The following is a 115,343-nucleotide window of genomic DNA, read 5'->3' on the forward strand; positions in this document are numbered from 1 at the left end:
TGTCTGCGATCTGCTCGCGGACGCTGCCACCTGAATTCACATCGAACCACTATTGGCGCCTCTAAGCTGTCCGTTGAGAAACCGGGACAGGCAGGACGGACGGCCGGAAACCGTCGAGTCTTAAGGTCTCCTGCTCGAGCCGGTCCCCTTTTTCAGGCCGCCAGCTAAAGCGTGAACAAAGCAATGCAAGTAAGTAGTAATCGAGTAAATAGTGCACACCATCAGGAAATATCACCCTAATCAGCAGGAAAAGCAGGTCAACAGAGAACAGCCGAATTTTGAAAATTGTGTACAGATCAAACTTACCAAGATTCCGATTTCGCGAAGCCATTGCCCTGCAAGGATTTCCGCTTGACGCATTCGCCGGAAGTGATCTATAAATCAACTCAACGGAGTCGGAGATAGATTTTCCAGATCGCCTCTGCTCCCGATTTCTACACCGGCGGGTGTTTATAACGACACCGATAGACCCACCGCCCAAAACTCAAGGTGTCATTCATCTCCCCCACGGAGGAAATTGGGAATGGCCGCAAAGAGCACCGCAGCTAAGTCAGCAACCAAGGCAAAGCCAGCTGCAAAGGCAACGGCAACAAAGTCACCAAAGGCAAAGGCCGGAGCTGCCAAGTCGACGAAGCCAGCCGCAAAGGCAACCCCTGCCAAAGCAACTGCCGCTAAGTCAACCAAAGCCAAGCCAGCTGCCGCAAAAACTACAAAGGCTAAGCCAGCTGCGAAGGCAACTGCAGCTAAGTCAACCAAAGCCAAGCCAGCTGCCGCTAAGGCAACTAAGGCGAAGCCAGCCGCAAAAGCCACCGCAGCTAAGTCAACCAAGGCGAAGCCAGCTGCCGCAAAGGCAAAGCCCGCGAAGAAATAATCTGTCGGCATTCCCTGCAGACACAACTGAACAACGGTCGAGACGTTCTCACGAACTACTCGGCCGTTTTCATGCGCGGCGAGGACACAGAAATCTCGCTCATCTTCCTTGAAACAGGCTCTCATTCACAACGATGGTGCAGCAGCAAGCTGCGTATCAGGATCAGCTGCGGATAGAGCGATTCGTCGGAATTTGTTCAGGCACAGAAACATGCTGGGAACAAAGAAGATGGCCAGCAACGTCGCCCCGCCAACTCCACCGGCAATTGTGACGGCCAAAGGCGGCCAGAACCGACCTCCCCCAATCCACAGCGGAAGGAACCCGGCGATGGTCGTCAGCGAAGTGGCGATCACATGGCGCGTACATCGCATCACAACTGCTCTGATGGCATCGTGATCGCCCGACGCAGCATCCACATCTGCGTTAATCCCTGCAAGCACGACAATGGAATCATTGATGGCCACACCTATCAATCCCATTGTCCCGATGATTGCCATGAAACCAAACGGCCAGCCCCAAAGCCAGAGCGATCCCAGGCCCAGTCCTATCGACAGAAACGCGACCATGCCAATGATGCTTGCCATGCGAAATGACCCAAACGACAAGACCAGTGTCGCGACCATCGTGACAGCCAGAATCCCCACACTGGCCATCAGATTTCCCACGGCATCATTTCGCTCAGCAGCTTCACCTCCGAATTCAATTTCATATCCCGCAGGAAGTTGCAGATCAGCCGCTGAAAGACGCCGTTGAAATTCCCCCAACACAACGGCCGGCAATACTCCTGCCTGAATGAAACCCTGAACCTCATTGATGCGCCTTCGGTTCAGTCGCGTGACAGAAGTCACTTCACTTCGCAACTGAGGTTCCCCCAGCGAACGTACAGGGATGCCGAGGAAACGGCCTCCCGGACGGCCCGGCGATGCCAGGGCTGAGGTCGATAACACTGATGGCGATAACACGGTCAGGCTTTGCAAATCAGAAACGCTGTCTCGACCCTCATCAGCCACCCGAACTCGAAGGGGCAGCTCTTCTGTTCCTTCCAGAATCAATCCTCCGACAGCTCCTTCCAGCGTTGCGGATATTTGTTCGGAAATGGCATGGTGGTCCAGCCCGGCGACTCGGGCTTCATCTTCATCGATCTGCAGAGTCAAGGCTGCCGTAAGCTCCGAGGCTTCTGTGCGTACGTGGGTCACCTGCGGGACCTGAACAAGAATGGATCGCACTGAAGCCGCAATCGTGGCGAGCTTGTCCAGATCCGGCCCTTTGACTCGTACTTCGATGGGCGCAATAAAAGGCGGGCCCTGTTCGAGCTGGCGAACCAGAACACGGACTCCCGAAAACGTACGATCCAGATCGCGCTGCAGCGACTGCACAATACTCGCCACTCCTTCGCTGGTCTTCAGCTGCACCAGAGCCTGCCCGTATCTCGGCATTCCTCGCGTTGATGGAAGCTGGTTGTAATAAAATGGCGGTGCACTGCGTCCAAGAAACCACGCAACCTGTTCCACCTCTGGCCGCTGCAGAAGTTCCGTGCGAACCCGTTGTGCAATGGCAAGCGTCGCGTTCAAAGAAGACTGCGCCGGTAATTCGATTTCAATGGAGACCTGATTTCGATCGGCAGGCGGAAAGAACTGTTCCGGCAGCAGTCCTGCCTGAATGAAACCCAGCACAGGAAAGACCATTCCTCCCAGCACACCAAGCCAGGGACGCTGCAGGACGAATTTCAGGAATCGCTCATAGGCCGATGTAAGCCAGGCACTCCTCCATCCATCAGAATACCAGTGCCGTTGAAGTGGAGTTTCAGGCCTGACATGTGCGCCCTGCCCGGGTTGAACGGCATACGACCTGCGATCCAGAAAGCCCGTCAACGCCGGCACAATTGTCAGTGACAATAGCAGTGAACTAAATATCGCCATGATCACATTAATCGAAATGGAGCTGACAAATTCGCCGGCGGGACCAGGCATCAGCGCGATCGGTGCAAATGCCAGCGCTGTTGTCAGCGTTGACCCGAACAAAGGCACAGCAAGATTCCTGATCGTCTGCTCGATCGCTGTGGTCATGTTCATCCCGTCGCGGCGACGGTGATGCACTTCGTCCACCAGAACAATCGCGTTATCAATCAGCAATCCCAGCGCGATAATCAGTCCTGTGACTGACATTTGATGAATGGGGATGTTCATCCACCGCATCCCGGCCAGTACCATAAATGAACTCAGCGGTAGTGCTGAACCCACGATGATTGCGCTGCGCCAGCCCATCAGCCACCAGACGACCGCGATGACAGAGATGACGCCGACCATCAAATTCCAGAGCAAAGTTTCCAGGCGATCCTGCACGTAGATGTTCTGATTGAAGATCTCCACCAGCCGCACGTCTCCGGACAGGTGATCTGCGAACTGCCGAACGACTCGTTCTGATGCTGCGGACCAGACATCCACGCGCTGGCTGGGCCGAATCAAACACGCCAGAACAACCGCGGGGCGCCCTTCGACAATTGCCAGGTTGTCGGGCGGATCCAGAATGGCCCGACGAATACCTGCAATATCCGAAAGTCGAACGACCTGGCCCTGATCTCCGACGGCAACAGGGATCTGACTGATCTCTGCAATGCCATCGAGCTCACCAGACACCTCGATCTGCAGATTCTGTGCATCGCTGCGTAACTGACCGGCAGAAACCCGCGCATCACTGTTGGTGATAATCTGTGACAGCCGGGAAGCCGTTAGCCCGAGGGATGCCAGCGTCGAAGGCGCGATCTCGACGGCAATTTCTTCACGGGGGTCGCCGAGCATATCGACATCCTTCGTTCCCGGCACAGCAAGCAACTGATCCCGCAGATCCTCGGCCACCCGACGCAGCAAACCCAGATGCCGGACCTGCCGGACGCGTTCATAAGATCCCGTTTCACTATTCGCTTCGCCTGAATTCTCTGCAGGCAGAACAGTGGACAGGGATGGGCTTCCCTCGGGTGCATCGTCCTGCGAATCCAGCGGTCCATCCCACACGATGGCGATCAGCCGCGTGTAGGCCGTCACTTCCAGTTCTTCAAAACGGGGCCGTGAGGCATGGACTGGAAGTCGTGCTTCCGCGTCCGCCAATCGATCGCGGACGCGCGACCACACCTGCGGAGCTGTAACACCATAGACATCGTCCCGAAGTTCCACAGTGATGGTGGACATTCCCGCGCGGGATTCCGAACGCAGTTCTTTGATTTCCGGAATCTCACGCAACTCATCTTCGATCGGGTCGGTGACCAGAGCCTCCACCTGTTCAGCATCGGCACCTGCCAGATGCGTCAACACGAGTGCTGCGCGAGGAGTGAGCAACGGATCTTCCATTCGGGGAAGCACCGCGAAGCTGGAGAGTCCCGCAACAACGAGCAAACCGATCGCCAGAACTGTCAACCGGGGGTTCTCGTAGAATGTGACAGACAGCCTTCTCATGGCAGATCCATTTCGGCGGCCTGAGCCGACTCGTCCGATGATTCCAGCGTTCGGATCTGGTGGATGCGTTGTCCGTCGGTTAATCGATGGGCACCCTGACGAACAAATCTTTCACCACCGTCGACTGCTCCGCGAACGACCACTGTTTCGCCCTCCGTCAGGACAACTTCCACGGGCCGCAGTCGGACAATTTCGCGGCCCTCCTCCGTGGTTTCGACCACTGCAAGAGACCAAAGCCCTTTTGAACCCGATGAGAGAGCTGACACGGGGACTCGATATCCATCCGTATCCATGGACTCGCTCAACCGCAATTTCACTATCTGTCCGTCAGCAAGAAATGCATTTTCACCGCGCAGGTCAATAATTGCAGACTGAGTTCGTGTGGTCGGATCCACCTGAGGCAGCACCTGTCGGAGGTTTCCGGTGAGATCTCGACCATCGACAGAAAGCACCAGGTATTCACTGGCCCGAACAACCGGAACGACAGCCGTGGGTATTCCGATATGCGCTTCCATCCTGCCGGTTTCCAGCAATTCGATCACGGACTGTTGAGCAGTCAGCATGGTGCCTTCGTCGGCCAGTCGCTGAACGACAATGCCATCAAATGGAGCCAACAGAGTGCTGTCTTTTTCTTCCAGACGCAGTCGTTCCAGCTGCGATTCGAGAATCTGAACGGATGCCTGCTGGCCCGCAATTTGTTCCGCCCGAGTTCCTGCGGTGAGTTCCTCCAGCCTGCGAGCAGCGGAGTCTCGTTTTGCTGCCATCATTTTCCACCCGAACAAGGCATCATCGACATTCTGCCTGGCAGCCGCATCGCGCTTCGACAATTCCTGAGTTCGTGTCAGCGTCAGCTGTCGAAGTTCAGCTTCCGCCTTCAAAGCGTCCAGTTCAGCGGCCGCTGCCTCGATCGTTTCCTTGCGCGGTCCCGCCGTCAGCTCATCGAGCACCGCCTGTTGCTGGGCAAGCCTTGCCTGTGTCTCACGAATCTGAATCTGCAGTTGCCGCTGGTCCAGGTTCGCAATTGGCTCGCCTTTCCTGAGAGATTCTCCTTCGTCGACAAATACCTGTTCCAGTCGCCCCGATCGTTCGAACCCCAAACCGGATCGACGCGCTGCTCTCAGAGTTCCCGTGAAGACCAGTTGTCGGGATGCCTGAGTCACATGCCGAAGCGTATCGACTTCGACAGGCATCTCAGTCACTCCGGGAGAATCAGTGATGCCCGGCGAGTCCGGCGCGATGGATTCCCCTGAGACGCTCGATCTTCCCGGCAGCGCTGCTTCCATGCCGTCGAACCGCGACGACCACGCGAACAGCCCGCCTGCAACGGCAACAGCAAGGGCCAGGAGTTTGAGAAACGGCTTCATTATTGACAACCCGCCAGCAATTAATGGGTACGGTCCGGAAGAATTCAGCGTCCGATCACCACTTCTGTTTCAGACGGCGAAACTCCTCGGCAAAGACGTCTTTCAGAATTTGTCGGGCAGTAGATTCATAGTCGTGACTGGAAGAAAGTGGCGTCCAGCCAAAGCCGTCAATCAGACTATGAATGTTACGGCGAATGGCCTGGAAAGGTTCCCGGATACCCAGTTCAGCAATCGCTTCGCTTGTGGCGATAATTGCATAGGCACCTTCTGTCATCGACCAGAGACCGAACACCAGATCTTCCGGGGCCATTCCGTCGGGCAACGTCACATGGCCATTCGCAATGCCATCCCGAACGACACCAGCAACGATGCCTACGCACTGCATCTGGCAGCCTTTGACCAATGACCTGCGGTCCGGGCTGGTCTTCTCCCAGATCGAATCGGACTTAACGATATGTTCCACCCGAAAGTGATCTGGGTAAAGACGTACGAACATCTCCGCCGCGACACCAATCGCGGCCAGTCGCTCGCGCGTCGCTGCCCTCCAGGCAGCCGCTCGCTGAAACATCGCGCGACGGATATCCATGGTCTCCACCAGCAACGCAAGAATGATGTCTACTTTGCATTTGAAGTGGTTGTAAATGGTACCGCGAGAGACACCCAGTTCGGTGGCCAGCGAATCCAGGCTTAACCCGTGATATCCGCCGGAAAGAACCAGCTTTCGGCTCAACTGCAGAATACGCTGCTCGCGGTCGCGTATTTCCTGTTGTTTCGGTGACAGTGTTTCCATGAAAACACCTTATTGACAACCTGTCAGTTTTCAAACTGTTTTCTGACATTTTGTCAGGAAAGACATTCAGATTGTTCATCCGTGGTTGAACTGCGCGTTGAAAAACCCGGACAGACACGCAGGGCGACTGGAAATCGTCGTGTTTTAAGGTTTCCCGCACGAGCCAGTCCCGTTGTTCAACAGGCTGTTAAGTTAAGTGAACACCCGCAGCATCCGCCCGGGAATTCCCAACCCCGGCACGATCCGGTTCCCTGCGAAGACGCCTGTTGCCCGGCGTATCCCGAGTTAGTTACCATCGCCCAACTAATGAATGGCTCCGTGCTTCGGCCCATCAATCACCAGTTCTTATGGCGCGACCACAGACAATCAGCAACGAGCAAATCATCGAAACTGCCCGAGAGTGTTATCTCGAACACGGCGCAGCGGTTTCGACGGATGTGATTGCCGAAAGGCTGGGTGTTTCGGCCCAGGCTTTGTTGAAACGATTCGGGACGAAGACCGATCTCCTGATTGCCGCCATGCGTCCGCCAGCTCGAGCTCCATGGGTTCCCGTGGCGGAAGCGGGTCCTGACGATCGTCCGGTGGACAAACAGCTCGCTGGACTTCTGGAGCAGATCGCCGTGTATTTCGATGATCTCGCTCGACGAATGGCGGTGCTTCGCTGGAGTCAGATTGATCTGGCTCAGGTGATTTCCGGATACAGCGAACCGCCTCCTTTAGTCAGCATTCGGACGCTGGCGGGATGGCTGGAACGCTGCTCTGCCAGAGGTCTTCTTCAGACGATGGACTACCAGGCCACATCGATGATGCTTTTAAGTGCACTTCATGGGCCTACGATGCTGACAGACATTCTTGGTCAGCATCCCACCGGACATTCGCGTCGGCAGTATGTGCGACTGCTCGTCAGGAATTTTCTTCAGGGGCTAGCCGTCACCTCTCCGTCCGTTTCCAGTCACCCGATTTCCCGTTCGGAAAAACACAGAGTTTCAGGCAGGTAGAAATGTCACGAATTTCGATCGTGGTCAACGTCATCGGCGCAGTCTTGATACTGGGGCTCGGGATTGCCGGCTTCAAGGTATTCGGGAAGCCGCCTGTCGTGCCATCTGACAATTCAAAGCAGGATGGCGCAAATACACCGGTGGACGTGATGACGCAGGAGGCGAGACTCTGGGACGCCCCATTTGACATCACCACAGACGGCGAAGCCGCCACATACCGTGTACTGACGGTCGGTGCAGAAGTGACGGGGCGCATTCTGGCGAAACCAGAAACCACTCGCAGTGGTACATTTGTGCCTGAAGGAACGCTCTTATTCGAGATCGACCCGCTGAACTACGAACTGGAAATTAATCGCCTTACCGCCCGTCTGCTGCAGGCGCAGGAGGAATTGAATGCTATCGATGTTGATATCGCCAATACACGAAGCCTGAAGCAACTTACAGAAGAAGACGTGCGTGTGCAGTCGGGTCAGCTGAAACGACTTCGATCATTGTTCGACCGGGGTGCAACAACAGAAAACGAAGTGGATGTCGCCATCAGAAACGAACTGGTGGCACGCAATGCAATGCAGACACAGGTCAACCAGTTAACAACACTCGAGCAGCAAAAGAAGACACGCGCGGCAGCTGTCGAACTTGTCACAGCCGAACTGGCTCGTGCAAAGACAGATCTGAAACGATGCAGGGTACTGGCCCCGATTTCCGGGCGCATTGTGGACGACGTGGTGGAAGAAGGTGACTATGTCAAACCCGGTGACCTTCTGGTACACATCAGTGATTCCGAACGAATGGAAGTGAAATGCAGCCTTCAGGCAGAAGAGGTTGCCTGGATCTGGCAGCAGAGCACAATCACCGATCCGACCACGTCCGGACCGGATCCCTTCGCGGCCCCACAGGTTCCCTGCGAAGTGATCTTTGAGTTTCAGGGCGCAGAAACCATCTGGGACGGTGTCCTGTCCCGCTACGAAGGTACGGGGATGGATCGACAGACGCGCATGTTCCCCTGTCGAATTCTTGTGGACGAACCAACAAAGACTCGTGTTGAAGACAGTCTCGGCGGAGCCGCCGTTTCACCCCCAACACTCTTAAGCGGCATGTACGTGACCGTTCGAATTCCTGTTTCATCCCCGACACCCTTGCTCCAGATTCCTGCGGAAGCGATCCGTCCGGGAGAACTATTGTGGGTCGTTCGGGATAACAAGCTGCACATCACGCCCATTCGCCTGGTCAATGTGGCGGATGACGTCGCATTGATTCTGCAACAGGGCGAAGCTGTGAATCCGGGCGACCGTATTATCGTATCTCCGCTTCCTTCCGTGAAAGACGGAATGCCGGTTCAGGAGGTGGTTCGATGATCAACAGTCTTGTTCGCTGGGCGATTCGACAGACTCCGGCAATGAACACAATCATGCTGGCTGTGCTGGCCGTTGGTCTGCTGGCCGCCGTGTCGCTTCGCAGGGAAGTCTTTCCTCAGTTTGAAATCGAACGTATTCTGGTTTCGGTACCCTATCCGGGAGCCAGTCCTGACGAAGTTGAAAGCGGCATCTGTCAAAAGATCGAAGAAGCCATCCGTTCGGTTGATGGAATCAAGAAGGTGACTTCTGTTGCCGCAGAAGGAGCTGGCAATGTCGTCATCGAAGTACGAACGGACGTCCCAAGCGTTCAGCGAGTACTGAGCGAAGTCCAGTCGCAGATCGATCGCATCCCGAGCTTTCCGGATCTGGCCGAAGAACCCGACGTACAGCAGGTGACCCTGCGCAACAAGGCCATTACGGTCGGGCTCATTCAGAATGAATCCGAAGCGGTCGATGCGGAACTTCAACTGCGGGAAGTTGCCGAACAGGTGCGCGACGACTTACTGCTGATCCAACAGATTTCGCAGGCGGACATCGTTGGAGAGAGGAAGTATCAGATTGATGTGGAGATTCCGGAAAAGACACTGCGGGAATATGGCCTGACCCTGACAGACGTCGCCCGTCGCCTCCGAATTCGCAATCTGGAACTGCCTGGAGGAACTCTTCGGGATCGCGGTGAAACCTATCTGTTGCGCGGTAAGGATAAACGCGTTCTCGGCGAACAGATCAAATCGATTCCGCTGATTACCCGCCCCGATGGAGTTGTCTTAACCGTGGCCGACCTTGGTGTGGTGAAGGACGAGTTTATCGACACCACATCCATCAGCCGCATCGATGGCAAACCTGGTCTGGCCATCGATGTGAGCGCATCCGCTCAGGAAGACCTTTTGTCCATGGCGGACGCGGTCAAGGACTATGTTCGTAATAAGAAACTGCCGGACGGATACAGTCTGACGACGTGGGGCGACAGCTCTGTAGAAGTTCGAGATCGGCTGGATCTGCTTCGTCGCAATGGGTTACAGGGGCTGATTCTTGTCTTTGTCATTCTGGCGTTGTTTCTGGAATTTCGCCTGGCCTTCTGGGTCGCACTGGGTATCCCCATTTCACTGCTCGGCGCCTGCGCGGTCCTGTGGCAGTTTGACCAGACGCTTAACATGTTGTCCCTGTTCTCCTTTCTCATCGCGCTTGGCATCGTGGTGGATGATGCCATTGTGATTGGCGAGAATATCTATTCGCATCGACAGATGGGCAAGTCAGCCATGCAGGCGGCCATCGATGGCACTATTGAAGTTGTGCCATCCGTGACAACATCAATTGTGACGACCGTGTTCGCATTTATGCCGATGTTTTTTGTGACCGGCATCATGGGCAAGTTTTTTGCGGTGATGCCGCTGGCAGTGATTGCCATCCTGGTAATATCGCTTCTGGAAGCAACGTTCATTCTGCCCTGTCACCTGGCACATTCTCCCGGCAAACCATTTTTTCTGACAGCCGGGCTGAATCAGTTCACGAACGTAGTCCTGGACAGCTTTATTCGGCTGATCTACACGCCGCTGGTTCGTTTCAGTGTCAACAACCCTGGTATCACCATCAGCAGTGCGATATCTCTTCTGATGCTGAGTGCAACACTGGTGATCAACGGCACCGTGCCGAGCATCTTCTTCCCGAAGCTGGATGCTCCTGAAGTGATCGGCAAAGTGGTATTTCCTGATGGTACGCCCAGCCGTTTTGCTGATGAAGCAACGCGCCGGATTGAGCAGGCGATGCTGGACCTCAACGCAAAGCACGCGGCAGATGGACAGCCGATTGCAAAAGCGATGCATCGAATGGTCGGTTACCTGAAAGAACAGGTTGGCCCCGGAGCTGGTCAGGTAACTGAGGGAAGCCATGTCGGCTCGGTGCATGTCCAGCTGGTCGACGGAGCAGAACGCCAGCAGACCAGCGAAGAGATTGTCAACGAATGGCGGAAAATGGTCGGGCCGATCGCTGGTGTGGAGACCCTCACGTTTGGTTCGCAGGCTCGTGGGCCGGGCGGTAAACCCATCGAATTCAAACTAATGGCACCGGCAACACATATGGAAGAACTGGAAGCTGCCGTGGAAGAAGCCAAATTGAAGCTTCGAACCTATCCGGGAGTTTTCGATGTTGAGGACGATTCGCGTCCGGGGAAATGGGAGTTGCAGCTGCGAGAAAAACCCGGTGCAGTGGCCATGGGCGTCCCGCTGGAAAGCATCGCCCGTACCGTCCGGGCATCCTACTACGGCGAAGAGGTCATGCGGTTACAACGGGGGCGGCATGAAGTGAAACTCATGGTGCGCTACCCCGAGGAAGATCGCAAATCGCTGGCAAAGTTCTCGGACATTCGCGTGGATGACGGAAGCGGTATCCAGCGGCCAATCACCGAACTTGCCGATGTCGAGGTGACTCGAGGCTATTCGGAGATCAATCGAATCGATCAGCGGCGATCAATCACAATCTCGTGCGATATCGACGAGAAGAAAGCGAACGCAAAACTCATCATCAATGACCTGCAAAACGGAGCTGGTGGTGAATCCAAGGCAGCAAACAAGGACCGTGCCGGAGAGACTGACGGCGATCCGTTGGCAAATGATGCTGAAGCCGGGTCCAACGCATTCATGCCCGCGTTGCTGAAAAAATACCCTCACATACGCGTTCGCTGGGAGGGCCAGCAGGAACAGGATACGGAATCCGTCCAGAGTCTGGGGCTGGGGTTTGTGATCGCTCTGATCGCGATGTTTGTTTTACTGACGGTGGAATTCACTTCATACATTCAGCCCCTGGTCGTGATGGCGGTTATCCCGTTCGGCATCGTCGGTGCGATTGTTGGTCACGCTGTCATGGGGCTGCCTCTCACTCTGTTCAGCGTGCTCGGACTCGTCGCGCTGAGTGGGGTCGTGGTGAATGATTCCATCGTTCTGGTCGACTTCATCAACTCGCTGGTACGTTCCGGCGTTCCTGTTCACACAGCCGTCGTCGAAGCGGGCCAAAGACGGTTTCGTCCAGTGCTGCTGACGTCACTGACAACAGTTGCCGGATTAGCACCCATTCTTTCGGAGACGTCGTTTCAGGCCCAATTGGTCATTCCCATGGCGACCAGTCTCTGCTTCGGACTAATGACATCAACGATTCTTGTGCTGGTGCTTGTGCCGGTCTTTTACTCCGTCTACTCACGCGTTGTCGGAATGCGAACTCATGCTGTTGAAGCCGCTTAGCTGTCCGCTGAAAATCAGGACAGGCTCGCAGCAGGACTGGAGGCCATCGTGTTTTCAGGTCTCCTGCTCGAGCCAGTCCCGTACTTCAACAGGCTGTTAGCATGATACTCAGGCTTTAATGCTACGGCCGAATTGGATGCACGAATGTCGATGACCTTCGTGCCACAGCTCTGACAACAACGACCACCAGGCGGAGTCAGCCGGTTTAGTGGGAAGGGCAGTGATCCACCGGGCAGTCATCCACCGAGCAGTGATTCACAGGCAAAGATTCACCAGGCGAATAGACTCGGGTGAACGTCTGACGTTCTTCGGGACTGCCGGACACACATGCACCGAAAGGATCTCCTCAGGTGCGGCAAATGCTGGGCCAGCGACCCCGGGAATTCCTGATCACTGTTCAGATGATAATTCAGCAGAAGCCATCAGACTTGTCTTACAAAGACAACGGCTTAATGACCGGCGTTCTTTAACTGGCGGTATTTTTCGCTGTATTTCTGGTACAGCTGTTTGTGTCGATCATTGAGATCCACTTTTCGCCCCTGTACCCAGGCCATGCTAACCTGTGTTTCGGTTTCCAGCGGATCGCCATCGCTGACGAACAGCGTTGCATCTTTGCCTTTCTCCAGGGATCCGACACGGTCCGCAACTTCAAGGATTTCAGCCGGCCAGATGGTGACTGAGCGGACGGCATCTTCGTAAGACAAACCGTACGCCGACGCAGTGGCGGCGTGATAAGCCAGGTTCCGTGTGTTCCAGGTTTCGGAACGTCCTGAACCAGAAATGCAGAATCGAACTCCGGCTTTCTGCAGTCTTGCGGGAAGAGTGTAAGCATCGTCATAGTCTTCGTGCCGACGCATGGGATTGCGATGAACGGCATCAATAATCACGGGCACATCGTGCTGTTTGAGTAGTTCCGCACACTGCTCTGCATCCGCCCCGCCAAAGATGATGAGTCGAACGTTTTCTGCGACCGCAAACGCCACGGCCGACTGAATCTCCAGTGCTCGATTTGCAGAGACCAGCATTGGGATACTTCGGTCCAGAACAGGCTCCATCGCTTCCAGCCGAATGTCGTAGGCCTGACTATCGGATCCAGCCAGCCTGGCTTTTTTCCACGCGCGGGCATCCTCAAACAGATCTTTGAGCTCTTTCAGCGGCGATTCGTCGGAGTTGCTTCGTGATGATCTTGACGACCCCATACGAGGCCAGTTCACCACCATCGCCGCGTTTGCTTTCAGGGTAAGATCTTCATACGTCCAGCCATCCAGCTGCAGCACCGACGCTTTCCCACTGACCAGGCCGCTCGAAGGCGCGCTCAGTGCAATGAGGACGCCATTGGACCGAGTCACAGGTATCAGCTCGCTGTCGGGATTGACGGCAACGTTGGCGGTGACGTTGGGATTGATCCGACCAGCCTCGGCGTAGTCGTGCGTGGCTCGCACTGCCCCGAATTCCGTCAGGCCAAGTTGCGAATGCGATTCAATCAGGCTGGGATAGACATGCCGGCCCTTCAAATCAATGACTTCCGCATCAGCCGGAACATCCGGCGTTGTGCCAATCTCCGTGATCCGCCCGTTTTCAAAAACGATGCCTCCTTCGATGGGGGTCCCGACAATTGTATGGATAACACCATTGATCAGAGCGATCGGTTTCTTCTGCGGCGCACCAGGAATGACATCCGAAGCCAATACAGGCATGGTGCTTGCGACAAGTGCAAACAATGTCGCCAGAGATTGCAGATTCCGTTGGAAGGCGTTCATATGAGCCACCATTTCAATAACTGGCTGTCGCTGGTAGATGGACGGACCGGGGTTCAGTTGCAGATTCGAAATACGAAAACACAGGTTTGTCGACGGTCGAAGTGCGAATTGCGACCGCAGGCGTGGCGAATCACTCGCCGGCCTGTTCATCAAGCAGGCGCACTCGTTTCGAATAGTCAATGTGTTGGCAGAATTCGTCGAAACGCGGCCAGAGATCGGATGGATCGCTTCCTTTCTCCTCCCCGGATCGCATTTTGTTTCCGGATTTCAGGATCTTCTGAATCAGAGTCGTTCGCATTTCGTGTGCGGCGTCGCGAAGCTGTTCGTCTTCTCGCCGGTGGAAGAATGGTCGGCCATCAATCCATGTCTGTTCACATCGGGAAAAGTTGGACAGCGGATCGGCATTCCAGACGACAAAGTCTGCATGCTTACCTGGTTCAAGTGATCCCACATACTGATCGATGCGAAGCTGCCTTGCTGGATTCAGAGTCACAAACTTGAGAGCTTCTTCACGTGAAACGCCACCATACTTGACTGCTTTCGCGGCTTCCTGATTCAGGTGCCTTGCCAGTTCGCCATCGTCAGAATTGAACGAAACCACGACGCCTGCACTGTGCATCAATGCGCCGGCGTAGGGAATAGCATCCTGCACTTCCATTTTGTAAGCCCACCAGTCTGAGAATGCCGATGCCATCGCACCGTGGCGTGCCATTGCGTCGGCCACTTTATAGCCTTCCAGGATGTGCTGGAATGTGCCAATGGTGATCTTGTATTCATCCAGAATGCGAATCAATGCAAGGATTTCATCCTGCCGGTAACTGTGGCAGTGAATCCACCTTTTGCCTTCGATGATCTCTCGCAACGCATCCAGTTCCAGATTGCGCCGGGGTGGAAGACCTCGACGTTCTTTCTGCCAGGCGTCCATTCTTGCCGCATAATCCCGCGTTGCCCGAAAAGCGTCCCGATAGATTTGCTCCACACCCATTCGCGTTTGTGGATAGCGTCCGGTTGGTTCAGACCAGTTGCTTTGCTTGACGTTTTCACCCAGAGCAAACTTCACACCTTTGGGGGCTTCGGCGAATTTCATTTGTTCGCCATTCATGCCCCAGCGAAGCTTGATCACCTGATTCTGACCACCGATCGGATTCGCAGAACCATGAAGGATGTTGGCCGCAGTCACACCACCTGCCAGTTGCCGGTAAATGGTGATATCGTCGCTGTCGATGAAGTCTCCGATGCGAACTTCACAGGTGATTGCCTGAGCACTTTCATTGACGCCACCATCGGTCGCAGCATGGGAATGGCAATCGATCATGCCGGGCGAAATATGCATCCCGCGAACATCGTAGATCTCCGCGTTTTCGGGGATCTCCAGGCTCTGGCCAACCGCAACGATTTTGCCGCCGGACACCAGCAACGTACCATCTTCGATCATACCGGCCGGACCGCATGTCCAGATCGTCGCATGGACAAATGCAGCAAGCTTCGGCTGATCGGGGATCCCAGGCCGCCCGAATGCACCGAGAGGAAAGTTGACAGCGAACGCTGCAGACTCGTCCGACTTCTTCTGCTCGTCTGACTTGCTGTCTCCGGACTCTTTTTCCGAAGAACCGTTCTCCCCGTCCTTTTCCGCGCCGGCTGATTCGCTCTTCGGTTCAACCAGACGGGCTGTCGCTGTTACTTGACTTCCATTCGGCCAGGCCAGACTTCCCAGTGCCGCCGGTTGTTTCTTTCCTTCTCCGTTTCCGGTCACAACCAGTGTGAGACGCGTGACACCTTCGATCTGCCAGTCTTTTGCGTCAAACGTTCCGGTCAAAATCGAATCGGTGAACGAAACATTGGCAAGCGTCAGTACATCAGACGCAGACTTGTCCTTTCCGGATTTGTCTGAACTCTTCTCCGAAGTCTTGCCATCAGGATCACTGTCTTCCGGCTCCTTCGATTCTTGTGCCGCAACATTCTTGTCTGCTTCAGATGGTTGCTTGTCAGCTTCAGATGGCTGGCTGGTTTTGCTCTCTTCAACAATCTCTTTACGAGAGACCTTCGCCTTGACCCGGTTGCCATCCTGTTTCAGCTGGATGAAAACTTTTTCAGGCATCTGATCGCTTCGACCCAGAGCAATTTCGTACTGGCCATCGATCTTCGTTTCCGGTTCCGTAGCGAAAGGAAATCGTTCACCCGCCACCCAGGTTTCGACGACTTTCGTTTTCTCGTCAAAGATGTCGCCGTCGGTAACTGTCAAGCTGGCCAGACGCCCCTTCTGAACCGTTCCCAGCTGATCGCTGACTCCAAACATCTCAGCAGGTGTCGTTGTCAGAGCACGCAGCGCCGAGACGGGAGAAAGGCCGCGTTTGACAGCCTGACGAATGGACTTCAGAAAATCATTCGAGCTGCTGAGCTGATCAGTGGAGAAGGCGAATGTGATTCCAGCCTGATCGACCCTTGCCGGATTTTCCGGCGCGAGATCCCAGTGCATGAGTGATTCCAGCGATACATCCTGCGCGGCTTCCACGCTTTCCACATTTGGCGCCGAAGGGAAAGCTACGGGCAGAATCACTGGCCGGCCCGTCGCCCGCACATCATCCAGTCGTCGGTACTCTCGACCACTACCCCGAACGACGAGTTTCAAACCGAATTCGGCCGCAAACAGGTCTGCCCGCTGAAAGAACAGCTCGTCCGTTGTTTCAATAATCACCGGCATCGTGCCATTGATTGCAGGTTCAAGTGCCGCCAGGGCATCATTCACTTCGGGACGCGGCAGGGCCGGATCGGCATTCGCGGCAATCCACGCATCGCGATACCACTGTGCATCGTACATCGCCTGGCGAGCCAGCGCGACGGCTCCCATCGGGCTGTTGGGGTACCCGTTTCGACTGCGTCGGGAAATCGTCAGCTGCAGATGCTGGGCAACATTCGTCGCGATCAGCCGACGATTGACGTCGCCGGAATTCAGCGAAACTATCGCGCTTCGACCTCGAATGATCCCGTCGGACGGAGCAACCAGTCTGGCCACAACGCCCTGCTTGCGAAGCGATGCCGCTGCAGTGACCTCTTCGACCTGACCAGCCACAGATAACTGCGGAACAATGTTGTTGTTCCAGTACCTTGCCGTCTTCATCAGAGCATCCGCTGAGACAGATTGTTCTGAATAGGCATCAATAAAGCCGGGATAAATCGTCCTGCCTGCTCCGTCAATCACTCGGGCATCGGACGGGATTGGCCCACCGCTAACGACGGACTCGATCTTGCCATCGCGAATCACAACCGTCGCGTGATCGATGACCACTTCCGGGTTCACCACCACACGAGCCTGCGTGATCGCCCAGATGGCAGGAATATTGCTGTGTAGTCCCTCGACTTGTTCGGAACTGCGGTCCGCTCTGGACGTTGTGCAGAACCCGGCGATCAACACAGAAAGCAGGGCTGGTCGCAGCAGCGAAAAACGGTTGAATCTGATCTGCGAAGTACGAGCGACAGCGGGGCGGTACATCAAAGCTCTCCGAGAGAAAGCTGGTTCGCGGGCGGTTGAGCCGATCAAGCTACCCGCTTTTGCCTGCTTTTCCAGAGTTGACGCCTATTCAAAACCGCTTTTTCGGTAATTACGATAAATGTGGCGGATGGGCAAGACAGAGGAAATAACAGAGTTAAAGCGCAACGGACTCATCGGGCGAGTGTTGAACAGAGGTCCACGACAAATCAAATCGCGCAAGGTATTTCCGCAGCCGGTCCGCATCGTTGGTACTGGTTCGCGACAGTCGGGAGACATTAAAAAGAGCCCTTCCTGCCTCAGACAGCGAGGAACACCTGCGACACGTTTCGATCACCATCACCAACTGAGCCTGGTCGAATCGGTCGATTGATTCAATCTGTTCCCTGCTGAGAACAGATGACAGAAGATTGTCCGTCGGTGGCGAAGCTGTCCCGGACACCTGCCAATGCGCCTGCAACCGAAGGATCTCAGATTCGACTTCTTCTGTTCCGATGCGACCGCCGCTGGCAAACGTGGCCATTCTGGTAACCGCCGCACCAAGATCCCGAAAATTCCCCGTCCATTCAGCCGACGGGCTGGTTGCAAATCGCAGCAGCCTTCCCCTCGCTTCGCGAGTCATACTGACCTTGCGACCGCGGGAAGAACTGATCTGGTCCAGTTCAAAATCCAGGTTGGGTTCGATGTCTTCCGGACGGCTGGCCAGTCCGGGCAACTGGAATGTCCATAGATTGATCCGAGCGAACAAATCTTCACGAAACGCTCCTGCCTGCACCAGTCGAGGCAGGTTTCGGTTTGTGCCGGCGATTAACTGGAAGTTGCTTTCGACTTCGCAGTCTGAACCAACGGGAAGGAACCGACGCTCTTCAACAGCCCGCAGCAGCATGGCCTGCTCATCTAGACCAAGCTCACCGATCTCATCCAGAAACAGCAGCCCTTTGTCGGCATTCTTCAGCAACCCCTTTCGACTCATTGATGCGCCAGTAAACGCACCCTTGATGTGGCCAAAAAGAGTCGACATGGCCTGGTCCCCTCTCAACGTAGCACAGTTGATTTCGACAAACGAACCGCTGATCTGCTCACGTCGTCTCTTGAGCTCATAGATTCGGCGAGCCAGTTGAGTTTTTCCCGCACCCGTTGGACCGGCCAGCAAAATTGGCGCAGTACTGGCGATCGCAACGCGTTCCAGCTGTTCGATCAATTGGTTGAAAGCCGTATTTCGTGTCGCGATGCCTGACTTCAGAAAATCTGAACCTTCACGCCGTTCGTCCGCGAATCGGGTCGCCAGCTTATCGTAACGCGAAAGATCCAGATCGATCACCCGGTACGTTCCGGGGCTGTAATCGGCATCGCGTTTCGCAGGCGATCCCTGAAGCAGCCTCCCGGGCAGATGTCGCGTTTCCGTTAGAAGGAACAAACAAATCTGCTGGACGTGCGAACCCGTTGTGATGTTGATCAGATAATCGTTCTCGTCGGTGTGGAACTCATAAGCCCTCGCAAAATCATGCAGCCTCCCAAACACCTCCTCGAAGTCCCAGGGATCTTTGAAGTCAATGGGTCGCAGGAACACCTTTGTCTGAGGGGAGACAATGGCGATGTCCTCCCGAACCTGCTCCGCCAGAGATCGCTGTGTTCCAGGGTGAAGCAGTTCCAGCCGATGAACGGGCAGGTCTGGCTGCTGACAGATGGCGATGGTGGGCCTCCATCGCTTCCAGCGTTTTGCCTGCCCGCCCCTGTCCAGCTGAGTCCCCAGAATTCCGATCACCACATTCTGTTTCATGTGTCCAGTCCCGGCAAAGTGAACCTGAACCAATACGATACTGCAGGATAACTCACTATATCATGAGATCAAATTGCACGGACTGCCCCTCGGCCCGGACAATCAACAGATAATTCGTAACACCCTTCAGAAAAACAACTTAGGGCTGTTTTTCGAGTTAACGGCGAGCGATTGGCACACGGTATGCCTTAAACAGCTTTTGTTCAAACCACTGTTGTCTGTCGGAGCGGTTATGGGTTCCGGCTCAGAAGGAAATGAGTGATCAAAATGGTTCACGAAATCATCAGCACAGGTGAAGCCACTGCAATTCTGCCCACCGAAAGGTCTTCAACCAAGCCGATCACGGTGATCGGAACGGAAGCGATTCGTTCGACGTTTGATGACGGTTGCCTGCGTCAGGCCGTCAATTCACGCATGGCTCCGGGAGTCACAGACCTGGTGCTGAACCCCGATGCACATTGCGGTTACGGAGCGCCTGTGGGATGTGTGATGGTATCGCCAACACACATTTATCCTGGGCCCGTTGGCGTGGACATCAAGTGTTCAATGAGCCTGCTTCAGCTGGATTTACCGGCGGATCAGATCGTTGATCGACCGACACGCCGAGCCATTATCAACGCGATCTGCGAACGAACACCGACGGGCGCGGGACGAGGACAGCGCCATGCCAGGAAATCCCGACCCGTCGGTTCAATGCTTGGCCAGCAGGTCATGATCGAGGGCGCATCGGAAGACGTCTGCCATCAACTGGGAATCCCTCCGGAGTGGGCACAACGCTGCGAAGATGCCTGGCACAAGGGGCACGACAACACGCGCGATGCGTTAGCCGTTCGATTGGAACAGCATCTGAAGGATGGCTACTTTCGCAACAAGTTTGAAGGAAAGATGGCGCAACTTGGATCGTACGGAGGAGGAAATCACTTCGGTGAATGTGAGGTTGTCCATGTTGAAGATAATGATCGCGCGAAGGCTACGGCTGAGGTGTTTGGCCTGAAGGATCAGCATGTGGCTTTCCTGTCGCACTGCGGGTCTCGTGGCATCGGACACAACCTCGCATCCGGCCAGTTCAAGTCTCTGCAAAGAATGTTCGAACGCTGGGACATTCCACTGCCGGGGAATGATCGCGAGTTGGTTTATGCGCCTCTTGGAACCGCTGAAGCCAATGCCTATCTGGACGATATGGCCCTGGGTGCAAACTTTGCGACGGTCAATCATCTGCTGATCAATGCACTGGTTCTGGAGGCATTTCAGGAAGTGATTCCTGGGGTTTCCGGGCACCTGGTCTATTTTATCAGCCACAATATTGCTCGACAGGAAGTCGTTAACAATCAGCTGTCGTGGGTGCATCGCAAGGGTGCAACACGGGCTTTTCCAGCCGGTCATCATGCATTGAAGGGGACGATTTACGAATCTACCGGGCATCCAATACTTTTGCCAGGTAATCCTCAGGCTGGATCGGCGGTGATGGTGGCGGATGAAGGAGCAGCCATCAGTTGCTACAGCGTCAACCACGGTGCTGGTCGAGCCCTTGGGCGAAAGCGGGCAATCCGGGAGCTGGATCAGAAGTCGATCGATCAGTCATTTGACGATCTTGATATTCTGACCAACTGTCGCACGTACCCCAAAGACGAAGCGCCGGCCGCCTACAAGGACTTTAACGAAGTCCTGCACTCGGTGAAGGCGGCAGGTCTTGCGACCGAGATCGCACGACTGAAGGCTCGCTTTGTGATCAAGGATGGTGATGCTGCAGATGATTAGACCGAGAGTCAATTGGCTCCTTTCGGAGATTAATTGCGGCCCGGTCCATGCCCCGTGCTCCTGCATGTCTGTCGCAGGACTCAGCATGATCAGGCCGCAATTCACTTCGTGCCCTGCGCTCTTTGGAATGCTCGACCGACGATGTTTCACACGATCCGGCTGCCGTCGTCATCCGCTCGGTGTCCTGTCGTAGCCTGCGCGTCAGGTGAACACGGCAATCTGCGCAAAGAATTCTATTGCCATCAAGAATGCAGGTCGCCCGGGAAACACTCAACCTGAGTGTTGCATGACAATGGCAGGAATCGCCGTTGTGAGTCTGTCCAGGTGTTTTAATCTGCGATGTTGGCTCGAACGCCAGCCTTCGGAAAAGTGTCGCATGGCACCTAAGGTCGATGCCAGTGTGTGGAGCGGACGATTTCTTGCGAATCTGCCGCAAGGCATACAGTTGACTTCAGGGATACGCAGACATGCCGGCGAACTTGATCATGGCACGATTCAGCACACTGGCACGATTCACTGCCATTGCGGTCGCCTTGCTTCCATCAGGCCATGCTCTGGCAGATGAATGCCGCTGGGGAGACGCGCCGTTATCGCTTTCGGCAGAACAGCTGGTGGAACAGGCCGACAGTGTGCCCCTGATCGGGACTCACGATGTCGAGTACCTGCTGGAAGAGTCTGTCATTCAGATCGAAGCCCACGGTCGGACGATTCAGACGCTGCGAAGCATCTACCGAATTCTGACGGATGTGGGTGTTGAGGAATACAGCACCGTCGAATCAGAGTGGTCGCCGTGGCATCAGAACCGACCACTGATGAAGGCGAGGGTCATCAACAGCAAAGACGATGAAGTCTGGCTCACAGAACGCGAAGTGTTCGAAGGCCCGGTCCAGCACGAAGACAACGTTTTCAGTGATCGTCGACGGCTGATCGCGCCTTTGCCTGCCGTCAGAAAAGGTTCGCTGGTGGAAACGATGCAGCGAATTGAGGACACACAGTGTTCATTTGAAGCCGGGACTGCTCGGTACCACCTCTTCAATCGAATCATCCCCTGCCATCAGGTTCGCCTGGTACTTGATCTGGACAACTCGTTGCCGTTTCACCAGAAGCAGCATGGACGAGGTCTGAAGTTCAGAAGATCGAGCATCGGACAACGTACCATTCTTTCGTGGGAAACATCTGTGCCGCTGGGATTAGAAGAATTTGAATTCCCGGCCCCTTCCGACTCGCTGCAGGGAACACAAGTGGCCTATTCCACAGCTCGGTCATGGAGCGATGTCGTCGGCTGCTATTCAAAACTGATCGAATCGAAACTGACAGCTCCGGAACTGCAGCAGCAGGTCGAAGAGATCATCGGAGAGGAAACCGGGCAGGAAGCCAAAGTCCGCAGACTGACTCAATTCATCCAGCAGCGAGTCCGTTACACGGGGCTCGTTTTTGGTGATGGAACCATCGTCCCGACACATCCGACGGAAACACTGCGTCGTCGCTACGGCGATTGCAAGGATCAGTCCGCGCTGCTGATTGCCATGCTGCATTGCGCGGGCATTGAAGCGCACCCTGTGCTCATCCGAAGCTCGCTGGGCCGGGACGTGACACCTGGATTGCCGGGCCTTGGCCTGTTCAATCACATGATTGTTCAAGTGGATAGCAAATTGAACATGCTGGTGGACCCTGTCGCAGTTGACGTCGACTTCGGCGAACTGCCGGTGACGGACCAGAACAGACTGTGCCTGATTATCCGGGACGGAGAATCGGAACTGACTCGATCACCGGTTTCAAGACCGGAGACAAATTCCATCAACCGTGTTCGTGAATTCACAATCGTTTCTGAGTCGGACGTTCGACTGGTCGAGACGACAACCTACCGTGGAGCAAAGGCCACGGAACTGAGACAGATGGTCCTGGTAAATGGTGAACGTGACTTCACAAACCTGGTACGTGATCGAGCGACCGACCGGCTGCGTGCACGTGTTCTCGACGTTCAGCTGAGTTCGGTCAACGATCAACCCAATCTGCCACAGATTGTGATTGCAACAAGTGCGACGGAATTCCTGCGGAGAGATGAAAATGTCTATTCTTTGTTACTGGACCCGACCTCTGTCTTAATGGGATTACCGGACGAAATGCTGGACACACGGCCCTGCATGACAGAGGCCGAGCATGACGAATATCGTCTCGACTGCGATACAGACCGATCACGACAGCTCCTGGAAGTGAGGCAATTGCCGAGATCCCTGAATTTCCCGATTCACACGCCGCAGTTAATTCAACTCACAAATCGGATTCACTGGCCAGCGGGCATCGAATCTCTTCAGCTTCCGAAGCCCACACACGTCGCAATTGGCAGGGGTTATTACTCGGCTGTTTTCCGGGTGGAATCGGATCAGACACTTGTAGCTGAGTTCACGTTATCCACCGGCAACAGAGATCTGACACCGCTCGAACTGCGGCAGTGGCAGCAGCACTTCGCGTCGCTTGGGCTCACAGGTGACGCTGCCCAGTGGCACGTTGTCGTGCAGGCCACCAATTCTGATGAACTGGACATTGAGCGCGGCCGCTTTGTGGAAGGATTTCAGCAACTTCGCCGCAATCTGAATCAACAGCCGCGAAACCCGATCCACCGCATGCGTCTGGCGGAAGCCTACGCCGAAGCAGGCTTTACAGAAATCGCTCGACAGATGGCAGCACAGACCGTTCAGCAGTTCCCAAATCATGTTGAAGCCCATCTGTCTGCTGCCACTGTCATCCGAAAATGCGCCTCCGAAAGTCACCCCCTGTCGCTCAGCGATCGTGAACAGGTGATCTTTCATATGCGTCAGGCCGTCCGTCTTGATCCGAGAAATCCGGAACACCGAGTGACTCTGGCGTTGTTGTTATACGTCAATCCAAAGGGAATGCTCAGCGACCGAAACACGCTGCTTGAGTGTGTTCGTTTGCTGCGGTCAGTGGAGGGCGTACTTCTGGAAAACGGCCACGGGCTGGTTATGGAATGTCTTTATTTTGCCGGCGAATATGAACAGGTCTGCCGCTACCATGACCAACACCCGCTGGACGGCCGATTTGTGTATTACAAGGCCGCGTCAATCGCAGCTCTGCAGGGAGCAAACCAGGCCCTCGCACTCATCAGGAGTGAAGTCCCGGTCGCCGATCAGATCGATATGACTGCTCAGGTTCTGCTGTACCTCAGAATGTCTCGACAATATGACGAAGCCGTCGAATTTCTCCAATCCCTGGAACGATCCCCACTGAACCACGGAGAATCGATGGGAGACATTATCGCTGCCGTCAGACAGTTTCAACGCTATCAAACCGTACTGGAACCAGCGAATGAGCCCATTGGAATCGTGCAGCGACTGATCATCAATATTCTCGTCGATCAGGAGAAGTGTGGTCCGAATGCAGAACTTCTTCACCACGCAGATCAGCGTCTGGCGGCCATCGCCAAACAATCCATTCCACTGATCGACTCTGCTCGCAGGCCACATCAGGTCCGAGCGACGGGCCATACGGCCGATCTGATTTCGACGCTTCGCTTCACCCGCACCGGTAGCCTCGAATCCGGATACTGCGTTTCGACGGCGCATGGTCAACTGAAGTTTCTGCTGGCAAGAATCGATGGTCGCCTGAAAGTTCTGGCCTCAGTAAAACAGACCCAGGAACTGGGTGAAGATGCACTTCAGCTGTTGTCCCATGGACAACTCGCCGAGGCGCGCGCATGTATCAACGGGGCCTTTGAAACGCTTCAGGATTCCGCGGGAGCCACCGTCCCCTACGCAGGCGAACCGCTGACAAAAATCTGGGGCGTGGGTGATGTGCAAAATGCGGACGCAGAACGCGTTCGATATGCTGCCGTGACACTGGCGCTGCCACAGAAGACATCAGATGGACTGACGATACTGCTGAGCATGCGACCGCGAGTCCCGGTGGAAGAGCAAGTGCAGATTGATCGCACAATTGTGAAATGGGCCCGTCAGCATCACCAGTGGAAAGATGCGATTGCGGCCGCAGAGCGACTCACCGCGACAGAAGACGGTCACACTGTCTATGGGCAAGCCCTGGCTGAACTCCTGATTGCGGACAAACAATATGGGGCAGCTCGCGAGTGGATCGCAAAGGAACGACAGGCGATGCCCGATTCGATCACTCTCCTGCGATTACTGGCTAAGCTTGCGGCGGCCGAAGGTAACGTCGCGGAAGCCTTATCCGTGTACCAGCAGATCTGCAGATCACGTGATGCGATCAGCCTGGATTACTGCGACGCGGTATGGACTGCTGTCTCGGGTGGTACCATTGATGCCGCTGCCATATCCAATGCGAAAGCAGCAGCAGATCTCGACTTCTTCGATAACTCAGATGGGCAACAAGTTCTGGCATTTGTCTATGCAGAAACCGGCAGAATCAATGAGGCCCTGAATCTGCTGAGGCGTTGTGAACAAATGCAGACGGAAAAACCCTCCAGGGGCGACCTGGATTACGTTCGTGGCCGGATCGCAGAAATGATGGGTATGACGGATGTCGCCAATTACTACTACGATCGAGTGCTGGCGGCCGAAAAAGATCCCGCCAAAGGGACTCCTGCCTATCTGGCGCGGCAACGGCGTGGAAAAATCAGAACGGTTTCTCAACCCGGCGCGTTGGTCAATCCTCGCCGCTAACAGCCTGTTGAAAACGGGACTGGCTCGGCCAAGGGACGTTAAAACACAATGGTTTCCAGTCGTCCTGCGTGCCTGTCCAGGTTTTTGAACGGACAGCGAACCCCGGAAAAAGGCCATCCAACGACGCAACAACGGTTTAGAACCCGGGGGACTTCGACGGAGAATTCAAACATTTCAGACAAAATCGGGATGTTTGAGAATCTGGTTGTCGGTTTGGGATTCCAATCCGTAAAATACGGCCCGCGATGCGCTGAGGCGGATGGAAGCCTCTGCTTCGCCCGTCGTGGTGTGAAGATCTACCCGGGAGCTTGCTTGTCATGACAGTGCCGCAAACCAATTCGACATCAGCGAAGGCCATGCAGTTGTTGCGACAGGTACAGGGGCGATTGAAAGCGGCTGCATTCGGCCGTGCATTCTTTATGTCCAGCCTGGTTGCCATTTCCGTCGCGGCGACCGCAGTCATCCTGGTTCGACTCGCGGGGCTGCTGCCCCCTTCTGAACAGCGGATGCAGTGGCTGTTTGCCGTTCCGGCGATGGCGTTCCTGCTGTCTGCCGTTTTCCATCGCCGTGTTGAACAGGCTCAGGCGGCCCGCCGGATAGACGAACACGCTCGCACCAACGACCTGTTCCTGACGCTATCCACGCTGCAATCGTCTGCGGGTGAGTATCAGCCGCTGGTAGCTCAGGCAGCAGAAACATCAGCCGAACGGATCCGCGCAGCGGAAGTCGTTCCGTTTCGTTTTGAAAAGCAGTTTGGCACGATCCTTTCCGCATCTGCGGCGCTGGCATTGATGGTTTGGCTGCTTCCACAACTGGATCCATTCGGCAAGGTTGAAGCGGCGGTCAAAGTCGAGGAACAAAAGAAACAGGTCGAAACGATCCGCAAGGCCGCAAGAACTCGGCAGGAACAACTGCTAAAGGAGCTGCTTGCCGGCAAGGAACGATCAGAGGAAATCGACAAGAATATTGAAGGCCTGAAAAATGCCCTTCGAGCAATGAAGCCGAAGGATCAAAAATCGAATTCAAAAGTCCTGCAGTCGAATCGTTCGGAGTTCAATGAACAGTGGAAAATGGTTTCGTCCGAAGGACTGCGCAAGATGCTGAGCGAGCAGGCCCTGAGTCAGCAGTTCGGCGGAGAACGTGCTCAGAAGATGAATGACTGGCTGAAGGAACTTCAGCAGGGCAAGACGGATTCACTTCAAAAAGAACTGGAAAAGGCCCAGGACACCATGGAAGCGATGATGGAGGCGAAGACTCCTGAGCAAAAGAAAGAACTTGCTCAGAAGCTGCGCCGCCAGCTCCAGGATCTCAAGAAATTCTCTTCCGAAAAGGCCAGCTCCAGCGAACTGGCAAACGCTCTGGACAAGGCATTGAAGTCGCTCGAAGCCGCCGCGAATCAGGAGAAAAAAGGGGACGGTGAATCCAGTGATGAAATGTCAAAGGAGGCGATGGAAGCCCTGAAAGAGTCCCTGAATCTTTCAAAGCAGGAACTGCAGGAGCTCGCGAGGTCTGCGGAGGACATGAAGAAACTGGAAGAAGCATTGAAGACTTTGCAACAGGCCGAAAAACTGAACCAGAATGGGCAGTTGGACGGTGAAGAATGCGAAGGTTGCAACTCCCTTTCCGAGTACGCTGAGATGTACAAGAAGATGATGGCGGAAATGGGCGAGCCCGGTGAAGGAATGGGCAATCGTGGATTCGGCAAAGGCGGAGAAGCCCCCGAAGACGACAGCGATCCTGAAGGATATAAAGACGAAAAGTCGAAGACTCAGATTCAGGCCGGTAAGGTACTGCTGTCCATCAAAACAAAGGAGTACGCTTCTGAGAAGGACTTTGATCCCAACGAGTTGCGTCAGTACAAAGAGAGTGTCAGTAATATCAAATCCGGTGTGCAGGCTGCCATTGAATCTGAACAGGTTCCTCCCGGATACGTGGATGGCATTAAAGGATACTTTGATAAACTGGATTCACCCGCTTCCAAAGCAGAATGAAGCTTCATCTCGCGGATCACACGATCGCTCCCTACACGGTCAATACTCCCCGCGTTCGCCCGACCACATCCCTCTTCCCAGTGACCACTCCCTCTGCCAGGCAAGGCCCTTTCGCTTCGCAGTGAATACACCTCAGGGAAATTTGTGCAAAGGGATTAGAAACGGCTCTCGTGACATCGGTATCTGCTGATCCTTCCTCGAAGAGACTGAGCTTCGTCGTACTGTCTGTGTTGGTTCTTGCGGCTTTGATTCCCGTGCTGCTTCGCAGACCAGCATCAGAAAACAGGGTCGTCGTTTACTGCTCGCATGATTCGATTTTTGCCGATGCTGTGATCAGACGTTTCGAAGATCGAACAGGAATCGAGGTGGATGTTCGATACGATGAAGAGGCCAATAAGTCGCTGGGACTGACAAATCTCCTGATTGCTGAAAGGGATAATCCGCGTTGCGATGTGTTCTGGAATAACCAGACGCTGGGCACAATTCGGCTGAAGGAACACGGAGTGCTGGCCTCCTACAGTGGACCAGGCTACGCGCGAATCCCGGCCGCTTTCAAGGATCCCGATGGACTCTGGGCGGGCTTTGCAGCGCGAATGCGTGTTTACATTATCAATAGCAATCGGCTTCCGCTTCCCGCAAACATTGTCGGCAATCACGCTGCGACAGAAGCCTTCGATCTGGAAGCAGTCGAATCTCTACTCGATGGCAAATCGATCGACAGCGTCGCCATTGCGATTCCGTTGTTTGGTACAACGTTGTCGCATTATTCCGTGCTGGCTGCGGAATGGGGCCTTGATCGGCTCAGGGCCTGGCATCAATCCCTGCATGATCGCGGAATCCGCGAGGCGCGGGGCAATGGAGGCGTAAAGGATCTGGTGGCTGAAGGCGCCTGCACGGTTGGCTTTACGGACACCGATGATGCCTTCGTTGCTTTGCAGCAGGGAAAACCTGTCCGCATGATTCCTGTCCGCTTACCGTTTTCCGGAGACGCTGCCAAAGACAAACCGGACAGACAGCGCCAAACCATCGTCATACCAAACAGCGTGGCACTGATTGCCGGGGCCGGACACCCGCAAAATGCAAAGGCGTTCATCGACTTCCTGCTGTCTGAGGAGGTTGAACTATTACTCGCAAATTCCACTTCCCGTCAGATTCCGCTGGGGCCTGTTGATGATACAAAACTGTCGGATGAAGTTCGCCGCCTGATGAACTGGGCGAAGGATGGAATTCCACTGCAGAATGCTGCCGGTGAGAACCAAAAGGTGCTGAACTGGTTGTCATCGGAGTACACGGTCCAGTGACTGCCGACGATGCTATCTTCTGTTCAGCCGTTCGCAGTCTCATTGTGTGCGTTCTCAGCCTGCTGCCAGCGAGGCTGCTTTGGTGGCAGATAACCACATCCCGAAGTGATTCGCGAAAGGCATGCTGGCTGGCAGCGTCGGTTGCGCCTTTCTTTGTCCCCGAGTTATTAACCGGTTTCACCTGGCGGATCGTTTCGGCAAGACTCGTGCATAGTGACACCGCCACAGAGCTGCTCTACGGGCTGTTGCTGCTTTGCCGTGCTGTGAGTGTTGCCGTCATTGTGATGCTGGTAGTACCCCGTTCCGGGGTGAGTGACGAAGCCATCCATTCCTGGAAACTCCTTCGCGCGGGTTTACGTCATCACTGGAAACTTCATCTCGGATGGTCCGTTTCAATGTTGCGATTGATGGTATCCGGACCCTGGAGACCGTTTGTAATTGCCGCATGCCTGAGCGGCCTTGTCAGCTTTCAGGAGTTCGAGACGGCGGCTTTGATGCAGATTGATCGGCACCCAATCACATGGACCGTATGGTTGTTTGATGCCCATGCCAAGCATCAGCCACTGGCCCGGTCGCTGTGGCTTTCCGCATCGCCACTGATGCTGGAGATTCTCCTGCTGCTACCCGTGTTGTGGCTCTGGTCACCCGAAGATTCTGCGGAGCAGCCGAATACGCGGGAGGCAGGTCTGCTGAATTCCGGACGTATGCCATCCGGAAACCGGCTGTCGACACTGGCGGCTGCCAGCTGGCTTGTGGTGTCATTGTGCCTGTTTCTGGCCTGGCCAGTTCTCTCGAATACAAAGCCACTGCTGCTGGGATTGAAAATGCTCTGGACAGCCACGGCGATGGTATCGCAGTCACTGGAACAGATCGCAGTAAGCCTGGGATTTGCATTTGCCGCCAGTGTTCTCGCGATGATTCTGGCAACGTTGATTCTGCGAATACTGAAGATTCGTTCAAACGGATGGAAACCTGTCGCACTGCTGTTGCTGTTACCAGGTTTGTTGGGATCGCTGGTGACATCGATTGGCCTGTTGGCCGTCTTTCAAACGCCGCGGGCTCGTCTTTTCTACGACTCGTGGTTGCCGATGCTGCTTGGTCTGACTCTCTCGATTCTGCCGAGGGCTTTCCTGATTGTTGCGTTGCTTCATCGTATGTTTGATGCCGCAGCCTGGCATTCTGCGGTCTTGCTGAGTGCTTCAGGGGACCCGCAGGTCCGGGGATTGGGGGCGAAGATTCGCTGGCGGCTGCGCGGTATTCGCTGGATTGCGGCGGGGACGCTCCTCGTGCACTGGTGCTACTGGGATGTCACCACCGCATCGGTTCTGCGTCCGGTTCAGCTGGAGCCCGTGGTCACTCGATTGTACAACGAAATGCATTACGGTCGTACAGAAGCCGTTTTGCTGATCACGGTCCTTGCTGCAGTAGCACCCTGGTTACTGGGGGGAATATGCTGGTGCGTTGCGCGTCTTGCGCGAATCTGAACACCGGGCCGAGAGTTGGGAAGACTGGCGTTTCGTGTTACCCTGCGAATCTGAGTCCACTGTGACGGCGTTTTCTGAAATTCGACGCCGGAGGGGGCTCATCATTTGGTTTTGCGCCACCGGAATAGTTCGGGATCCGGACATTCCGGTCTCCCGCGCATTGGTTGTGCATCTGCGGTTCGATGTCAATCCGCAACGAGAATCGAACACCCACCACAGGAAAATAAAATGGCAGAGATCGCTCGATTGGAGCTGGCGATTCATCAGATCCGGTTTGCCCGGGAATACACACTTTCGCTGTTCGAAGGAATTGAGGAATCCGACTGGTTCCGGCGGCCCGAGGATGGTGGCGTGTCTCATCTTGCCTGGCAAATGGGCCACCTGGCGATGGCAATGTATGGACTGTGTCTGTTTCGGATGCGTGGCCGGGCTGAAGTTGATCTGGACCTGATGTCGTCGTCGTTTCGAAAGAAGTTCACCAAAGGAACCACGCCGGATTTTGATCCGTCAGGCAATCCACCGATTTCTGAAATTCGCAGTGTCTTTGATCGGGTATACGAACAGGCCATGACTGAATTGCCCGGATTCACAGAAGAGCAACTGGATGAGCCAATCGATATGCCTTACACGGCCTTCCCCAATAAATTTGGCGGGCTGTTATTTTGCTCGCACCACGAAATGCTGCATGCAGGCCAGATTGGCCTGATCCGTCGTTCGCTGGGCAGGATGCCGGTACGATAATCCTTTTGTCTGCGTTCAGATGTCGAAGAATTGAACAAAGGCCACGATTATGAATTCTGCTGTGCTGCTCGCCATCCTTTGGCAATGTCACTCGGGCATCCTTCTGCCGGGAGCTGGTATGACCGACAAACAGGACGAGGCGGCAGTGGAAGCCATCATCGCAAATGCCGTGCATGACGCCGGCAGTGATCGCCCCTGGACATTCGATCGCTCAGACTACTCGGGCGATTTGAGTGAACTACCGATTGGAGTATTCGATTCCGGAATTGGTGGACTCACGGTTCTGGAGGCCATTCTTTCGCTGGATGTTCATAACAATGTCAGCCGGGCGCCTGGTTCGGATGGATTGCCGGATTTTCAGAACGAACGATTTTTCTACCTCGGTGATCAGGCCAACATGCCGTACGGCAATTATGCGCCTGCCGGAAAGGTCCCATTCCTCAGAGAATTGATCCTGAAGGATGCGACATTTCTGCTGGGACGACGTTACTGGCCGTCAGTCGAGGCAAAACGCCCCGCCAGCGATAAGCCTCCGGTGAAAGCAATTGTTATTGCCTGCAACACAGCAACGGCCTACGGTCTGGATGACGTGCGTCACGCGATTCAATCGTGGGGGGTTCCCGTTGTTGTTGTTGGTGTCGTGGAGGCTGGTGCAAGGGGAGTGCTTGAGCATCGCAGGAAATCCGGTTCCGAAAACAGTGTGGCAGTCCTCGCAACCGTTGGCACATGCAGCAGTAATGCCTACCCTCGGTCGATTGAGCGTGCTCTTGGTCTGGCTGGGCAACGTACGCCCAGAATCGTCCAGAAAGGTTTTGTCGAGCTTGCTGGCGCGATTGAAGGAGACGCAGCCTTCTCAGGTTCGTCATCCGTTGAGGATTACATTCGTCGGGATATTCGAAGTCTTCTGGATGGGTTCGCTGGTTCAGAGGCATCGCCTCCCATTGATTCGGTCGTTTTAGGATGCACACACTTTCCGCTGGTGAAGGATCAACTGATTTCTGCGTTCGCAGAGTTGCGTCAGGAAGAAATCAACGGGAAGTTTCCGTACCGCGAACTGGTCGCTGAGCAGATTGCAATTATCGATCCTGCAGAACTGACTGCGCGGGAGTTATATCGTGAACTGGCCAGTCGGCGTCTGCAGGCACGCGTACCATCCGGAGACGAGAAGAATCGGCCGCAGAATCGTTTCTACATTTCTGTCGCAAATCCTCAATGCCCCCAGGCACAAATCGCGGCCGACGGGGGACTGACCACAGCCTACAAGTATGGTCGCACAGCCAGTCGGCTGGATGTTGAAGACACCGTGGTTGTTCCCATGGTGGCTGACAAATTACCCGCAAGTGGACTAAAACTGATCCAGACAAAATTGCCACACGTCTGGAAGAGCATGCAGTGACGGGTCATTTCGCCCGGGGTCGACTCATTCAATCCTTCTTCCAGCAAACTCAGGCGGCCACTCCCGCAGAACAGCCCGCAACACCAGAATTTGCACTTACGAAATGTCACAGCAGCCTGATCCGGAGTTGATGATGTCGACGAGGGATTAGACATGCCTTTTCTTTCAGGAATTTTCAGATGTACCATCCGATCATCAATCGATTCAGCAAATGGCTTCTGCCTGTACTCACGATTTGTCTGACGACAGGTGTGCGGGCAGATGACTGGGCGCAGTTTCGCGGGCCGGGTGCTCGCGGTGTTTCGTCGTCCACCGAGCTGCCGGATCGATGGAGCGAAGAAGAAAACGTCCAATGGAAGACCCCGGTCGCGGGAAGAGGCTGGTCGTCACCCATCATCGTTGGCGATCGTGTATTCTTAACCACCGTGACACGAGATACCGGCAAACCGGAAGATGCCAGACCAGGCTTGTATTTTGGTGGAAATCGTGAGAAGCCGGATGATGTGCCACATGCATGGAAAGCAATCTGTCTCGATCTGAACACCGGTGATCAGATCTGGGAGAGGAACCTGCATCAGGGGAAACCTCAGAGACCGCGACATATCAAGAACAGCTACGCCTCTGAAACGGCGGTCAGCGACGGTGAACGACTTTTCGTTCTGTTTGGCGACGTCGGCCTGTATTGCCTGACCCCGGAGGGCGAACTGATTTGGCAACAGGATCTGCCGCCCTGCAGGACTCGATTCGACTGGGGTACGGCCGCATCACCGGTTCTTCACAACGGACGTTTGTACTTCGTGAGTGACAGTGAAGAGGCCTCGTATCTGTCGGCGGTTGACTGCCAAACCGGAAAACAAATCTGGCGAGTAGACCGAGATGAAAAGAGTAACTGGGCAACGCCGTTCGTCTGGCAGAACGAGCTTCGAACAGAGATTATTACACCAGGGACCGGGAAAATCCGTTCGTATGACCTGAACGGTCAATTGCTTTACGAACTTGGGGGCTGTTCCAGCATCACGATTGCAACACCTTATACGGCCCACGGCTTGCTGTATGTCAGTTCCGGTTACGTGAATGACCAGAAACGACCGATCTTCGCGATTCGACCGGGTGCTTCCGGGGACATTTCGCTCGATGGTGATGCTGTGTCCAATGAATTTATCGCATGGTGCCTGCCACAGGGAGCTCCCTACAACCCATCAACGCTTGTGTACGGTGATCAGCTGTATGTACTGCATGATCGGGGGCTGATGGCATCTTACGATGCACGCACCGGAGAATTGATCTACGAAAAGCAGCGCATTCCCAATGGACGCTCCTTTACGGTTTCGCCATGGGCTTACGACGGAAAGATCTTTTGCCTGAACGAATTTGGCAACACGATTGCCATTGAAGCCGGGTCAGAATTCCGAGTTCTGCACACGAACGAATTGAAGAGCGAGGAACTCTGTATGGCGACGCCTGCGATGACCAGGAACAAGCTCATCATTCGCACCGGTGATGCCGTCTACTGTGTTTCAAAGTAGGCCGTGCTGACTTTTCGATATCTCGATGCTCTCGACAGGGAATCAGCAGATGTGGAGACCTGACAGCATTGACCACTTTTCATTCGTTGCGCGCGTCCGTATGCTTTCAGGTCTGCGAGTTTCAGAATTCCTTCCTTCACTGAGGTGTGCCGTGGGTGATTTGCTGCAACGGCCAAGACGAGCCGTCTTGCTGTCCCTTTTCACGTTTTCATTGTTTTGTTTGCCGTTCGGGCTGGTACTGGGCGAAAACGAATGGCCCCAATTCCGGGGACCTGATGGGCAGGGGCATTCGGATGTTGTTGGTTTGCCGCTGTCCTGGAGCGAAACCGAAAATGTAGTCTGGAAAACAGAACTGCCGGGCGAAGGTCATTCGTCGCCTGTTATCTCCGGCAACCAAATCTGGCTGACTGCTGCGGTGACTGCGGACATCAGCCCAGAGGAGCAGGAAAAGAGGCTGTCGAACCTGAAGAACTCGCGAGGTTTGAAGCTCGCCGGGGCTCTTTCGTTGTATGCAATCATGGTGGAGCGTGATTCGGGTCAGGTGGTTCGACAGATACCACTGTTCGAAGTGGCCGAACCGGAGCCAAAACATTCGCTGAACAGTTACGCATCACCGACGCCGGTGATTCAGGACGATCGCGTGTTCTTCCATTTTGGAACATACGGAACCGCTTGTGTCGATGCATCCAGTGGCGAAGTGGTCTGGAAGAACGACGAATTCCATATCGATCACCAGAACGGACCCGGTAGTTCGCCCGTTCTGTGGCAGGACAAGCTGATCATTCATTTTGACGGCACCGACAACCAGTTCATCGTGGCTTTCGATAGTGCAACCGGCAAAGTTGCCTGGAAGACCGAGCGATCGGGCGAAATGGATCCAACCCCGGAACTGCAAAAAGCCTACGGTACTCCGCTGATTCTGGAAACGGCAGACTATCCGATGGTGATTTCTCCAGCCGCCAACTGGGTTTATGGCTACGACGCTCGCAACGGCAAAGAAGTCTGGAAGGCTGGCTATGGCAAGCTGGGATTTTCAACCGTACCTCGTCCGGTCCTTGCGGGCAACACGGCTTTTATCGCGACCAGTTACATGCAATCGCGACTGCTCGCCGTCCAGGTTGATGGAAAAGGCGACGTCACAGAATCACACGTAAAGTGGACATCCGATCGCCAGATTCCCCAGAAACCTTCTCTGATCGTTGCGGATGATCGACTGTATTTTGTCAGCGACAAGGGCATCGCACGCTGCCTGAGTACCCTGGATGGAGAAGAGTTCTGGTTTACTCGACTTTCCGGCGACTATTCCGCGTCCCCGCTTGCCGCAGAAGGTCGCATCTATTTCTTCGGGCACGACGGTACAACGACGGTTCTGGCAGACAGTCGCGAAGTCAAAGAACTGGCGGTCAACAAACTGGATGGTGGCTTTATGGCATCTCCCGCCGTTGCCGGAAAGGCCTTGTTCCTGCGAACCGACAAACATCTCTACCGCATCGAAAACAAGTAACCAAAGACCAAGCAAGGGCAACGCCATGATTTCACTTCGTACTGCTTTCACAATGGCGGTTTTCGCCGCCGCCACCGCTGCAACTCAGGCACAGGATGATAACAACTGGGTGCGAATCCAACTGGACGAGCGGTTTCGTTCGGAAGGGGTAGTCGCTGTCGACATTGACAAAGATGGCACAGCCGATGTGGTTGCCGGAGACGTCTGGTACAAGGCTCCCGGGGCAAACAGCAGTGACTACCTGAATCCGTCGGCCTGGAAACGTTCCGAAATACGCATGCCTGGTGAATTTGTGGCTGGCGTTGGGTACAGCAACAGCTTTGCGAATTTTGCGTTTGATATGGACAACGATGGATGGCAGGACGTCGTCATCGTCGGATTCCCCGGGGATCCGTTTCACTGGTACAGGAATCCGGGGGCAGATCAGTCGAGCCACTGGCAGGAACATCAGATCTGGACAAGCATCTGTAACGAATCGCCCGAATTCGAAGACCTGGATGCGGATGGCAAACCGGAATTCGTTTTTGGCTCACAACCAGAAGCTCAGATGGGATTCAGTGCGATTCCGTCCGCAGCAAAGGCCGCCGAAAGCTTTGGTTTTCACCCGATTGGTGAAAAAGGGGATCCACATCAGAACGGAACCTTCAAATACTACCATGGCCTTGGTGCAGGAGACATGAATGGCGACGGGCATCGCGACATCATAATCTGCCACGGGTGGTGGGAGTCACCGGGAGATCTTCAATCAACTGCGTTGTGGAAATTCCATCCTGTTCGCATCGCAACTCCCGAAGGCCCGAAGCCTCTGCCCAGTGCCTCGTACATTTATTCAGACGATTTCGATCTGGACGGCGACGCTGACTTGTTCCTCAGTTCAGCTCACACGTTTGGCGTCTGGTGGGCAGAAAACAAAGGTACAGACACATGGGAACTGCACGAAATCGACAAGTCTTTCTCACAAACCCACGCTGTGGAACGCGTGGACATCAACGGCGACGGGCAGCTGGACTACGTCACGGGTAAACGCTTTTTTGCTCACAATGGAAACGACCCGGGCGGTCATGATCCCGTCGTGATGTACTGGTACGAAACCCTTCGAACCAAAGGTCAGGCACCCGTTTTCAAGGCACACCGGATCGTTGCCGGAGAAGGGACGGGAGTCGGAACCCAGTTTCAGATTCATGACATGAATGGTGATGGCAAACCGGATATCGTGTTGTCGAACAAGAAGGGTGTGAATGTTCTGGTCCAGAAGTAATTCTGTGGCTCCGAAACATTAAAGTTATGGTCGGCACAGGGCCTCTCCTGGCCGACTTTTTTTTCGGCCCCGGCTTCGTTGATTGAACCGCCGTTCATGCTCGGCTTCGCTGGTCAAACTCTTCGAAGACATCTGACGAAAGCAACCGGAAATGATCGTTCGCATGATGGCTTTGCTGCTGGTCACAAGCACCTGTCCAGGCCTTGTAGCCCAGGAGGGGAATGCAACACAACGTCAGCTGACAGGTCCAGTTCGACTGATCTTCGACACAGACATCAGTGGTGATGTCGACGACGCACTGGCTTTGGCAATGTTGCACACGCTCCAGGATCGCGGCGCTTGCGAATTGCTTGCCGTGACGATTTCCAAGGTCAATCCACTGACCGGGCCTTTCACGGATGCAGTCAATACTTTTTACGGTCGGCCCAACATACCCATCGGCGTGACTCGACAGGCGCAGATACGCGACAGTCGGTATTTGAAAGTCTGCCAGCAGCAGGATGGCGACCACCCCATGTACCCGCATGACCTGACAGACAACCAGGAGGCTCCGGATGCCGTCACACTTTTGCGTAAGACACTTGCCGCGCAGCCGGACCATTCCGTGGTAATTGTCAGCGTGGGGATTGCCGTGAATATGGCCCGCCTGATCGAATCAGAGCCGGATCAGTATTCGACGCTGAATGGCGTCCAGTTGATTGAAAGAAAAGTGAAGCTGCTTTCGATCATGGCGGGTGCTTTTCAGACCATTGGAAATGACACTCGTCACCGCGAAGCCAACGTCTACAACGACATTCCCTCCATGAAAAAGCTGGCCGCCAGCTGGCCGGATGCCATCCCTGTTGTGTGGAGCGGTTTTGAGATCGGAATTGCCGCCGCCTATCCGCGAGAAAGCATCGCCAACGACTTCGGCTGGACCAGAAACCACATCATCAAAGAAGCATACCTTGCACACAGTGGGTCGAATCACGACCGTCCGACCTGGGACCTGACCAGCGTTCTTTATGCGGTCTACCCTGACCGTGGTTACTTTGATCTGTCAGGTCCCGGTGAAGTCCTCATTCACGACGATGCAACAAGTCAGTTTGTGCCCGCAAAGCCCGAAAAGAAAAAGAATTCACGCTACCTGATAATGAATCCCGTGCAGGCCGCCAGGGTTACTGAGGCACTGGTGCAGTTGGTCAGTGCACCGCCTTTGGGCCGGTAGGCGCGGCGGGCCATTCGCAAGAACCAACCCGAAAACCTTCACAGAAGAAACACACACCAGGCCCTGAGCCTGTCCGCCCGGCGTGCGCTTGCTCTGGCCCGCGCTTGCTTGCTCAGGACAATAGTCCATGGATGATTTCGCCGTGGACATCGGTCAGTCGAAAATCGCGACCAGAATGACGATACGTCAGTTGTGTGTGATCGATGCCAAGCTGGTGCAGGATGGTCGCATGCAGGTCATGGACATGCACACGATTCTCGACAGCATCCATACCGAATTCATCGGTGGCCCCCCATGTCAGTCCGCCCCTGATTCCCCCGCCGGCCAGAAACATACTAAAGCCAGTGCAATGATGATCCCGCCCTGCCTTTTTCAGATCGTTGTTTTTGTCGAGCTGTGCGTATGGTGTCCGACCAAATTCGCCGCCCCAGACTACCAGCGTGTCTTCCAGCAGTCCGCGTTGCCGAAGATCCGAAATCAATGCAGCTGAGGCCCGATCACTGTCGGCACAAAGTCGTTCGTGCCCGGCGTTGTTGTTGCTGTGTGTGTCCCAGGGTTGTTTGTTCTTTCGGTCAACATAATAAACCTGAACATACCGCACACCTCGCTCAACAAGCCGGCGTGCCATCAAACAGCTTTGGCCGAAAACCGTGTTTCCGTAGGCTTCCTGTGTTGGCAGAGATTCCTGCTTCACATCGAAGGCTTCTTCGGCCGTGGACTGCATTCGAAATGCCAGTTCCATGGACTGAATCTGAGCTTCCAGCGCACCTTCATTTTGTCGCAATTCCGCATGCCGCCTGTTCAGCATCTGAAGGAGGTCCAGCTGAGCGCGCTGTTGTGATCGGTTCAAACCCGGATTGCGAATGTTGGCCACCAGTTTCTCTACGGACAGGTCATTCGTATCGACGGCAACGCCCTGATGTTGGCCCGGTAGGAAGGCGTTCGACCACAGTTGTGGTCCCACAACCGGGCGGCCGGGACTCAATGCCACAAACGCGGGAAGGTTTTCATTTTCAGACCCCAGTCCATAGGAAACCCAGGAACCCATGCTGGGACGAACCGGCTGCTGGTGACCCGAATGCATCAGCAACAACCCCGGCTCGTGGTTGGGCACGTCGGTATGCATGGAGCGAATCACGCAAAGGTCATCCGCCAGTCGACTCAGATTTGGCAGCAGTTCGCTCATCACGACGCCACTATCACCGTGAGGTCGGAAACGAAATGGCGACGACATGTATCCCGCGCCACGTGTATTTCGACCATTCTTTTTTTCCGGTTCCTGCCCTTCAAATTTTCGAAGCGCTGGCTTGGGATCAAAGGTGTCGACGTGTGACGGCGCGCCGTTCATGAAAAGAAAAATCACTCGCTTTGCTCGCGGCACTGCATGAGGCTGATGACCGGCATGTCCAGCCATCAGTCCCTTTGCAGCCAGCCAGCCAAATCCTGCTCCAGCTGTCTGCAGAGCGGCCCGACGATTGAATGACGGCTCGCCTCGGGAATTCGACAAAGTTTGATGCTGTGAATTCATCGACATTCTTTCGCGATTGGTCAGGTGGCCCGTTCAGGAAGACTGCTGCATCCGCCTGAATAGCGCCTTCGGAAGTCTTCGTATTTCCAGACAGACTGTACCTGCTGACGCCAGTCACAGGCCTGGCTGTCCGTTGAAAAACCGGGACAGGCATGCAGCACGACTGGAAACCGTCGTGTTCTAAAGTTTCCTGCTCGAGCCAGTCCCGTTTGTCAACAGGCTGCCAGGCCAGGCCAGGCTAGAGAACAAAACATCCCCGACTATTTGCTGCGCTTGTAAGAAATTTCCATCCACTTATTCCAGCCGTCTCCACTCGACGACTTCATGTACATCGTGAAGTGTTTGGAGTTTTCATCAATGAACTTGCCAACGGTTTTGGTCGGTTCCATTTTGCCGGTTGCCGGGTTCATAGCCTGGGACAGATAGATGAGTTCTCCGGTTTTTTCGTCATGAGTTCCCTCCATAAGTCCCAGGGACATCGTTTGATTATCGACCCAGGTTCCGACGAACTTTTTCTTCGCAGGATCGTAACCAAACACGCCGTGACCCTGGAACGGACCGGATTCGAATTCGCTGATCAGCCAGAGGCCGTTGGACATCAGCGTGTTCTTTTCCACAACGGGCGCTGTCACTGGCGGAGCATCCGGAGCCATGTACATCTTCATTTCACCGGTCCATTCACCCACTTCTTTAGCAAGCAATTTGTGTTGCGAAGTCGGTTCGGGAGCTGCGTCCTGCGCAAAAAGCCTGGCTCCGGCACAGACAGTCACCAACGCGAAAAAGACCGATCGAGCAAACGAACGCATGGAAAACGACCCTTCTTTGATGTGGATGGCAACTGCGACAGGGGCTGTCTCGCCGGAATCTTGCTGATTCCTGAGAATCCAGCGGGGCTTCAGCCCGATGGCACGTTGTCTTGGGGCAGACGAACTTTTAATTTACGCCCGCAGTTGGCGCGGGCAGATTCAGGTTTTGCCGTTATACACCAACTCCTCCATTCAGGATACTGTCTTCTGTCCGGTTTCACGGCTGGCTGACCGTTTCCATGCCCTACAAATCTCCCTACGGAAAACTCACATGGAAGCCGGAATTGTCGGCCTGCCTAATGTTGGCAAAAGCACGCTCTTCAATGCACTCACTTGTTCGACTGCCGCACAAAGTGCGAACTATCCGTTCTGCACCATCGAACCGAACGAGGGCATCGTGAGTGTGCCGGACAGCCGGCTGGAAATCATTACCAGATACATTCCTCCCCAGAAAATCATCCCTGCCATCCTGAAGCTGGTGGACATTGCCGGCATCGTTAAGGGAGCAAGCGAAGGTGAAGGGCTCGGCAATAAGTTCCTGAGTCACATTCGAGAAGTCGACGCCATCATGCAGGTTGTTCGATGTTTCGAAGACGAAGACGTCACGCATGTCGGTGGGTCAGTTAATCCGCTGGCCGATATCGAAGTAATCGAAACTGAGTTGCTGCTGGCCGATATGCAGACGCTGGAGAACTCCATCCCCAAAGCCGAACGCACCGCGCGCAGTGGTGACAAAGATGCAAAGCAGCGGCTGGAAGTGATGCAGAAATGTCAGGGTCATGTGAATCAGGGATTGCCACTGCGAAGCATGGACTGGACGGAAGACGAACGGCGAATTGTCAAGAGTCTCGGACTGATGACAGCAAAACCCATTCTGTTTGTCGCAAATGTTGACGAAGGCGATCTGACAGGTGAAGGGCCACTGGTTCAGCAGGTTCGTGACTATGCGAACAAAGCCGGAGCCAGCGTTGTCCCGGTTTGTGCCAAGCTGGAAGCCGAACTGGCAGAGCTTGACGAAGCTGATCGTCAGGAGATGCTTGAATCTGTAGGACTGACGGAACCTGCTCTCGGTGCTGTTGCCCGGGGCGCTTATAAGACGCTGGGACTGCAAAGCTATTTCACAGCCGGCGAGAAAGAAGTGCGTGCCTGGACAATTCCAATCGGTGCCACAGCTCCTCAGGCAGCAGGCGTTATTCACAGCGACTTTGAACGGGGTTTTATTCGCTGTGAAGTTTATACCGTCGATGATCTGGAGAAATACAAATCGGAGAAGGAAATTCGTTCTGCAGGCAAGCTCCGAGTCGAAGGCAAGACATACGTAATGCAGGACGGCGATGTCTGTCACTTCCTGTTCAACGTGTGATGGCTTGTTCAACCTGTGATGGCCTGTTGAGCTGTCCGTTGAAAAACCGGGACAGGCACGCGACGACTGGAAACTGTTGTGTTTTAAGGTCTCCTGCTCGAGCCAGTCCCGTTTTTTAACGGGCTTGTTTAACATCCGATGGTTTTGCCGGGCTGGTTCGCTTGTTTGACCACCAGTCAACGCATCCGAAACGGCATTCCATCAGGGGCGATTCAACCCGAAATTCAGATCACACTGCGATGAGAACGCTGATCGCGGCTGGTGCTGGTGACCGATGGCCCGGCCACCATCTGTGATTCAACAATATCGATTGAGGATCAGGCAAACTCAGAGTCCAGCCGTGGAAAGCACCTGCAACGATGTCGTTCGACCCCAAAATCATCGCGAAAGCCCGGCGGGAAATCAGTCGTCGCGATGAAGTGATGAAATCTGTCATGCGTCAGGTTGGACCTTTCACTCTGAAGGCGGAACCCGGGGGGTACGAAATCCTGGTACGATCGATTCTTTCGCAACAGATTTCGACGGCTGCCGCACGTACCATCAGGACTCGCCTTCAGTCATTACTTCCACGGCGTCGCTTCAGTGCGAAAGCCATTGACAGTCTGACTGACGACCAATTGCAGAGCGTCGGAGTATCCGCGCAGAAGCGAACGTATCTTCGTGATCTGACCCGCTGCACCCTGGACGGGACAATCCGTTTTCACCGAATCAGCAAAGCCAGTGATGAAGAGGCCATTGCCGAACTCATTCAGGTGAAAGGAATCGGGCGGTGGACCGCTCAGATGTTTCTGCTGTTCAGCCTTGGCCGGCTGGATGTCTTTGCTCCTGACGATCTGGGTTTGCAGAACGCCATCACGCGTTTGTACGGTTATGAAGAACGGCCCCGGAGAGAGGAACTGCTTTCCGTGTCGGAAAAATGGGCTCCCTGGCGCAGCATTGCATCGTGGTATCTCTGGCGTTCGCTCGACCTGAAAACATCTGCCGACGAATACCCGGTCTGAATTTTGGCCAGGCCGACTGACAGCCCGACGAAGACCACGCCAAAGACATCATCTGTGCAAGTGCATCGCATGAAGCGCTGACCTGCTGTCGTGCGGACAGCCTCTTCTCAGGCCAGCCTGGCGAGGGACACTTTCATGGGGCATCGATTCCCTGCTGAAGTGTCGGATTCTTTTTCTCCGGGGGGGCCGGTGAGCTAACGGATGTTGTCAATCCAGGGCCAGCCGAATCTGCCCGGGTGCCAGTCAACCGTGAATTCCCCACCGGGCTTCAGGTTCACAGGAGGCATCCGGCGCACTGGAAATGATCGCCGGCACGCAATGTTGGGTTCGTCTTTTGGATGAAAGGAAATCTCCCATTCCCTGCCCTGATCAACTTCCCGGGCTGCGTCGACCACAACGACTCGGGCCCGTGCTGCTCCGGAATCGAAATACATGTTCAGGCCGAATGCCCAAAGCCCCACTGTCAGGCCCCCAAGCAGTAAAGACCCTGCAGCGCAGACAATCCAGTATGTCCAGCCGACGACGGTGTTGGTCAGCATGACATGTGGACTTCCTGTTTCAAATGCGCGTCCGCTGGCGATCGCCAGCAGATTACGGTCGTGCATTCGCTGCTGCTCCGACTTCAGCTCGTGCAGGATATACGCAAGCGCAGATCCACCCAGAACGATTCCGCCAATGATCCCAACAGCGGCAACAATGGGTACGCTCATCGCAACAGGAACACAGTTCATCATCAGATAGAGATTCAGAAACAACACAGCAAAGATTCCGACAACGGCAATGCCTGTCAGCAGATTCTTTCTCCACCGACCTGCGGGTTTCGGTTTTCGCATCAATGACACATCTTCATTGAAGGGAAGAAAACCATACAGTTGTGCTGTCTTCCGGAACTGTCCCTGAAGCCAGATGACGGGAACACGATCCCCCACACGCATCCGAAGTTCTGCAAATTCCTGTTGCCCCGCCATGATACCCAGCCCCCGGAATTCGTGCTCAAACACCCTGCCATCCGTTGTCGGCAACGAAACCAGAACGGCATGGTGGTAGGCCACCGTCTGACCGTTGTAGTGTTGAACAGGTTCAAGCAGGACGTCTTCAATCACGGCCGTCCCAACAATTCCGTGTTTGACATAGCGAAGCGAGTTGCGAGAGATCAGCACCCCAACGAATCCGATCGAACCGATGATTGCAGCTGGCCAAAAAGCAATCTTTTGCCAGGGCGTCCCAACAGGATTCGCTCCAAGCAGTATCGCGAGCAGAAATATGCTGATCCCGCACCAGCTTGCGATCCAGGGTCTGCGAATTCTCCGGCAGCGATAAATCCAGTGAGGAACCAGTCGTTCCGGCTGTTGCCGCAATTCTTCCGGCAGTAGCTCTTCGGGTAACGAAATCAGTTCGGAAGATCCGGCATCGATCTGATCCCCAATTGACTCAAAACTCCGGGCGTCAGTCATCAGAATTTCTCTCTTGCCCGATCGGTATGTTGCGATCGGACGGCCGGGATTTGAATACCCTTGATCTCAGATGCGTTCAGAGGCACCCGTATCGTAAGAGACAGGACGAGTGATGAAAATCTCTTGATTGTTATTCGATTGACCAATCCGCCGAGCACATCACTGGCCAGCGCACGAAAAAAGCCGTCGACAACAATTGGTTGCCGACGGCCTTTGTTTTTTCAGGTGCTTCTTTGGACTCAAAGCAGTTTAGCCGCGTTTGAATTCCAGAGCAGCCGCGTTTGTTGCAGACAGCTTGAAGCTGAAGCTGTCGTTTCCGCTGAGAGTCATTGAGCCGGCGAGCTTCTGATTATCGGACTGACGAATCAGGCTGAGCGTTCCATTTTCAACAGCAAATGATCCCTGGAAGGAGCTCTTTCCACCAGACCCGTTTGTCGCGATCCATTCGAACGATCCGTCGGCCTGCAGAGACAGCTGCACGGTTGCATTGTTTCCAATGGACGCGGTCCAGACTCCAACATGCACGGGCACAGTGCTGGTTGGTGAATTGGTGGTTTGAGGAGCCGGTGGTGCGAATCCTCCCAAAGCCTGCAGTGCGGACATTTCTGCAGACGCAACCGTCGATTGCGATGGTGGAGTGTTTACGACCGTCTGCTGAGTCGGGGCGACGACTTGTTGCTGGGTCGGTGCCACAGCTTGTTGCTGAGCTAAACCTGCCTGTGCGACCTGAACCGACTGTGTTTGCGGCTGCGGTTGAGTTGGCAGTAGCTGCGGTTGCTGCTGTGGCTGAACCTGTGGTAGTTGTTGAATGCCTGAGACAGGTGGCAACGTTGATTGGGAAATCACTTGCTGAGAAGGTGTGTAAACAGGCTGTGGCTGAGAATAAACAGGCTGTGAATACGGGTACGACGGCTGCGAATGCGAGTAGTGGTTGTAGCTGGAAACGTATGATGGCGAGTAAGAATGGCTGTAGGAGCGACCGACAGAGTAGCCACCGGAACGACCGTGGCATCCGGCCATTGCTGAACTTGTTGAAGCGGCAACCAGGGCAACTGAAGCAGCGACGATGATTGATTTTGTGAAGCGTTTCATGGCGGAACTCCTGAGGTTTGAGATTCGATTTTTTTGAATGTTTTCTTCGGGTCTGAATCTCCGGGCGCAATTTGCGGAAATGTGTTACACCGTTTTTTCACGAAAAGCTGAATTGACCACCATTGGTCGTTTTGAACCTGATTGCCGGGGTCCGAAGAGCGAGCCAGGGAAGTCAGGCAAAGACCAGATCCGGAGGAACGAGCTGCATGAAGGCCGGCGTTACACGAAAACAGCCGCTGACAGCCCTGGAAGGCTGTAGCGGCCGTTTCGGAACGCATGGATGAAGCTGCGTAGTCCCCGACGCCACTTCACCCGAAACTCAGTTGCTGAGCCATGAATCCAGCGTCTGAGAGGCGTTCTGAGCTGTTTCTTTTGGAGCGAGTGCTTTCTTGGATACCGAAGTCAGCTGAGCAACGTATTCCATCGTGCTTTTCAAAGCATCGGGCGTCGCCGTGGCGTCGATCTTGACGACGTAAATCAATAGGTAGTCGCCATTTGTGGCTTTTTCGATGCTCCATCCGCCCATTTTTGTGCGGGCACTTTGTTGAAGCAGAAGCATTGTGGTTGCGGCGTCCGGGGCTTCCTTCAGTGTGGTCGCCAGTGACCAGATTCTGCGAACATCGGCTCTTTCAAAGTACTCCGTCTCCTTGCTGACGAAAACAGACTGGTTTGATTTGTCCTTCTGCTCAAAAGTCACTTCCAGGTGACCCGATTCGTGAGTCTTGAACGTCAGATCGGCTCTGGACAGCACGTCGTTTGCCGGCAGTGGCGCGGGCTTCCACGGGCCTGCCAGGAATGCCGTAACTTCAGTCACGTCAACGTTATAGCTCACAAGACGGGCCTTGGGAGAAATCGCCTGACTGATGGCGACCAGCTCACCGTCATTGTTCACCACTGGTCCACCACTATCGCCGGAGTTGATCGGCGATTGTGTTTCAACGACCTTGAAATTGTGTTCGCCGGCCCCAGTACTGAAGTTCTTCTTGTAGACGGAACGCACGGTACCCGAGGTGAAGACCCACAGAGCATCGGTTGAGCCGGGGTTGCCGATCGACTGAACGTCCTCGCCTGGCCCAATACTGTCGCCAGCAAGTTTCACCGCAGAGATGCCATCCGGGATCCGATCAATTTCGATCATCGCCAGATCTCGTTTCCGATCCACACCCAGAACACGCCCTCGAATTCCCAGTTTTTTTACGTTTTCGAGATAATGCGATCGTTCGACGATGGGCTTACCGCCCTTTAACTCCGGAAAGAAGATCACGGCCGCTCGAGCATCACCGACCACATGATAGTTCGTAATCAGCAGCTTCTTTTCGCTGTCCACCAGAACACCCGTGCCACTGGAGGTTTCGCCGTTACTCTTGGCCAGGACCCATGCCGTCGAAGTCAGCGTCTTCTGGTAAACCTGATTGTCGGCCCGGCAAGGGCGAACGTGTCCAGTCAAACATGCCAGGGCTGCAGCGAGACGCAGGACGTTTCCGGGAGAGAAGATTGTTCTTAAAAAGCTCATGGCAACACCTCTTGGGACGAGTGGACTTTCGAAAAGTTGGTTTCGATAAACGTCCGGGCGTATTTGCAGCGGTTCTGTTACAGATGAAATCCTGCCGTTTCGTGGCTCTACCCATCGAACGTGCTCCTGATCGGGTCGCAGATCTGAACAACCCGGCACGAATTCAGCATCAGGATTGCCGCACATGCAGTCGGGCTGGCTGCAACCGATGATCATCAGTTTCCCGAAAAGCATGACTCAAGTGCCCCGTTCTGCCTTGAACTGCACGGGACCGAATGGAGCCGCCGAACGGACGTTCGTCCGCCATCAACTCGCCCCACCTTCCTCAACGACAGCGAAAATCGGAATCCCGTGTAGATAACCGTCGTAAGGAAATATGGGGTCGTGGACCCCATTTCAGATTCTCTTACGGAAATGAAAACCCGATCGCGACCCCGCAGTATCAGGACCATCCCGTCTTGTTGGCCAGGGACTGCACCCGCGGCTAGTCCGTTGAAAAACCAGGACAGGCACGCAGGACGACTGGAAACCATGGTGTTTTAAGGTCTCCTGCACGAGCCAGTCCCGTTCTTCAACAGGCTGCTAACCGGGGCGACGTTTCTTAGTCAGCTCGTAATCAAGCCAACACCACAATCCCCGTCAATCTGTCCACATCAATCTGTAAGTATCTATCCTGTGAACCAACGCAGGATGTTCATCGCTGGAGAATGTCATGCGTCTGCTTTTGAATCGTCTTTTTTTGATCTCTTTTCTGACGCTTGCCCCAACAAATGCGACCGCTGGAATTGTTACCTACACGTCGCAATCGGTTTTTGAGTCGAATGCCCCCGGCCTGATCACGCATGACTTCTCGGCAGCGATGGTGGATCCCGGATCGGCTGCATTTGTCACCGGACCCATTGACAGCCTGACGAACAATGCCGTTTTTAGTCCTGGCGTTATTGCCCCCGGTCTCACGATTTCATCGAGTGGTGGTGTAGATCCACTTCGGAATCAGTTGTATGTCGCCGGGGTTGGAACGGTGGGAAACACGGTCAATGGGATCTATACCAACGGCAGCGATGCCACGATGAGCCTCGATTTTGGTCCTCAGGTTTCAGCCGTCGCACTGAACCTGATCGGATTTACAAACAACACCGGAGCCAGGTCCTTTAATATGACGGTCATTGGCAGTCTCGGCACCCACCTATTTTCCACGCCAATTATTCCCGATTTCGGTCCGGGTGTCTTCTTTGGTCTGACCGGTACAGCTGGCGAAAAAATTCAAAAAATCAGCTTTCAGTCTGGAGGAGGGGCCAACGAAGGGATCACAGCGATTGCTTTCGGCGAACCAATCGTCGCCAGTGCTGTGCCGGAACCCAGTGCATTTGTGCTGAGCATGCTGGGTATTGGCGGTTATGGTCTGAAGCGGTTCAGAAAAAGATCTCACCAGCGGACGGACAACTAATTGACACAGCTAAATCAACCGCAGCAAGGTAGAAAATCTTTACAACGCTGCCGCCGCCTGCTTCAGTAGCGGCCGTCACCCAAGACCAGACCGCCGCCGCATCGCGCGAAGATTGAAGGCTCCGGCTGGGACAGAACCGAGCGAGTCGAAGCTCCGCAACTCTGCCACCGAATACCGCCGGCAAGGCGGTCACCAGAAGAATCCGGGACAGCGGCCTGATACGGCAAGGCTTCATTCCCGGATGCTGTGGCCCCTCTGGCGAAACGCCTGGCATCTGCCGCAGCCCATTTCACTGTGATTCTGTCCTCGAAACACAGAGCCAATCCCGCCACGTGTGGATTCCGACGGAATGTGGAATCGAGCATCGATGACTCGCCGAATCCAACAGACAAAAGTCGTCGATTCCTGGTATGCTGACGGCGTTGAGTCAATGCGGTCAGATGTCGCCATGGACCCGGTCGATTTTCTGTCCGGGGACCCACAAGGAACGTAGGGCATCGTGGTAGAGGCTCTGAGAGCATGTCTCGTCGAAACAAATCCTGACAAGACCAAATCGCAGCGTTCCTTTCCGGAAAGCTGGACTCGAGTGCATGAGTTACGCAACAATGGACCGATGACAGAGACAGAGATGACTCTGGTTAAACACAAGTCGTCCCGCAAATCCCTCCCAAACGACCCACCTCAAACAATTCAACACTGCGGCGAAACTGTTAAACAGTACACCGCTCCTTTATCACTGGATAGCGCTGTTATGATGCGATTTCAGGGACCATCATTTCGTTTTTGTGACGGAGTTCGCCGAAGATCGTTCCTGCAGGCAGGGTCACTGGCTGTTGGCGGACTGACTTTGTCTTCGCTGTTGCAGGCTGAACAGGCCAGCGGCCGCCGTTCGCATCGTTCCGTCATCATGGTCTATCTGTCCGGCGGAATCGCACACCAGGATACCTTCGATCTGAAGCCGGAAGCTCCGGCAGAAGTTCGGGGAGAGTTCAGACCGGTCAACACAACTGTGCCGGGCACTCAGTTTTGTGAGCTGCTGCCGAAGCTCGCCGGTATCGCGGATAAGTGTACCATTTTGCGGTCGATCGTCGGGCAGCGCGACGAACACAGCAGCTTTCAAAATGTTACCGGCTGGACGATGGGTGAAGTACAGCGAAACGGAACACCACACTTCGGATCGATCGTTTCAAAGATTCAGGGTGGTACCGATTCCGTCACGCCTCCATTTGTCGACTTGTTTCCCACGATGCAGCATCGTCCCTACAACAGCACGGGGGCCGGTTATCTGGGAAGTGCATTCAATCAGGTCCGCGCTGATGGTGAAGACCTGGCAAATATGAAATTGCAGTTTGTAGAATCCGATGCCTTTGGGCGGCGGTTGGGATTACTTGACCAGCTCGACCAGATGCGACGACAAACAGACAACCACAGTCTGGATGACATGACCGAAAGTTATCGTCGCGCGTGTGAGGTCCTGACATCCAGTAAACTTGTGGACGCAATGAACGTCGAACGCGAAGATCCTGCCGTGCGAGAACGTTATGGGCGTGGATCCAGCAAGCATCTGGGAGACGGAGCACCGATGTGGAACGACCAGCTTCTGACCGCAAGACGCCTGGTTGAAGCCGGCGTGCGTGTCGTAACGGTGGCCTATGGCTTCTGGGACACCCACGGCAACAATTTCGGCCACATGAAACAGCACCTGCCTCTCTTTGATACCGGCATCTCGGCTTTGATTCAGGATCTTTACGACAGGGGTCTCGATAAAGACTGTACCGTTGTGGTCTGGGGCGAATTTGGCCGATCGCCCAAAATCAACGACAAAGCCGGCCGAGATCACTGGGCTCCTGTTCAGTCCGCTTTGGTTGCGGGTGGAGGAATGCCAACAGGCATGGTTATCGGTTCGACTGACAAGACAGCTGCCTATGCCGATAACCGACCGATCCACTATCGAGACATTCTGGCCACGATCTATCACAACCTGGGTATCGATCACGACGCATACATTCGCGATTCCAGTGACCGGCCGGTGCGTATTCTCCCCGAGGATGCACACCCGATTCGGGAACTGGTGGCGACCTGATAACATACCCACCCGGCCATCGTTAACATTCACGAATCGGTCCCGGCAGAATCGCCTCCACGGCTCGGAGATTCATGGCTCAGGGAATTCACGAATGGACACGGCACACCCAAACTGTCGGGAGCAAAAACCGTGACCCTCTGCAAATCCTGTCTTTGTATTTTTACCTGTGCCCTGGTTCTGATGTCGAACCATGTTTTCGCTCAGGCTCAATCGGACGGTGAAATCCGCTTCGAAGAGGACATTCGGCCGATACTGACAGAACACTGCGCGAGTTGTCATGGTGGGGTGAAGAAGCAAGGTGGCTTCAGCGTCCTGAGTCGAAGTCTGCTGCTTGCTGAGACTGATTCGGGACAGCCTGCTGTTGTCCCCGCCGACGCAGAAAGCAGCGAACTTCTGAGACGCGTCAGGTCAAGTGATCCGGGGGATCAGATGCCGCCGCAGGGACACGATCGGTTGAGCCCTCAGGAAATCCGGGATCTTGAACATTGGATACAGCAAGGGGTGACATGGCCGGAACACTGGGCATATCAACCACTGTCGAAGACAACAGCGCAGTTGACATCCGATGACGGAGACGCATCATCGATCGGTCAGCCCCTGATTGACGGTATCAATCCCGTCGACTGGTTCGTTCACAAGAAACTGGCTCAGCAGAAACTGCAGCCATCCGAACAGGCCGGTCGGAGAATTCTTTTGCGACGGCTTTCACTGGATCTGACAGGACTAAATCCCCTGCCCGAAGAATTAAAGTCATTTGAGGAAAACGAACTTCCGGACGCATTCATCAGCCAGGTGGACCGACTGCTGGCATCGCCGCATTTTGGAGAACGCTGGGCGCGACATTGGCTTGATGAGGCTCGCTACGCCGACTCCGAAGGGTACGAAAAAGATTCTGTCAAGAATGATGCGTGGCGGTTCCGTGACTGGGTGATTCGGGCAATCAACGACGATATGCCATTTGACGAATTTACTCGCCGGCAGATCGCCGGAGACCTGTTGCCTGATGCCACAGATGACGATCGGATTGCCACCCAGTTTCACTTGCAGGCACAGTTCAATCTGGAGGGTGGTGTTGATGCCGAGGAAGACCGTACCAAGCGAGTGATCGATCGAGTCGGCACGGTCAGTTCGGTATGGCTGGGTTCTTCTCTGGCGTGCTGTCAGTGCCATGACCATCCGTATGATTCGTTTCGACAGCGTGATTTTTATGCAATGTACGCTTTCTTCAATAACGCAGATTTTGCCGCGGACTTTCTCGGCGACGTGCCAGCGAATGCGGACAAACTTCGTGAAGAACGGAAAGCGAAGTGGTCAAAGATCGCAGATCTGCTGCGTCGACAGGTAGACGACAAGAATCTGAGCGATGATGTCCAAAGCCAGTTGTCCAGTCTTCGATCTTACGACAACAGCAAGGGTTTCACCCGGTACCTGACGGAACGGAAGACGGACAAACGGAAGACCTGGGTTTTCACGCGAGGCGATTTTCTTCAGCCAGATCAGGCTCAGGGCGATGTTGCCCCCAACGTGCCATCCGTACTGCCCGGGGCGTTCGACGACACGGTGGATCGCAATCGACTGGACCTTGCTGAGTGGCTGGTTTCGACCGAGAACCCTCTGACAGCTCGTGTTGAAGTCAATAAGGTTTGGATGCACCTGTTTGGCCAGGCACTGACGGATCAACCGCAGGAGTTTGGCTCCAGAGGCTCAGCACCGTCACATCCGGAGTTGCTGGATTTTCTGGCTTCCTGGTTCATGCATGAAGGTGGCTGGAGCCGCAAGAAATTAATTCGCCTGATCGTTTCATCCGAAACCTGGCGGCAGTCGTCCGTGGTGCGTCCCGAATTGATCGCCCATGATCCGAACAACCACTTTCTCGCTCGACAGAACCGATTTCGCGTGGAAGCGGAAATAGTGCGAGACCTGAGTCTTCAGGTGTCCGGGCTGCTGACCGATGAGATCGGTGGCCCAAGCGTATTTCCTCCGCTGCCATCGATCATTGCCGAACAAACCTATGCCGGCAGCTTCAAATTCAAAGCGTCAGAAGGATCGGACAGGTATCGGCGTGGTCTGTATACGTTTTTTCGCCGCACAGCTATTGACCCCAATCTCAGCACATTCGATTGCCCCGACAGCAGTCTCACCAGCGCGCAGAGAGATCGATCGAATAATCCGCTGCAGGCGCTGGCCGCTCTTCACAATGAAGTATTTCATGAAGCCGCTCAGGCATTCTCTGTGCGACTCCTGACGGAAGGAGAATCGGCTCCGGAAAGTTCAGCGATTATCGATCGAGCATTGGTGCTGACAACTGGTCGGCATGCTTACGAGATGGAAAAAGAACAGCTGCTCGAATTACAACAGGCCGCTCGGATTCACTACATGAGTCATCCGAAAGACGCCGTCGCTTTGTGCGGTCAATACACAACGGACCGCGTTTCACAACCTGAACTTGCCGCCTGGATTGCAACGATGCGAATCGTCCTGAATATGGATGAATTCCTCACTCGAAGTTAGCTTAGCTTAGCAACCTGTTGAAGAACGGGACTGGCTCGAGCAGGAAACCTCAAGACACGACGGTTTCCGTTGGCCCTGCGTGCCTGTTCCGGTTTCTCAACGGGCTGCTAGGTTAGTGCCGCATTGCCAGTGCCGGATGCTTCTGATGGTGATAACGCACCGCGGACTATTTCATCGCCTGCCAGCAGTTTCCGTCAATGCCCGTGATCCATGACTGCGCAACGCCGTTCTCGACGAATTCACTTTGGGATTTCTTTCAGGTTTCCAACGGAGCTGAAGCGTCATGAGAATGCCAACGAGAGACCCGACGTCGGGGGAATGGCAGGTGATCGGGTGCCTCTTGACTGGCAGCCTGTTTGCCTTCGGAATTGTGTGCCTTGTAGTGAGCTACAGGATTGGTGGGCACGCGCCGTCCCTGGAACAACTGTTACGGTCTACTGGGTGGTATTGTGTCGGTGGTTCAGGGCTGATCTGCGCTGGATGGCAATGCGTCAGAAAATGGCTCTAGTTCTGCCCCCACTCACACAGATCGTCAATCTGATGCCTGGCGACTCATTGAACACCGGAAAGTTACTCGCGTTGTGTTCGCGATTGCCAAAGCCTTCGGGCCGAGAACACTCGCCCTCGAGAATCCGCCGAGGAATCATTTCCTGAGCAGCAGACAGAAACGGCCATCCGATCCGGAAGATTCCCTATCCGAGGTGGACACGGACAGTCAAATTGCAAACGATAGTCCGTCGCTGCCAATCTGCGTTAATCGCGGCGTCCGTGCCGCGTTTAACGCGTCCGGATAAGCTACCGGAAGCTTGTTCGGGCGCGATAGAGCGTGGAGTTCCTCCACGCGCAATGCTTCGGTAAACCCGAAGCACCACAGAATTCTGTTACCTTATCGTAGTTGTAAGTCTCTCGGGACTTGCGACTAACAAGCGGATGAAGCAGATTGGCCATGGACTCGAGCGAGGATGGAAACTCTAGAACGCCAATCCGCTTATCCGAAAGCGGTGACTGCAAGATGGCTGCACATGAAAGCCGCCTCTTTTGAATATCGGACTCACCAAGCCGGCTTCCAGGGGACCGCTGTGGACAATCCGAAACAGTGGCTCTGCCATCCGCTTTGGTCAGCGAGTCACTATCGGAGTGATCGCGACGATGATGCGTCCTCGCAGCTGTTCCACCTGCTTCTTTCGATGCTCGTCGACTTTCTCCGCAGCCAGTGTCGCAGCGCCTGACAGTCCGCCGCCTGCGGCGGCGAGCGATGATGTTTTCACCATCTCTGTCACATCCAGCAGCAATGTCTGACCGTCAGCAATTATCAGACACATCCGATCGCCAATCGGGTTGTCTAAATCCCCAACCGAACACATGAGTTTCACCAAACGATCCCCTCCCAGCGAATTCACACTGAACGCTGTTTGCAGGGAAAAGCCATCGGCGAGATTCTCCAGATTCACTTTCCCTTCAATGCCGTCAAAGGTGGTGCTTTTCGGAGCCGCCAGACTCCTGCCAATCGTGAACGGATCCTGCGCTTCAGCGATTTCCTTCAACGGCAACAGAGCCCAGGGGTGTTGACTGCGTTCTTTATGAAACGTGATATTCTTCTCGAGCCACTCGATCTGTTCTCTTGAGCTAAACCGCAGCACACGGATTTCTGTCGTCGTCTGGATTTCCGCAATTCTCCGCAGCTCGCACAGCAGCTCCGCAATCTGATTGTGAATATCGTCCGTCTGACGAATGACAAGGGTAAGTGTGTTGAGCTCAGGCACGACCATTGCATCAAACTTCCAGGAATCCGGTGCAATCGTTGTCTTGATCAGTTCCACGAGACTGGAATAGTCGGGCTTCATTTGCTGCTCATCCGGTTCCGGAGAATTCGCGTCCGACATCGGTACTACCAAATCTGCGACCTGGTAACATCGGACAGTCATTTGCCCTGACACGTCCGGGAGGACAGCCTTATCCGCGACGGGGGCGTGAAACCGGATCACTTCATGTGCGACCTGGTACGACATTCCGCATTCATCACACAACAGAGTCAGAGCATTCTCCAGCGTATCATCAGTGACAGCCAACGACACCCTCTTATCTGCCAAAGGAACATTGGCTGATTTCAACGAGCCTGTGTCAACGGCAATGCTCACTTGATGATCCATCGCGATCGTACGAACGGCTTCCATGAAGGACGTATCGTCGAACTTCAGAGTGACTTTCTGCGACAGTTTTTTAAGCAAAGCCTGCGATCGTCCACTCACAAGAGACTCGTCTTTCGGCGACACCGTGATGGAATCGCAGGCCTTTAGAACGTCGTTCCATTTTCCGTTCAGACGAACATCTGCCAGGCTGATCAATCGATAAGTCGTCACAATCTGGCCCGTCTTTGCCGGGACCTGACGCCCCAGAACAACCCGTGAATCAGCGGCTGAAGCAAGTCCAACAGCAGAATTAAACGCATCCAGAAGTCGCGTTTCGCGTCCGTTCAGCAGCTCAATACGGCCCGGATTCTTCACGGCACCGGTCACTGTAACCAACCTGTCTTTCGGCCTTGCATCGTCGCTCACGGGATTTGCCTGAACCAGGACCAACAGCGACTCATTCTGCTTCCAATTGATTCCGCCGATCAGCAACGCCTGATTTTCGTCAATGCGAGCAGGCAATCTCAATGCCAAATGCTGCGTCCTGAGACCTGGAGCAGTCAGGACTTCCTGACGGCCGTTCACTGTCTGTGAAACCTGCACACCGTTCTCGTCGTCAAGATCGCAAACTTCGATGTCACCAACGACAGACACTGCGTTCTCCTGAATCTCCGGCGTGACGCGCAGCGTGACCCCTTCTGCAGCTTTGTGCGTCTGAGGCTGGTCATCCTTGACGTCGACCAATATCGACCGGTCCACACCATCTCGGAACTGACATTCCGTGTGATTCGTCACGAGTGTGTCCGGAAGCTGTTTGATGTTCATTTTCACATTGTTTTGTGCCGTGTGCCGCAGGACTGAAAACGCAGCTTCATCAATAACCTGTAGCGGCAATGATTGACGATCCGGACCGAAGCCCGGCAGATCGGCGAGCAGGCGATCTATTGACTCAATCGGCCCGGAAATCAGAGTCGCCTGAACTCGAACCTGACGAAATCCATGCTTGCGGAGTTGAGCCACACGTTGCCGAATTCGTTCATGCCCCGTCGCGTTGTGAGTCAACAGCAACACATCGTTTTTCCAGATCGCCACGCCGCTTTCAGCTCGAGGCATTCCAGCGAAGGGCCAGATCTCGGCCACTAAAGCATCCTTCGCATCGAGTTCGGAAAACCCACGTTGTTTGCATAGCCTCTCGAGCAAATCCCCCACGGCGTATTCGATGGTTTCAACCTTCACCGCGGCGACTTCGTCGTCCTTATCCACCAGCCCCGGCTGCTCGAGCACCTGATAAAGAACTTCTCCTTCCGCAACACGCTCAGCATTCTGATCGGACGTCTGCCCGGGCACCGCACCCGGCAGAACAGCGATGGCCAGCAGCATCGCGCCGGAAATACTCTTCCATGACATTCGCTTTTGACTTCCCTGTGTCAGCGACATGATTCTCTCCATTCGTTGAGATGTGATTTCCACGGGCTTCATGCCGGGAAAGACGGGGACGGGTTTCAAACAATGCTTACTTTCGATGACGGCCAGTAAAATGCGAGCATACTCCGATGGCGAACAGCTGCTGATGCGGATGGTTTCTTCGTCGCAGCACTGTTCGGTGGCTCGCGTCAGACGACGATTCGCCATCCACACCGGCGGCCAGAACCACCAGAGACACTGGGCAGTCGCCTGACACAGTCCCACCCACAGATCGCCTCGCCGAATATGCACCAGTTCGTGTGTCACGATCGGTCGCAGTTGATCGTCTGTCATGCTGTCCAGCAGAATTCGAGGCAGCACAATCACCGGCCGCAGGACACCCAGCACGGCGGGTCCGAACAGCAGGTCGGTCACCCACACACATGGTCGGCGTTTCAGTTTCATTTTCTCCGCCACCGAATTCGCGATTGCCTGAGGGCGATCTTCCAGAGAGACGACTCGCTTGCCGCGAATCGCCTTCACGCAGGAAGCATACCGAAGTGCAATCACCAGAAACCCAGTCAGCATTGACGCCAGCAAACCCGCCGCGAACCACGGAAACCGCCGCACTGGCTTCAGAACCGGGCCCGCCTGAAATTCTCCAGCGGATCGCGAAAACGCTTCGGCGTCCGGGTCTTCCGAATGATTCTCAATCGCCAGCCACGCAGAATCTGCAGCCACGAAACCTGCATCATTCATAAGACTGTTGGTTGCTGAAACTTCAGCTTCGTAACCGCCACGAAGCGCACCTGAACGATTCGAAAATCCGGCCATCGTCTCATCAGAAATCGCCGACACCGAATGCAAATCCTGCCGTTCATCCAGTGAACGAGACATCCACGGCCCGCTGATCCATGAAAACACGGACAGTTGAGAACTTACCAGAGGCGGCGTGAGGCATTTCAGCAGCACAACCAGCCACAGGCATCGCACGACGAACGGTCGATGACGCAAAAAACGCCCGGTCATCATGACCGCAGCCACGACAGCAACAATCTGAGCCGCATGGATGATCACGACCGACATGAAGAAGTCTTCATTCATGACGGTCTCCTTCCAACCGGTTCAACAGCGATCGCAGTTGTTCAATATCTGCCGTGGAGAACTCTTTTTCTTCAACCAGATGCTGTACCAGAGGCATAGCATCACCACCAAACAGCCGATCCACGAGATCGTCCACGGTTTCTCGAATCACAGTTCGAGGCTTCACGCGAGGCGAATAAATCTTCGCTCGGTTTTCCAGCCGAACATTCAGATAACCTTTTTCCTGCAGCCGCTTCAGATAGGTCTGCACCGTGGTGAAGTCCACCTCGCGCCCGACCGGCAGAGCCTCAAACACCTGCCGCACGCTGGCTGATTTCAGCTCCCACACCAGCCGAGCAATCTCCAGCTCAGCCTTCGACAACCCCGGTCTCGGCGGCATACGAAACTCCTTCTTTCGACACTCTACCAATCAGCGACAAATGTCCTTGACAGATTCGAAGTGTAAGGACATTTGTCCCTGAGTCAAGGGTGGTCGGGAGCACAAGCAGGCAGGTTGGGGCAACCGTAGATTGGGACAAGAGCTCGCAGCGAACGACTGCCCACCATTGACATCGACCATCGATCCGCAGCCGTCATCCAATTCACGGTGGCCGGTGCGGAGATTGTCTCACCCTAAGGTACTTATTCGGGTGAGCCGTTGTTGGCACGATCACTTTTGAGAAGCTCTTCGACAAGCTCAGATGTCTGTTCCGTCCGCGAAAAGATTCCGCGCAGCCTGCCTGAACGATCGACGACGAACTGGGTTGGAATTGAGGTCACTCCCCACTGCGACTGAATTGGTCCACGATACGGGTCATGAATCAGACGGACGGAATCGGGCGCCAACTTTGCGTTTTGACGCAGCACGTCCGGTGCGCCTTCTGAATTTGACACCGCGATGTTCACAAACCGGAATGGCTGGTCTTTGTGCGCTTTCACTAAAACTTCATCAGGGGTACTCCATTCCGAGTTCCCGAATGCACGTCCGCTGTAAGTATCAAAACTGATCACCACGACGTTTCCGAGATGCTCGAAGAGGCTGAAGACACCACCCCGCACGTCCACCGCTTCAAACGGTGGTGCTTGTTGTCCGACGATGACGTGTTCCAGAGCAAAGCGGAGAGTCTTTGCGTCCTGGCCGAATGTGTGTCCGGAAGTATCAGTGCGAGGAATATCGCCGTATTCCTTTTCGACGATCTTTAACCAGCCGATGGCATTCGATCGCAGTTCCTGAGGATCGATCGCCTTCAGGATCTTCACCTGCTGTTCCAGCACGGTGGCAGCCCGCTCCGCGAAATCCTTTGGCCCACTGATCACCTCATCTGTCGACGTTCTCTTCAGATCCGCCAGGTGCGATTCGATTTCGTTAAGCCGATGCAGGTTTCGCAGTTTCCGGTGAGCAAACTCCGCTCGGGTGAAAAGTGCGGCGGCACGCACAGCTGGATGAGGACTACGACCGGCTGCTCGTCGCAGCAGATCATCTGCCCCCAGTAGTTCCAGACCAAACGTATAGTCGCGGAGATAGATGAACGCCCGAGCAAGATCTTCGTGCCCCAAATATTGATCGCTGAGCCGATCGATGGCTTCACGTTGAATCCCGGGTGCACCAATTCTAATGACTTCCACAAGCGACAGAACTGCTTCCCGATGGCCGCGATATTCCTCTTCGAATTTCAGGAAACTTGTTGCCGGTGTTTCCTGCGGGACAGATTTCTCCGGTAAATAGGGACCGATCAAATCCTCCGAATCGGAGTGCCGTCCGAACTCCCGTTCACCCCGAAGTGCTTCCCTCAGCTTCCGCCACGCTTCTGCCGCTTTCCTGTCACCTACAGATTGAATCGAAGTGGCGCGATGGACTCGAAGTTCCCAGTCGACATTGTCGACATTGTCCAAATCAGCAGCCAGTCCTTTCAATGTGATTACCTGCCCCGAGTCCGTTGAAACATGCGGTGCAGAACCACCGGCCATATACCACTCGCCGCGGTCACGATCCCGAAACGCTCCAATGCCCATCAGGTAGACATTCTCCGCTCTCGGCAGAATCATTTCATATCTGCCCTCAGCGTCCGTTCTTGTGGCGGACGTACCAATTCCGCCGCGACTAAAAGACACGCCTCCCGTGACTTCGAAGTCTTCAACAGGAGTTCCGTCGTCCCAGCGAGCAGTCCCGCGGATTCGCCGAGTGTCGGCTTCTCTCAGATCGACACTGCGGTTTTCCCTCCTGGCCGCGAGCGTCAGCTCCACAGGTGCAATCAAAGGAGTGGATTTTCCCGTGACGGAAACTTCGGGCAGGCGATCGGGAATGGGGGCGTGCGACGTGACGTGCAGCACACATTCCCCAGCTGCCGCCCCAAGAGAGAAGCGTCCGTCGCCATCCGAAACAGCCACTCGCGTCGGATTCCGGACGTGGGGGCGCAGGGTCGGCGGCGTTTCGCGACAGATGAGCTCAACAACCACACCTTCGATGGGATCGCCCGCTTTATTCAGAACCTTCCCTGAGACCACGGAACCCGGTTCAAGCCGGATATCGCCCAGATCGGTCTGATTCGGCGACACGGAAATCATCGCTGGCGAATGGTCGTCTGCGTAAAGGCAGAATGCCACTTCTTCGCTGGCGGGAACAGTGACCTCCAGTCGACCGTCTTCGTCAACGTGCAGACTTTCCATCCAATGAAGAGCATGGCCTCCGCCGTGCATAACGGCTGCCACCGGCTGGCCGCTCGACGAAAGCACGTTCCCGGTGACTCTTCGCCCCGGAAGCAACTTCAATGGCGGAAACTCTTTACCGTCCTGAATCTCCTTGAGTGAAAGGCCGCCCCATGACATGCCCGCGGCGTATCCCGATTTTGCCGTTCTGACGGCAACGGAATTTGTCGGCGGTTGATGGCCGGCGTCGCTGATATCGATCATGAATTGCCCCGAACTGTCGGTTGTGGCCCACCAGGTTCGTAGAGTCGAATCGTGTGATCCCCCGATCTGTTGTTTGACGGCCGATCTCAACGTAACGGTCACTTCAACTCCTTCGAGCGGAACCCCGTTCTCGTCGGTGATGAGTCCCGTCACAGGTTTGGTGATGGTGATCAATTCAGGCTGCGGTGTATCCTGTGCGGGAGTCGTTCCCACCAGAGTGACGTCAGCCACCTTCACACCGTTCTCGTTTGAAATGACTGCATTGACCGTGTTCGACGCTTGAGTTGAATTGCGGGCGGCATCCTCTGCTGGCTTCGCCGGATCACCTGCTTCCGATGGACGTTGGGGTTCGTTCTGAACTCCTGAGGCAGAAGTTGAAGATGCCGCCTGAGCTGGAATGTCCGCTTCGACTGCGGGCGCGGTGGCCAGAGGGCGAATGATTCCCATAACGACGGCCACGCTACCGAAGACGGCCAGAAGAAGGTTGCGAGCTCCGGCGGAACCGGATCGGCGATCGGCTGTGGACGACAGAATCCACTGCAGACGCTGCTTCAGCGGAGGTTCGGCCATCGATACGGCGGCGGTTCCGGGAAGGCGGCGACCGCTGAGCGACGCGGCGACTTCCAACAGACACTGGCCGTATTCTGTTTCCGCAAAGCCCGCGCACAGGACTCGATCATCGCACGCTCGTTCGCGATCCAGAAAACCTCGCTTCGCGGCCAGCCACACCAGCGGATTGAACCACGCCACGCAGACCGCCATTCGCCCGATCCAGTGCCACAGAATGTCGCGGCGTTCCACATGAGCGATTTCATGAGCCATCACCATGCACAGCTTGTCAGTCGTCCAGCCGACAGCCGCCGTCGGTAACACAACGACCGGACGAAACAGACCGGTTGTGAACGGCACCGGCGATTGGTCGGTGAGTCGAAGTTCCGGGCAAGCGTTCCGGCCCAGCCGTTCGCAGGCCGCAAGAGCCGCTTGCGAAACGTGATCAGGAATATCCCGGTCCGCGTTGGCCGCGATTGATCGGCAGCGAATAGCACTCAGGATAAACGAGAGCAGAAAACAGAGCAGTACCGCGAACCAGATCACCGCCAGAACTGCGATCATGGGCACGGTCGAAGATGCATTCGAGACCGTTTCAATGCTCGCAGCCGCTACTTCGACAACGTCTTTATTTGTAACGGGTAGCTCGGAAAAAACCGGATCGAACTCAGGCCTGTCTGTCGGAGTGAAGTCGGCCAACCCACCGTCAGATGCATCGACCAAACCATCCGACATTCGGTCCGTTAGCAATTCGTGCTGAGGCCCCCACGATGTCGCAGAAGAATTATTTGGTTCAAGTGACGCGGTTCCCAATTCCGTCGACTGAGGTTCCGGCGGTGTCTGCAGCGGAATTCCTGGAGCGGCAAACAGCACAACGGCCGTCAGCATGATGGCACTTCCAGTGGCCTGCCACAGGCTGAACCGCACGGCAGCGCTTTGTCGCCGAGCCATCCACAGCAGAAGCCGCCCGCAGACGCACAGCAGTGTGCTGCTGATGGCGATTCCGGAAAGTTGTTCGACGCCGATCTGATTGAGGACGGTGATCCACGAATGTTCATTCATGACTGGTTCTCCTTGCGAGCCTTCTGAATCATGTCCGACATTTCCTGCAGTTGCTCGTCGGTGAGTCGCCCGGCCGTTGCATCCAGCAAAGCTGCGACAGCGTCGGTCGGCGAATCTCCAAACACGCTGCTCAGCAGTCGCCGGACGGCTGCCAGTCGAGCTTTCTCCTGACCGGCGGCCGGACGGTACAGATACTTCTGACCGACCTGCCGAAACTTCAGCCAGTTTTTTTCCACCAGCAGATTCATGGTGGCTCGCACGGCCGAATAACTGGGCGGATCCTGAAGCTTCGCCTTCACGTCACTCACACTGGCCTCCCCCGCCGCCAGCACCGTTTCATAAATCTGCCGCTCCCGCTTCCCCAGTTCCAGAGGAGTCTTCTTTTTTGAACCACCCATTTCGCCGTGAACTCCTCTGTTACAAACCTGACACATGCTGCTAATTATTTAGCACATCGTGCTAATATTTCAGCACACAAAGCGTTTGTCAAGACCGAGCGGGGAAACTGGAAGACTGTTCGCCAAAGTCGTCCTTCACGTCGCCGTCGCGCTCCGTCTTGATCAGCTGGCAGAGTTGACTTGTCACATGATTCATAAAGCATTGGAGCCTTAAGCCTGCCGCAAAAGGGATATGCGATCAAAGAGAGTCATAATCCCGGTACACTCCGGCGGTTCGTCAGATGCTGTTCACCCCGGCCGTGGAAATGTGGACCTGGCAAAAGGGAGTCGAATATCTGTGGAACGTCGGCACTCCGGAAGCCGTCGCACTACTGAAGCAACGGTATGATCACAAAGGCCCCGATGACGACCAGGCCAGAATGCTGCTCTGCCAGGCACTGATTGGATTTAAGGACGACCGCGGTCTTCCGGAAGCGTTGCGCCTGATGGCGGAAACTTTCGAAGACTCCGTTCCACCAACGGACGCCGGCGAAGCCAGAGCTCAAAATAAACTCACCGACAGAAAACGCCAACAGTCTCAATACGTCTTCCGAAACGCGACGGATGAAATGATCACCGCCGTCGCTCTGGGTCACGGCGACACCCGCAACACCGCCATGCAGCGAGCCATCCTGAGTATCCTGCGCACCTCCAACATATTCCCGGAAGGACTGGCTGCCACCGTCCAGCGCTGGGCTCAATCGGACCACCACAACCTCCGCACCGAAGCCCGCGACCTGCTGAGCCGCGAAGGAGCGTTGAGGAAGCCCCGTTGAATTCGAGCCGCAGCCAGTCGAGCATGGGTGGTCGCTCGCTGAATGTCGGTACGTCAGTGTAAGATCCGGTTGTTTCATCGATCAGTAAGCACTGACAGAAATAAGCGATCTCAACGTCAAACATCAGCCTTTGTTCCCACGAAATCATCAATGAACCTTCGATTATTCTGTCTGGCACTTCTGTTCATCGTCACCGGAACATCCACAAGAGCTGATGACAAGTCTGCGGATGGCTCTGTGCCTGTGGAGCCGCTGGCCAGGGGAGGGGAGGTTCTGTTGGAAGATCATTTCGAACGGAATGATCTGGGCGAGTGGAAGAGCATCATTCCGGCATTCGCGGTTCGTGACGGAGTTCTGGCATCGACACAGCAACGCAGTGATCACGGGGCCGTCGGACGCGTTTATCGCGACATGGGTAATGTCGTCGTGGATTTTCGGTTTCGCCTGACCGGTTCCAGAACATTCAACGTTGTCTTTGATGATAAGAATCACAAAGGGTCACACGCGGGACACATCTGCCGAGTGACCTTTGCAGCCAATTCGATTCGTCTGGGAGATGATAAAGAAGGCGTGATGCGCAACGACATTTTTGAAATGCGGCGCGATGCGAACCGAAGAGCAGACGCCGACAAACTTCTGATCGGCAGAGGCTCAACCGCAAAGGTTCAGCTGCAACAGAATCAGTGGTATCAGGCAACCATCGAAGTTGTGGGCGATCAGATGCGAGTCTGCATGGATGGTCGGCCGCTCGGATACCTGAAGTCGTCGGGGATTGCTCACCCAACAAAAACCAGCCTGCACTTCACCGTCAGCGGCCCGGGTGTCGAATTTGATGATGTTGTGATTCGTCGAGCAAAGTGACGGCCGGCGATGCCCTCGTCTTTCAACCCATATCAGGCTCCGGCCCCCGACGCCCCAACCCTGATTGGTAACCGACCGATCAGAACTCCGTCGTATTTCGCCGTCATGGTTTGCTGTGTGACAACATTGGTAGTCAGCTTCCCCACGACGATAATCACTGGTGAGTACCTGGAACGCTGGCTGCGTTCTGTGCATCCGCACATCGGAAGGCCCCTCGCCAGTTTCGTCGCGATCACTCAGTGCCTACTGATTTATTGTGGTATTCTGAGATCTGCGTTGTCAGCGGCGTTTCGGTCAGTGAACAGGGAAGCCGTTCCTGTCCACTTGGGAAATCCTGCGATTGCAACCCTGACAGTTGCAGTGGCCACGCTGCTGATCGGAGGCTTTCTGGCAGCATTCGTTGGCGGATGGGCGCTCGCCGCGCTGTTTCTTCCTGTTTTTGTTCCGCCGGCTGTCTGTCGAATGTTTCTGCTGTCAATGGTCCGGGAAATCAACGAATCACTCCCAGCGATCCACCCGCCGCAAACGCATTGAGCGGCTGGCCCGTCACGAATTGCCTGCCTTCAGACAGAAAGACCTGCTCCTCGACAGACCCAGGGCAGTCGAAAAATCCTTCAGAATCCCGTTGACAGCAATGACCCAAATTGTACTATTGTGTTAATACACAAGTCAGGAGTCAGAGCTGTGCAGATTCGTATATCTCAGGAAGACGGGACGCCCGTTTATCAGCAACTGGTGACTCAGATCCGGATGCTGGTGGCGTCCGGACGGCTGGAAGAAGGGCAGCAACTGCCGCCCGTGCGCAGGCTGGCGGAGCAGTTGACGATCAATCCCAACACGGTGGCCCGAGCGTACCGCGAACTGGAAACAGCCGGTGTTGTGGTGACTCGGCGAGGTTCCGGGGTGTTTGTTTCGGATGGCACGTCGCCGTTGTCGCGCAAAGAACGGAACCGCCTGCTGAATGAACGCATCGATGCTTTGCTGGCCGAAGCGGTGCAACTGAACTTCGATCTCGAAACGCTGCCGGAACTCGTCCGCCAGCGCAGCCAGACCTTTCGACAGGAGCAGAATTCATGACGTCTCACTGTGATAATGTCGTTCAAATCAGAGAACTCAGCCGCCGCTACGGCAGGAAGCAGGCGCTGGACAACATCACCATGGACATTCCCACTGGTGGTGTGTTTGGTTTAGTCGGCGAAAACGGAGCCGGCAAGACAACTCTGCTGAAACACATTCTGGGGCTGCTGAAAGCCGAACAGGGAACCGTGCAGGTATTCGGCCTGGATCCGGTGAAGCAACCGGAAGACGTTCTGAAGAACATCGGCTATCTTTCGGAAGACCGAGACCTCCCGGAGTGGATGAAAGTGACCGATCTGATTCACTACCACTCCGCCTTCTTTGCGGACTGGGATCATGCCTACGCCGCTGAGCTGCAGCAGATGTTCGAACTGCCGACCAACCAGCGAATTCGTACGTTGTCGCGGGGTCAGTTGGCTCGGGTAGGCCTGCTGCTGGCGATTGCTCACCGCCCGCAAATGCTCGTTCTGGACGAACCGTCGTCGGGACTGGATCCGGTCGTGCGTCGCGACATTCTGGCGGCCATCATTCGCACCGTGGCTGACGAGGGTCGCACAGTCCTGTTTTCGTCTCATCTGCTGGATGAAGTGCAGCGAGTCAGCGATTCTGTGGCCATGCTGAACCATGGAAAAGTATTACTGTGTGGCGACATGGCCGATGTTCAGCGGCAGCATGTCCGGTTCGTCATTCGGCTGGCAACCCCCTCAGTTGAGCCACCGGATATCCCCGGAGCACTAACATGCACCGGAGAACAGAACGAATGGAGCCTGCTGTGCAACGGGCAGGCCGAGGATGCACGTCGCTGGATTCATCAGGCCAACGCAGAGGTTCTGGAACAGACATCAGCCACTCTGGAAGAGATCTTCGTCGCCCGAGTTGCTCAGGCTCGATGCGGGTAGCACCAGAGACATTTGAAGTCGCGGCATTCAGATCATTTTTTGTTCTCAGATCGGGGGACGCATGACGACAACGATTCGAGTTCTCACGTATCACTATCTGAAATTTGCATTGTGGATGTTCCCCGGAATGGTCGCCATGATGGTGCTCGGCCCGTGGGCGATTTCCGGTCTGATGCAGCTGAAGGCTGGTGAGCCGGTGGCCACTCTGTCACCGGACCGGTTGTATTTTACGTTTGTCGGTGTCGGCGGGCTGTTCGCATGGGTTTGCGCCACGACGCCCGGCAGAGAACTATTCGCTAAGTCACGTCTGCACGTTCTGCCGGTTTCCAATCGATTTGCCGGAACATTTCTGTGGCTGGTCCCGACTTTGATTGTGATTGCCTTCATGCTGCTGGTTCAGGCATGTTACATCATGATCTTCGAAGCCCCCTGGCCGGTTGTGACGACTGTTGCCATGACCAGTATCAGCTGCCTGTTGCTGTCGACGCTGGGCACGTGGCTGCAGATATTGAAGCCATGGCGCGTTGTGACCGGAGCCGTTGTGATGGGCCTCTGGGCGTGCTGGATCGCCCTGCATTTCTTTCCCAACGGCTGGCAGCAGCCCTTCCAGCTCTGGCAAAACCTTTCTGTCAGCGACGCGATGATCCTGACTGCAACCTGTATTGCCTGCCGACATGTCCTGATCCGCAGTTTTGCTCAGAATCGCTGCGGCCGGAGCAATCTTCAGGATGTAATTCAGGCCCTGCAGAAAACTCCGCGAGAATTCTTCGATCGGATGACGTCGGCAGTTCAGTCAGATTCTGCTCCCGAAGCGGAGGAGTCGCTGGGCCTGATGAGTCGACAGAATGCCCGAGGTGCCCTGTGGGGGCTGATGGCCGCTGAGTTCATTCTGTCGGCATGTATGCTGAGCATCGTCGTGCTGACAACCGCTTCCCGGCACGATAACGGATCTGCCATCGTGGTCGTCGTGACGGTCATGATATACGGATTTGTCGGCGGATCTTTGCTGGGGCTGGGCATGGGGAATGAGATTCGGAAACAGGGAGCTGTGCGGAACTATTATGGAACATTGCCATTCAGCGATCGCGGCCTGAGCGAACCGCCTGAAATTAGGCTTTGGCGGTTGTCATTGCAGCTGTGGCTGGCGGCTGTTCTGAGCATGGCTGTTCTATTGCTGCTGCTGACAGTCATCCTGAAGCTCTCTTGAACGGTGCGGTGGCCCATCCCGCTCTGACGAATCTCTGGGCTTCTGCTTCTCTCTACAGGCTGATCGTCGCGGCCGGAGTTCTGGCAGTGACGTATCCGGTCACTGGGCGGTGTCGCGTTCTGATGAACCGTTGTTTTCGATCGTGCGATTTCGTGGCTGGTTCCATTCTCACCAGTGTTGGCATGATTGTGGCACTGATGCTGAGCGAATTCTGTGGACCAATCGGTCATCAAATCGCAGAAGTCGGCGGAGTTCTGATGGTCCTCGGCATTCTGTTAACGACGATTCTGCTGTTTCGAAACGCCGTGCGGAAGAATTTGCTGCCCGCTCTTGTTCTGCCAATAGCAATCGGAATTCTGGCTCTCACCGCTGTCGCGTCGCTGCTGGGACCGGGGCTGCATCCGGCCGCCGGACTGTACCTGACCATTGCCGCTCTGCTGCTGTTGCCTCTGCCAGCACTGCCTCTGGCCATTGTCGATAGTCGTCACCGATAGTTCCATATTCCTTCGCGGGAAGCCGCCTCATTGTCCACTCCCGTCTTCACAGGGATACCCGGGAGCACCACCGCGGCGGGCGAACACAATTCCATGTTGTTCAAGAATTGCAAACGCCTGCAGCAAAGTTGCATTTCCGGGCCACGCAAAGGCCACCGGCTTCGGAATGCCGTACTAAGCACAGCGTTCGTCGATTGCGGTCAGCTGTTCTATCAGCTTCAGCACAATCGTATCGCTGATGCCCCGCCGATGCTGATGACGCCAGACGGATTTGTTCAAGACGGCGAACGAATTCATCACCCGGACGTTCATAGTGCTGCAGCGGCATTCTGGTTCGGCAGCACTGGTATGTGTGAGACGGAATCGTGAAACAGGCGTCACATTCTTGGCCACGATACGGCTGTTGATCGCTTCCCGACATGACTTCGACGATCACAACAGGAGCATCCTGGAAAGTCTGATCCTGTGGATTCTGATTGCAGACAAACGGACTGCGAATCCAGAGCAGAGAGGAGAGAAGCATCAGCGATGCCTCGGAATCGGACATCAGCTCATCAACAACCTCGGTGCTGATCTCTTCATGGCTTACAGCAGGAGCACCGTTATCGAACTGCGTCTCATACCATTGCCCGGCTGTGGCACGATACAAATCGATCGGTGAATCGTAACCTGAAAGACCAACCCCAGTCGCATCATTGATGCCGATCTGTGATCTGTGCCGTCGATCCCTGGCCTCAAGCCACCATCAATCTGCAGAACATGAGACACGCAGAAGGCCGTGCCGAATCTCCCGAACAGAGGGCGACGGTCCAACTGGCAGCTCGTTAAGAAAAGCATTCGTCGCTTCAGCGAGGGATTGCTGTCCCCTGAAGGCCTGGGAAGATGTCTCTCGCGTGCACGCGTCAAATGGTCTTTCGGATCGTCTTGAACGACCAGCGATTGTGCAGGACTACGTACTGGGACGAATTCCCGGGTTGCTGAATAAGTCTGCCAGCTTAACGCGGGGAGCTATCCATTTCAGGGCGACACGTTCTGTGACCCAGAGGCGTTTGTAACCCGGGCAAACGTTGCTTTCGCAGGAGAAAGCTGTTCCAATGGCCGCCTGGCGGGCCTGCCACAAATGCCTGGAGAGTTTGCAATGCGCCGCAGTCGACGCAAGAGGATCACCGTAGAACAACTGGAAGTGCGTTGTTTGCTGACGGCATTCGATCCGACGCAGGTAACGACGTTGTCTCCTGAACTCAGTCCGGAGCAGGAGGGCAGCGATTTTGGAATGGCGACAGCCATCGAGGGAAACGTTGCTGTCGTTGGAGCCATGTATGCCGTGTCAGGCACGGACACCGACGTCCGCGGCGGAGCGGCCTTTGTCTACGTCAGGGACGACGCTGGGACTGTGGATCCGCAGGACGATGAATGGCTTTATGCGGCAACGCTTTCCGCTTCGAACCCTGACTCCATCAGCTTTTTTGGGAGTGAAGTTGCAATCAGTGGCGACACCATCGTGGTTGGGGCGTCACAACATCTGAAGTGGGAGGATCAGACCGGAACCATTTTTGTGTTCGACAAGCCCGATGGTGGCTGGTCAGGTGACATCCATGAGAACGCGGTTCTGAAGTGTTCTATCGAAGATACACGTTTTCTTGGCACATCGCTGGCGATCTCGGGCAGCACAGTCGTTTCGACGGTCGAAGTTTGGGAGCAGGCTGCCGATGGACTCCAAACCATCGAATCCGTCGGGGTGATTTTCGAGAAGCCTCCGAATGGCTGGAAAGGTCAGATTTACGAAACGGCGGTACTGCGGCAGGATCCGACCGAAGAAGTGCTGAACTGGACTTCTGTGGATATTGAAGGCGACACCGTCATTATTGGTGGCTTCGATATTCAGCAATCGCCGCAACCTTACGGTGTCAACGTCTTTCGGAAGCCGGAAAGCGGCTGGGGAGGAACAGTCTCTCCATCCGCATTGCTCACTTCCACGATTGCAAATCCTGCCACACCATTTCGCAGCGATGGCTGGCAAAAGAACCTGGTTGCCATTGATGGATCGACGATCGTACTGGGACTTCCGGGTTACTCCGGATCTCATCAGAACGAAGGAGCAGCTCTGGTATTCGTGAGGTCCGGGGACCAATGGCAATCGACGAATACCCATGACAGTCTGTTGCTCAGTTCGGTACCGCAACAGGACAGTTTCCTGGCAGGCGACGTCCAAATTGACGGTAACATCATCCTTCTCACGTCGACGAACTGGTGGAAACGCCCGATTGTTGATCAGGTACGAACAAGCGTGTTTAAAATGCCTGCGAGCGGATGGGTTGGCGAATTAACGGAATCCACCACGCTTGCACCACCAATGGCCTCTGCGTCGGGCGTTTGGCATGTGGCCGTGAGTATCGACAGCGGAACCATTCTGGCTGGAACCGCTGGGACGGACGTGTCCGTCACGGAGAGTGGTTCCGCGTCCATTTATCGCCTCGATGACGTCACACAGCCATCCGCCATTCCGTGGACGCAGGTGTTAACTCCACCTTCAAACGGACGGATGATTGAAGATGTACGCCTTTGGTTCGGCCAGAGCATCGCCATCGAAGGTGACATTGCTGTTGCTGGAACGGGCAACTGGGCCTCAGGCAGATTTAAGAAGGAAGGCGTCGTCTGGGTCTATCAAAAGATCGAGAACGTTTGGACGCGCGTTGCAGAATTGAGGTCTTCACATCCTTTGCCGTTTGGCAGATTTGGTCAAACCGTCGCCATCAGCGGCTCAACCATTGTCGTCGGTGAACCGGCCGACGAACGTCCTGGTGCCGTCTACGTGTTCGAAAGACCAGCCACCGGCTGGAGTGGCACCATCGCTCCAACAGCTCGCCTTAGCGCGGAGGGTCCTGCGATCAGCCGAGCCGGGATGAACGTTGCTGTGGATGGAAACACGGTGGTGGTGGCTGGTTTTCCCGCTGGAGATTCCACGCCGCCTGTGCTGGTGTTCGAACGACCTTCCACAGGCTGGCTGTCCACAACCGCTCCTTCTGCAGTCCTGATGCGTTCGGGAACTCGGTCCCACAGCGGTTTTGGACACAGCATTGCAATCGAGGGAAATACGATTGCCATTTTAAACACGCGAGATTCGTGGGGTTACAACGTCCAGGAACCGTATGATTCTGTGTTCGTCTATGTTCGCCCGAACAATGGATGGACAGGAACCATTCTCGAATCAGCACGACTGGACCCGCCGGAGAACCTTCGCGAAACACTTCGAACGGGATACGACGGCTGGTCAACATCGCGAGTACAAATCAGCGGCAGTCAGATTGTTCTGGGCGTTCCCGCTTCGCCAATTCGGACAGGGACTCAAACATCGGACTACGTCGCCGGGCTGCTATTTGAACGCCCCGCATCAGGATGGCCGGGCTCAGGGGTACCGGCCAGGATGCTGCTGGCGACAAGACCCTCAGGAACTGGAATTGCCGGACCGGTTGTCGCGATGAACGACGACAAAGTATTCATCACGTCATTCGACGATCATACGGTTTCATTCTTTCAAACCAGTCTGGTTTCAGCAGACGGGGAAATCCATGAAGCCGAACAACTGGCAACTCCCTTTGAAACGTCCGCCTGGAATCTTGATACGGATGGCAATTCCCTGCTGATCTCTTATCCGGCCGAATCCGGGAAAGCCTCGCTCACAGGAATCGCTCAGATCACCGGCCTTGTGCGCCAGATGGATTTTGGCGATGCCCCGGATTCCTATCGGACACGATCCGCAGCTAACGGCGCCAGGCATACCGCAACCGGACCATTGCTGGGACGACTTCGCGATGGTGAACCAGACGCGGCTGAAGTTCTGGATGGTTCCTCAGACGACTCCGTTTCGCTGTCTTCCAGCGCGATCGACGATGAAGACGGTGTGAATATCAGATATGTGCACCGGGGTCAGCGCATGGCTGTTCCCTACACAACATCCGGACAGGCCGGTCGGCTGTACGCATGGATCGACTTCAACCAGGATGGTGATTTCGATGACGAAGGCGAACAGATCGCGTTTGGTGATTCGCTGATTGAACCCGGCGAACACGCATTGTTCATTGACGTTCCGGAAGATGTGGTAACAGGCCCTGGTTTTGCCAGGTTTCGAATCTCAACAGACGCTGGACTGGGTGTAGATGGCGCTGCGAATGACGGGGAAGTCGAAGATTACCCCATCACGATTGTCGATGGCGTGCCAGTTGTACTTGAGCCAGGCTCGAATCAGTCGGACAACCGTCCGTTGATGCGCTGGACACAGCCGAATGGATTAACGCATTACGAACTGTGGATGACAAAGCTCTCCACAAACACGCCGGTTTTTCAGAACCTGTTTGTTGAAGGAACGTCCTTTCAACCCGCGACCCCGCTGGCGGTGGGTCGTTACGCGCTCTGGGTCCGATCAGTCAGCAGCGAAGGAAATCGTTCCCCCTGGAGCGAACCGAAAGTTTTTCGGATCGACACGGCTCCCATCGTGAAAGTGCCGGGCCCTGTCGTGGGGCTCCGGCCGCAAATTCAATGGCAGCCGCTTTCCGGCGCAGTCACCTATGAAATCTGGATCGACAACCTGACGATGGGACGCCGTCAACTCTATGCGACCAGCGTGTCCGGGTCAGCAATCTCGTTTATCCCGGATGCACCTCTGCCGGCAGGGACCTATCGGTACTGGGTACGTGCTATTGATGCGGGCAACCAGGCGACTCAGTGGTCAGCCCCGCAGCAGTTCACCATTCGAGTTCCGTTTTACGCACCGCAAATTGATACGCTTGCCGATCGCCCGGAGATCACGTGGGTTGACACCGCCGCTGACGAATATGAAGTGTATTTTCAGGAACAGGGCCAACCGTTTCAGATATACCGCGTGCAAAGTCATCGATGGGTTCCCGGACACGATCTGGCGCCAGGGCGGCACTTTATCTGGGTCCGACCGGTGGATGCGCTGGCCAGGCGGTCGTTCGCCTGGAGTCAGCCTTTGATCGTGTCGACCAATGGCAGACCACGTCTGAAGAGCCCCGCGGGCATCACCGGTTCCTCGACGCCTCAGTTCTCCTGGTATCCTGTTGAGGGAGCCGTTCGTTATTCGATCCAGATCCGGAATGCTCGCACGGACACGCCGGTGTGGACTGCAGACGATGTCACACAGACGAACCATTCACCACCGATGATTTTTGAAGACGGCGACTATCAGTTCTGGGTGCAGGCAATCGCAGCTGATGGCCGCAGGGGTTGGTGGAGCCCGACCGGCAATTTCTCTGTCACAGCCGCCAGCGTTGAACTTCCCGTCAACAACATCCGGGTTTCATTGCAACAATCAGGCCAGCCTCTGCTAACGTGGACAAAAGCCCCGAACATGTTGCTGTTCGATGTCTTCCTCACAGACGGTTTTCGAGTCATGACCCGAAACTCCCTGCCCTCATCGAGCTTCGCTCCGGACGAAACCCTTGACACGGGAACATGGACGTTCTGGGTTCGAGCGATGTCGACGGATGGCCGACGCGGAGCGTGGTCGCAGCCTTTTCGATTTACGGCAGACGACTATACGGTCCTGGAGCAGACGAACACCGTTGGCAGCGTCCCTCAACTCTCGTGGCTGCCGATCATCAATGCGGTCAGGTATGAAGTTTTCATCCAGCACATGGAAACGCTTACGGTGACGAAGATGAGCGTCTACACGAGCACGACCAGTGTTCCATCCGTCCTTGGGTCGGGACGTTATCGGGTTTGGGTGCGTTCGATCAGCCTGTCGGGCGATTACGGCTTGTGGAGCCAGCCAGTGACAGTCGACGTGATTTAGCGTGAATTTTTAACGGCCTCACCACCACTGCATTGCGTACTCGCGAAAGCGTTGACGTTTTAATGCGAGTTCTGAGGGTGAATTTCCAAGTTCAAGAAGGTCCGGTACGGCGGACTTCAGTGCCTGAATGGCCCTTTCACGCCCCAGTTGCGTTGAGGTCCAGTGCCGGTCATTCGGCTCTTCAGCGATCAGACGGTTCAGCCGTTCGGCAAGCAGACTTTGTACGCCTTCACGAATGAGCGTATCCTCACATTCCAGCAGTGGCAGCAACTGAGGCAGCGCGTCGACACTCATGGGGTGTTCGCTGATCTGCACACTTGGCGCCAGGGAACCGTTCATTATACGTGTGACGTTATAGCGGTGGGCCAGCAGATCCACCGGCATCAGAGCCATCAGATAGACAGCAAAACCGGGCACCCAGAGTTGCCGCCGAATCAACCAGGCAAAGTTCTTCTGTCTGCGAATCTTGATCAGCACCAGAACAAAGCCGACGACGACAGCGCTGATTCCCAGGAGGCCGACGACGCGCATGCGGGTCATTCCATTGAAGCCCACATAAATCCACAGGCGATTGTAGACGGATGCGGCGAGAAGAAGATTCAGCGCCGACCATATCCAGGCGAGCCTTCGAAGCTGACCAATGCGAGTATCGCTTAACATGGCTCCCCGAAAAATCAAAGAAAGCATGACTGTTGCCAGAGCCAGTGCTACGGTCAGCCAGGCGGCTCCCTCGTGAGCGTAGCCCGAATAATGAAACCCTTCCGGGAAGACTCGAAACCAGAGTGTCCGAAATTCAAAGCTCAGGTAACCGGCAAACATAACAATCAGAGTGATCAGGGTATTCCGAAAGGCACTGAACAGTGGATGTGGTGATGGCTGATCAACGTCATCCCCGGTTGAAGGTTGTTCCTCCGTTGCAGATCCGACAAGCGGGCGCAGCAGACCCGCGGTCAGCCAGATCACCAGCCCCCAAAACAGAATCTCAGCGAAGGAAAACTTCCAGAGGAAACGACCTGCGGCCTCAAGAAAATCGGCCAGGTGTCTGGAAACGTTACCAATGAGATCAGGGTTCGCAAGAAGGAAGACGATCCCGAATATGAACGCGCTGATTACGGGCAGAGCGACCGTCAGACTTTGGCCGGGTTGTCTGCGATCAACCGGGGCCAGCACTTTCTCTCGCCAGGTCTGCTCAATGCCATTCAGCATGTCGTATCCAGCGGGAATCACACCTGCGATGAAAACGAATGACTCTAACAGAAATGGAATAGACCCCTGTGCCAGCATCAAAGCGGCGTTCATCAGCCAGAAGGCAATCAACAACTGCACCGGGCCGCCACTCCACAGCATGCTCAGGCAAAGCGCCAATAACATGACCAGGATAAGACACAAGGCTGCTGAGACCTGCAAAGGTTTGTCACGGCTTGACTTGTGAGCCAGCAGAAGCGCGATCGTGGCAATGGGAAAGAAGGTCGCGGGCCCGGCAAATCCATGGCTGCGATAAAGAAGCACATCCGCCAGAGCTGTGACGCCGGCTACGACAATCCAGAGGAACGGATGGTAGACGTCCTGCGTCTTCGATTTGGGGAATTGCGTGGTCATCGAAGCTCCTGACACAGAGGGCAGACCACTGGAAGTCCGTGGCTCGCCGGGATGACTTGCATACGAAAGGAGACCGAAGGGATACCAGCAGAATCTCCCTGATAGTGAAATTTGTCTAACAATTCTGTGAGAAGTGACGACGCCTGGATTGGTCAACTTCTGCAGCAAGCGCAAGATAATCGCGACGGCAGGCGACACGACCCGGCGGGCTGGTGGGATGCAGGGTCGATATTCGTTGACCGCACATTGAATGAAACGCAAATAGAAACGGTAGTACAGGATTCAAAAATGACAGCTCGCAGCACACTCACACTGGCGGCGATATTCGGTTTTCTGGCGGTACTGCTGGGGGCGTTTGGTGCTCACGGTTTGAAGGATTCAGGATTCCTTGAAAAGAAGTACCAGGACGTGGAAGCGAAGAACTACGCGGGCCTCATGATTCCGGCCAGTCATAAATACATGCTCGATTTTGAAACCGGTGTGCGCTATCACATGTGGCATGCACTCGCGCTTGGGCTCACGGGATTTCTGATGCGATTTCGTACTGGCCACGGGGGATCCTTAAATGTGGCGGCGGGTGCGTTTACAGCAGGGGTCGTTCTGTTCTCCGGATCCCTGTATGTGCTGGTGATCGGTGGTCCGAAATTTCTGGGAATCCCGTGGGGTAAGGTCGCGCCGATTGGTGGGACGTTGTTGCTCGTGGGCTGGCTGAGTCTTGCGTGGGCAGCATGTTGTTGTCCACAGGTCGACCGGGGAGACGGGCAACCCAATGGCGGCCCGGCATGCGGCTTCTGACGGTCCGGACCAGAGAAATCGGCATCCCGCTCACACACCGACAGGCCTGAACTGGTCGAAACAAGCGGTTTTTGGGCTGTTTTTGCGGCTTGAAGTTCATCTTCGCTGCACAGAAACGGTATAAGCCTCTTCTCTCCTGTTCCATTGCCATCCCATGAACCTTCCTGTGAAACGGTAAATCCATGAGCGACTCAGGTCCGCAGTCTGGTGCTTCGGAAACGAAGCAGGCGAGCAAGTTTTCACAATATATGACGCTGCTTGCGGCCCTTCTGGGCTGGTTGTTCGACGGCTTCGAGATGGGACTGTTCCCCCTGATTGGAACCCCTGCCCTGAAGGATCTGCTTGGATCAGGCTCACCCGAATCGGACGCGGCCAGTTGGTTCGGTGCCATCATCGCCGTTTTTCTTGTGGGTGCCGCCAGTGGTGGTGTTCTGTTTGGATGGCTGGGAGACAAGATTGGACGTGTCCGAGCCATGTCGCTGAGCATTTTCACATACGCGATTTTCACCGGGCTTTGCGGCTTTGCGACGGAAGCATGGCATATTGCTGTTCTGCGGTTCGTCGCATCATTGGGCATGGGTGGCGAATGGTCTCTGGGCGTCGCGCTGGTCAACGAAATCTGGCCGGGTAAATCCCGGGCCTTCATCGCAGGCCTGATCGGTGCTGCAGCGAATGTCGGGTTTCTTGCAGTGGCATTGCTCAGCATGGGGCTCACGGGTTTCATCGAGAGCATTCATACACTCTTGCTGAACATCGGACTGTCTGAAGAGGCGACTGCAAGTCTGCTGCAGAACTCTGCCTGGCGATTCCTGATGATTTGCGGCGCATTTCCGGCATTGCTGATCTTCCTGATCCGACTGTTTGTTCCTGAATCCTCCCGATGGGAAGAAGAACATGCGAAGGGTACAACATCGAACTGGCAGAACGCGGATCTTGGTGGCGTGCTGATTGGCTGCCTTGCCGCGATCGGCATCATAGCTGCATGGTCACCCATGGGTGCCAATCTGAGTGTCGCTCTGAAGATTGTGATCACGCTTGGTGGCCTGGCGATTGCGTTAGTGGGCTATCTCTACCCCGTGCGAAAATACCTTGAGCGATCGATTGCTGGTGGTTCGCTCGGATCCGAGCAAAAGAAGCGAGTTCTCGGTCGCATGATGCTTGGAGCGGGCCTGGCGGGCGTTTCTTTGCTGGGCACGTGGGGTTCAATTCAATGGGCACCGCGATGGGCCGCTCAGTTGCAGCCAAACACAGAAACCGTCAAGTACTACGCCAAGGAGTACACACAGATCGCGACAGCCATTGGAGCAATCGTCGCCACCATTGTTGCACCCGTAGCGGCCGGGATGTACGGACGTCGGATCACCTACACCACGATGTGTCTGGCTTCGATCGCTGCGGCTCTTTACTTTTATAATGGCGTCAATGTTTTTGGAACGCATTTTCTGGTCGCCGCCTTCTTTGCGGGCGGGATCACGGCCTCGTTTTATGGGTTCTTTCCGCTGTATTTCCCCGAACTGTTTCCCACGGCAGTCCGGGCAACGGGCCAGGGATTTTCTTTCAATTTCGGGCGAATTGTGGCGGCTGTAGGAGGATTGCAAACCGCAAACCTGATTAAAGCCTTCGATGGCAACTTCCCGAAAGCCGGTTCGGTGATGGCGGTCATCTACCTGGTTGGCGCTGTGATTATCTGGTTCGGCCCGGAAACTGGCGGACTCGACCACAACGACTAAGTGGCTGCCCGGGTGTTGGGAAAAGTCTGCAGCAGAAGGTGAGTTTGTCAGGCTGGTTGTTAGACTACCCGGGGATTCTGCGTGAATCTTCATCAGAAGTTCTGACCGGATGAGCGTCGGAGCCAGCTTCGTCTTTCCTCAACTCTATTCGACATCTGTTTGATATGGCGTCTACTCCGACAAGGATTGATGGGCCGGTAGCGGTCATCGGTGATGTCCACGGCCAAACTGACAAGCTGCGTCGAATCATCGCGCAGCTCGCCAGGCTGCCGGATATTCAGAACCGATGGATCGTCTTCATTGGCGATCTGGTGGATCGAGGCCCGGATCCGGCAGGGACAGTTCAGCTTTACTGCGATCTTGCCGCGCAGCACAAGAAGGTCACCTGGGTCTGCGGAAATCACGAACTGGCGATGGCCGGATCGCTCGGCCTGTTCGAGGTGCCGGAGTTTTTGGATTTTCGGGGTCGCTGGATTGCCCACTATGATTCGCACACGACCTTCGAATCCTACGGAGCAAAGCCGGGCAGCCTGACGGATTTGCGAAACTGCATGCCTGACGAACACAAGACCCTGATGGCAGATTTGCCATGGAGTGTCGAGCATTCGGATTATTTCTTTGTGCATGCAGGATTGGATCGCAATCTACCGTTTGACGTGCAAATTCGCATCCTGCGCGAACGTGACTACACTCTCTCCCATCCTCCCTGGCTGTATTCAAAGGACTTTATTACCATCGGTCCCCCGATGGATTCTCCGGTCACGGTCGTTCTGGGACATGTTCCCGTGCCATCGGTCCGGTTCGGCAATGGAATGATTGCCACCGATACAACTGGTGGTGTTGGGGGTGATCTCAGCTGCGTGCTGCTGCCGGAGAATGTCGTTCTGACATCTGCTCAAACGCCCCAGAAGATGGCGGCCCCGCAGGGGCCACACGGACCTCGTCGAAAGAAAAGCTGGTGGAAACCCTGGTAGAAGCCGACGGTACATCGCCTGCGTTTCATGAACACTCGGTAGGATTGACAAGCACCCGCTTGATGCAATTGTTTTCCGAGCAGGAGCCTCTGCGTCTTGCCTGTGGCGCGCAACTCGGACCCATTACAGTTGCATACGAAACCTACGGCAGCCTGAATGCTGATGCCTCCAATGCCATTTTCGTTTGCCACGCGCTGACAGGCGACGCTCACGCGGCCGGATATCATTCCAGCGAAGATCGCAAGCCAGGCTGGTGGGATGGATTTATCGGCCCGGGCAAAGGAATCGACACCAACAGGTACTACGTCATCTGTGCCAATGTTCTCGGCGGCTGTCAGGGAACAACTGGTCCGGGGTCTTTGAATCCTGCGACTGGAAAGCGGTTCTGCCTGGACTTTCCGTTCCTGACAGTTGCAGACATTGTCTCTGTACATTCGAAGCTGGTGGAATCGCTGGGGATTCGACAGCTTCTGGCCGTTGTGGGCGGCAGTCTTGGTGGCATGCAGGTATTGCAATGGACGGTTCAGTTCCCGAATCAGGTCAAGTCGGCTGTTGTGCTGGCATCAGCACCCAAACTGGCGGCTCAGGGGATCGCTTTCAACGCCGTCGGGCGTCGAGCAATATACGCTGACACAGGTTTTTGTAATGGCGACTATTACGATTCCGAAGGACCGCGTTACGGCCTGGCCCTGGCACGCATGGTGGCTCACATCACCTATCTGTCCGAAGATTCGATCGAACTGAAGTTTGGGCGAAGGCTTCAGGACAGCGACCGATTTGCGTTCAGTATGCAGAAGGAAACGGAGTTTCAGATCGAAAGCTATCTGCATTATCAGGGCAAACGGTTTGTCCAGCGGTTTGACGCAAACAGCTACCTGTATTTGACCCGTGCGATGGACTATTTTGATCTGTCGGACGGACATGCGACTCTGGCGGACGCCCTGCGGAATGTGAAAGCCCGATTTCTGGTGGCTTCCTATGATACGGACTGGCTTTTTCCAACCGGACAAAGCCGCGACCTGGTGACATCGCTGCTGGAAGTTGGCAAACACGTTTCGTTTGTCGAACTGTTGTGCCCCTTCGGGCATGATTCCTTCCTGATTGACATCGATCCTCTGGCACAATTGGTGTCACCATTTCTTCAACAGACCATGAAGGCATCGCAGGTCGATTAATGTCAGGACCCGCTCGCTACCAAATGCCCGACGCATCCGTTCAATTGACGGATGAACTGATCATGCAGCACATTGATCAGGGAAGCCGCGTCATCGACCTTGGCTGCGGCGATGGCCGCCTGATGCAGCGCCTGCGTGACGAGATGGGTTGCGTGGTTCAGGGCGTGGATGTCGAACACTCGAATATCATTTCCGTTATCGGACGAGGCCTGCCAGCGATCGAGGCAGATCTGAACGAAGGCCTGATCGACGTCCCGGATTCCTGCTTCGACTTCGCGGTACTCAGCCAGACGCTGCAGCAGGTGCAAAAACCAAAGCTGCTGCTGATTGAAATGCTGCGAGTCGCACGTCGCGCGCTGATTGTCGTACCGAACTTTGGACACTGGCGGGTTCGTTTTGAAGTGCTGCTTCGCGGGCGAACCCCTGTCACAAGAACTTTACCCTACGAATGGCACGAGACACCAAACCTGCATTTCATGTCGATGCGGGACTTTCGAGAATTGATGGCAAGTATTGGGCTTCGAATTGTTAAAGAAACACCGATAGTGAATGGCCAGGCTCGAGATCAGTTACCAGCTGCCAATTTGAGAGCTGACAGCGTTTTCTATCTGCTGGAACGACAGCTTCCCCGTGCCCGGAAAGACAGCCACACCCAAGAAACGGATGGTTCGCTCGGCTGAAATGGAGTACTGTCCGACGTATGCGTTTGCCATCAAATACAAATCAGCGATCACCTTTGCGTTTCAATATCACGCCGCTGATTGACGTGGTGTTCCTGCTGATCATTTTTTTCCTGGTGGCCAGCCACTTTGTTCGAAACGAACAATCGGAGCCTGTCCATTTGCCTGCAGCAGGACAGGCAGAAAACGATGCAGAACCCGTCCGGTTTCGACTAACAATTACCATCGACCGGACGGGATTGTTTTTTGTGGCAGGCGAACAACAGGAAGCAGCCGACGTCCTGCGGCAGATTGAAGACCTGAAACGGAACGCCACGGAAGAAGGTGAAGTCCCAGAGGTTCGTATCCGAACAGATCGTGAGTCTGAATATCGTCACGTGCGAATGCTGCTGGAACAATGCGCATCTCTTGGTATTCGAACCGTACGATTTGCCGTCACTGTCGAGGCATAACCTGAACGAAGCAGCAGTCGATGAGAGTCCCTTTTCACAGCAACCGACGCAGTTCACTGGATGGTGAAGCGATGACGCCAATGATTGACGTTGTCTTTTTGCTTCTGGTGTTCTTCGTCTGCGCATCGATCGGTCAACGACCGGACCAGCTGTTACCGGCGGCCCTGAACTCCGGCACGACAGAATCTGACACAGAAATACCAGATACTGTCGAACCAACACCGTGGGATCACCAGCAGGTACGCATTCATCTTGCTATCGATCCGGCTCGCGCAACTTCTGCCGTGGTACGGTTAAACGAACAGCCCATTGAAGGCATGAACGAACTAAGCGAGCGGCTTCGGCGATTGGCACAGATCGATCCGAAATCGCCTGTTATCCTGGATGTCGACGATGATGTTCAGATTCAGAACTTCATCAGCATCTATGACCTCTGCCAGTCGCTGGATTTTGAAACCATTAACTTTGCGACGCGCATCAAGGTCGACTGAAAACGAAACCCATCTATCATCGAGGGCTTGATGCCCCTGAAACACGCCGCGGTGATGCGTGCCGTTGCCTGCAGTCTGGTTCCTCAGCGGACGGACTGCATCCCAGGAGACTGCCACCCAACGCAGCCCTCAACCAGTCACATTGTCCTGCGGTAGTTGAATGGCATCTGCAATTGCCCGCAGCTCATCCAGGATTTCGGGTATCGGTTCCGGGTTCTCTTTTTCAGCAGCAATCTGCAGAAGCCTGGAGGGTTCGGTAAATGCGGGGAATCCAACGGTTCCTCCGGTACCCTTCAGACGGTGCGCCTGTTCTCGCAGTGTGCTGTAATCCCGATCGTCCCAGGCGGCCTGCATGGCAGGAAGTGTGGTTTCCAGGCTGACAACGAACTGTTCAATAATCTCACGAAACTCGGGAACATCCCAGGGCAATTGCGAAATCAGAGGTGTCCGTTCGACGACCCTGGCTTTTGGCTTCTGTTGCCCTGCACTGCCCTCTGAGCTGCAGCCTGTGTCAGCAGAACTGTCTCCATTGCCGAGACTTGTTCTTTGAACAGACTTTGCGGTGATGGCCCTGATGACAGACTCAATCGGATCATGTTCTGCCGACTCTGCAGCAGGCTCCGGCGGAGCTTCTGCGGTAGGCAACCACTGGGCGATCGTTTCCAGCAGCTTCTCGATGTTGATGGGTTTCGTCAGAAATCCGGAACATCCCGCATCAATACATCGTTGCCGATCCTGCTCCATCACGTTCGCCGTGAATGAAATGATCGGGATGGTGAGTCCAGCGCGGCGAAGCGTTTCCATTGCGGTAAAGCCATCCATGACGGGCATCTGCACGTCCATCAGGATCAGGTCGTATTGCTCCTTTGTGGCCTTCTCGACAGCGATCGCCCCGTTTTCTGCTTCATCAACGATCAGTCCGGCTTTGCTGAGCACAACTTTGACAAGCTGCCGATTGCTTGCGCCGTCGTCAGTCACAAGAACGCGCGCCGGCTTGAACCAGGTCGTCAGCCCGGTCTGACGGGACAGTGCCTGAGAACGATAGTGCTCCTGCAGCGTGCGAAGATCAGCCCGTTCGACACCGGTGAGATCACCTGGCTGAATGCTGAATGAAAACGTACTGCCCCGACCGTATTCGCTGGTGACATGGATCGTTCCGCCGAGCGCTTCAGTAAGTCGTTTGCTGATGGCAAGACCCAGACCCGTACCACCGAATCGGCGCGTCACTGAATTGTCCGCCTGCATGAACTCCTGAAACAGTCGACTGATTTGTTCCTGCGTGATGCCGATTCCGGTATCGGAAACAGCGAACTGCAGCAGTGCCGCTGGACCCGAGTCAACAAGTTCGGCGACCACTCTGACCTCACCCTCGCTCGTAAACTTGATCGCATTGCTGACGAGGTTCATCAGAATCTGGCGAAGTCGGGTCGCATCCGTCCGAATTGTTCGTGGGATTTCCCCGTTCAGTTCCAGGACAAGTTTGATTCCCTGTTCTTCCGCTTTGCCGCTCAGAACAGAAATAACTTCCTGCATGAGCTGGAAGGGATTGCAGGGCCGGATTTCCAGTTCCAGCCGACCAGCTTCGATTTTGGAAAAGTCGAGAATGTCATTGATCAGTTCAACCAGATGCGTGCCACTGGCATGAATGGTATTCAGATAATTCAGACGGGCTTCTTCTGAATCTGACAGACCCATTCGGAGGATTTCGGCAAATCCAACAATCGCATTCATTGGGTTACGAATTTCGTGGCTCATGTTGGCAAGAAAGTCGCTCTTTGCCTTGTTCGCCGCGTCGGCTTCGTCCTTCGCAATCTGCAGATCACGCTTGTTTTGTTCGAGCTGTGTGACATCGTCGAGCGAGACCATGACACCCCGCAGAGTGCTGTCGTCGCCCAGAAGAGGCGAACAGTTGATCTTCAGCGTGTGAGTCTGATTCCCTTTTTTCAACTCCGTGATCACGCCTGAAACAGGCTGTCGCGTCGAAAGACTATGTTGCCACGGATACTGCCTGCTGCCTTCGGGTACAGAAAGCCCAAGCTCGCCGGCCTTACGTCCGATCAACGCTTCAGCGGACAGTCCAACCGCTTCGGCAAGGGCAGAATTTGCGAGCAGGATGCGGTCATCCCTGCCAACAATCATGAGACCTTCTGTCAGAATATCCAGGGCCTCGCGAACACGGCGCGGTACCGCACGTGACGGATCCAGATTCTTCAGCACCGTCTTCAGATAAATCCGGAATCCAATGAAACCCATGATACCGGCGAAGATCAGTAATTGAATGAGCGAACTTTCCAGTACAGAAGCAACGCCGCTACCTGCAACAGGAGCAAAGACGAATTCGACCGCTGCCCGACGTCCACCGCGATCAGCCACCGTCACTTGCAGAAACTGCTCCGTATTTTCTGTCTGCCCGTCAGGCCACCGTTCTTTGTGGTCTTCGGACGCTGCCAGCACAGCACCATCCGAACGTCGAATCCCAAGCGAAAGAAGACCCGGACTGGTCGTCGAGACGACATTCACATATTGCTGCAACTGCCTGGTGTCGTCGCCTGACAACAGCATTGAAGACGACAGCGAAACGGCTTCCGCGAGCCTGGTTCGCTCGCGTATCATTTGCGCATAGCGATCCGGAAGAAGGCCAAGCATATTAGCCCCAAGCAGAATGCCAAGCATCGAGCAAACCAGGCCAATCGTGATTCTGGACGCGGCAGATAGTCGTCTCATAACTGTGACTCCGTTACATCATTCCGTTTACTTTGCTCGCTGATCAGTGCCTCCTGATCTCTGATGATGGACTGCAGCGAGTCGTTATCGTCTTCTGTTTCGCTGTTTTCAAAGACCATCAGTGGGTCAATCAGCCTCCAGGTAGGCATCTGAGCCAGCAGGCCCGTCAGCACCATGCCACCGCGCAGAGCCCAGATGACGTAGCCGACAGACAGCCCCGAGGCGACTACCTGGACTGTGCCCGAAATTGCCCCCACAAATGCCGAATCGCTGCTAAGATCCTGCTCCAGCTGCTGTGAAACAGACGTCGAATGTGTCGTCAGCTTCATCAGGTTGAAGAAGTCGACGTGAACACCATCCTCAACGCGATTGAATTCGACGCTGTCCGTCCAGTCTGATCGAATGTCGCGGACAGAAATCGTGGATTCCAGCCCGCGCAGAGATCCCGCATCGACCACACTGTCAAGATTGGCGATAATCTCGGCCGTGCTCGATAAATCAAATTCAATGTCTTCCGCCTGTCGAACAAGAATCGCAAATGCTGGCAGTGCCGCATCGTCATCGTCAGATGAGTTGCCCCGGCCATTGCCCAATTGTTGAATCTGTGTACCGGATGGAGTCTGCGCCAGGCCGGTGTTCGATGACGTTCCGGATGTGGCCGAAGCGGAATCCGAAACCGGTGAATTGACTGTTTCTGCCCCAGGAGTGGAATTGGTCGACAGGGACTCGGATAAAGATGAACCGGAATTAGACGGAATCAGAAGTGGCGATGCCCGAACCCAGAATCTCAATTGTGCGACGTCGCTGTCGAGTGTTCCATCCGTCGAAACAAACAGTACCTGATCAATACCGACAAAGTCCGACGCTGAGACATAAATCAGTGTCCCATCCGGCGCGATGGACAGACTGCCGTGTTCCGGGCCCTGCAAAATCTGCAAAGAAACCAACTGACCGTCCACATCCACGGCCGCATGTAATGCTGGAACCGGCGACACGAACACGCTCACTCCCGACCACACATTGCGAACAACGCTTCGCGCAATCGGCGCGTCGTCGATCGGTGTCACATGAATCGTGAACTGACTGCTGGCCACAGCCCCGGAAGGATCCATGGCTGTCACCCGTACCACAGCATCGCCATTGGCATTGTCACTGGTGAACCAGCCAACTTCTCCGGTCGCAGAGTCAATCGACACGCTTCGAATGGCATTGTCCGGGTTACTAACAACCTGCACCGCGTACTGAAGCGTATCTTCTCTGTCCGGGTCGGAGAAAGCTCCTGACGTCTGCGTAGTCTGCCGTCCGGAATCCTCGTCGACAGTCACGTTACTAATCGGCGTGGCAATGGGCTGATGATTGATGTTGGAAATACTTACCATGACGCTGATACGAGCATCCGGTGATCCGGCAATCGAGCTGTCATCAACGTTTCCAGTCACAAGCAACTGTGACGTGAGATTGAAGCTGGGGACAATTCCAGCATTCAGGTAAAGCACGTGACTCGAATCGATAGAAAACAGGGCCGAGTCAGTGCCTGTCAGTGAGACAACATTTGTTCCGGTACCGTCGTCATTAACGATGAACTGACCAATGCGAAGTGGGGCGGCAAGAAGAGTCCCTTCGTCAATGGAAGAAACGTCCTGCAAGAAAGACAGAGCTGGCGGTTGGTTGATATTCAGCGTCACCACCGCGGGTGCACTGATAGCAACTCCATCAATGATGCGATAGCGAAATGAATCAACACCGTTGTAACCAGCTGCCACCTGATAAGAGAACGTTCCGTCAGCGTTCAGCTGAAATGAGCTGGCGTGAGAAGGCCCGTCGATGAGCTGAACCGATGCTGAGCCAGACACACCCGAATCATTAGCCGTCACTCCCAATGCTGGATCTGTCAAACTCAATCCCGTGGTGGCATCCACAACCCAGGTATCGTTTGCCGGCACTGCTGTGGCCAGCACTTCGACAGAGATTGTTGCGGCCGACGCAGTATGAGTTCCGTCTTCGTCGACGGGTGTCACAGTAACGAGGAAGTTGCCCGGGATGCTAAACGTATGCAGCAGGCCGCCTGACGTGGCGGAAGCGTTGGTAGTTTGACCATCACCCCAGTCAATCAACCATTGAGAAACAGTATCAGACCCCGGATCAACAGAGGCGACGTGCAGGGTCCATGGAGATCCGGTTGCCGCTTGTGCGCTGGCCGTGAGAGTTAATGACGGTTCCGTATTGTTGACTTGCAACACAAGGTCATCAACCGCCGAAGACCCGGACGGATCTGTCACCCTCAATGTTATCAGGTAAGTCCCGTCATCGTTGATACCCAGAGCAGACAACTGAGCCCAGCTGAGCGTCGGATTAACGCCGATGGCGTCCGTAAAGATGCCATCGGCGTTGAGATCCCAACTGTAAACCAGGGCGTCGCCGTCGACATCACTGGAGGCCACTCCGCTGAGAGAAACAGACTGTCCTTCAGAAATCGTCTGATCCGGGCCGGCCACCGCAGTGGGAGCTTCGTTCGCGTTGCTGACATTGACCGTGATGGATTGCTGCAGGGACGTATTCACCCCGTCGCTTACGGTAATCACAAGGGTGTAGGCAGGCGTTGTCTCAAAATCCAGAGCCGTTGAATTGTTGACCGTGATTGCACCGGTCGATGAATTCATGTCAAAGACGGCACTCGTGTTGCCAGAAACGATCTGCCAGTTTGTGTATGTTGTCGGGCCATCCGCATCGCTTGCCGTGACAATGCCCACAAGAGTCCCTGAGCCGGCGGCTTCGTTGACATTGAACGTTGCAGCAGAAATCACTGGGGCATTGTCGTTCGCGTTCAGGAGACTGACTGTTACGTCTTGTGCTGCAGAAGTGTTTGTGCCGTCGGAAACCGTAATTAACAGGGAAAAACTGGCATTGGTTTCGTAGTCGAAGGCGGCAGGATCATTTACGGAAATCTCGCCAGTAGAGGCATCTATTGCGAACGCATTTCCACTATTTCCTCCGGTGATGGCCCATGCCATGAGTGTAGAGCTATCCGGATCAGAAGCCGTGACAAATCCCACACTGGCTCCTGCAGAAGTGACTTCGCTGACAGAAAAATTCTGTCCGGAATCTATGACCGGCGCGACATCGTTGACGTCGGTGACGTTGACCGTAACGCTTTGTGCTGCGGAGGTGTTTGTGCCATCCGATACTGTAATCAGCAGAGAAAAGCTGGTGGTCACTTCATAGTCCAGCCTTGAGGGATCAGCGACCTCAAGCTTACCTGTCGAGGCATTCAGCGCGAAGATTCCATCAGGATCTCCCCCCGTTATCATCCAGTTACTAAACGTTGCCGTCCCATCGGCATCCGTTGCCGAGACAAAGCCGATCGTTTGCCCGACGATGGCCGATTCGGAAATCGTGAAGGTCTGACCAGGAGTAACGACCGGAAGATTGTCGTTTGCATTCGTCACATTGACGATAACTGACTGACTGGCCGACGTATTTATGCCATCGCTGACCGTAAGTGTCAGTAAGTAGCTTGTCGTTGCTTCAAAATCCAAATTCGTCCGATCAGCAATTGTGATCTGCCCCGTCGAACTGTTGACTGTAAACACTCCGTCCGAATTTCCACCAACGATCGTCCAGTTACTGAATGTGGTTGACGCATCTGAGTCTGTGGCTGTAACCGTTCCAACAATCGCCCCATTGCTCGCCGACTCGCTGATCGCGAACAACTGACCCGGTGTGATAACCGGCGCGTTGTCGTTCGTGTCGTCGACCGTAATAGTGAAGTTCCGCGAGATCTGCAGACCTCCGGGATCCGTCGATGTAATGCTGAGCAGGACAGACGGTTCTGTTTCAAAGTCCAGTCCCTGGCCGGCTTTGAGTTTCAACTGACCTCCGACCACCTCAAAGCGAGTATCGTCGACCGAGTATGTATGTGAATCTGAGGGATCGGGGTCGGTTGTCGACAGTGTGCCCACAATCGCACCAGCGGTGCCTTCGACGACTGTCGAATTTGAAAGGGAAATGTCCGTTGGCGCGTCATTAATACCATTGATGGTGATGTTGACGGTCGTGATCGCTGAAGTTGCCCCACCTGCGTCAGTCACGTAATACGTAAACGAATCCGAAGTTGTCGCGCTTCCGTCGTGCTGGTAAAGAAAGGATCCGTTCGCCAGCCACTGAAAATTCGCTGCGTGGGCGGGGCCATTCACGACAGTTACTGTCATGTTTTCCCCATCCGCATCACTGTCATTCTGCATCAGTCCACCGGGACCACTCAACTCTTCGGCCGAAACAACCAGCGCACCTGTCACCGTCCGATAGTCGGCAAGGATTTGCTCGGCAGTTGCCCCCTGCCTGCTGATTCGAAGTTCGTCGACAACTCCGCTATAGGTTGCGGTCTGATTAAATCGGTCACCGACGTACAAATCCAGGCCGGCATCTGACGTTGGCGTACCTGAAGGAGTTCGGATGGCAGTCAGCGTTTGTTGAACACCATTGATATAGATATCTGGTGTGTTCGAGGCATTCGTGTTGTCATAGACAACGGCTACTTGTTGCCACTGGCCCAGTTGAATGGAATTCGTCGCTGTTCTCCACTCCCCGGCACCACCAGAGAAGCCATAGCTGAATCGCAGACTTCCGTTGGTCTGGTCGAGTTTCAGATTCCATCCACTACCATTCGGGTTCAGTAACGACGTCGCCTTGTCAAGAATCCGACCTTCTCCGGCATCTCCCCAGGTCGCTGGGTTGATCCAGGCAGAAACAGTACCGCCCCCCGAAAAGATGTTCTGCAGGGAAGCGTCATCGGAGATGACGCCGATACTGCTTGACCCGTTGAATCCCGCTGCATCCGCAACTATACCGGGAGCGATATAAATCGAAGAGTGCGCGAGGTTGTTCCCGTTTGCCGTTGAGTCTGATGGCAGGATCTGAAGATGGTGGATGGCTTTGTCTTCACTTCCCCAGACCCCCGTTGCATTCTGGCCATCTGGTGCATCAGGGTTGTCGTAGTACATCCAGATAAAGTCGCCAGGATTGGCCGGGTCAATCGTCGGAACGTTCACCCAAACATAGGAGTAACCCGATTCGTCCCACTTATCGATTTCATGGTTCAAGAGATTCCCAGCCGAATCGTAGAACCGCAGATCTTCTCCGGCAGACTGGGTCTTTGAGTAATCAATACCGATCGCATCCGCCGCTGACGCGTGCAGTTTTACAAGCACTGGCTGGCTGGTGAGCGAGCTGGTCAGGAACGAGTCGCTGAACGCAAGGCGTTGCCTGTAGTTCCAGTTGACGTTGTGCCAGTCGCCGATGGCCAATATCGTCAGGGACGAGCCTTCATCAACGGTATAGCTGTCGTCCACTGCGACCGGTGCATTCTCCCCCGCGTCGGTCAGATGAATTGTGATCGTCTCAGGACTGGAAGTGTTGGTTCCGTCACTGACTGCGATCTGCAGCTGATAGACTGACAGAGTTTCATAGTCCAGGGCAGTTGCAGTCGTGAGTTCCCCGGTGGCAGAATTGATGACAAACGCGCCGCCTGTGTTACCGCTCAGAATGGTCCAGCTGCTGAACGTCGTTGCAGTATCCGGATCCGATGCAGTAGGAATCCCAACAACAGTCCCCGGCGCAACAGACTCGGAAACCGTAAATACCTGACCGGGGGCAATGACCGGTGGATTGTCATTTGCATCCAGTACAGTGACATTCAGATCCTGCGTTGCGATGCCACCGTCCCCATCTGATGCCTGCACCTGCACATCGTAGACATTGTCCAAGCCGTTGTCCGTCGGCCCTTCAAAGTCCGGAGCGAGATTGAATGACAATCCTCCGGTAACGGAATCGATCGAGAACAGCGCAGCATCTGCACCGCCGGAGATCGAATACGAAATCGTATCGTTAACGTCGGTGGCAGAGATTGTTGTGACCGTGGTCGAACCTTCCGTAACGGAGAGTGAGCCGGTCGAAGTCATTAACGGAACGACATTGTTGATTGACATTGAACGCTGCACGACAGCCGAATAGCTGGTGCCATCGTACACTCGCAAAGCGACCTGGTAAGTTCCATCGTTCGTCACACCGAGAGTGTTCAACGCAGTCCAGTCGATGGTGGACGTAGAACCCGTCGCGTCCGCATTGAATGTCCCGTTGTAATTGATGTCCCATTCATAAGTGAGCGGGCTTCCGTCCGGATCGCTGGAACCTGTTCCATCCAGCAAAACGGACTGGCCTTCATTGATGGCGGAAACAGGAGCGATCACAGCGGTCGGGTCCTGATTGACCACCGACACGGTAATCGTTGCACTTGAGGTCGCACGAGTGGCTATCGCATCAGAATTCAGAGAGACCACTTCCGTTGGCGTCAATGATCGATTGAATATGGCGACTGAATCCAGGCCTCCACCGAAGAATCTTGCCGCTTCAAGATCTTCGCGGGCACCGAGGAACAGCGATCCGGTCGGATCGAATGCATCACCGCCAGCGGAGGCGTTAGCTGCTCGGAGAGTACCGTCAAGAAAGACCCATGCCCCCTGAATGGCGTCGACCGTCAGAGCATACGTGTGCCATTGACCGTCGCCGATGACCGCACTGGCATCAAAGTTTAAGGCATTGAGCTCATAGGGGTCGTCCGAATCGCCGAACACCGTTTTCATGATGCCGGCAAAACCGGGGCGACCCGATTCGCCGACCATCACATTCAGACTGTTGGAGAAATCCGCATCGCCGTGGCTGTACAGGTAGAGGTAATCACCACCGTCGTTGTTATCAATCCGGAATTTGAATGAAACAGTAAACTCATCGCTGTAGGTGATGTCCGGAATCTCAACGAAGTCGTCAATTTCATCGAACAGCAATCCACTCCCGAATGCACCGTTAATCGATTGAACCCCGCCATTGATGACGCCGTCTGCCGACCCGACGGCATCAAGAGCTCCTCCGTCCAGATTCCAGAAATGGGTGAGACCGTCTCTCTTGTCGGTAACAACGTAATCGAACGTATCCGTTCCGCTGAACGCTGTGTCCGGAGAATACTGTAAGGTGCCATCCGAATTGCTGAGGACTGTCCCATTGGCCGGAGCGCTGAAATCCAGAATCGTCAGCCCGGCGTTCCAGGGATCGATATCATTTGCCAGAGCCGTGATGGTCACGGGCGCGCTCATGGTTGTGGAAACAGAATCCGGGTTCGCTGTCGGAACTTCAGATTGAATTGTCAGCAGCGTCGAGGCGTAACTGACATCAACCCCGTTATCCACCTTCAGGCGGATCACATGGGAACCAGCGGTACCGACGCCCAGTGATTGCAGAGTCGCCCATGAAACCACTGGATTCACACCGGAAAGTTCACCAGACTCACCATAGACACCATCATCGTCCAGATCCCAGGAATAGATGAGCGAGCCGCCATGGGGATCAGAGGAACCACTCGCATCCAGCGACAACGACTGTCCTTCGTCGATCGTGTATGGTCCACCGGCGTTTGCGACTGGAACGGCATTTGGCACTGCGTAAAGGATTTCCAGCTCTGGTGGGGTTGTTCCTTCGCTACTGTCATACGTGACCGTGTTACCCCCGTTATTTGTGCTGCCAATAATGACACCGTTATTGACTGAAGATCCGTTATACCACGCCTGAACAAGTGAGGTTATGTCCCACGAATGCAGCCCGGTCGTTCCAGCGCCAAGCGTCGAGACAGGAGTTGGATTGAAGCTTCCACCCGCCGTTCCCCAACCGACCCCTGGCTGGCGGTCATCCCAGTTCGCTGCGTCCGTCGCACCAATACCGTTGCCTTCAGACCAGGCCTGAGTTAGTTCATATACGTCGACATTGAATGTACCCGTGATCGACGTTGCATTGAGCTTTAACGTGGCCCCCGTGATTGTCGCACCTGTTGGAATGCCACTGAGATCAAATTGTAAGAGGGACCTCGTATCGCCAATGCTGCCGCCCGAATGATCGACCATCAGACTGGTCGAAGCTCCATAATTGGCTGCCGGATTCGAATTGTCGATGTAGGTGTCGCCGACAGGCGTCAACGTCGCAGATTGTTGTAGCGGAGCGGCGGAAAACTGACTGGCGAAAATGCCATTCGCATCGCTGACCCCCGTACCACTCCAGACCGCTACGAAACTGCTCAGACCCTGCATGCCGACAGATGCCCCTGTCTGAATTCCGATTTCTGATGCGGTATTCAGCAGGAAGGCGTCACCAACTGCACTGTGATTCGAGTCGTACTGGCGGGCATAAATGCCGCTGCTGTCGGCATCGTCACCCTGCCAGACAATCACGATGTTTCCCGAAGCGTCCTTGCTGATCGAAGGCTCTGTATCGTTGGCAGAACCGTCACCTACTTTGATTGCCAATCCATAGGCTGATCCATCTGCGTGGTAACGCTTGCTCCAGATTCCGTTGAAGCCGGAGATTTCAGAACGATAGGCGAGACTAACCTCGCCACTATCGTGAAGGGCAACCACAGGATACTGTTCAAGGGCTCCAAGCAGGTTCAGCGGATTTACGTTCAAATCACTGCCATGAACCGTTCCATCGGAAAAAAATCGCTGCAGATAGGGCCTGTTGCCCTTCTGCCACGCAACAACGAAATCACCGTTGCTGTTGATGTCGACCGATGGATTGATGCGATTGGTGCCGGAATCGACGGCAATGGATGCTGACGGCAGCTGGCTGATACCCGCGGCGGCCTGCATACTGAATTGTTTAACAAAGACGGTGCTGCTTCCACCATTTGTCTCCTGATAGGCAACGACGATATCGCCCTGCGAATTTACCGCAATGGACGAATTTGACTGATCACTGGTCGTTGCTCCTGAATTCACCAGCACATCAACCGTATCGATGGCAGTCCCATCACTGTTGAAACGTCTCAGGTAGACTCCGCTGCCACTTCCGTCCTGATTATTGCTTGTCCATGTGACGACAAAACGCCCCGTGCCGTCGACGGCCGCTGATGCCCACTGTTGCTCGTCGGCTGTCATCACGTTGACCCGGATTTTCGCTCCCGTCTTCAACCCCGTGGCATCGAAACGCTGGGCAAACACATCCGACAAATTGCCGGACGGTTTCACCTCCGTCCAGACCACGATGTAGCTGCCGTCTGGAGCCACGGCGATCGACTGTGCCCCACCACGATTCTGTCCACTTGTCTCCTCGACGATACCCGGCGTTGTTGTAACGCCGAGTTCCACGAAGTTTGTCACGGTGGCCGTCGTGTAGGCAATTTGTACATTGTCGATGTACAGTTCCGGTGTCCCACCGCCACCACCGATGAAACGAATTTGAGTACTACCGCTGATGAAGCTACCGATATCAAAGCTCGCGAATACGTAAGCCGAATCGTCGGTGATGCTGTTGAACTGTCGCAGGGTTGTCCAGCTGGTTCCGTCTTCCGAAACCTGCAAATCGACGCTCTGCCCGGACTGGATACCTATCTGGGCATAATCGAACGACAGAATCGCGGAGTCGGCACCGGTCAGATCAAATTGCCGCTGAATCCCATTCCCATCCTTCTTGACGTTCAGGGCATCTCTGCCAAGAAAATTTGTGACTCGGACGAGCCCTGCGCCAGCACCGTCCGATTCACCAATTTCCACCCAGGGATCGGCTGCCCAAGTTTGACTTCCGTCTGAACCGTCAAAAGTGACGGCGTTGAATTCGTCACGGTAGGTTGCGAATGCAAGCAGCTCTGACCACCCATCGATTGCTGCCGCAAATGGCGAGACGGTTTGGATATAACCCTGTTGATATTCGAGGTGCCAATCGCCACCAAGCGACTGTTGACCGGTATCATCGGTACTGGCAGCGATGTCTGCCCCGGTTAACAATCGCAGCTGATCGATAAAGTCACGACCCTCTGGTGATTCGGCAACGTCACAGCCATACAGCAGCAAGTCTGCGCCGCTTGTCAGGCTGTGCTGCCATGCCAGCAATTCCGCCGTATGCTGCGACAGCGAGCGACTGTTGAGCACAGTTGCTCCGAGTGAGATCTCGGCGTCAGTTCCGTGGGTCAGCAAGTGGATGGCTGACACATCCCCCAGCGTCTGGAGCTTCTCCGTAATTTGACGTAAACCGTCAGAATGACTCTCCAGTCGAAGCAGGCGAAATTCTCGATCCGTGTTCAGGAGGTTCGCCAGAATGCCGTCCGCATCCTGAACGCGATAGTCAATGACGATCAGTTCGGGCCCCCGTGGGATCGAATCGTGCGGGATCGAATCGTCTGGGATCGAATCCAGTGGCAGGTTCTCACCGGGCTCGCGATGGAACTCTCCGCCATTGATCTGTTCATCAGCGGCAGACGCAAGGCCGTCGTCCTGAACCGCTGTGTGATTACTGACCGAAAAATCGTCTCCGGAGAAGCCAAAAGCCGTTTCCACATCAACGGATTGGCTGTTGCCGGTGGATTCAATCGACGCGACATCCGCAACGACCGCCAGAGGCGTCACGCTCATCAACAATCGTTCTTCAAGATGGCTGATTCTGGGTGCTGGTTCAGACAGCCCGGCACGCTGGTTTGCGCGCAATCGATGGGACGCTTCTGACAGCAGAAGCTTGAGGTGTTTTTGAAGGTCACGGGATCCCAACCCCACGTTTCGCACTTTGTCTTTCTACTGGTCTTGCAGCACCAGTGATCGCCCGTCGCATCGTTCAGACCGTCTGGTCCGGACGGATTTCAACGAACGTTGATGAAAAACTAGTCCACAGAAATGACAGTGCAGAAAAACCCGGCTGTGAATCCCCAGTTCACCAAGTGAGAAACTCACGCCTGACTGATCAGATCAGAAGGATGCGAACGACCGGCATTTCCTGCCGCGAGGAAGGACTAATCGCTCCAATTTGGCAAACTGAGCGATATTTGCCGGTCGAACCGAATATGCCGAAAGGAACGATTGTCTCGGCGCAGGATTTCACTGAGGCCTCATGGCCAAAACAGACGACTTGTAAGGACAACGCGGGCGTTCCGTTCGCGCCTTGGTCCGTCACCTCGCGATGCGAGCATGGCCGAACTCCATCCAGGAATAGTCCCCACAGATATTCATGAACCACTTTCCTTCGCCAAAATCATCCTCAACGGAAGGCTGTTCTCAGGGCTTACCTGCGACACAGCACTCGGTTGAAGGTCATGGTGTCCAAGCAGATGGTCGTCAACGACTCTCTGTCTGGCTGCGCGAACTGGTTCGTCCACAGCAGGTTTCTGGTTCACTCTGTCAAGCGGCTGTATCACAGGACTCGACTCAGAGAAATTCCTCCACACGACGAAGGCGTTCTACCGCGATCGCTCTGGGTGCGGTGCTGCTTGCTGGAACCCTGTTCTTGCCGTCGTCAGATCTGGCCGCTGTTCAGATCAGGGAAGGGCAGCCCACAAACATCACATTGAGAGCACCCCGGGTCGCCCCTCCAGGCGGGTTCCCCCGGATCGTTCCCATGACAGACCCCTCAGAATCGAAAACAAGTGCCCAGAGCAGTTCCAAAGGCGGTGGAATGGATCCCGACCTGGAAAAGCGAATGACAGCCATGTTTCGTCAGATCGCGGCTGAGATGTCTTCGAAAGAGAACAATCCCGCAGAATCAACAAATGCTCCAGGTTTGAGTTCGGCTCACCCGTACACGGACAAGCCTGCTGCCGGCAGAATGGCAGGAGCAGTAACGGCAGGAGCAGCAACCAGAACTTCAAATACTCCTGTTTCGTCTGTATCTCTCCACAGCCCGGCCATCCGTCGGGCTCCATCTCGTTCGGGTGTGCTCATCGTTTCTCAACCCGGTATGACGGCCGAACATTCTGCTGAGCAACTTATTCAGTCCGCGGGAGAGGCGTCACAAACTCTGGCAAACAGCGCGTCACAAACTTTGGCAAACGGATCGTTGTCCTCCGATATTGCTGCCAATCCGGGACCACCCACAGCCGGTATCCTTCCTGAGCAGCAACCCGCTCATTTCGTGGAACAGCCTTTTCCTTCAGTGTCGTCAGAACTGGCAGATCCACGGCTACAGGCACTTCCACAGTTGCAGCAAACTGTGTCTCCCTCGAACCCTCAGACGACCGGTTCGGTGAATCCTGTGACCGGTGCCCCCCTTTCGGACGCATCCCGCATCGCTCAATCCGTCTTTGGAACCAGTGCACTTCAGCCACCCTCGGCGATTCCTGAAACGTCAGTCCCCGGCAACCCAACGCCGCCCGTTGTGCCACCGGCTCCAGTCTTTCAACCGCCTTCACTGCCGAGAGGTTTATCATCTGACACGGCTGATATACCGCTGCCTCACCAGGTCCATCCCACTCCGGAAGGCACATCCGATCCTGTTCGGAACGGCCCTGTTCCCATCGGGAAAGGCCCCGTTGGTGATTCGCCCGGGCCATCGTATTCCCGGCAGCCACCGACAGGACAGCCTGATTCCATTGACCCGAACTTCAGTCAGCAATCTCGGCCAGGCGTTCCATCGCCAGGCTATCAGGGAAGTGGACACTATCCCGGTCAGTCCGGTTTTCGAGCCACCGTCGAATCCGATGCACCGCGATGGTTGCATTCTTACCAGGATCGCGCGGCGCGAATGGGACTGGAATCCACGATCCTGACACCTCAGTCCAGCTCGCACATGCCCATCGAATTTCGTCCGTGGTGGGATTCGCTGGTTCGAAATCACATGGGGATCGCGCCCACACCCATGACAGTAGATGCAGCCGGACTGGTCCGGCAGGCCATGCTGTATTCTCCCCAGATTCTGGCACTTCAGGCAGAACCGGAAGTGCAGCAAAGAATCGTCTGGCAGGAAGAAGCCCAATTCGACTGGCGCACATTCCTCGAAACAACGTACGACGATCTGAACGACCCTGTCGGCAATCGGCTCACCACCGGAGATTTGTCGGATCGGTTCAAGGATAACAAATTCAGCACCATCGGCGGCTTTCGGAAGAAGACGTCCAGCGGCGGTGAACTGGAAGTCAGTCAGCGCGTCGGGCACCAATACAACAACTCGACGTATCTGGTCCCGAATCCGCAGTCGACGTCGCGTCTGGAGCTTAGCTTTCGACAACCTGTCTGGAATGGTGCGGGTAGCATTTACAGCCAGAGCCAGATTGTTCTGGCTCGAATCACCACCAATTCATCCAGCGACGAAGTTCTGGCAGAACTACAGGACCATCTGTACCAGGTCACGGAAGCATACTGGCAGCTCTACCGAAGCCGGGCGGAATTCTATCAGCGTCAGAAACTGGTCGAATCCGCACGCTCTGTGCTTCAAACACTGGAGGGACGAGATCAGGTTGACACCGTTCCCCGACAGATTCTGCGTGCTCGCGCAGCAGTAGCCAGAGCAGAAGCTCGCATGCAGCGGGCTGTGACCGCGATCAGAAATACAGAATCGCAATTGCGGCTGCTGGTCAATGACCCGGCCATGCTGAATCAGGGGCCGGTTGAGTTCATGCCGACGGAGATGCCGGCGATGATTCCCGTTGCTCCGGTACTTCACGATTCGCTGAACACAGCCCTGATCAATCGGCCGGATATCAGTCGCGCGATACGTCAAATGAGAGCTTCCGGTGTGCGCCTGGGCGTAAGTCGGAATGAGATGCTTCCGAAGCTCGACTTCCTGGTGAAAACTTACGTTGCCGGGCTGGAGGCGAAGGATCGTATCGACACTTCGATTGCCAATCAGTTCACCCGCGGGCAACCGGGGTACACGGTTGGATTTGAATTCGAGGTTCCGTTGGGAAATCGCGCCGCGCGGGCTCGATACGAACAGCGAAAGTGGGAACTGCAACGCTCGATTAACGTCTTTCGAGCAACCGTTGAAGCATCTTTGACAGAAGTCGAAGTTGCCAATCGCGAAGTGGAAACTGCGTACCGCGAAATGCAGGGCCGTTATCAGGCGATGGTCGCAGCGCAGAATGAAACCAACTATCTGAAGGATCGATTCGAAGTCCTTCCCGATGCCGAAGATTCCGCGATCCTGCTGCTGGAGGACCTTCTGGATGGCTTCGAACGTCTGGCCGACGAAGAATCGACGTTTGTTGACGCACAGGTCAAATACGCATTGTCAATTATCAAACTTCGCCAGGTCACCGGCGTCCTGCTTCGGTCGCGTCATGACAGCCCGGAAACTCTGTCGCAGCATTCCGAGTGGATGGCACAGCGCATTGAAGAAACAATGCATGGCCGTGTCGACGGTGGAACCAATGTCGTACCCGCATCCATCACTGCCACGACCTTCGCTGATCCTGCAACGATGCCCACGGATGCTCGATCAAACCAAAGCCTTGCCTATTCGCAGACGACGTGGGCTCCTGTCAACAGTTCGGGGGGGCAAGGCTCAGTGCCTGTGAATCACCCGGGCAATGCAAATTCTGTTGTCGCACCATCGCCCGCCATCAGATACTCACCGGCGGTTCAGCCTTCAAGCAGCCCTCCCGTGATGAATGGCCAGCGGATTCCTTCATCCGGCAGGTTGCAATCGTCGGGCGGACATTCGCTGACCGGGCCATAAGTAACCGTCTTCCGTCTGTTTGCGGGCTGTTGTCCGAGCTGTTGATTCCTATGCCGAACGAAGCTTCGACATCCAGAAGTCCATCCAGCGTCTCTCAGTCGTTTCGAAACGCTTCACCTGTTTTGTCGACGGAAATCCCATCCGAACAGCTACTCCCGCATATTCGTGACCTGGCCGAACGGCTGAAGACAGCGAACCGCGATGAGCTAATCGACGAGGTGATGGTCATTCGGCGTGAACTGGCTCGCGGGCGAAGTACAAGCGAACCGGAGATGCTGGTTGCCGGACTCGCTCTGGTCAGTGAAGCGCTGCGTCGATCAAAGAACATTCGTCTGTATGACGTCCAGCTGCTTGCTGTAGCAGCGTTATCCCGAAATCGAATAGCGCAGATGCAAACGGGCGAGGGCAAGACCTTTGTGGGTATCGCTGCGTCTGGTTATCTTGGCATGGCAGGTCGTGGCGTACATGTGATAACGCCAAACACATACCTTGCCGAACGCGACCAGTCTCTCGCAGCGCCGGTCCTGGCAGAACTTGGCATGACAGCCGGACTGCTGCCCGAGCGGGTGGAAGCGATTCAGAAATTCCCGGCCTATGACTGCGACGTGACATACGGAACCGGCCACGAATTTGGATTCGATTATCTCCGCGACCAACTGACACTTCGTCAGGAGAGTCGACGGCCGGCCGGCTCTCGACTTCTGCAGGCACTGCAGGAACCAGCAGACGGCCGCCGGATCACTATGCAGCGTGGGCTGGAATATGCCGTTGTTGACGAAGCAGACAGCGTTCTGATTGATGATGCCGGTTCGCCCCTGGTGCTCAGCATGTCTGCTCAGGATGGCGCACCGGATGCCAGTGCTCATCAAATGGCGATGCAGTTGCTGAGTCAGCTGGAGCCCGAAAAGCACTACCAGATGGATGCAGCGTCAGGACTTCTGATGCTGACCGGTGAAGGCATTCAGCGGTGCCACAGCGCTGATGTCAGGATTCCTGTCCCGGTGCTCATTCGTCCGTGGACGGAATACGTGCAGCAGGCCCTGCGAGCCCGATTACTGTTTCGGCGCGATGTGCACTACGTGGTGGAAGACGATGAAGTGCGGATCGTCGACGAAACAACCGGAAGAATATTTGAGGATCGATCATGGCAGGATGGCCTGCATCAGGCGATCGAGGCGAAAGAGGGCCTGAAAATCACGGCCGAGAAATCTCCTTTGGCTCAGATCACACGACAGCGGTTTTTTCGGATTTATAACAATCTGTGCGGGATGACCGGGACAGCAATTGGATGCGAGCAGGAACTAAAAGAAGTCTATCGATTGAAGATTGAAGAGATCCCACTGCGAGTCCCATCTGCAAGACAACTCATGCCGACAAGATACTTCGCCACCCGCAAGGCAAGATGGAATGCCATCGCAGAAGAGATCATCCGGAAGCAGAAAGCCGGACGTGCTGTTCTGGTTGGAACCCGATCAATTGCCGATACCGATGTGATCTCCCGGCTGTTAGCTGAGCTTCGTGTACCACACCAGGTCCTGAATGGTTTGCAAACTGCAGACGAAGCAGACATCGTTTCGCACGCCGGTCAGCCCGGCTCTGTCACCATTGCGACCAATCTCGCCGGGCGCGGAACCGACATCAGCCTTCATCCCGATGTCAAACGACAGGGGGGGCTTCATGTCATTGTCTCCGAATGTCAAAACGCCGGGCGAATGGATCGTCAGCTGATTGGGCGATGTGGTCGTCAGGGCGATCCTGGTTCGGCCCAGGTATTTGCCAGCGCAGAAGACACTCTCTTAACAAATCACGGCCCGTGGCTTGCCGCGGCCATTCAGCGGGAAGCCGACGCGTCCGGCGAGACCTTTGCTGATTTTGCCACCCAGCTGCGAAGGGTTCAACAGGCAGCCGAACGCCAGCAATACGTCGGTCGCATGCAGCTGCTGCAGCGAGATTCCTATCGAGACAAACTGTTCCGCCATGCTCGCTGATGCCTTCCCGGCATGCACCATTCAGGAGGATATCCAGCGAGGCACCAAAACGGGAAGCCTGAGCAATCTGGGCAGATCAGGTTCTGGGAACGGGATTGTGAGAAAATCGCGGGAAGCTTACCCTTCACAACTCTGGGGCGGAATTGCAGTGACTCCTGCGTCAGGTTTGGCAACCTTCGTCATCATCAGGTTGATGGCCCTGGAATAGAGGCTTTTGGTTCATTCACTTTCGCCGCATGGACGCTGCGATCATGTGCTTCGCATATTGTTTTCGACTGATCGGGAATCAAACCTTCGCTCCGGACGTGATTTGTCAGGAGTGCGTCGGTTGAAGCTGTTGCAACGATATATCTTTGGCGAACTGGTTCGCGTCTTCACGTTGCTGGTCATCGTGTTGACGGTGATGCTTGTGTTTGTCGGTGTGTTTCGTGAAGCCACAGACCGAGGTCTTGGGCCGGTTCAAATACTCCAGATCATGCCGTATGTCGTTCCGAGCATGTTGCCTTTCACGATTCCGGCAACCTTGCTGCTTTCCGTGTGCGTTGTGTACGGTCGCATTTCAGGAGATCTGGAAGTCACGGCTGCCAAAGCCGCCGGAGTCAGCGCACTGCAACTGCTGTCTCCAGCGTTTTTGCTGGGCTTTCTGCTGGCGATTGCGTCGTTCGGGCTGACCAACTTCGCCATACCGTGGGCTGTTACCAACATCAACAACATTGTCACACAGGCAATGGAGGACATCTTTCTGGATGTGTTGTCATCACAGAATCTGATCAATGATCCTCAACGAGGTTATTCCATTACGGTGCTGGAGGTACGAAATCGAATACTGATGGACGCCACGTTTCGATATCGAACTCGCAACCACGATCAGATCACGGTGCGGGCAGAGCAGGCAAAAATACACTTCGATCTGGAAGGGCAGGAAATCAAGCTGATGCTGAAGAATGCCACATTCAGTCGACCGGGATCAGATTCCAGCGGCGACGTGGATTTTCATGAATTTTCCCTGCCATTGCCTCAGACCATCGGCAACATCAAAGCCAGACACCTGACGGTGACGGAACTAGCGGCAGGTATTGAAAAATCAGGTGCAGATCTGGACTATGCCAGGCAACAGCAGGTCAACCAGACAGCCATGGCCCTGTTGGTCGGTGATTTCAGTCAGCTCGCGGGTGAAGATCAGGTATCGTACCAGGCTGCCGAACGTCAGGCGGTACAAAACACGCATCGATTTCGCTCCGAAATTCACAGTCGAATGGCGATGTCCGGCAGTTGTTTGTTCTTCGCACTTGTCGGTGGACCATTCTCGATGCTTCAGGCCCGCCGTCAGTTTATCACCAGCTTTATCATGTGCTTCCTTCCAATTCTGCTGGTCTATTACCCCGTCATGTTTCTCATGCTCAATCTGTGCAAGACGGGAACGCTGGATCCAACCTGGTCAATGTGGGTACCGAATCTCATCCTGACAGTTGCGGGCACCTTCATGCTTCGCAAAGTCATCCAGTATTAACAATGCTCGCCGGTACATCCGTACCGCTTTGATACTGCAGACGTTCTTCAAGTCTGACTGGTTCGCCAGCACCGGTTATCGATGAATCCGTCATTTGGCGGATCAGGAAGGGTGGCCCGTTTGATTTTTTGGCGAATTCGACAGATAAAGTCGCCCGATTCAGGTATCAAACTCAGGTGGTGCGGGTAGCTCTTCGATGGCGGATCATGGCTTCATGTTGAATGCGTGCAATTCAGTATCAGGCAGACTGGCCGTCGTCGAAGACAATGGTATCGTCGGCTGGTTGTATCTCACAGAAACGGCCGGCCGGAAACCTGTTGCGGATGTTTGGCTGTACAACCGAATCAACGCTCCGGCTGCGAAACAAGTGCAGTCTTATCGTGGATCTCCACCTCCAGCTCCGACAGGTTTCGTCACAGATGCTGCCATTCAGACGCCTGGGGAGGGCGACTCGTGGCTCTTCCAGTGGTCCGAAGATGGAGAATCTGTTGCTTTATTACGGGATGGTCAGGCAATGGCCTGGCTCTCAGCTGATTCGAAGTCGGGATATACGCGACTGTTACTCAAAGACGGGCCATGGGGTAAACAGTGGGATCAGGAATTATTTGATCGCTTGTTTGCTGACGCTGACTCACGGGAAGCGAAATCATGACCATTATTCTGCGGTGTGATGAATGTGAAGCTCGATATCGCGTGCCGGATGATCGAGCGGGAAAGCGGGTGAAGTGTAAGAAATGCGGGATGATACTCCAGGTTCCTCCGCTGGATGACCCGGTGACGTCTCCCGATGGCACCCGCATTTTTCGGCACGAACCAAGGAGCCGGGACCTGGATCTGGTGTCCGGAGATGAACAGAATATCGAAGCCATTTCCGGCCACATCGAACGTTTTCTGGGACCGGTGGATATGGTGTTCCATGAGCTGATCAGCGACATGGTGCACATCGACATCCATTGGGTAAAGCCCACAAAGAAGCGTCCGTTTCATACGCTTGTTACCAGCGGCATGAGCGATCGCCCAATGACCGTTCCTGACGAATGTCTGAATCTTCAGTATGCGGAGCTCATGATTTGTCTGCCCCGTTCATGGAAGATCTCGCAGAAAGCCTTTGAAGATGAGGGGAACTACTGGCCGGTCAGATTGCTGAAGCTGCTGGCCAGGCTACCTCACGAATACGAAACCTGGCTTGGCACAGGACACACGATACCGAACGGCGATCCAGCCGAACCGTACGCCGACAATACCCGATTCTCATGCGCACTGGTTATGCCGCCCCTGAATGTTCCGGAGGAATTTCATTCGCTGTCGCTGGATGACGAGCGGGATATTCACTTCTACACCATTGTTCCGTTGTACGACGAAGAAACGAATTTCAAGCTGACTAAAGGCCTGGATGCGCTCATGGAGAAACTGGAAGCCGTCGGCGCCAATGATGTTGTGGATGTGAATCGAGCCAACAGTTGTCGGCGCAAGAAGTGGTTTGGGTTGTTCTGAGAATGCATTCAGCGTGATTCCCCTTTCCACAACTGCAGTCGACCGTGAGTGGTTCACGATTGCTTGATGATTGCTGGCTGACGCCGAAATACACTCCATTCATAGCGATTGACCACCTACTCTGAAGCGATTGGCCCACCGGTTCATGTCGAAAGCACTACCAGACCTGAAACCAGACGCTCCTGCGATCGCAATCCAGCGCAACCCTCAATCGGGGAGTGGGCGAGGTCGATCGGAATTGCTGGCCCTTGTTCATGAACTCCGGCAGCGTGGATATCGCGTCAGAATGTTCAAATCACGAGAGCAACTGGATATCTGGGTCAGACAAGATCAGGTGAGTCGGCAACTGCGATGTCTCGTTGCGGCCGGGGGAGACGGCACACTGGCTGACCTGCTGAATCGCCATCCGTCGCGCCCTTTGGTGCCATTTCCGCTGGGCACAGAAAACCTGATGGCCCGCTATCTCGGCATCGGCCGAACGCCTGCTCTGTTTGCAGACATGGTGGATGCAAATCAAACCTTGATGTTCGATACGGGCCTTGTCAACGACCATCGATTTCTGCTGATGGTAAGCCTTGGGGTCGATGCTGACGTTGTCCATCGACTTCATCATGAGCGAACGGGCAACATACGGCACATGTCATACTTACGCCCCATCTGGAACGCTTTCCGGCGATTTCGCAGTCAACGCGTTTGGGCCACGTCATGCGCTGATTCCGCAGAACAAATAGCCGAAACGTTGCCTTTGGCTGGTGGCCACGTCATCGTTGCAAACACGTCGGCCTATGGGTTTCATTTTCAGTTTTGTCCCGATGCCACTCCCCATGATGGATTGCTGGATGTGCGGGTCTTTACCGGGACGTCGAGATTTGCAATGTTCATCCATGGCCTGAGCCTCTGGCTTCGCCTGCCATGGAAAAATGTCATGGTGAAACGATTTCAGAGCTCCTGCATCCGACTGAATGCAGCAGGGCCCGCCGGGACGCCCGCGGATACTCCATCAGGAGTCGCAGATGCAGGCCGCTCGTCTGTGCCGGCTCAAACCGACGGTGATCCATTTGGTCGCCTGGATTGTGCCGGTTCCGCAGCCGCTGACAGTGCGATTCGCAGTGTCTATGGCGAGATGATTGTACGTGTCGATCCCGGCTCACTCCGAATGCTGGTGCCATCAACCTATCGTCGGTGTGTCCAGCAGGACTGATTCGGCCGCCAACCGCCAATCGTGTGCTCGCGCGATGGTCAGGGTGGCCAGAATGCTCTGGGATTGGCAATTCACCGGATGGAACTACACTTCCCATCACTATGTCAAAGCAAGTTCTGGCGTCTCACGAGTTCTGTGAAAGCGAATTGGAATCACCGCAAGTCTTGTCGGTTGCGGGTGGTCACGCTGCCCTGTTCAGTCGGCGATGTCCGGGCAAGAGCAGCGTCAACGAAGATGCGGCGGCTGTATTCGCTGTCAGTGATTCGACCGGTGTACTTGTCGTTGCCGATGGTGCGGGGGGGATGCAGTCCGGAAACGCGGCATCCTCTCAGGCTGTTAAGTCCATGGCCGAACGACTCCTGAATCTGCCCGACAGTTCCAACCTGAGAGCCGCCGTTCTGGACGCTATCGAAAGCGCGAATGATCGCATCTGTGCCATGGGTGCCAACGCCGCAACAACATTCGCTGCACTCGAAATCCAGTCTGACACTGTGCGCCCTTACCATGTCGGCGATTCAATGATTCTTCTGTGTGGTCAACGGGGCCGGTTGCGATGGCAGTCGATCGCCCACTCGCCGGTGGGTTACGCCGTCGAAGCCGGAGTGATCGATGAAGCCGATGCGATGTCACACCCGGATCGACACTATGTTTCCAATCTGGTTGGTTGCCCCGAAATGCGAATCGAGATGGGTCCGCAGCTGAAAATGAGCGTTCGCGATACGCTTCTGATCTGCAGCGACGGGCTGAGTGATAATCTTTCCACCGACGAAATCGTTTCGATCATTCGGTGTGGCGATCTTGCGATGTCTGTTCAGCAACTGGTCGACCTCGCAACACAACGAATGAAGCAGGGCATCGGTGACGGCTCGATTCCGTCAAAGCCGGATGATCTGACAATCGTTGCCTTCCGAAGGGCTCAGAAACCCGGAAGAAGAGCTCGACAGAAGAAGACCGTTATGCCCGACAACCCCGTCAGCCGCGTAGAGACACCCGATAGTGAATCAGAATCCGGTTTCGAGCAAAGCCAGATCTCCGGCGACGTGGTGGCCACGCCATCTGAATTCAGGCCGTCGGCTACTGAATCGGCTGAATAGCTTGAGTTGATTCGTCGGCTGCTACCGCGACTTGATTGTTAACTTTTCGGACACCGGGCTGCAGACGAATCAGATTTCCGGCGAGCCGACGGACATCGGGACTGGATGCGGTGCCGGACAAAGTGGCGACTCCTGCATCAGTCATCGAAACCCGAATACTGCTGAACGCAGGGTTCGCGATGGAGAACAGGTCCAGTGAAGCGCTGTTGATCTCAGGAAAACTGTTGCTTGTTGCTCCTGCCGAAGGCGTCGCAAAACCAAGGCGAATGGACACGGGCACGGTTCGTGGAGTTCCGGTCTGCTGTGTCTGCAGGTTACGGTTCGTTTGCTGGTCCGTGATGGCCCGGAACTGTCGATTTCCACTGTTTGTATTCAGGGTCGATTCCCGAATAGCACCGACAAATCCGTCCTGTTGAGCTCCTCCGACAAATCCCTGCGGTGCGTTATCGACGTTTGTTGTGTTCAGAGTAAAACCGGTGGCCCCGGAGGATGTTCCACTGGTTCCCGTACCCGTTGAACCTGTTGAAGAACCGTTCGTGGATCCGGTTCCTCCAAGGTTCACCTGCTGCGCATGGGCAGAGTTCGTTTGAAACTGGAGGACCGCAAAGGCAAAAGTCGCCCCAAACAGAAATCGGAGAGATGAGGCCGACCAAAGGGGCCGAACGGTCTGTTGCGCGGGATTGCTCATGGCAGTTCGTCCGAAACTCTCAGAAGTGTTTTCAAGTGCAGGTACAGCGGTCGATATGTTATCGCATTCTCGCTACGGGCCTCACAACTTTAACAATCGGCTCGCCCTTCAGGACCCGGTTTTTTCGTTAACTTCGCTTGCGCGAACGGAATCTTCCGCAAACCTGCTCTTCGGGAGAGGCAATTTGGGTCGCCCTTTCCGCATCCAAAAGACAGCAAACCTGGTCTATCAGCCGACTGAAAAAGTAACCCGACGTCTCAGCGAGGGATTGCTGGCCCCTGCCGGCCCGGGAAAATGCCTCTCGCTAAAGCGTTGGGTTGCCCTTCCTTTGGTTTTCAACAACCAGTTAAGTTCTTCGATTCGAACGCGCTTTTCCGGCCTTCGTTCGTGGATCTGTATTTGTCGATTCTTCGGGTGGGTTTTCGGGACTGCAGGAGAACCAATGGCCGTTGTGAATTGAATGGGCGCAATCTGTTGTTAGTTTGTCCTTCTCGCGCACGTTCCGCTCAAAATCACGTGGAGCGAGCGTTTGTTCGTAGTGGCTTTCGGTTTTCTGCTCGCAGTCATCCCCGTGAAATTTTCCTGGCATTTCAGTAAGGTCAACCCTCGGTTCAAGAACCGGGAGGCTACGCAGGGCGAATTCTTCGCCAGTGATACGGAGCTGCGCGGATTTGTTCGTGAGGCCGTCCAGAATTCGCTGGACGCCCGAATCCCGGACAGTGCAAATCCTGTTGCGGTGCGTATTTACCTGTCCGGGGAAGATCAGGCCCTGGAGCCCAGTCGATCAAGGCGGTATTTCAAAGGCGGATGGGAACATTTCCACGCGGACGGGTGTGGGCTTCGCGACGCGGCGGACAGGAATGAACCGTGTCGATTTGTGGTGTACGAAGACAGCGGCACAACAGGATTGACGGGCCCTGTTGATCAATTCCATGAAGTGCCCGGACAAAGAAATCCGTTCTACTACTTCTTTCGCGCAGAAGGGCAGTCGAACAAACTGGAAACGGGGCGAGGGCGCTGGGGGCTGGGCAAGTTTGTTTTTCCTCGCAGCAGTCGTATCCGCAGCTTCTTCGGCCTCACCGTCCGGCACGACGATGGCAGACGATTGCTGGTTGGACAATCGATCCTTCGCAGTCATCGCGTTGAAGACAAAAGCTACACTCCGGATGGCTGGTTTGGCGAAAAGCCGGGCAGGAAAGAAGCACCGTCGCCCATCGAGTCCTCTGAGTTCATAGATCGCTTCTGCCGGGATTTTGCACTGGAACGAACCTCCGAACCGGGGTTGTCGGTGGTGATACCTTTTTGTGATGCCTCGTGGGACGCGCGCGGGGTCGTCAACAGTGTTGTGCAGGATTACTTCAGCGCGATCCTGAACGAAGAGCTGATTGTGACGGTCGAGAGTGCAGACACTCAAATCGTAATCAACGCTCATTCGATCATTGACGTGTTGCAGGATTGCGACGATGACATACGGACTCAGATGCAACCACTTCTGGAGCTCGCACAGTGGGCCTGTAACCAAAGACAGAACGGTTCAATGCAGCGACTCGACAGGAATCTGTCCAGTCGACCACATTCACGGGGTAACCTGCGGTGGTCAGCCAAAGACGTCGATGAACAGCAGTTTCGTCGCGTGCGCACCACCTTCGCCGCCGACGGACGATTAGCAGTACGGATACCATTGACGGTACAGCAGCGAGGACAGGAACCAAAGGCCACCCATTTTGACGTCTTTCTTCAGAAGAGCGAATCCACGGCACAGCGTCGACCGGTTTTTGTTCGTGAAGGCATTGTCATCTCCAACGTGCGGTCTCGACTAATCCGGGATATCAGCGCTCTTGTGATGGTTGACGACGCGCCCCTGGCTGCATTTCTGGGCGACGCTGAAAACCCGGCTCATACCGAGTGGCAGGAAGAAATCTCCCACTTTAAAGGAAAGTATGTCCAGGGAGCTTCAGTGCTGCGTTTTGTTAGAAACACCGTCCCGGACTTATGCCAGTTGCTCACTGACCCGACGGATGAACAGGATTCGGAATTACTGCTGGATGTGTTTTCGATTGGAGCTGTACCGAACGGCAGGAGGAGTAGTTTTCCCGTCGGCTTCGAAACCCACACTTCCCGGCGCCGAAAGTTTGCTTCACCCCTGAATGAACCTACCGTTGCCAGGCGGACACGACGACCGTTTCGGATTGTTCGTCGCAAGGGAGGGTTTCGAATCGCCGGGCTTACAACTCGTGTGGCCAGAGAAGACGCGTCGAATGAGACCGCCGACCCGATGCCATTTACCGCACCACTGGTCATCGAAGTTTGCATCGCTTACGACCGTCGCAGCGGAAGCGCCCTGCGAAATTTTGATCCCACCGACTTTCAGCTCGACCATTCACCGATTGTCATTCAATCAACAAATGCCTCATGGGTCATCACTTCAGCCAATGTGCTGCGGGTGACAGCCAACGGGCCGTTCTTCGAAGTGGTAGTCGCTGGTTTCGATGTGAATCGCGACCTGTATTTGAAGGCTCAGGTTCTCAAAGACTGAGCACAGCGACAATCTTTGGCCATCAGCCGAAGCTTCTTCCGCGAAACGTTACTCTCTGATCGCCTTATTCGTGTTTCCAGCCAATTGCGCGGCGCGGCGATCCCAGGCAGACTTACCCGCATTGATAAACTGAAGGAACTGCTGGCCCCCGGAACTATCAAGTCCGATGAATCGGGAAAGGATGATGGTTCCATCAGGTGAAGCAATCGCGTAGCCGGGGAGAGTGACGTCTTTGTACCAATTCTCCTGCAGCGTTTGGTTGTAGACCAATTGTTCCTCGCGTTCTTCGGTTGTCATGTTGCCCGGGACTTTGTCTGTATAAATCTGAACCTGCACGAGGTCATGAAGAGCGTCACGGACATCATTGCGGGCCAGGACTGAGGATTCCATCAATCGACAATTCGTACAGTTGATCCCTGTAAAATCGATGAACAGGAGCTGTTGTTTTTCGGTCGCGGCTTTGACCGCTTCCCGAAAATCAAGGAAGTGGGAATCGCTGTCGTGACTGGCGACAGCACTGCCGAAAGCACCACCGCCGGTGATCATCGATTTATCCGGGGGTGAAAACGCGGCGATCTGTTGCCAAAGCATGCCATCCGGAGCCTTTGCAGCAAACACACCAACCGATATGTATCCCCCAAGAAACAGGAACCCTATGGCAAAAAGCACTCTGAGGGGGCTGACCCCTGTTGACGGCGAATCGTGATCTGTTCGGAAGATGTCCAGAAGGTAACAGCCTGTGACGGCAGCGATCACCGCCCAGCCGATCTGAAATGATGCACGGTCCAGGAATCGGGGCAGGCCGTCAGGGCTGAGTCCGATATCCGCCACGCTCAGAAATTTCAGCACGAACGCGAGTTCAACGAGCCCCATCGTCACTTTGACAGTATTCATCCAGCCGCCGCTTTTCGGCAACTTCCTGAGCATCGAGGGAAACAGGGCCAGGAAAAAGAACGGCGATGCGAACGCGGCCGAGAATGACAGCATCCCGATGATAGGCCAGTACCAGCTGCCGGTTGCGGCGATCACCAGAAGGCCGCCCACAAATGCAAATGTGCAGGTGAAGGAAACCAGCGTGAAGGTGAACGCCATAAATAGTGCACCGACCACGCCCCCTGTGGATTCTCGCTTTGACGACCACGTCAAAAGCCAGCTGGGCAATCGCAGTTCAAACATTCCCATCAGCATGAGGCCAAAGACCATGAACAACCCGGCAAAGAAAAGATTCAAACCCGGACTGTTCGCGAGTTCCGTCAGTTTGGTTGGTCGGAAGGTTACGGCGACCAGCAAACCGAGAACTGTGAATGTCCCGATAATCCCAAGACAGTAGATCACCGCCAGTCCAATCGGGCTCTTGTGGTTCTTTTCCGACTGTTTCAGAAAAAAGGCAACCGTCACGGGAATCATGGGAAACACGCACGGTGTCAGCAAAGCGACCAGTCCGGCCCCGAACGCTCCCAGAATGAATGCGAAGAGCCCGCGTTCCGTCAGCTGACTGGCTTCTGTCACATTCTCCGACTGCTCCGGGGTAGCCTCGGAAGACTCACTGGGCGATGGGCCATTGCCATCTGTTCCCGTGTCCACAGCCGACACGCCCTCTGTTGGTGCGGGATTGACATCATCAGCCGAATCGAATGCAAATTCCACTTCTGTGGGCCTGAGGCAGGAGCCCGCATTGCACAGCTGGAAAAAGATGGTTCCAGCGACAGACGGATTTGCACCTGTGCACTTCAGTTTGCGAGTCCAGGTGATTTCACCAAAATGAACTCGCTGAACAACGCCCTCCATTGGATATTCCAATTCCGGAACGTGCGACGGCTGGAATTCGGAGTCCAGCGTTTCCAGCGAATTCAGATCCGTCAGGTTGATTTCCGTTGGATTCCCGATCATGGCCGGGTCCTGGTCCAGAGCAAACGTGTGCCATGGCTTCTGAACGGTCGCCTTGACCTCAAGAATCACATCATCGCCAGACTTCGGATTGGCTGGAGTCAGCGAAATATCGAAACGGATAGGGTCCGTTTGGCCTTTGAATTGGGGTACCAGCTGGATGGTCCTGCTTTTGGTTTCCTGCGCAGCTGTCCCAGCGGAGGATCCTTTCTGCGGGGCCTCTGGCACTTGCTCCGGATTTTTTGGGGGCACTTGCAACGTATCGCTAACGGTGAGAGTCGCTTTGAACTGGCGAGGGGGTCGAATCGGCTTGCAAACGCCGCCAGCTCCGTCGGTACCGGAACTGCAGAACTGGCCAGTAAGTTCTCCTGCGACTTCGACCTGGGCCGTCTTTGTCTTGTCGAGCGGGAGAATCCGGGACCAGGTGACTTTGTCGAAAAATTTCTCAACACGTTGCCCAAGTCCGGGATCATCGACGGCTTTGGGTGCGTGGTCAGCCCGCCACGCGTCAGACGACTCCAGAATTCCCTGCTGACTTTTGAGCTTAATCGAGGTCCGGCCGGAAAAACTTTTATCCATTGAGTAGATGTAGAAGCCGTCCGGAAGGACGACCGTCACCTGCAGCTCGACGTTTTCCGAATCGTGAGGCACCAGCTTTGCAGAGACATCAATATCCGCGTCGTCTGCGGGAGAACTGCCAAAGGTGAGTCCGTTATCGAACGAATCGAGTGGGAAGGTCCCCTGCGCGATGGCTCGATCGCCACAGTGGGCGAAAATCGTGGCGAGAAAGGCCACCGTGAACAAGGACTGGATCATCTGAGCGATGGAATGTCTGATGGACATAGCTCTGTTCTCGATCGGTGCGGGGCAGATTCTTCAACGCGACGAAGAAGCCTGTTCCGGAAGTGGACATCGAATGCAGCATCGTGTGGTCAATAGTTGCCGGACGGTGCGTAAGGCCGAAACTTACACGGAAACAGGGCATTCTGAAAAGACGATCACCCCCGGCTGCACCAGATTCCGGCAGGCTGCGGCAAAGTCAGCCACCCTGCGGCAAATTTCGATCCGTCGGGATTCTTTCGTTTCCGCCCTCAGTGAGTTGCAGTCGGGTAAATGTTTGCTGTATTACGCGCTGTTAACCAACGGATTTCCTCGATTTTTCTCTCAGCCCCTATCTGCAGGCGTCGTGACTGCGGCAGAAGACGGACTTTCGGAACTGTTTTCATGAATCGTATTTTTATCTCCGGTATTGGCGTCGTCAGTTGTCTGGGAAACGATCGTCCGACGGTTTGGAACAACCTGATTGCCGGACAATGCGGGATCGACAAGCTGACCGAGCATGACGTCACCGATTTGGAGGTTGATATCGGAGGCGAAGTCCGCAACCTGAACGCTGACCGAATTAACGTTAACGATCTGGTATCCACTCGAAAAATGGACCGAGCCAGTCAGTTCGCCGTCCATGCAGCCCATGAAGCTCTGGAAGATGCGGGACTGCCGGTAAAGGATATCGGCGAAAATGCGGCTGTCATTATCGGTGCCGGACTCGCCGGACTGGAGACATACGAATTCCAGATGGAGCGGCTACTTACGAAGGGTCCGTCCCGTGTGAGTCCGTTCACCATTCCTATGCTGATGCCAAACGCTCCACCGGGAAACATCAGTCTGGCTTTTGGTGTCCGGGGGACCTGCTACACGACCAGCAGCGCATGCTCTTCTTCCGGTCACGCCATGATTGATGCCATGGAGTATCTCCGCCGTGGGGAAGCAGATTTTATCATCACGGGCGGAACAGAAGCTTCGCTGACGCGTCTTGGTATTTCGTCCTTCGTCAACATGAAGGCCATGAACAAGTCGATGAATGATCGTCCCCGTGAGTCCATGCGACCGTTCGACGCGGATCGCGGCGGCTTTATCATGGCGGAAGGATCTTCTGTGCTGATCTTCGAAACCGAAGAGCACCTCCGGAAACGCGGCGGCAAAGCCTGGGCGGAAGTTCTTTCCGGCCGGTCAACCAGTGATGCTTTTCATCTGGTCCAGCCTGACCCGGAAGGCAAACTCGCAGTGAAAGCCATCAAGGCGGCGATCAGTGCGGCGGGTCTGACTCCGGAAGAGATGGTCGGGCAAACTTACGTCAATGCTCACGGTACGAGCACAAATTACAACGATGCGATGGAAACGGTGGCTCTGAAGACAATCTTCGGAGACGCTGCCGCGCAGTTGAAAGTCAGCTCAACAAAAAGCATGCTCGGTCATATGATCGGAGCAGCATGTGCAATTGAGATGTCGGCTTGCGCAATGGCCCTGAATTCCGGAGTGCTTCCGCCAACCATCAACTACACCACGCCCGATCCCGCTTGTGACCTGGATTACATTCCGAACAAAGCGATTCGCCAGCAGATGAAATACGCCATCAACAATAGCTTTGGCTTTGGGGGACACAACGTCTCCCTGGTAATTGGCCGCGTTGATGACGAAGACCTCAAACGTCCCGCGATTGAATGTGACGTCTGATTGCTCTGCGTTTGATTGGCAGAACCCCCCCGCATCGTTCATGATGCTGCCTCAACCCGCGCAAACGGCGCGGTCCGGCCAAGTGAGGCATCAAGGGGGTGCGCCATGCCCATTCGGAACACTGTCCGTCGCTGTGTGATTGTCAGCCAGATTCTGCTGGCTGTTTCTGTGTTCGATCCAACGTTGTTCGCGACAACGTTCGCGGAATCTGGTTCAAACCACATCTACCAGGTCGGTGTCGCAAAAAAGGATGTCACGCCGGATTATCCCGTTCGATTAAGCGGCTTCGCGTTTCGCAAGACGGAATCAGAGGGGATCTCCCAGAAAATCTGGGCAAGGGCTCTGGCCATCGGAGCGGACGCGTCGTCAAACGATGCCGGCGAGACAACCAGCGGGCCAGTGGTGATTGTCACGCTCGACAGTCTTGGTGTCCGGCTGGAACAGGTCAATGAAATCGCATCCCGGCTGGCGAAGAAAACCGGGCTGCAGCGCGATCGGCTGGCCATCACCTTTACGCACACCCATTGCGCTCCGAAAGTCAACGGTGCTGCTGACAACATCTTCGCAGAAGCCATCCCACCGGAGCATCAGGACCACCTGGATCAGTACACCGTTGAGCTTGTGAATGCCATCGAAGGGGTCGTGCTGGAAGCTTTGGCCAGCCGGAAGCCTGCGACTCTGGAATGGGGAGTCGGTGAAGTCGGTTTTGCAAAGAATCGACGCACTCCTGGAGGGCCAACGGATCATTCATTGCCAATTCTGGTGGTTCGAAATGTCGATGCTGCAGGAACGGTGCGCGCGATCTACACAAGCTACGCCTGCCACTGTGTCACACTGTCGCATAATCTGATCAGCGGTGACTGGGCGGGTTATGCCGTCGAAGCGATTGAAAGACACTTCCCCGATGCCATGGGCCTGGTCTCCATCGGTTGTGGTTCGGATCAGAATCCCGTCAGCGGTGTGACTGGTGACAAGATCGACGTGTGCCAGATGCAGGGGATGCAGATTGGTGATGAGATCTCTCGACTGATCGAACAACGAAGACTCACACCGCTGGGTGGGCGTGTTCACACCACGCTGAATCACCTTCAGCTGGCATTTCAGACTCTTCCGACACGTGACGAATACGAAAAAATGGTCGAAGCCGGCGGTGCACCGGGATACAACGCCCAGACCCAGCTGCAAAAACTGAATCAGGGAAAGAAGCTTCCGGTATCGCTGGAATATCCGATTCAGACGGTCAGTTTCGGTGATGAGCTTTGCATGGTGTTCCTCAGTGGTGAAGTTTGCGTCGACTACGCCATTCGACTCAGGAAGGAGCTCGCGCCGAATCGCATCTGGATGCACGGATACAGTAATGATTTTGGAGCATACATCCCGTCAGAACGATTGCTGGCTGAAGGCGGGTACGGAGCCGGTGCTGAGATCCCGTATTTCGCACTTCCTGCGAAGCTGATGACGGGACTGGAAGAACAAATCGTGGCTGAAGTTCACCGCCAGGTGCCACCGGCCTTCCGGCAGAATCTCGCAGGTGGCACAAATGGCATCTCACCCAGGTCACCCGAGGAATCGTTAAGAGCACTGAAAACGCATCCGACGCTGAAGGTCGAACTCGTCGCCTGTGAGCCGCAGATCAGTGATCCTGTTGCCATTGACTTCGGCCTGAACGGTGACGTCTGGGTTTGCCAGATGGTCGACTATGGACACGGCATCGAAGAAGAATTCACTCCGAGGGGACAGGTCCGGGTATTGAAGGACCTGAATGCCGATGGGCTGTTTGAATCCTCCACGGTTTTTCTGGACGGGCTCCGGTACCCCACCGACGTCAAGATCTGGCGCGATGGAGCTTTGGTCTGTGATGCGCCGGATATTCTGTATGCCGAAGACACCAATGGTGATGGCGTCGCAGACCTGCGGAAAGTGCTGTTTA

The 115,343-nt window shown here is 55.0% G+C and carries 68 protein-coding genes (1 of these 68 running past the window's edge); 47 read left to right on the forward strand and 21 right to left on the reverse strand.

All coding sequences use genetic code 11. The annotated features are described in order from the left end of the window. Nucleotides 1-492 precede the first annotated feature (492 nt). The 4 genes from R3C20_10470 to R3C20_10485 are packed head-to-tail and all read right to left on the reverse strand — an operon-like array spanning nucleotide 493 to nucleotide 6,474. The gene (locus R3C20_10470) at nucleotides 493-996 is read right to left on the reverse strand and encodes a hypothetical protein (protein ID MEZ6040921.1); all 504 of its coding nucleotides are present in this window, start codon (nucleotides 994-996) and stop codon (nucleotides 493-495) included. After that, nucleotides 997-4,320 (reverse strand): efflux RND transporter permease subunit, encoded by a 3,324-nt coding sequence (locus R3C20_10475; protein ID MEZ6040922.1) that lies wholly within the window; start codon nucleotides 4,318-4,320, stop codon nucleotides 997-999. Continuing rightward, nucleotides 4,317-5,684, reverse strand: a complete 1,368-nt coding sequence (locus R3C20_10480; protein MEZ6040923.1) for an efflux RND transporter periplasmic adaptor subunit — start codon at nucleotides 5,682-5,684, stop codon at nucleotides 4,317-4,319. The genes R3C20_10475 and R3C20_10480 overlap by 4 nt, the downstream gene beginning before the upstream one ends. A gap of 55 nt (nucleotides 5,685-5,739) precedes the next feature. Further along, on the reverse strand, nucleotides 5,740-6,474 hold the full coding sequence (locus tag R3C20_10485) for a TetR/AcrR family transcriptional regulator (protein MEZ6040924.1): 735 nt from the start codon (nucleotides 6,472-6,474) through the stop codon (nucleotides 5,740-5,742). Between the two features lie 347 nt (nucleotides 6,475-6,821). Between R3C20_10485 and R3C20_10490 the strand changes: the two genes are divergently transcribed. Genes R3C20_10490 through R3C20_10500 form a run of 3 tightly spaced genes read left to right on the forward strand, consistent with a single transcriptional unit; the run spans nucleotide 6,822 to nucleotide 12,060 of the window. Then, a complete protein-coding gene (locus R3C20_10490; protein ID MEZ6040925.1) occupies nucleotides 6,822-7,472 on the forward strand; it encodes a TetR/AcrR family transcriptional regulator in 651 nt (216 codons plus the stop codon). Between the two features lie 2 nt (nucleotides 7,473-7,474). Then, nucleotides 7,475-8,827 carry an HlyD family efflux transporter periplasmic adaptor subunit gene (locus R3C20_10495; protein ID MEZ6040926.1) on the forward strand — a complete coding sequence of 451 codons (1,353 nt, stop codon included), beginning with the start codon at nucleotides 7,475-7,477 and terminating at the stop codon, nucleotides 8,825-8,827. Then, complete coding sequence (locus R3C20_10500; GenBank protein MEZ6040927.1) at nucleotides 8,824-12,060, forward strand: efflux RND transporter permease subunit; 3,237 nt, start codon at nucleotides 8,824-8,826, stop codon at nucleotides 12,058-12,060. The genes R3C20_10495 and R3C20_10500 overlap by 4 nt, the downstream gene beginning before the upstream one ends. Nucleotides 12,061-12,509: 449 nt before the next feature. On the opposite strand, the gene R3C20_10505 is transcribed toward R3C20_10500, so the two are convergent. From R3C20_10505 to rtcR, 3 genes are all read right to left on the reverse strand, one after another. After that, a complete protein-coding gene (locus tag R3C20_10505) occupies nucleotides 12,510-13,820 on the reverse strand; it encodes an amidohydrolase family protein (protein ID MEZ6040928.1) in 1,311 nt (436 codons plus the stop codon). A gap of 130 nt (nucleotides 13,821-13,950) precedes the next feature. Further along, nucleotides 13,951-17,310: an amidohydrolase family protein gene (locus R3C20_10510; protein ID MEZ6040929.1), complete on the reverse strand. Its 3,360-nt coding sequence runs from the start codon at nucleotides 17,308-17,310 to the stop codon at nucleotides 13,951-13,953. Nucleotides 17,311-17,464: 154 nt separating this feature from the next. Continuing rightward, a complete protein-coding gene (rtcR, locus tag R3C20_10515) occupies nucleotides 17,465-19,087 on the reverse strand; it encodes an RNA repair transcriptional activator RtcR (GenBank protein ID MEZ6040930.1) in 1,623 nt (540 codons plus the stop codon). 267 nt (nucleotides 19,088-19,354) lie between these two features. Between rtcR and R3C20_10520 the strand changes: the two genes are divergently transcribed. The 11 genes from R3C20_10520 (at nucleotide 19,355) to R3C20_10570 (ending at nucleotide 37,908) form a co-directional block, all read left to right on the forward strand. Beyond that, entirely contained in the window at nucleotides 19,355-20,845 is a 1,491-nt protein-coding gene (locus tag R3C20_10520) for an RtcB family protein (protein MEZ6040931.1), read from the forward strand. Nucleotides 20,846-21,312: 467 nt separating this feature from the next. Further along, nucleotides 21,313-25,500: a DUF3857 domain-containing protein gene (locus R3C20_10525; GenBank protein ID MEZ6040932.1), complete on the forward strand. Its 4,188-nt coding sequence runs from the start codon at nucleotides 21,313-21,315 to the stop codon at nucleotides 25,498-25,500. Nucleotides 25,501-25,817: 317 nt separating this feature from the next. Further along, nucleotides 25,818-27,491, forward strand: coding sequence for a hypothetical protein (locus R3C20_10530; GenBank protein ID MEZ6040933.1), 1,674 nt, complete (start codon nucleotides 25,818-25,820; stop codon nucleotides 27,489-27,491). Between the two features lie 170 nt (nucleotides 27,492-27,661). Beyond that, nucleotides 27,662-28,792, forward strand: coding sequence for an extracellular solute-binding protein (locus R3C20_10535; protein ID MEZ6040934.1), 1,131 nt, complete (start codon nucleotides 27,662-27,664; stop codon nucleotides 28,790-28,792). After that, nucleotides 28,789-30,276, forward strand: a complete 1,488-nt coding sequence (locus R3C20_10540) for a hypothetical protein (protein MEZ6040935.1) — start codon at nucleotides 28,789-28,791, stop codon at nucleotides 30,274-30,276. The genes R3C20_10535 and R3C20_10540 overlap by 4 nt, the downstream gene beginning before the upstream one ends. 228 nt (nucleotides 30,277-30,504) lie before the next feature. Then, on the forward strand, nucleotides 30,505-31,017 hold the full coding sequence (locus tag R3C20_10545) for a DinB family protein (GenBank protein MEZ6040936.1): 513 nt from the start codon (nucleotides 30,505-30,507) through the stop codon (nucleotides 31,015-31,017). A 49-nt stretch (nucleotides 31,018-31,066) separates the two neighbouring features. After that, nucleotides 31,067-32,413 (forward strand): aspartate/glutamate racemase family protein, encoded by a 1,347-nt coding sequence (locus R3C20_10550; protein MEZ6040937.1) that lies wholly within the window; start codon nucleotides 31,067-31,069, stop codon nucleotides 32,411-32,413. Between the two features lie 179 nt (nucleotides 32,414-32,592). Beyond that, a complete protein-coding gene (locus tag R3C20_10555) occupies nucleotides 32,593-33,939 on the forward strand; it encodes a PQQ-binding-like beta-propeller repeat protein (protein MEZ6040938.1) in 1,347 nt (448 codons plus the stop codon). A 49-nt stretch (nucleotides 33,940-33,988) separates the two neighbouring features. Next, a complete protein-coding gene (locus R3C20_10560; protein MEZ6040939.1) occupies nucleotides 33,989-35,443 on the forward strand; it encodes a PQQ-binding-like beta-propeller repeat protein in 1,455 nt (484 codons plus the stop codon). A 25-nt stretch (nucleotides 35,444-35,468) separates the two neighbouring features. Continuing rightward, nucleotides 35,469-36,701, forward strand: a complete 1,233-nt coding sequence (locus R3C20_10565; protein MEZ6040940.1) for a VCBS repeat-containing protein — start codon at nucleotides 35,469-35,471, stop codon at nucleotides 36,699-36,701. A gap of 151 nt (nucleotides 36,702-36,852) precedes the next feature. After that, nucleotides 36,853-37,908, forward strand: a complete 1,056-nt coding sequence (locus R3C20_10570) for a nucleoside hydrolase (GenBank protein MEZ6040941.1) — start codon at nucleotides 36,853-36,855, stop codon at nucleotides 37,906-37,908. Nucleotides 37,909-38,020: 112 nt separating this feature from the next. Here the strand turns inward: R3C20_10570 and R3C20_10575 are convergent, their stop codons facing one another. Together R3C20_10575 and R3C20_10580 are read right to left on the reverse strand one after the other, a co-directional pair. Beyond that, entirely contained in the window at nucleotides 38,021-39,436 is a 1,416-nt protein-coding gene (locus R3C20_10575; GenBank protein MEZ6040942.1) for a DUF1501 domain-containing protein, read from the reverse strand. 260 nt (nucleotides 39,437-39,696) lie between these two features. Further along, nucleotides 39,697-40,242, reverse strand: coding sequence for a DUF1579 domain-containing protein (locus R3C20_10580; GenBank protein MEZ6040943.1), 546 nt, complete (start codon nucleotides 40,240-40,242; stop codon nucleotides 39,697-39,699). A 271-nt stretch (nucleotides 40,243-40,513) separates the two neighbouring features. Between R3C20_10580 and ychF the strand changes: the two genes are divergently transcribed. Continuing rightward, nucleotides 40,514-41,605 (forward strand): redox-regulated ATPase YchF, encoded by a 1,092-nt coding sequence (ychF, locus tag R3C20_10585; protein ID MEZ6040944.1) that lies wholly within the window; start codon nucleotides 40,514-40,516, stop codon nucleotides 41,603-41,605. A gap of 359 nt (nucleotides 41,606-41,964) precedes the next feature. Further along, a complete protein-coding gene (locus R3C20_10590; GenBank protein MEZ6040945.1) occupies nucleotides 41,965-42,606 on the forward strand; it encodes a DNA-3-methyladenine glycosylase in 642 nt (213 codons plus the stop codon). Nucleotides 42,607-42,800: 194 nt separating this feature from the next. On the opposite strand, the gene R3C20_10595 is transcribed toward R3C20_10590, so the two are convergent. The 3 genes from R3C20_10595 to R3C20_10605 form a co-directional block, all read right to left on the reverse strand. Next, nucleotides 42,801-44,060: a hypothetical protein gene (locus R3C20_10595; protein ID MEZ6040946.1), complete on the reverse strand. Its 1,260-nt coding sequence runs from the start codon at nucleotides 44,058-44,060 to the stop codon at nucleotides 42,801-42,803. Between the two features lie 249 nt (nucleotides 44,061-44,309). Then, complete coding sequence (locus R3C20_10600) at nucleotides 44,310-45,152, reverse strand: hypothetical protein (GenBank protein MEZ6040947.1); 843 nt, start codon at nucleotides 45,150-45,152, stop codon at nucleotides 44,310-44,312. 319 nt (nucleotides 45,153-45,471) lie between these two features. Further along, nucleotides 45,472-46,665 (reverse strand): serine protease, encoded by a 1,194-nt coding sequence (locus R3C20_10605; protein MEZ6040948.1) that lies wholly within the window; start codon nucleotides 46,663-46,665, stop codon nucleotides 45,472-45,474. A gap of 712 nt (nucleotides 46,666-47,377) precedes the next feature. Between R3C20_10605 and R3C20_10610 the strand changes: the two genes are divergently transcribed. The 4 genes from R3C20_10610 to R3C20_10625 all read left to right on the forward strand — a co-directional run bounded on the left by R3C20_10610 (nucleotide 47,378) and on the right by R3C20_10625 (nucleotide 52,709). Beyond that, nucleotides 47,378-48,112 carry a PEP-CTERM sorting domain-containing protein gene (locus R3C20_10610; GenBank protein ID MEZ6040949.1) on the forward strand — a complete coding sequence of 245 codons (735 nt, stop codon included), beginning with the start codon at nucleotides 47,378-47,380 and terminating at the stop codon, nucleotides 48,110-48,112. 367 nt (nucleotides 48,113-48,479) lie between these two features. After that, entirely contained in the window at nucleotides 48,480-48,605 is a 126-nt protein-coding gene (locus R3C20_10615) for a hypothetical protein (GenBank protein ID MEZ6040950.1), read from the forward strand. 135 nt (nucleotides 48,606-48,740) lie between these two features. Next, nucleotides 48,741-50,195, forward strand: coding sequence for a DUF1501 domain-containing protein (locus R3C20_10620; protein MEZ6040951.1), 1,455 nt, complete (start codon nucleotides 48,741-48,743; stop codon nucleotides 50,193-50,195). 183 nt (nucleotides 50,196-50,378) lie between these two features. After that, a complete protein-coding gene (locus R3C20_10625) occupies nucleotides 50,379-52,709 on the forward strand; it encodes a PSD1 and planctomycete cytochrome C domain-containing protein (GenBank protein MEZ6040952.1) in 2,331 nt (776 codons plus the stop codon). Nucleotides 52,710-53,827: 1,118 nt separating this feature from the next. On the opposite strand, the gene R3C20_10630 is transcribed toward R3C20_10625, so the two are convergent. The 4 genes from R3C20_10630 to R3C20_10645 all read right to left on the reverse strand — a co-directional run bounded on the left by R3C20_10630 (nucleotide 53,828) and on the right by R3C20_10645 (nucleotide 62,244). Beyond that, nucleotides 53,828-57,346, reverse strand: a complete 3,519-nt coding sequence (locus R3C20_10630; protein ID MEZ6040953.1) for a M56 family metallopeptidase — start codon at nucleotides 57,344-57,346, stop codon at nucleotides 53,828-53,830. Continuing rightward, nucleotides 57,339-57,725 carry a BlaI/MecI/CopY family transcriptional regulator gene (locus R3C20_10635; protein ID MEZ6040954.1) on the reverse strand — a complete coding sequence of 129 codons (387 nt, stop codon included), beginning with the start codon at nucleotides 57,723-57,725 and terminating at the stop codon, nucleotides 57,339-57,341. Before R3C20_10635 ends, R3C20_10630 begins: the two co-directional genes overlap by 8 nt. A 242-nt stretch (nucleotides 57,726-57,967) precedes the next feature. Then, nucleotides 57,968-61,846, reverse strand: a complete 3,879-nt coding sequence (locus tag R3C20_10640) for a M56 family metallopeptidase (GenBank protein MEZ6040955.1) — start codon at nucleotides 61,844-61,846, stop codon at nucleotides 57,968-57,970. Further along, entirely contained in the window at nucleotides 61,843-62,244 is a 402-nt protein-coding gene (locus tag R3C20_10645; protein MEZ6040956.1) for a BlaI/MecI/CopY family transcriptional regulator, read from the reverse strand. Before R3C20_10645 ends, R3C20_10640 begins: the two co-directional genes overlap by 4 nt. Before the next feature lie 281 nt (nucleotides 62,245-62,525). Here R3C20_10645 and R3C20_10650 point away from each other — a divergent pair, with 281 nt between their 5' ends. From R3C20_10650 to R3C20_10690, 9 genes are all read left to right on the forward strand, one after another. Beyond that, entirely contained in the window at nucleotides 62,526-63,059 is a 534-nt protein-coding gene (locus R3C20_10650) for a hypothetical protein (protein MEZ6040957.1), read from the forward strand. A 150-nt stretch (nucleotides 63,060-63,209) separates the two neighbouring features. Beyond that, nucleotides 63,210-63,920, forward strand: a complete 711-nt coding sequence (locus R3C20_10655; protein ID MEZ6040958.1) for a hypothetical protein — start codon at nucleotides 63,210-63,212, stop codon at nucleotides 63,918-63,920. Nucleotides 63,921-63,929: 9 nt separating this feature from the next. Beyond that, nucleotides 63,930-64,454, forward strand: coding sequence for a hypothetical protein (locus tag R3C20_10660; protein ID MEZ6040959.1), 525 nt, complete (start codon nucleotides 63,930-63,932; stop codon nucleotides 64,452-64,454). A gap of 150 nt (nucleotides 64,455-64,604) precedes the next feature. After that, nucleotides 64,605-64,997, forward strand: a complete 393-nt coding sequence (locus R3C20_10665; protein ID MEZ6040960.1) for a GntR family transcriptional regulator — start codon at nucleotides 64,605-64,607, stop codon at nucleotides 64,995-64,997. Then, nucleotides 64,994-65,896, forward strand: coding sequence for an ABC transporter ATP-binding protein (locus tag R3C20_10670; protein ID MEZ6040961.1), 903 nt, complete (start codon nucleotides 64,994-64,996; stop codon nucleotides 65,894-65,896). The genes R3C20_10665 and R3C20_10670 overlap by 4 nt, the downstream gene beginning before the upstream one ends. A 61-nt stretch (nucleotides 65,897-65,957) precedes the next feature. Beyond that, nucleotides 65,958-67,103, forward strand: a complete 1,146-nt coding sequence (locus R3C20_10675; protein MEZ6040962.1) for a hypothetical protein — start codon at nucleotides 65,958-65,960, stop codon at nucleotides 67,101-67,103. Nucleotides 67,104-67,111: 8 nt separating this feature from the next. Further along, nucleotides 67,112-67,597, forward strand: a complete 486-nt coding sequence (locus R3C20_10680) for a hypothetical protein (protein MEZ6040963.1) — start codon at nucleotides 67,112-67,114, stop codon at nucleotides 67,595-67,597. Nucleotides 67,598-67,690: 93 nt separating this feature from the next. Further along, nucleotides 67,691-67,966: a hypothetical protein gene (locus R3C20_10685; GenBank protein MEZ6040964.1), complete on the forward strand. Its 276-nt coding sequence runs from the start codon at nucleotides 67,691-67,693 to the stop codon at nucleotides 67,964-67,966. 769 nt (nucleotides 67,967-68,735) lie between these two features. Beyond that, complete coding sequence (locus R3C20_10690) at nucleotides 68,736-73,409, forward strand: GEVED domain-containing protein (protein MEZ6040965.1); 4,674 nt, start codon at nucleotides 68,736-68,738, stop codon at nucleotides 73,407-73,409. Between the two features lie 18 nt (nucleotides 73,410-73,427). Here the strand turns inward: R3C20_10690 and R3C20_10695 are convergent, their stop codons facing one another. Next, complete coding sequence (locus tag R3C20_10695) at nucleotides 73,428-75,008, reverse strand: DUF4153 domain-containing protein (protein ID MEZ6040966.1); 1,581 nt, start codon at nucleotides 75,006-75,008, stop codon at nucleotides 73,428-73,430. Between the two features lie 288 nt (nucleotides 75,009-75,296). Between R3C20_10695 and R3C20_10700 the strand changes: the two genes are divergently transcribed. The 7 genes from R3C20_10700 to R3C20_10730 all read left to right on the forward strand — a co-directional run bounded on the left by R3C20_10700 (nucleotide 75,297) and on the right by R3C20_10730 (nucleotide 81,305). Then, nucleotides 75,297-75,803: a DUF423 domain-containing protein gene (locus R3C20_10700; GenBank protein MEZ6040967.1), complete on the forward strand. Its 507-nt coding sequence runs from the start codon at nucleotides 75,297-75,299 to the stop codon at nucleotides 75,801-75,803. A 182-nt stretch (nucleotides 75,804-75,985) separates the two neighbouring features. Further along, on the forward strand, nucleotides 75,986-77,533 hold the full coding sequence (locus R3C20_10705; GenBank protein MEZ6040968.1) for an MFS transporter: 1,548 nt from the start codon (nucleotides 75,986-75,988) through the stop codon (nucleotides 77,531-77,533). Between the two features lie 164 nt (nucleotides 77,534-77,697). Next, a complete protein-coding gene (locus R3C20_10710; GenBank protein MEZ6040969.1) occupies nucleotides 77,698-78,507 on the forward strand; it encodes a metallophosphoesterase in 810 nt (269 codons plus the stop codon). Then, complete coding sequence (locus R3C20_10715; GenBank protein MEZ6040970.1) at nucleotides 78,492-79,682, forward strand: homoserine O-acetyltransferase; 1,191 nt, start codon at nucleotides 78,492-78,494, stop codon at nucleotides 79,680-79,682. Before R3C20_10710 ends, R3C20_10715 begins: the two co-directional genes overlap by 16 nt. Continuing rightward, entirely contained in the window at nucleotides 79,682-80,362 is a 681-nt protein-coding gene (metW, locus tag R3C20_10720; protein MEZ6040971.1) for a methionine biosynthesis protein MetW, read from the forward strand. Before R3C20_10715 ends, metW begins: the two co-directional genes overlap by 1 nt. 20 nt (nucleotides 80,363-80,382) lie before the next feature. Beyond that, a complete protein-coding gene (locus R3C20_10725) occupies nucleotides 80,383-80,814 on the forward strand; it encodes a biopolymer transporter ExbD (protein ID MEZ6040972.1) in 432 nt (143 codons plus the stop codon). A gap of 20 nt (nucleotides 80,815-80,834) precedes the next feature. After that, nucleotides 80,835-81,305, forward strand: coding sequence for a biopolymer transporter ExbD (locus R3C20_10730; protein ID MEZ6040973.1), 471 nt, complete (start codon nucleotides 80,835-80,837; stop codon nucleotides 81,303-81,305). Nucleotides 81,306-81,434: 129 nt separating this feature from the next. Here R3C20_10730 and R3C20_10735 read toward each other — a convergent pair whose 3' ends face one another. Beyond that, a complete protein-coding gene (locus tag R3C20_10735) occupies nucleotides 81,435-84,029 on the reverse strand; it encodes an ATP-binding protein (protein MEZ6040974.1) in 2,595 nt (864 codons plus the stop codon). Next, the gene (locus R3C20_10740; protein MEZ6040975.1) at nucleotides 84,026-94,474 is read right to left on the reverse strand and encodes a DUF2341 domain-containing protein; all 10,449 of its coding nucleotides are present in this window, start codon (nucleotides 94,472-94,474) and stop codon (nucleotides 84,026-84,028) included. Before R3C20_10740 ends, R3C20_10735 begins: the two co-directional genes overlap by 4 nt. A gap of 973 nt (nucleotides 94,475-95,447) precedes the next feature. On the opposite strand from R3C20_10740, the gene R3C20_10745 reads away from it, so the two are divergent. The 7 genes from R3C20_10745 to R3C20_10775 all read left to right on the forward strand — a co-directional run bounded on the left by R3C20_10745 (nucleotide 95,448) and on the right by R3C20_10775 (nucleotide 105,788). Next, nucleotides 95,448-98,501, forward strand: a complete 3,054-nt coding sequence (locus R3C20_10745) for a TolC family protein (protein ID MEZ6040976.1) — start codon at nucleotides 95,448-95,450, stop codon at nucleotides 98,499-98,501. A gap of 50 nt (nucleotides 98,502-98,551) precedes the next feature. Further along, a complete protein-coding gene (locus tag R3C20_10750; protein MEZ6040977.1) occupies nucleotides 98,552-100,489 on the forward strand; it encodes a hypothetical protein in 1,938 nt (645 codons plus the stop codon). Between the two features lie 328 nt (nucleotides 100,490-100,817). Next, entirely contained in the window at nucleotides 100,818-101,999 is a 1,182-nt protein-coding gene (locus R3C20_10755) for an LptF/LptG family permease (protein MEZ6040978.1), read from the forward strand. Nucleotides 102,000-102,213: 214 nt separating this feature from the next. After that, on the forward strand, nucleotides 102,214-102,651 hold the full coding sequence (locus tag R3C20_10760) for a hypothetical protein (protein MEZ6040979.1): 438 nt from the start codon (nucleotides 102,214-102,216) through the stop codon (nucleotides 102,649-102,651). Next, a complete protein-coding gene (locus R3C20_10765) occupies nucleotides 102,648-103,493 on the forward strand; it encodes a suppressor of fused domain protein (GenBank protein ID MEZ6040980.1) in 846 nt (281 codons plus the stop codon). Before R3C20_10760 ends, R3C20_10765 begins: the two co-directional genes overlap by 4 nt. Nucleotides 103,494-103,638: 145 nt before the next feature. Next, the gene (locus R3C20_10770; protein MEZ6040981.1) at nucleotides 103,639-104,694 is read left to right on the forward strand and encodes a diacylglycerol kinase family protein; all 1,056 of its coding nucleotides are present in this window, start codon (nucleotides 103,639-103,641) and stop codon (nucleotides 104,692-104,694) included. A 101-nt stretch (nucleotides 104,695-104,795) separates the two neighbouring features. Continuing rightward, nucleotides 104,796-105,788: a protein phosphatase 2C domain-containing protein gene (locus R3C20_10775; protein ID MEZ6040982.1), complete on the forward strand. Its 993-nt coding sequence runs from the start codon at nucleotides 104,796-104,798 to the stop codon at nucleotides 105,786-105,788. Here the strand turns inward: R3C20_10775 and R3C20_10780 are convergent. Then, nucleotides 105,769-106,476, reverse strand: coding sequence for a BON domain-containing protein (locus R3C20_10780; protein MEZ6040983.1), 708 nt, complete (start codon nucleotides 106,474-106,476; stop codon nucleotides 105,769-105,771). The genes R3C20_10775 and R3C20_10780 overlap by 20 nt on opposite strands. Before the next feature lie 571 nt (nucleotides 106,477-107,047). On the opposite strand from R3C20_10780, the gene R3C20_10785 reads away from it, so the two are divergent. Continuing rightward, nucleotides 107,048-109,012 carry a hypothetical protein gene (locus R3C20_10785; GenBank protein MEZ6040984.1) on the forward strand — a complete coding sequence of 655 codons (1,965 nt, stop codon included), beginning with the start codon at nucleotides 107,048-107,050 and terminating at the stop codon, nucleotides 109,010-109,012. A gap of 48 nt (nucleotides 109,013-109,060) precedes the next feature. Here R3C20_10785 and R3C20_10790 read toward each other — a convergent pair whose 3' ends face one another. Continuing rightward, nucleotides 109,061-111,742 (reverse strand): cytochrome c biogenesis protein CcdA, encoded by a 2,682-nt coding sequence (locus R3C20_10790; GenBank protein MEZ6040985.1) that lies wholly within the window; start codon nucleotides 111,740-111,742, stop codon nucleotides 109,061-109,063. On the opposite strand from R3C20_10790, the gene R3C20_10795 reads away from it, so the two are divergent. The 3 genes from R3C20_10795 to R3C20_10805 all read left to right on the forward strand — a co-directional run. Further along, nucleotides 111,735-112,127, forward strand: a complete 393-nt coding sequence (locus R3C20_10795; protein ID MEZ6040986.1) for a hypothetical protein — start codon at nucleotides 111,735-111,737, stop codon at nucleotides 112,125-112,127. The genes R3C20_10790 and R3C20_10795 overlap by 8 nt on opposite strands. Beyond that, nucleotides 112,124-113,413 carry a beta-ketoacyl-ACP synthase II gene (locus R3C20_10800; protein ID MEZ6040987.1) on the forward strand — a complete coding sequence of 430 codons (1,290 nt, stop codon included), beginning with the start codon at nucleotides 112,124-112,126 and terminating at the stop codon, nucleotides 113,411-113,413. Before R3C20_10795 ends, R3C20_10800 begins: the two co-directional genes overlap by 4 nt. 105 nt (nucleotides 113,414-113,518) lie before the next feature. Next, on the forward strand, nucleotides 113,519-115,343 hold the 5' portion of the coding sequence (locus tag R3C20_10805) for a neutral/alkaline non-lysosomal ceramidase N-terminal domain-containing protein (protein MEZ6040988.1). It continues 3,785 nt past the right edge of the window; 1,825 of the gene's 5,610 nt are visible here — the first part of the coding sequence; the start codon lies at nucleotides 113,519-113,521; its stop codon lies off the right edge, out of view.

The sequence above is a fragment of the Planctomycetaceae bacterium genome (assembly GCA_041398825.1).
In the GTDB taxonomy this organism is placed as follows: domain Bacteria; phylum Planctomycetota; class Planctomycetia; order Planctomycetales; family Planctomycetaceae; genus F1-80-MAGs062.

Coding starts and splice junctions, on each gene's coding strand:
- R3C20_10470 (MEZ6040921.1), bottom strand. CDS start 996: ATGAGAGCCTGTTTCAAGGAAGATGAGCGAGATTTCTGTGTCCTCGCC.
- R3C20_10475 (MEZ6040922.1), bottom strand. CDS start 4,320: ATGAGAAGGCTGTCTGTCACATTCTACGAGAACCCCCGGTTGACAGTT.
- R3C20_10480 (MEZ6040923.1), bottom strand. CDS start 5,684: ATGAAGCCGTTTCTCAAACTCCTGGCCCTTGCTGTTGCCGTTGCAGGC.
- R3C20_10485 (MEZ6040924.1), bottom strand. CDS start 6,474: ATGGAAACACTGTCACCGAAACAACAGGAAATACGCGACCGCGAGCAG.
- R3C20_10490 (MEZ6040925.1), top strand. CDS start 6,822: ATGGCGCGACCACAGACAATCAGCAACGAGCAAATCATCGAAACTGCC.
- R3C20_10495 (MEZ6040926.1), top strand. CDS start 7,475: ATGTCACGAATTTCGATCGTGGTCAACGTCATCGGCGCAGTCTTGATA.
- R3C20_10500 (MEZ6040927.1), top strand. CDS start 8,824: ATGATCAACAGTCTTGTTCGCTGGGCGATTCGACAGACTCCGGCAATG.
- R3C20_10505 (MEZ6040928.1), bottom strand. CDS start 13,820: ATGAACGCCTTCCAACGGAATCTGCAATCTCTGGCGACATTGTTTGCA.
- R3C20_10510 (MEZ6040929.1), bottom strand. CDS start 17,310: ATGTACCGCCCCGCTGTCGCTCGTACTTCGCAGATCAGATTCAACCGT.
- rtcR (MEZ6040930.1), bottom strand. CDS start 19,087: ATGAAACAGAATGTGGTGATCGGAATTCTGGGGACTCAGCTGGACAGG.
- R3C20_10520 (MEZ6040931.1), top strand. CDS start 19,355: ATGGTTCACGAAATCATCAGCACAGGTGAAGCCACTGCAATTCTGCCC.
- R3C20_10525 (MEZ6040932.1), top strand. CDS start 21,313: ATGCCGGCGAACTTGATCATGGCACGATTCAGCACACTGGCACGATTC.
- R3C20_10530 (MEZ6040933.1), top strand. CDS start 25,818: ATGACAGTGCCGCAAACCAATTCGACATCAGCGAAGGCCATGCAGTTG.
- R3C20_10545 (MEZ6040936.1), top strand. CDS start 30,505: ATGGCAGAGATCGCTCGATTGGAGCTGGCGATTCATCAGATCCGGTTT.
- R3C20_10550 (MEZ6040937.1), top strand. CDS start 31,067: ATGAATTCTGCTGTGCTGCTCGCCATCCTTTGGCAATGTCACTCGGGC.
- R3C20_10555 (MEZ6040938.1), top strand. CDS start 32,593: ATGTACCATCCGATCATCAATCGATTCAGCAAATGGCTTCTGCCTGTA.
- R3C20_10560 (MEZ6040939.1), top strand. CDS start 33,989: ATGTGGAGACCTGACAGCATTGACCACTTTTCATTCGTTGCGCGCGTC.
- R3C20_10565 (MEZ6040940.1), top strand. CDS start 35,469: ATGATTTCACTTCGTACTGCTTTCACAATGGCGGTTTTCGCCGCCGCC.
- R3C20_10570 (MEZ6040941.1), top strand. CDS start 36,853: ATGATCGTTCGCATGATGGCTTTGCTGCTGGTCACAAGCACCTGTCCA.
- R3C20_10575 (MEZ6040942.1), bottom strand. CDS start 39,436: ATGAATTCACAGCATCAAACTTTGTCGAATTCCCGAGGCGAGCCGTCA.
- R3C20_10580 (MEZ6040943.1), bottom strand. CDS start 40,242: ATGCGTTCGTTTGCTCGATCGGTCTTTTTCGCGTTGGTGACTGTCTGT.
- ychF (MEZ6040944.1), top strand. CDS start 40,514: ATGGAAGCCGGAATTGTCGGCCTGCCTAATGTTGGCAAAAGCACGCTC.
- R3C20_10590 (MEZ6040945.1), top strand. CDS start 41,965: ATGTCGTTCGACCCCAAAATCATCGCGAAAGCCCGGCGGGAAATCAGT.
- R3C20_10595 (MEZ6040946.1), bottom strand. CDS start 44,060: ATGACTGACGCCCGGAGTTTTGAGTCAATTGGGGATCAGATCGATGCC.
- R3C20_10600 (MEZ6040947.1), bottom strand. CDS start 45,152: ATGAAACGCTTCACAAAATCAATCATCGTCGCTGCTTCAGTTGCCCTG.
- R3C20_10605 (MEZ6040948.1), bottom strand. CDS start 46,665: ATGAGCTTTTTAAGAACAATCTTCTCTCCCGGAAACGTCCTGCGTCTC.
- R3C20_10610 (MEZ6040949.1), top strand. CDS start 47,378: ATGCGTCTGCTTTTGAATCGTCTTTTTTTGATCTCTTTTCTGACGCTT.
- R3C20_10615 (MEZ6040950.1), top strand. CDS start 48,480: ATGACTCGCCGAATCCAACAGACAAAAGTCGTCGATTCCTGGTATGCT.
- R3C20_10620 (MEZ6040951.1), top strand. CDS start 48,741: ATGACTCTGGTTAAACACAAGTCGTCCCGCAAATCCCTCCCAAACGAC.
- R3C20_10625 (MEZ6040952.1), top strand. CDS start 50,379: ATGTCGAACCATGTTTTCGCTCAGGCTCAATCGGACGGTGAAATCCGC.
- R3C20_10630 (MEZ6040953.1), bottom strand. CDS start 57,346: ATGAATGAAGACTTCTTCATGTCGGTCGTGATCATCCATGCGGCTCAG.
- R3C20_10635 (MEZ6040954.1), bottom strand. CDS start 57,725: ATGCCGCCGAGACCGGGGTTGTCGAAGGCTGAGCTGGAGATTGCTCGG.
- R3C20_10640 (MEZ6040955.1), bottom strand. CDS start 61,846: ATGAATGAACATTCGTGGATCACCGTCCTCAATCAGATCGGCGTCGAA.
- R3C20_10645 (MEZ6040956.1), bottom strand. CDS start 62,244: ATGGGTGGTTCAAAAAAGAAGACTCCTCTGGAACTGGGGAAGCGGGAG.
- R3C20_10650 (MEZ6040957.1), top strand. CDS start 62,526: ATGCTGTTCACCCCGGCCGTGGAAATGTGGACCTGGCAAAAGGGAGTC.
- R3C20_10655 (MEZ6040958.1), top strand. CDS start 63,210: ATGAACCTTCGATTATTCTGTCTGGCACTTCTGTTCATCGTCACCGGA.
- R3C20_10660 (MEZ6040959.1), top strand. CDS start 63,930: ATGCCCTCGTCTTTCAACCCATATCAGGCTCCGGCCCCCGACGCCCCA.
- R3C20_10670 (MEZ6040961.1), top strand. CDS start 64,994: ATGACGTCTCACTGTGATAATGTCGTTCAAATCAGAGAACTCAGCCGC.
- R3C20_10675 (MEZ6040962.1), top strand. CDS start 65,958: ATGACGACAACGATTCGAGTTCTCACGTATCACTATCTGAAATTTGCA.
- R3C20_10685 (MEZ6040964.1), top strand. CDS start 67,691: ATGTTGTTCAAGAATTGCAAACGCCTGCAGCAAAGTTGCATTTCCGGG.
- R3C20_10690 (MEZ6040965.1), top strand. CDS start 68,736: ATGCGCCGCAGTCGACGCAAGAGGATCACCGTAGAACAACTGGAAGTG.
- R3C20_10695 (MEZ6040966.1), bottom strand. CDS start 75,008: ATGACCACGCAATTCCCCAAATCGAAGACGCAGGACGTCTACCATCCG.
- R3C20_10700 (MEZ6040967.1), top strand. CDS start 75,297: ATGACAGCTCGCAGCACACTCACACTGGCGGCGATATTCGGTTTTCTG.
- R3C20_10705 (MEZ6040968.1), top strand. CDS start 75,986: ATGAGCGACTCAGGTCCGCAGTCTGGTGCTTCGGAAACGAAGCAGGCG.
- R3C20_10710 (MEZ6040969.1), top strand. CDS start 77,698: ATGGCGTCTACTCCGACAAGGATTGATGGGCCGGTAGCGGTCATCGGT.
- metW (MEZ6040971.1), top strand. CDS start 79,682: ATGTCAGGACCCGCTCGCTACCAAATGCCCGACGCATCCGTTCAATTG.
- R3C20_10725 (MEZ6040972.1), top strand. CDS start 80,383: ATGCGTTTGCCATCAAATACAAATCAGCGATCACCTTTGCGTTTCAAT.
- R3C20_10730 (MEZ6040973.1), top strand. CDS start 80,835: ATGAGAGTCCCTTTTCACAGCAACCGACGCAGTTCACTGGATGGTGAA.
- R3C20_10735 (MEZ6040974.1), bottom strand. CDS start 84,029: ATGAGACGACTATCTGCCGCGTCCAGAATCACGATTGGCCTGGTTTGC.
- R3C20_10740 (MEZ6040975.1), bottom strand. CDS start 94,474: ATGAGCGTGACGCCTCTGGCGGTCGTTGCGGATGTCGCGTCGATTGAA.
- R3C20_10745 (MEZ6040976.1), top strand. CDS start 95,448: ATGACAGACCCCTCAGAATCGAAAACAAGTGCCCAGAGCAGTTCCAAA.
- R3C20_10750 (MEZ6040977.1), top strand. CDS start 98,552: ATGCCGAACGAAGCTTCGACATCCAGAAGTCCATCCAGCGTCTCTCAG.
- R3C20_10760 (MEZ6040979.1), top strand. CDS start 102,214: ATGTTGAATGCGTGCAATTCAGTATCAGGCAGACTGGCCGTCGTCGAA.
- R3C20_10765 (MEZ6040980.1), top strand. CDS start 102,648: ATGACCATTATTCTGCGGTGTGATGAATGTGAAGCTCGATATCGCGTG.
- R3C20_10770 (MEZ6040981.1), top strand. CDS start 103,639: ATGTCGAAAGCACTACCAGACCTGAAACCAGACGCTCCTGCGATCGCA.
- R3C20_10775 (MEZ6040982.1), top strand. CDS start 104,796: ATGTCAAAGCAAGTTCTGGCGTCTCACGAGTTCTGTGAAAGCGAATTG.
- R3C20_10780 (MEZ6040983.1), bottom strand. CDS start 106,476: ATGAGCAATCCCGCGCAACAGACCGTTCGGCCCCTTTGGTCGGCCTCA.
- R3C20_10795 (MEZ6040986.1), top strand. CDS start 111,735: ATGGACATAGCTCTGTTCTCGATCGGTGCGGGGCAGATTCTTCAACGC.
- R3C20_10790 (MEZ6040985.1), bottom strand. CDS start 111,742: ATGTCCATCAGACATTCCATCGCTCAGATGATCCAGTCCTTGTTCACG.
- R3C20_10800 (MEZ6040987.1), top strand. CDS start 112,124: ATGAATCGTATTTTTATCTCCGGTATTGGCGTCGTCAGTTGTCTGGGA.